The organism is Nocardia glycosmidis (genome assembly GCF_052545115.1).
This window is the reverse complement of the sequence record NZ_JBQWRH010000009.1, coordinates 115343-230685: the sequence shown is the minus strand read 5'-3', so window position 1 is coordinate 230685 and position 115343 is coordinate 115343. Positions and strand designations below refer to the sequence as shown.

The 115343-nt window shown below is 66.4% G+C and carries 89 protein-coding genes and 2 pseudogenes (2 of these 91 running past the window's edge); 60 read left to right on the top strand and 31 right to left on the bottom strand.

What is annotated here, in order from left to right:
• Positions 1 to 812 carry the 3' portion of an aldehyde dehydrogenase family protein gene (locus ACT86A_RS14210; protein WP_445092565.1) on the top strand. The gene continues 619 nt to the left of window position 1, outside the view, so the window shows 812 of its 1431 coding nt (coding positions 620–1431); its start codon lies beyond the left edge, outside the window; it ends in the stop codon at positions 810 to 812.
• A 208-nt stretch (positions 813 to 1020) separates the two neighbouring features.
• Here ACT86A_RS14210 and ACT86A_RS14205 read toward each other — a convergent pair whose 3' ends face one another.
• Positions 1021 to 2001 (bottom strand): patatin-like phospholipase family protein, encoded by a 981-nt coding sequence (locus ACT86A_RS14205; protein ID WP_445092564.1) that lies wholly within the window; start codon positions 1999 to 2001, stop codon positions 1021 to 1023.
• Between the two features lie 176 nt (positions 2002 to 2177).
• Positions 2178 to 2510, bottom strand: a complete 333-nt coding sequence (gene fdxA, locus ACT86A_RS14200) for a ferredoxin (RefSeq protein WP_445092563.1) — start codon at positions 2508 to 2510, stop codon at positions 2178 to 2180.
• A 186-nt stretch (positions 2511 to 2696) separates the two neighbouring features.
• On the opposite strand from fdxA, the gene ACT86A_RS14195 reads away from it, so the two are divergent.
• The 4 genes from ACT86A_RS14195 to ACT86A_RS14180 all read left to right on the top strand — a co-directional run bounded on the left by ACT86A_RS14195 (position 2697) and on the right by ACT86A_RS14180 (position 7078).
• Positions 2697 to 4121 (top strand): aldehyde dehydrogenase family protein, encoded by a 1425-nt coding sequence (locus ACT86A_RS14195; protein ID WP_445092562.1) that lies wholly within the window; start codon positions 2697 to 2699, stop codon positions 4119 to 4121.
• A complete protein-coding gene (locus ACT86A_RS14190) occupies positions 4118 to 5368 on the top strand; it encodes an NAD(P)/FAD-dependent oxidoreductase (RefSeq protein ID WP_445092561.1) in 1251 nt (416 codons plus the stop codon). Before ACT86A_RS14195 ends, ACT86A_RS14190 begins: the two co-directional genes overlap by 4 nt.
• Before the next feature lie 250 nt (positions 5369 to 5618).
• Positions 5619 to 6860, top strand: coding sequence for a cytochrome P450 (locus ACT86A_RS14185; RefSeq protein ID WP_445092560.1), 1242 nt, complete (start codon positions 5619 to 5621; stop codon positions 6858 to 6860).
• Positions 6857 to 7078, top strand: coding sequence for a ferredoxin (locus tag ACT86A_RS14180; RefSeq protein ID WP_445092559.1), 222 nt, complete (start codon positions 6857 to 6859; stop codon positions 7076 to 7078). The genes ACT86A_RS14185 and ACT86A_RS14180 overlap by 4 nt, the downstream gene beginning before the upstream one ends.
• Positions 7079 to 7219: 141 nt before the next feature.
• Here ACT86A_RS14180 and ACT86A_RS14175 read toward each other — a convergent pair whose 3' ends face one another.
• On the bottom strand, positions 7220 to 8086 hold the full coding sequence (locus ACT86A_RS14175; protein ID WP_445092558.1) for a MaoC/PaaZ C-terminal domain-containing protein: 867 nt from the start codon (positions 8084 to 8086) through the stop codon (positions 7220 to 7222).
• Positions 8087 to 8398: 312 nt separating this feature from the next.
• Between ACT86A_RS14175 and ACT86A_RS14170 the strand changes: the two genes are divergently transcribed.
• From ACT86A_RS14170 to ACT86A_RS14125, 10 genes are all read left to right on the top strand, one after another.
• The gene (locus ACT86A_RS14170; RefSeq protein ID WP_445092557.1) at positions 8399 to 8806 is read left to right on the top strand and encodes a Zn-ribbon domain-containing OB-fold protein; all 408 of its coding nucleotides are present in this window, start codon (positions 8399 to 8401) and stop codon (positions 8804 to 8806) included.
• Complete coding sequence (locus ACT86A_RS14165) at positions 8803 to 9948, top strand: thiolase C-terminal domain-containing protein (RefSeq protein ID WP_445092556.1); 1146 nt, start codon at positions 8803 to 8805, stop codon at positions 9946 to 9948. Before ACT86A_RS14170 ends, ACT86A_RS14165 begins: the two co-directional genes overlap by 4 nt.
• An 82-nt stretch (positions 9949 to 10030) precedes the next feature.
• Positions 10031 to 10672, top strand: a complete 642-nt coding sequence (locus ACT86A_RS14160; RefSeq protein ID WP_445092555.1) for a TetR/AcrR family transcriptional regulator — start codon at positions 10031 to 10033, stop codon at positions 10670 to 10672.
• A 431-nt stretch (positions 10673 to 11103) separates the two neighbouring features.
• Positions 11104 to 12006, top strand: a complete 903-nt coding sequence (locus tag ACT86A_RS14155; RefSeq protein WP_445092554.1) for an SDR family NAD(P)-dependent oxidoreductase — start codon at positions 11104 to 11106, stop codon at positions 12004 to 12006.
• An 81-nt stretch (positions 12007 to 12087) separates the two neighbouring features.
• Positions 12088 to 13590: a class I adenylate-forming enzyme family protein gene (locus tag ACT86A_RS14150; protein ID WP_445092553.1), complete on the top strand. Its 1503-nt coding sequence runs from the start codon at positions 12088 to 12090 to the stop codon at positions 13588 to 13590.
• Positions 13591 to 13708: 118 nt separating this feature from the next.
• The gene (locus ACT86A_RS14145; protein ID WP_445092552.1) at positions 13709 to 14815 is read left to right on the top strand and encodes an NAD(P)-dependent alcohol dehydrogenase; all 1107 of its coding nucleotides are present in this window, start codon (positions 13709 to 13711) and stop codon (positions 14813 to 14815) included.
• Positions 14816 to 14826: 11 nt separating this feature from the next.
• Entirely contained in the window at positions 14827 to 15819 is a 993-nt protein-coding gene (locus tag ACT86A_RS14140) for an NAD(P)/FAD-dependent oxidoreductase (protein WP_445092551.1), read from the top strand.
• A 590-nt stretch (positions 15820 to 16409) separates the two neighbouring features.
• Positions 16410 to 17729: an MFS transporter gene (locus ACT86A_RS14135; protein ID WP_445092550.1), complete on the top strand. Its 1320-nt coding sequence runs from the start codon at positions 16410 to 16412 to the stop codon at positions 17727 to 17729.
• 15 nt (positions 17730 to 17744) lie between these two features.
• Complete coding sequence (locus tag ACT86A_RS14130) at positions 17745 to 18626, top strand: alpha/beta hydrolase (protein ID WP_445092549.1); 882 nt, start codon at positions 17745 to 17747, stop codon at positions 18624 to 18626.
• 160 nt (positions 18627 to 18786) lie between these two features.
• A complete protein-coding gene (locus ACT86A_RS14125) occupies positions 18787 to 19068 on the top strand; it encodes a hypothetical protein (RefSeq protein WP_445092548.1) in 282 nt (93 codons plus the stop codon).
• Between the two features lie 29 nt (positions 19069 to 19097).
• Here ACT86A_RS14125 and ACT86A_RS14120 read toward each other — a convergent pair whose 3' ends face one another.
• Positions 19098 to 19607, bottom strand: coding sequence for a MarR family winged helix-turn-helix transcriptional regulator (locus ACT86A_RS14120; RefSeq protein WP_445092547.1), 510 nt, complete (start codon positions 19605 to 19607; stop codon positions 19098 to 19100).
• Positions 19608 to 19798: 191 nt separating this feature from the next.
• Between ACT86A_RS14120 and ACT86A_RS14115 the strand changes: the two genes are divergently transcribed.
• The 11 genes from ACT86A_RS14115 to ACT86A_RS14065 all read left to right on the top strand — a co-directional run bounded on the left by ACT86A_RS14115 (position 19799) and on the right by ACT86A_RS14065 (position 32934).
• Positions 19799 to 21340 (top strand): FAD-binding oxidoreductase, encoded by a 1542-nt coding sequence (locus tag ACT86A_RS14115; RefSeq protein WP_445092546.1) that lies wholly within the window; start codon positions 19799 to 19801, stop codon positions 21338 to 21340.
• A 5-nt stretch (positions 21341 to 21345) separates the two neighbouring features.
• Entirely contained in the window at positions 21346 to 22365 is a 1020-nt protein-coding gene (locus ACT86A_RS14110; protein WP_445092545.1) for a zinc-dependent alcohol dehydrogenase, read from the top strand.
• Complete coding sequence (locus tag ACT86A_RS14105) at positions 22359 to 23135, top strand: alpha/beta hydrolase family protein (protein WP_445092544.1); 777 nt, start codon at positions 22359 to 22361, stop codon at positions 23133 to 23135. Before ACT86A_RS14110 ends, ACT86A_RS14105 begins: the two co-directional genes overlap by 7 nt.
• Positions 23136 to 23152: 17 nt before the next feature.
• Positions 23153 to 24271, top strand: a complete 1119-nt coding sequence (locus ACT86A_RS14100) for an acyl-CoA dehydrogenase family protein (protein ID WP_445092543.1) — start codon at positions 23153 to 23155, stop codon at positions 24269 to 24271.
• Entirely contained in the window at positions 24268 to 25407 is a 1140-nt protein-coding gene (locus tag ACT86A_RS14095) for an acyl-CoA dehydrogenase family protein (protein WP_445092542.1), read from the top strand. Before ACT86A_RS14100 ends, ACT86A_RS14095 begins: the two co-directional genes overlap by 4 nt.
• A 513-nt stretch (positions 25408 to 25920) precedes the next feature.
• Positions 25921 to 27096, top strand: a complete 1176-nt coding sequence (locus ACT86A_RS14090) for an FAD-dependent oxidoreductase (protein WP_445092541.1) — start codon at positions 25921 to 25923, stop codon at positions 27094 to 27096.
• 161 nt (positions 27097 to 27257) lie between these two features.
• Complete coding sequence (locus tag ACT86A_RS14085) at positions 27258 to 28019, top strand: SDR family NAD(P)-dependent oxidoreductase (RefSeq protein ID WP_445092585.1); 762 nt, start codon at positions 27258 to 27260, stop codon at positions 28017 to 28019.
• Between the two features lie 317 nt (positions 28020 to 28336).
• Positions 28337 to 29221, top strand: a complete 885-nt coding sequence (locus ACT86A_RS14080) for a methylenetetrahydrofolate reductase (RefSeq protein WP_445092540.1) — start codon at positions 28337 to 28339, stop codon at positions 29219 to 29221.
• A gap of 36 nt (positions 29222 to 29257) precedes the next feature.
• Complete coding sequence (gene purU, locus ACT86A_RS14075) at positions 29258 to 30130, top strand: formyltetrahydrofolate deformylase (protein ID WP_445092539.1); 873 nt, start codon at positions 29258 to 29260, stop codon at positions 30128 to 30130.
• Positions 30131 to 30281: 151 nt separating this feature from the next.
• Positions 30282 to 31337: a 2,5-dihydroxypyridine 5,6-dioxygenase NicX family protein gene (locus ACT86A_RS14070; protein WP_445092538.1), complete on the top strand. Its 1056-nt coding sequence runs from the start codon at positions 30282 to 30284 to the stop codon at positions 31335 to 31337.
• Positions 31338 to 31530: 193 nt separating this feature from the next.
• Positions 31531 to 32934: a hypothetical protein gene (locus ACT86A_RS14065; protein ID WP_445092537.1), complete on the top strand. Its 1404-nt coding sequence runs from the start codon at positions 31531 to 31533 to the stop codon at positions 32932 to 32934.
• A 495-nt stretch (positions 32935 to 33429) separates the two neighbouring features.
• Here the strand turns inward: ACT86A_RS14065 and ACT86A_RS14060 are convergent, their stop codons facing one another.
• Together ACT86A_RS14060 and ACT86A_RS14055 are read right to left on the bottom strand one after the other, a co-directional pair.
• A complete protein-coding gene (locus tag ACT86A_RS14060; RefSeq protein ID WP_445092536.1) occupies positions 33430 to 33957 on the bottom strand; it encodes a MarR family winged helix-turn-helix transcriptional regulator in 528 nt (175 codons plus the stop codon).
• Positions 33958 to 34249: 292 nt separating this feature from the next.
• Complete coding sequence (locus ACT86A_RS14055) at positions 34250 to 37552, bottom strand: protein kinase domain-containing protein (protein WP_445092535.1); 3303 nt, start codon at positions 37550 to 37552, stop codon at positions 34250 to 34252.
• A gap of 540 nt (positions 37553 to 38092) precedes the next feature.
• Here ACT86A_RS14055 and ACT86A_RS14050 point away from each other — a divergent pair.
• The 6 genes and pseudogenes from ACT86A_RS14050 to folP form a co-directional block, all read left to right on the top strand.
• Positions 38093 to 38374 (top strand): annotated as a pseudogene (locus ACT86A_RS14050) (Zn-ribbon domain-containing OB-fold protein); the annotation flags it as partial.
• Positions 38375 to 39224: 850 nt separating this feature from the next.
• A complete protein-coding gene (locus tag ACT86A_RS14045) occupies positions 39225 to 40100 on the top strand; it encodes a methylenetetrahydrofolate reductase (RefSeq protein WP_445092534.1) in 876 nt (291 codons plus the stop codon).
• An 11-nt stretch (positions 40101 to 40111) separates the two neighbouring features.
• Positions 40112 to 40987, top strand: coding sequence for a formyltetrahydrofolate deformylase (gene purU, locus ACT86A_RS14040; RefSeq protein ID WP_445092533.1), 876 nt, complete (start codon positions 40112 to 40114; stop codon positions 40985 to 40987).
• A complete protein-coding gene (gene folD / locus ACT86A_RS14035; protein WP_445092584.1) occupies positions 40987 to 41850 on the top strand; it encodes a bifunctional methylenetetrahydrofolate dehydrogenase/methenyltetrahydrofolate cyclohydrolase FolD in 864 nt (287 codons plus the stop codon). The genes purU (ACT86A_RS14040) and folD overlap by 1 nt, the downstream gene beginning before the upstream one ends.
• A gap of 539 nt (positions 41851 to 42389) precedes the next feature.
• Positions 42390 to 43718 (top strand): anthranilate synthase component I family protein, encoded by a 1329-nt coding sequence (locus ACT86A_RS14030; RefSeq protein WP_445092532.1) that lies wholly within the window; start codon positions 42390 to 42392, stop codon positions 43716 to 43718.
• Between the two features lie 17 nt (positions 43719 to 43735).
• A complete protein-coding gene (folP, locus tag ACT86A_RS14025) occupies positions 43736 to 44635 on the top strand; it encodes a dihydropteroate synthase (protein WP_445092531.1) in 900 nt (299 codons plus the stop codon).
• A gap of 459 nt (positions 44636 to 45094) precedes the next feature.
• On the opposite strand, the gene ACT86A_RS14020 is transcribed toward folP, so the two are convergent.
• From ACT86A_RS14020 to ACT86A_RS14005, 4 genes are all read right to left on the bottom strand, one after another.
• Positions 45095 to 46789, bottom strand: coding sequence for a flavin reductase (locus ACT86A_RS14020; protein WP_445092530.1), 1695 nt, complete (start codon positions 46787 to 46789; stop codon positions 45095 to 45097).
• A 228-nt stretch (positions 46790 to 47017) separates the two neighbouring features.
• Positions 47018 to 48334, bottom strand: a complete 1317-nt coding sequence (locus ACT86A_RS14015) for a carboxylesterase family protein (protein WP_445092529.1) — start codon at positions 48332 to 48334, stop codon at positions 47018 to 47020.
• A 635-nt stretch (positions 48335 to 48969) separates the two neighbouring features.
• Complete coding sequence (locus ACT86A_RS14010; RefSeq protein ID WP_445092528.1) at positions 48970 to 50130, bottom strand: hypothetical protein; 1161 nt, start codon at positions 50128 to 50130, stop codon at positions 48970 to 48972.
• Positions 50131 to 50479: 349 nt separating this feature from the next.
• A complete protein-coding gene (locus ACT86A_RS14005) occupies positions 50480 to 51139 on the bottom strand; it encodes a FadR/GntR family transcriptional regulator (protein WP_445092527.1) in 660 nt (219 codons plus the stop codon).
• A gap of 153 nt (positions 51140 to 51292) precedes the next feature.
• Between ACT86A_RS14005 and ACT86A_RS14000 the strand changes: the two genes are divergently transcribed.
• The gene (locus ACT86A_RS14000; RefSeq protein WP_445092526.1) at positions 51293 to 52177 is read left to right on the top strand and encodes a fumarylacetoacetate hydrolase family protein; all 885 of its coding nucleotides are present in this window, start codon (positions 51293 to 51295) and stop codon (positions 52175 to 52177) included.
• Between the two features lie 229 nt (positions 52178 to 52406).
• On the opposite strand, the gene ACT86A_RS13995 is transcribed toward ACT86A_RS14000, so the two are convergent.
• From ACT86A_RS13995 to ACT86A_RS13985, 3 genes are all read right to left on the bottom strand, one after another.
• Entirely contained in the window at positions 52407 to 55763 is a 3357-nt protein-coding gene (locus tag ACT86A_RS13995) for a protein kinase domain-containing protein (protein WP_445092525.1), read from the bottom strand.
• Between the two features lie 190 nt (positions 55764 to 55953).
• A complete protein-coding gene (locus ACT86A_RS13990; RefSeq protein WP_445092524.1) occupies positions 55954 to 56343 on the bottom strand; it encodes a hypothetical protein in 390 nt (129 codons plus the stop codon).
• Between the two features lie 84 nt (positions 56344 to 56427).
• Positions 56428 to 56757 carry a plasmid stabilization protein gene (locus ACT86A_RS13985; protein WP_445092523.1) on the bottom strand — a complete coding sequence of 110 codons (330 nt, stop codon included), beginning with the start codon at positions 56755 to 56757 and terminating at the stop codon, positions 56428 to 56430.
• Positions 56758 to 57485: 728 nt separating this feature from the next.
• Here ACT86A_RS13985 and ACT86A_RS13980 point away from each other — a divergent pair.
• Positions 57486 to 58256, top strand: coding sequence for an anti-sigma factor (locus ACT86A_RS13980; protein ID WP_445092522.1), 771 nt, complete (start codon positions 57486 to 57488; stop codon positions 58254 to 58256).
• 76 nt (positions 58257 to 58332) lie between these two features.
• Here the strand turns inward: ACT86A_RS13980 and ACT86A_RS13975 are convergent, their stop codons facing one another.
• The gene (locus tag ACT86A_RS13975; RefSeq protein ID WP_445092583.1) at positions 58333 to 59442 is read right to left on the bottom strand and encodes a glutamate--cysteine ligase 2; all 1110 of its coding nucleotides are present in this window, start codon (positions 59440 to 59442) and stop codon (positions 58333 to 58335) included.
• Between the two features lie 159 nt (positions 59443 to 59601).
• On the opposite strand from ACT86A_RS13975, the gene ACT86A_RS13970 reads away from it, so the two are divergent.
• Entirely contained in the window at positions 59602 to 59937 is a 336-nt protein-coding gene (locus ACT86A_RS13970) for a hypothetical protein (protein ID WP_445092521.1), read from the top strand.
• A gap of 98 nt (positions 59938 to 60035) precedes the next feature.
• Here the strand turns inward: ACT86A_RS13970 and ACT86A_RS13965 are convergent, their stop codons facing one another.
• Both ACT86A_RS13965 and ACT86A_RS13960 read right to left on the bottom strand, forming a co-directional pair.
• Positions 60036 to 60851, bottom strand: coding sequence for a histone deacetylase (locus ACT86A_RS13965; RefSeq protein ID WP_445092520.1), 816 nt, complete (start codon positions 60849 to 60851; stop codon positions 60036 to 60038).
• 334 nt (positions 60852 to 61185) lie between these two features.
• On the bottom strand, positions 61186 to 61368 hold the full coding sequence (locus tag ACT86A_RS13960; protein WP_445092519.1) for a DUF6374 family protein: 183 nt from the start codon (positions 61366 to 61368) through the stop codon (positions 61186 to 61188).
• A gap of 199 nt (positions 61369 to 61567) precedes the next feature.
• Here ACT86A_RS13960 and ACT86A_RS13955 point away from each other — a divergent pair, with 199 nt between their 5' ends.
• Positions 61568 to 62062, top strand: coding sequence for a hypothetical protein (locus ACT86A_RS13955; protein WP_445092518.1), 495 nt, complete (start codon positions 61568 to 61570; stop codon positions 62060 to 62062).
• Positions 62063 to 62128: 66 nt separating this feature from the next.
• On the opposite strand, the gene ACT86A_RS13950 is transcribed toward ACT86A_RS13955, so the two are convergent.
• Positions 62129 to 62392 (bottom strand): helix-turn-helix transcriptional regulator, encoded by a 264-nt coding sequence (locus tag ACT86A_RS13950; RefSeq protein ID WP_445092517.1) that lies wholly within the window; start codon positions 62390 to 62392, stop codon positions 62129 to 62131.
• A 108-nt stretch (positions 62393 to 62500) separates the two neighbouring features.
• Between ACT86A_RS13950 and map the strand changes: the two genes are divergently transcribed.
• Both map and ACT86A_RS13940 read left to right on the top strand, forming a co-directional pair.
• Positions 62501 to 63268, top strand: coding sequence for a type I methionyl aminopeptidase (gene map / locus ACT86A_RS13945; protein ID WP_445092582.1), 768 nt, complete (start codon positions 62501 to 62503; stop codon positions 63266 to 63268).
• A 117-nt stretch (positions 63269 to 63385) separates the two neighbouring features.
• Positions 63386 to 63769: a PPOX class F420-dependent oxidoreductase gene (locus ACT86A_RS13940; RefSeq protein ID WP_445092516.1), complete on the top strand. Its 384-nt coding sequence runs from the start codon at positions 63386 to 63388 to the stop codon at positions 63767 to 63769.
• 30 nt (positions 63770 to 63799) lie between these two features.
• Here the strand turns inward: ACT86A_RS13940 and ACT86A_RS13935 are convergent, their stop codons facing one another.
• From ACT86A_RS13935 to ACT86A_RS13925, 3 genes are all read right to left on the bottom strand, one after another.
• Positions 63800 to 65176 (bottom strand): metallopeptidase TldD-related protein, encoded by a 1377-nt coding sequence (locus ACT86A_RS13935; RefSeq protein WP_445092581.1) that lies wholly within the window; start codon positions 65174 to 65176, stop codon positions 63800 to 63802.
• Positions 65177 to 65184: 8 nt separating this feature from the next.
• On the bottom strand, positions 65185 to 66726 hold the full coding sequence (locus ACT86A_RS13930; RefSeq protein WP_445092580.1) for a TldD/PmbA family protein: 1542 nt from the start codon (positions 66724 to 66726) through the stop codon (positions 65185 to 65187).
• A gap of 70 nt (positions 66727 to 66796) precedes the next feature.
• Positions 66797 to 67564, bottom strand: coding sequence for a sulfite exporter TauE/SafE family protein (locus ACT86A_RS13925; protein ID WP_445092579.1), 768 nt, complete (start codon positions 67562 to 67564; stop codon positions 66797 to 66799).
• A gap of 242 nt (positions 67565 to 67806) precedes the next feature.
• On the opposite strand from ACT86A_RS13925, the gene ACT86A_RS13920 reads away from it, so the two are divergent.
• The 8 genes from ACT86A_RS13920 (at position 67807) to ACT86A_RS13885 (ending at position 89733) form a co-directional block, all read left to right on the top strand.
• Entirely contained in the window at positions 67807 to 68979 is a 1173-nt protein-coding gene (locus ACT86A_RS13920; RefSeq protein WP_445092515.1) for a sensor histidine kinase, read from the top strand.
• Positions 68980 to 69125: 146 nt separating this feature from the next.
• Positions 69126 to 69785 carry a response regulator gene (locus ACT86A_RS13915; protein WP_445092514.1) on the top strand — a complete coding sequence of 220 codons (660 nt, stop codon included), beginning with the start codon at positions 69126 to 69128 and terminating at the stop codon, positions 69783 to 69785.
• A 93-nt stretch (positions 69786 to 69878) separates the two neighbouring features.
• Positions 69879 to 70361 carry an FxsA family protein gene (locus ACT86A_RS13910; protein WP_445092513.1) on the top strand — a complete coding sequence of 161 codons (483 nt, stop codon included), beginning with the start codon at positions 69879 to 69881 and terminating at the stop codon, positions 70359 to 70361.
• 40 nt (positions 70362 to 70401) lie between these two features.
• Positions 70402 to 72000: an amidohydrolase gene (locus tag ACT86A_RS13905; protein ID WP_445092512.1), complete on the top strand. Its 1599-nt coding sequence runs from the start codon at positions 70402 to 70404 to the stop codon at positions 71998 to 72000.
• Between the two features lie 81 nt (positions 72001 to 72081).
• On the top strand, positions 72082 to 73779 hold the full coding sequence (lnt, locus tag ACT86A_RS13900; RefSeq protein WP_445092578.1) for an apolipoprotein N-acyltransferase: 1698 nt from the start codon (positions 72082 to 72084) through the stop codon (positions 73777 to 73779).
• A gap of 354 nt (positions 73780 to 74133) precedes the next feature.
• Positions 74134 to 87798, top strand: a complete 13665-nt coding sequence (locus ACT86A_RS13895) for a non-ribosomal peptide synthetase (protein ID WP_445092511.1) — start codon at positions 74134 to 74136, stop codon at positions 87796 to 87798.
• 70 nt (positions 87799 to 87868) lie between these two features.
• Positions 87869 to 88861, top strand: a complete 993-nt coding sequence (locus ACT86A_RS13890; RefSeq protein ID WP_445092510.1) for an ATP-binding cassette domain-containing protein — start codon at positions 87869 to 87871, stop codon at positions 88859 to 88861.
• Positions 88862 to 88950: 89 nt separating this feature from the next.
• Complete coding sequence (locus ACT86A_RS13885; protein ID WP_445092577.1) at positions 88951 to 89733, top strand: ABC transporter permease; 783 nt, start codon at positions 88951 to 88953, stop codon at positions 89731 to 89733.
• Between the two features lie 61 nt (positions 89734 to 89794).
• Here ACT86A_RS13885 and ACT86A_RS13880 read toward each other — a convergent pair whose 3' ends face one another.
• Entirely contained in the window at positions 89795 to 90130 is a 336-nt protein-coding gene (locus ACT86A_RS13880; RefSeq protein WP_445092509.1) for an RNA polymerase-binding protein RbpA, read from the bottom strand.
• Between the two features lie 239 nt (positions 90131 to 90369).
• Between ACT86A_RS13880 and ACT86A_RS13875 the strand changes: the two genes are divergently transcribed.
• The gene (locus tag ACT86A_RS13875; protein WP_445092508.1) at positions 90370 to 90696 is read left to right on the top strand and encodes a hypothetical protein; all 327 of its coding nucleotides are present in this window, start codon (positions 90370 to 90372) and stop codon (positions 90694 to 90696) included.
• Here ACT86A_RS13875 and ACT86A_RS13870 read toward each other — a convergent pair.
• Together ACT86A_RS13870 and ACT86A_RS13865 are read right to left on the bottom strand one after the other, a co-directional pair.
• Positions 90668 to 91621, bottom strand: coding sequence for a hypothetical protein (locus tag ACT86A_RS13870; RefSeq protein ID WP_445092507.1), 954 nt, complete (start codon positions 91619 to 91621; stop codon positions 90668 to 90670). The two genes, ACT86A_RS13875 and ACT86A_RS13870, sit on opposite strands and share 29 nt — an antisense overlap.
• A 407-nt stretch (positions 91622 to 92028) precedes the next feature.
• Positions 92029 to 92739, bottom strand: coding sequence for a M23 family metallopeptidase (locus ACT86A_RS13865; protein ID WP_445092506.1), 711 nt, complete (start codon positions 92737 to 92739; stop codon positions 92029 to 92031).
• 183 nt (positions 92740 to 92922) lie between these two features.
• Here ACT86A_RS13865 and ACT86A_RS13860 point away from each other — a divergent pair, with 183 nt between their 5' ends.
• Entirely contained in the window at positions 92923 to 93243 is a 321-nt protein-coding gene (locus ACT86A_RS13860; protein WP_445092505.1) for an ArsR/SmtB family transcription factor, read from the top strand.
• A 49-nt stretch (positions 93244 to 93292) separates the two neighbouring features.
• Here ACT86A_RS13860 and ACT86A_RS13855 read toward each other — a convergent pair whose 3' ends face one another.
• Positions 93293 to 94282 carry a glycosyltransferase family 9 protein gene (locus ACT86A_RS13855; RefSeq protein ID WP_445092504.1) on the bottom strand — a complete coding sequence of 330 codons (990 nt, stop codon included), beginning with the start codon at positions 94280 to 94282 and terminating at the stop codon, positions 93293 to 93295.
• 215 nt (positions 94283 to 94497) lie between these two features.
• On the opposite strand from ACT86A_RS13855, the gene ACT86A_RS13850 reads away from it, so the two are divergent.
• Both ACT86A_RS13850 and ACT86A_RS13845 read left to right on the top strand, forming a co-directional pair.
• Positions 94498 to 95082 carry an HdeD family acid-resistance protein gene (locus ACT86A_RS13850; protein ID WP_445092503.1) on the top strand — a complete coding sequence of 195 codons (585 nt, stop codon included), beginning with the start codon at positions 94498 to 94500 and terminating at the stop codon, positions 95080 to 95082.
• A gap of 163 nt (positions 95083 to 95245) precedes the next feature.
• On the top strand, positions 95246 to 95551 hold the full coding sequence (locus ACT86A_RS13845) for a hypothetical protein (protein ID WP_445092502.1): 306 nt from the start codon (positions 95246 to 95248) through the stop codon (positions 95549 to 95551).
• Positions 95552 to 95634: 83 nt separating this feature from the next.
• Here ACT86A_RS13845 and ACT86A_RS13840 read toward each other — a convergent pair whose 3' ends face one another.
• Together ACT86A_RS13840 and ACT86A_RS13835 are read right to left on the bottom strand one after the other, a co-directional pair.
• Entirely contained in the window at positions 95635 to 96816 is a 1182-nt protein-coding gene (locus ACT86A_RS13840) for an alkane 1-monooxygenase (RefSeq protein ID WP_445092501.1), read from the bottom strand.
• A gap of 515 nt (positions 96817 to 97331) precedes the next feature.
• On the bottom strand, positions 97332 to 98651 hold the full coding sequence (locus ACT86A_RS13835; protein WP_445092500.1) for a lipase family protein: 1320 nt from the start codon (positions 98649 to 98651) through the stop codon (positions 97332 to 97334).
• Between the two features lie 76 nt (positions 98652 to 98727).
• Here ACT86A_RS13835 and ACT86A_RS13830 point away from each other — a divergent pair, with 76 nt between their 5' ends.
• The 6 genes and pseudogenes from ACT86A_RS13830 to ACT86A_RS13805 all read left to right on the top strand — a co-directional run bounded on the left by ACT86A_RS13830 (position 98728) and on the right by ACT86A_RS13805 (position 104193).
• The gene (locus tag ACT86A_RS13830; RefSeq protein WP_445092499.1) at positions 98728 to 99363 is read left to right on the top strand and encodes a TetR/AcrR family transcriptional regulator; all 636 of its coding nucleotides are present in this window, start codon (positions 98728 to 98730) and stop codon (positions 99361 to 99363) included.
• 222 nt (positions 99364 to 99585) lie between these two features.
• Positions 99586 to 100288 (top strand): annotated as a pseudogene (locus ACT86A_RS13825) (response regulator).
• A gap of 206 nt (positions 100289 to 100494) precedes the next feature.
• Positions 100495 to 101427 carry a HAMP domain-containing sensor histidine kinase gene (locus tag ACT86A_RS13820; RefSeq protein ID WP_445092576.1) on the top strand — a complete coding sequence of 311 codons (933 nt, stop codon included), beginning with the start codon at positions 100495 to 100497 and terminating at the stop codon, positions 101425 to 101427.
• A 73-nt stretch (positions 101428 to 101500) separates the two neighbouring features.
• Positions 101501 to 103564 carry a DUF4153 domain-containing protein gene (locus ACT86A_RS13815; protein ID WP_445092498.1) on the top strand — a complete coding sequence of 688 codons (2064 nt, stop codon included), beginning with the start codon at positions 101501 to 101503 and terminating at the stop codon, positions 103562 to 103564.
• 34 nt (positions 103565 to 103598) lie between these two features.
• A complete protein-coding gene (locus tag ACT86A_RS13810; protein WP_445092497.1) occupies positions 103599 to 103877 on the top strand; it encodes a hypothetical protein in 279 nt (92 codons plus the stop codon).
• Complete coding sequence (locus tag ACT86A_RS13805) at positions 103870 to 104193, top strand: ribbon-helix-helix domain-containing protein (RefSeq protein WP_445092496.1); 324 nt, start codon at positions 103870 to 103872, stop codon at positions 104191 to 104193. The genes ACT86A_RS13810 and ACT86A_RS13805 overlap by 8 nt, the downstream gene beginning before the upstream one ends.
• 124 nt (positions 104194 to 104317) lie before the next feature.
• On the opposite strand, the gene ACT86A_RS13800 is transcribed toward ACT86A_RS13805, so the two are convergent.
• Positions 104318 to 105124 (bottom strand): DUF72 domain-containing protein, encoded by an 807-nt coding sequence (locus ACT86A_RS13800; RefSeq protein WP_445092495.1) that lies wholly within the window; start codon positions 105122 to 105124, stop codon positions 104318 to 104320.
• A gap of 160 nt (positions 105125 to 105284) precedes the next feature.
• The gene (locus ACT86A_RS13795) at positions 105285 to 105680 is read right to left on the bottom strand and encodes a hypothetical protein (protein WP_445092494.1); all 396 of its coding nucleotides are present in this window, start codon (positions 105678 to 105680) and stop codon (positions 105285 to 105287) included.
• 1245 nt (positions 105681 to 106925) lie between these two features.
• Between ACT86A_RS13795 and ACT86A_RS13790 the strand changes: the two genes are divergently transcribed.
• A complete protein-coding gene (locus ACT86A_RS13790; protein WP_445092493.1) occupies positions 106926 to 108149 on the top strand; it encodes a serine hydrolase in 1224 nt (407 codons plus the stop codon).
• 134 nt (positions 108150 to 108283) lie between these two features.
• Here ACT86A_RS13790 and ACT86A_RS13785 read toward each other — a convergent pair whose 3' ends face one another.
• Positions 108284 to 110860 (bottom strand): helix-turn-helix transcriptional regulator, encoded by a 2577-nt coding sequence (locus ACT86A_RS13785; protein WP_445092492.1) that lies wholly within the window; start codon positions 110858 to 110860, stop codon positions 108284 to 108286.
• Positions 110861 to 111121: 261 nt separating this feature from the next.
• On the opposite strand from ACT86A_RS13785, the gene ACT86A_RS13780 reads away from it, so the two are divergent.
• The gene (locus ACT86A_RS13780; protein WP_445092491.1) at positions 111122 to 111535 is read left to right on the top strand and encodes a DUF7144 family membrane protein; all 414 of its coding nucleotides are present in this window, start codon (positions 111122 to 111124) and stop codon (positions 111533 to 111535) included.
• A 254-nt stretch (positions 111536 to 111789) separates the two neighbouring features.
• Positions 111790 to 112569 (top strand): alpha/beta fold hydrolase, encoded by a 780-nt coding sequence (locus ACT86A_RS13775; RefSeq protein WP_445092490.1) that lies wholly within the window; start codon positions 111790 to 111792, stop codon positions 112567 to 112569.
• A 15-nt stretch (positions 112570 to 112584) separates the two neighbouring features.
• Here the strand turns inward: ACT86A_RS13775 and ACT86A_RS13770 are convergent, their stop codons facing one another.
• Both ACT86A_RS13770 and ACT86A_RS13765 read right to left on the bottom strand, forming a co-directional pair.
• Complete coding sequence (locus ACT86A_RS13770; protein WP_445092489.1) at positions 112585 to 113334, bottom strand: Mut7-C RNAse domain-containing protein; 750 nt, start codon at positions 113332 to 113334, stop codon at positions 112585 to 112587.
• A complete protein-coding gene (locus tag ACT86A_RS13765) occupies positions 113331 to 114482 on the bottom strand; it encodes an FIST signal transduction protein (RefSeq protein ID WP_445092488.1) in 1152 nt (383 codons plus the stop codon). The genes ACT86A_RS13770 and ACT86A_RS13765 overlap by 4 nt, the downstream gene beginning before the upstream one ends.
• Positions 114483 to 115062: 580 nt before the next feature.
• Between ACT86A_RS13765 and ACT86A_RS13760 the strand changes: the two genes are divergently transcribed.
• Positions 115063 to 115343: the 5' portion of a histone-like nucleoid-structuring protein Lsr2 gene (locus ACT86A_RS13760; protein ID WP_445092487.1), read on the top strand. It continues 55 nt past the right edge of the window; 281 of the gene's 336 nt are visible here — the first part of the coding sequence; it begins with the start codon at positions 115063 to 115065; the stop codon falls past the right edge of the window.

The following is a 115343-nucleotide window of genomic DNA, read 5'->3' as shown; positions in this document are numbered from 1 at the left end:
CGACCGACTACGCGGCCGCCGACGTGCTGGTCGCCGAATCGGACTTCGCCATCGTCTACGGCGGGCAGGATGTGGTCGACAAGTACGGCGGCAGCGCGCGGGTGCTCACCCAGGGGCCGGGACGCTCGAAGATCCTGGTGACCTCGGATGTGGACTGGCGCGACAAGGTCGCTCTGATCGCCGAATCGGTGAGCCATCTCGGTGGCACGGCCTGCACCTGCACCACGACGGTGCTGGTCGAGGGTGACCCGGAGCCACTGGCACGCGCCCTCGCCGCGGAACTGGACCGGATTCCCAGTTTGCCCGCCGAGCATCCGGACGCGATCCTGACCGTCCAGCCCACCACATCCGCGACGGCGATGGACGACTATTTGCACCTGGTCGCGGGCGAGGCCCGTCCGCTGCTGGGCGGCGATACCATTGTCGACGAAGTGTCCCCGGGCGCGGCTGTCCTGCGTCCCGCAGTCCACCTCGTCGACAGCAGCAGTGCGCCGCAACTCGCGGTAGAACTCGCGTTCCCGTGTGTGTGGGTCGGGCCGTGGTCGGCCTCGGAGGGTGTTGCCCCCGTGCGTCACTCGCTGGTTCTCACGGCGTTGACCGAGCGCCGCGATCTCATCGAGGCGTTGCTGGACGAGCCGACCATCACCAACCTCTACCTCGGCGACAACCCGACCACCTGGTTGCGTCCCGGTGTCCCGCATGACAGCTACCTCGGCGAATTCCTGATGCGTACCAAGGGAATGATCCGCTCGGCGTCCCGGTCCGGAGGGGCAGGCAGCCACCGGTCGCTACCGACGCTCTCCGGACAATAGGTCACCGAGCCGGGGTAGGTGGCCGGATCGGGGCCGTTTATGGGCGCTGTGGCCACACTGGTTGGCCGGTCCGCGGATAGATACCTCGGGTGTCCGCCTCTATCGAGGACCCCGGCATCAACAGCTGCGCCGGCTACAGCTCGACGGCTTCCACTGATGTCGAAGGGGGCCGGGGGACGCCGGCAAAGCCGAGTGGCTGTGATTCCGCTCAGGTTCTATAGGTGGCGATGTATTTCGAGAAGTTCCATGGTGGCCGTGTATCTGTTCCGTCGAGGAACTTCGTGGCAGCCGCGCGCCCGTTCTTGTAGAGCATGTCCTGATCGGCTGGGGAAAGATCGAAGTCGGTGGCCTTGATCTTGCCGGTGTCGACGAATATTGTTCGAGCGACAACGCCGGGGTCGTCGAGGTGTATCCGGTCGTAAAAGCCGGTCAGCGTGTTCAGGATCGCTTTGCCCATGCTGATGGTATTCGTGATCTTGTTGACGTTTCCTTGTGCGGCATCGGGTTTCGCGGACAGTTTGATTCCCAGGGTGGGCCACCTCGGTTCGGTGCCGCCCGGAGCGTCGAACACATCTATGGGGAAGTTCGACAGCAGACCGCCATCGACGAGCCAGGACTTCTCGCCGCCAGTGGTGTTCCACTGGACCGGGGTGTAGAAGAACGGGATCGACATCGAAGCCCGCACAGCGTCAGCGACTTGCTGTGTGCCTCGATCGCGCCCGTAACGGTCGTATTGCCAGGGTAGCCGGGATAGTCGGCCGTGGCTGATATCCGAGGCCATGACGACCAAGCTGTATTGTTTGTCGGGCGGAAGAGGCCGCTCGTCGTCGTTGTATTCGAAGTCGGCGAAGGTGCGCTTGCCGCGCTGCGCCAAATGCTCGTTCAGCCATTCCTCGAGGTAATTTCCGTCGTAGATCCCCTGCTCGAAGAGCAATCCCAGCGCCTTCCCGAAGGCGAATCGATCCATGAAGTCGCCATCTTGGAACTTTCGGTAGTCCACCGACCGCATGATGCTTACGAGTTCGCCGGCCGAGTATCCGGCCGCAACAAGTGTTCCGACGATAGCGCCGGCTGAGGTGCCCGCGACGCGCCTGAACTCGTATCCGCGTTCTTGGAGTACTTCGATGGCTCCGACGAACGCGATCCCTTTGACTCCGCCACCCTCGAGAACGAGGTCCGCATAGGGCATTGCTCTACCTCCGCTCGATCGCCGCCCGGCACATCCTCGGTCCACAAGGGCCGGGCTTGTCGTCGCAAATACTTGCCCACGAGTGTGCCGCTGTGCGGCCGCGGGAGCGCGAGTATGCGGCTACTCTAATCTCGCTACAGCCGCGTCCCCGCCGCACTCGCTCACCCCGGCAAATGTTAGTAGCGCGCGACGAGTTCGGTATCCACGCCTACGCGGCCGATCATGCCGGCTCCTCCAGGCGTAGCGCCCACCGGTGCGTCGCGTCCTGGGAGCGGTTCGGTGAAGAAACGCAGGTTGTCGGCGACGAACTCTTTCTGGTCTTCGGGTGTCTTCCGGTCGAGGGTGATCGCCTCCACCGGGCAGGCGGGCTGGCATGCCCCGCAGTCGATGCATTCCTTCGGATTGATGTACATCTTCCGATCGCCCTCGTAGATGCAGTCGATCGGGCATTCGTCCATGCAGGACTTGTCGGTCACGTCGATGCATGCGGCACCGATCACGTAGGCCATGTGTCCATCCTCCTACCGGTCCTGCTGGGCCGGGTTCTGCCGAGTGGCCCGAAAAAAGTCCGCAGGACTTCATCTGTTCCGTAGACCATACTAGAATGATGCTCTAGAGTGAAGCGGGTCACGTGCGGACGGGCAGGACGGCCCGTTCGCGAATGAGATTCATAGCAAATACCTCTGGGAGCACACATGCCCAACTTCTCAATGACGATCGGTGGCGAACAGGTCGCCGGCGAGGCAACGTTCGCGGTGATCAATCCGGCCACTGGTCAACCGTTCGCGGAGGCTCCCGATTGCTCGACCAGCCAACTCGACTCGGCCGTGGCGGCGGCCGAGAAGGCGTATGTCAGTTGGCGCACCGACGAGTCGGCTCGTCGCGAGGCCATGCTACGCGCCGCCGACCGGCTCGAGGCCGAAGCGGAAAATTTGGGTCGCATCCTTACTCAGGAGCAGGGTAAGCCGCTGTCGCAAGCGGCTTTGGAGTTCACGGTCTCCGCCTACTGGCTGCGATACTACGCGACCCTCGAAACCCCGGCTGAAGTGCTCCAGGATGACGATAAAGCCTATGTGGAGGTGCTGCGTCAGCCGCTCGGGCCGGTAGCGGCGATCACGCCGTGGAACGTTCCGGTCGCGCTCGGTTTCTGGAAGGTCGCCCCGGCGCTGCGGGCGGGCAACACGGTCGTGCTCAAGCCTTCGCCGTTCACTCCGCTGGCGACGCTCAAGGTTGGCGAGGTGCTCGCGGACGTGTTGCCGCCGGGCGTGCTGAACGTCGTCTCCGGTCTCGACCCGCTCGGTGCGAAGCTCACCGCGCACCCGGCTATCCGCAAGATCAGTTTCACCGGTTCGACGGCTACCGGACGCAAGGTCGCCATCGCGGCGGCCGAGGGTCTCAAGCGCGTGACCCTCGAGCTCGGCGGAAACGACCCCGCGATCGTGCTCGACGACGCTGACCCGCAGACGGTGGCCGCCGGCATCTTCGCCAGCGCCATGGTCAACACCGGGCAGATCTGCGTGGCTGTCAAACGAACCTATGTACCGCGAAACCTGTACGGCGACGTGGTCGCCGCGCTGGTCGACCAGGCCAATGCGGCCAAGGTCGGCAACGGACTCGAGGCAGGTGTGGAATACGGACCCTTGAACAACAAGCCGCAGCTGGATCGGGTAGCCGGGTTGGTCTCCGATGCGGTCGGCGCAGGCGCTACGGTAGCCGCTGGCGGACCCACTCTCGCGGGACCAGGGTACTTCTACGCACCGACCATCCTGACCGACGTCACCGACGACATGGCCATCGTGGCCGAGGAACAATTCGGTCCTGCCCTGCCGGTCTTGCCGTACGACGATGTCCCTGAGGTGATCGCGCGCGCGAACGCCTCGCATTTCGGGCTCGGCTCCTCGATTTGGACCGGCGATCCGCAACGTGGTCTCGAACTGGCCCGGCAGATCGAGGCGGGAACCACGTGGATCAACAGCCATATCGTGCTTCCGCCCTCCGTTCCCTTCGGCGGCGTCAAGTCGAGTGGGATCGGGGTGGAAAACGGCATCTGGGGATTGCACGAATTCACCGACGTGCACGTCGTCCACCAGATCCGCGCGATCGGCAGCAGCTGGCCGTGACGTCGAACGGTGTCCGAGAGAACTCCGGCGATCTGCTCGACGAGGGCCGCACGCTGGTGGTAGTGGGCGCCTCGCTCGCCGGTCTGCGCGCCGTGGAAACCGCGCGGAAGGAAGGCTTCCGCGGCAAAATAGTGCTGATCGGGGATGAACCACACCTGCCGTACGACCGGCCGCCACTGTCGAAAGCGTTCTTGGAACGGCAGACCGAAGACACCACACTGTGCGACATCGAGGGTCTCACCGGTCAACTCGGCGTGGACCTGCGGCTCGGCACCGCGGCGACGCAGTTGGATATCGAACGCAAGGAGTTGGTCACGAGCTCGGGCACCATCGTTTACGACAGCGTGATCATCGCGACGGGCTCCACGGCTCGCACCATCGAAGGCGTGTCGAAGCTCGGCGGCGTCCATGTCCTGCGTACCAGGGATGACGCGGTTTCGATCCGTGCGGCGATCCAGCCGGGTGTTCGCGTTGTGGTGGTGGGCGGCGGCTTCATCGGATCCGAAGTCGCGTCTGTGTGCCACAAGCTCGGAGCGGAAGTGACGATCATCGAGTCCGCTGCTGTTCCGCTCGTGCGGGCTGTCGGCTCCGACATGGGTGCGATGTTGACGACGCTGCACCGGAAAAACGGAATCCGGACCCTGACCGGTGTCGCGGTGCAGGAGGTCATCGGGCAGCAGAATGTCAGCGCGGTGCGACTGGCCGACGGGTCGATACTGGCCGCCGACCTACTGATCGTCGGTATCGGTGCGGTGCCAGCAACCGCATGGCTCGAGGGCTCGGGGGTGCAGTTGCATGCCTGGGACCGTGGAGTGGTATGCGACAGGTACCTCGAGTCGAGCGTGCCGGACGTATGGGCTGCCGGTGACGTGGCACATTGGCACAACGAAATGTTCGATCAATCCATGCGGTTGGAGAATTGGACCAGTGCCGGTGAACAGGGTGCGCACGCGGCACGCAACGCGCTGGGTCTGGGGCCGAACGTGTACCGAACAGTTCCGTATTACTGGAGTGTCTGGTACGACCATAGAATCCAGTTTGTCGGCGTTCCGGATGCCGACGAAGTCCGGGTTTGTTCCGGCAGCGTCGAAGAAGGACGTCTGCTGGCGCTGTACCGTCGCGGATCCAGGCTGGTCGGCGCTCTGACCATCAACGAATCGCGGCGCATCATGAAACTGCGAACTATGATCGCCGCACCTACCACGTGGTCGGACGCGATCCAATTCTTCGAGAACCTCCACGCCTGATTCGCGGAACCGCAGTTGTGGGACGTCATTGATACGCATCGAGCCGCGATGCGCGTCCCGCAATTGCCGCGATCGACAGACGGAACATCGTCAATTGTGCGATGGGATAGTCGCGAGGAACCTCTCGCCGCATCTGAATCAATTGATTTCGTCTAATCGAAAACCATCCTAGAATAATGATCTAAAATAAGGCGGGATATCGCATACCGCCGCTGCACTGCACAACTTCTCGATCGCAAGGAACACGAATATGACCCGCATCGAAGCGATAGATCTCACCGATGTCGCGCTGTGGATGAGCGACCCCTACACCGTCTTGCGACGGCTGCGGGAGACCGATCCCGTCCATTGGCACACACCCGCTCCCGGCAACATCACGCACGATCATCCGTTCTGGGCGTTGACCCGGCACAAGGACATCGCGCACGTGTCGCGCCACCCCGAGATCTTCTCCTCCGCCCAGGGCCACCAGACCTTGACGCTCGGAACCGGTTTCACCGACTACGACACTTTCGCGATGCTCGGCGTCGACGACCCGCTCCACGCATGGATGCGTGGAATCGTCAGCAGCGCGTTCACGGCCAAGATGGTTATCCAAGCCGAGTCGGTCATCCGCGAACAGGTCTGTGCCCTGCTCGACGCGCTCGCCCCGCGAAAGCACGAGGAAATCGACTTCGTGCACGAGATATCCGCCGCTGTTCCGGTGCAGGTCATCGGTGACCTACTCGGGTTCCCGCGGGAGGACCAGCATCTGATCCGCGAGTGGACCGATGCCGTGATGGACGTCGACGACCTGGTGATCGACTTCGAAGCGCGGACCGCGTTCTCGGCGAAAGGTGCGGCCGCGGTTACCGAAATGTTCGAATATCTCGAGCGTATGCAGCGGATTCGGGAGGAAAACCCCACCGAAGATCTCGTATCTCGGCTCATGGCTGCGGAGATAAACGGTGAGAAGCTCACCTGGCGCCAACAGCGAGAGGTTTTCTTCGTCCTCGTCGGGGCGGGCAACGACACCACTCGCAACACCGCCAGCGCGGGAACGCGGGCTTTGTTCGATAATCCCGACCAGCGAGCCGATCTCGCCGCTGATTACTCGCTCATGCGGTCGGCGGTCGAGGAGATGCTGCGTTGGGGAAGCGTTGTGACCCACTTCCGCCGTACGGCTACCGAGGACACCGAAATCGGTGGAAAGCAGATCAAGAAGGGCGACTGGGTGGTTTTGTTCTACACCGCCGCCAACCGTGACCCGGAGGCCTTCGAAAATCCCGACAAGTTCAATATTCGGCGTAACCCCAATGAGCAGATGGCATTCGGAGGTGGCGGTCCGCATTTCTGTCTCGGTGCACCGCTGGCGCGCCTGGAGTTGCGAATCATTTTCGAAGAATTCTTGCGCCGCTACCCCAACTATGAGATCACCGGTGATACGCCGTACATCACCAGCAATCTCTTCCATGGCATCAAAAAGATGCCGATGATCCTCGAACCACGATGATGGAAGGAACATCACCAGTGTCGTTACATGTCACGGCCGACGATGACCGCTGTGTCTGTTCGATGCAGTGCTCCGCTGTGGCCCCAGCTGTGTTCGGTCACGACGAAGATGGGATCGTCGTCGTCATCGACGCGCGTCCGCCGGCGGAGTTGCAGGAATCGGTACGCCGCGCGGTCCGGGTTTGTCCTTCGGCCGCGATCGAGATCAGCGAGGATTAGCGGGGTCCGCACCAGAGACGTGTGAACCGTTTCGCTCTGCTCGAAAAAGTCCGTCCCTCCCCTCGGTGAACCGAGGGGAGGGACGGACTTTCGTATCGACGCGAGCGCTGGGGTTACGTCGAGGCCCGACCGAACGAGTGGCTACTGTTTGAATACGAACGAGCCATTGGATAGCAGCACGTCGCCATTGTCCCTTTTGACCAGGAAGCTGACCTCGCCGCCGTCCTGCCAGGTGTCGATCGTCAGCGTGTCGCCGGGCATCGTTGGGGTACTGAACCTGGCGCCGAACTCGATGAATCGGCTCGGATCCGAGTCGGCGTACTCGGCGAGCAACGTGCGTCCGACGACGCCGTAGGTGCACAGACCGTGCAGGATCGGCCGTGGGAACCCGGCCTGGGTGGCAGCAACCGGGTCGAAATGCAGCGGATTGGTGTCGCCGGTGAGCCGGTAGAGCAGAGCCTGGTCCGGCCGCGTTGGCGCACTCAGTGCGCGGTCCGGCTCGCGTTCCGGAAGGGGCGCGGCGCCGCTCGCCGGGCCGCGCTGGCCGCCCCAGCCGCCCGCGCCGCGGAAGAACATGGCCTGGGTCGACCGGCAGTAGAGCTCGCCGCTCCGGGCGTCGGCAACCTCGGAAACTGTCTCTATGATCGCCGCGCTGCCTTTGTCCCAGACCGCCGAGATCTGCGCGCTGACTACCACATTCGCGTGGGCCGGCAACGGGCTCAGTTGTTCGCACTTCTGCTCACCGTGCAGCATCGTTCGGGTGTCGACCGCGTCACCGAGGAAGCTCAACAAGCCGCCGACGCCGACCTCGGCTCCGGCGAGCACGCCGAAGGTCGGATACACCACTTGTTGCCGATTCGGCGTCGTGTCCGCGGTGAATTCCAGCTCGTGCAGTGGGTCCTGCTGACCGGCACCGATGCCGAGCGCGTACAGAGCGCAATCGCGACCGTTCCAGCTCATGGTTGCGGGCTCGAGCTTCGTGCCGACCAGCTCCGACGTGATTTTCACAAGACATCCCCTTGAAGGTGTTGTCGGCGTCACCGGTGTTCCAGGTCGCCAGTACTGCATACTAGAATAACACTCTAGAAGGGGTGACGCTTTCGGCTGAGCTCGATGGATTCCGCTCGATCTTAGAGTGCGATTCTAGTATGATGCTACAATCGGTGTGTTGAGCTGGCGCTGGATGTGACAGCTCCGCCCGGGCTGCGAGGCGGTGCGGCTCTTGGGTCGGCATCCCGTCTTCGACCGGGATGCCGACGTGGTCGCGCAGCTCACGGCGCGACGATCCAGGCGTGGAACTACGACGGAAGTGGAGACCCGATGAAGCCCCCCTTGCCCGAGCCGACGCCGGAGACGCAGCGCTACTGGGATGGCGCCGCTGCCGGTGAACTCTGGATTCAGCGTTGTGTGACCACCGGCCGGTATTTCTTCTACCCCCGGGTGTATTCGCCGTTCGTTACCGGCGGTGCGGTGGAGTGGGTGCGGGCATCGGGCAACGCGACGCTCTACTCGTACAACATCCTGCAACGCCCGGCCCCGGGCTTCGAGGACCGCGCGCCGTACGCGCTGGCGGTGGTGGAGTTGGCGGAAGGACCGAGGATGATGACGAATATCGTCGGAATCGAGAACACGCCGGAAAATCTGGTCCTCGACATGCCGCTGCGCGTCACGTTCGAGCAGCGTGACGGCATGGCGCTGCCGGTGTTCGAGCCGGCGGTGACGGCATGAAACCGGGGGCGGTTGCGGTTGTCGGTGCCGCGGAGTCCGAGCGCATCGGTGTCGTGCCGGATATGTCGGTGCTTCAGCTGAATCTCGACGCGTCGCTGCGTGCGATCAGGGACGCGGGGCTGACGGTCGCGGATATCGACGGTGTTGCCAGCACCGGGAACTTCTCCGCCACCGAAATCGCGCACAACCTGGGCATTCGCACCAGGTGGGTCGACACGACCAGCGTCGGAGGGTGCTCGTACTTTCTGCATCTCCGGCATGCGGCCGCTGCGATCGTTTCCGGGATGGCGACGGCGGTGCTGATCTCACACGGCGAATCGGGTCGCTCGCGCGTCGGTATGGAGCCGTTCGATTTTCCGGCGAACAGCTCCCTCGGCCAGTTCGAGATCCCTTACGGCGTATCCGGTTTCGCATCCATGTTCACGGTGCCGGCCCTGCGCTTCATGAAGGACCGAGGCATCAGCCACGAGCAGTTGGCATCGGTGGCGGTCGCGCAGCGCAAGTGGGCCGCGCAGAATCCGCGAGCCATGAAGCGGGACTTGATCACCGTCGAGGATGTGCTCGTCTCGAAGATGATCGCTTATCCGTTCCATGCCCTGGAATGCTGTCTGGTAACCGATGGCGGTGGTGCGATCGTCCTCACATCGGCCGAGCGTGCGGCGGATCTGGATGCGAAGCCGGCCTACATCTTGGGGACGGGTGAGAGCTCCGAACATACGATCGTGTCGCAGATGGCCGATTTCGCCAGTTCGCGGGCGTTCCGGGATTCGAGTTCGATGGCGTTCGCCGAGGCGGGCTTGGCCCCGGACGACATCGATCATCTGATGGTCTACGACGCATTCGCGCATGTCCCGCTCTATGGTTTGGAGGACTTGGGCTTTGTGAAGCCAGGTGAATCAGGGGCGTTCGTTGCCGAGGGCCATACCTCGCCCGGTGGGTGTTTGCCGATGAACACCAACGGTGGCGGGCTGTCCTACACCCATACCGGGATGTACGGGATGTTCGCCCTGCAGGAATCGATTCGGCAGGTGCGTGGCGAGGCGGCCGCACAGGTGCCGGGCGTGGAGACCAGTTTCGCCCAGGGCGTCGGTGGCATGTTCCAGAACGCAGGTTCGATCATCTTCGCGAATCAGCGACCCTGACAGTTCCGACGATCGTTAGCCTCTAGAATTACATTCTGGAATGCATGATGGCCATGCGCTCGCCAGTGAATGGAGTATCGAGATGGTAGAGCCGGATCTGGATCTTCCGTTGCCTGCCGCAGCCGCTGCGGTGCGCGCGAAATCCGGACGCTGGCCCAAGTCGGGGGCTACCAAACAAGCGGTACTCGACGCGGCCAGGGTCCTCTTCGGCACCCAGGGGTATGAGGCAACCAGTATCAATGACCTGGTCAAGGCCTCCGGAGTGAGCGTAGGAAGCATCTACCATCAGTTCGGCGGCAAGGCCGAGGTCTTCATGGCGCTCGCTCATGAGGTGCTCAGCAGCAACGCTACCGCCTCGGCGGCTGCGGCGGAAAAGGCGCGGGCCGCGGGTGAGAATCGACCGGGTGTTCTCTACGCAGTGGGCGCGAAGGCTCATCTGATGGATACGTGGAGGCTGCGTGAAGTCTCCCGCATCATGCTCAGCGACGATGTTCCGCCGGGGTTCTCGCAAGTTCGGCGCGAGGCGGTCTTGCGGTTCATCCATGGCGCTCGGCGGCTCACGATCGGTGAGCCGCCGCTGCCGGACTTGAGCGCCTACGCCGTCACCAGCTTGGTCAACGCCGCGGCGCTGCAGATCGTCGAAGTCGCGGACCGGCGGACCGCGGAGAAGGTCGCCGATTACTTCACCGGCCTGATTCTGCGGCTGGCCGGCGAGGACGAATAACCAGTACTTCCGCGTGAGCGCATAGGTTCATCCGTCCGGCGGCGCAGCCGGTCGGCGGCGATAGTCCGGGATCGGCTCCCGGTCCAAGCGATCCGCTGTTCGCGGCACGGACGAAGTGGCTTCGTCTCAGGGGTTCGAATCGGCGTACGCACGCCAAGGTCCGGGATGTGAGCGCCAGGCGGCGTCCGCGCGGTGCGCGTACCCGAGACGCTGCCGGGCTGCCGCTGCCGTCGCCCATCGCGCCGGTACTCCCACTACCTCTAGTGGCCGCTACCTGGCTGACGGAAACGACCAGCTGATGTGAATGTGGGCCTTGCCACACCAGGTATTAGAGCGTTATTCTAGGATGGCGCCCTGAACCGGCTCTAGCCCCGGAGGGCGTCGCCCGGATGTCGGGAGTTCGATGAGAATCAGTGGAGGATTGGTGACGCATGGGTGAGTGGTTGAAGGACCGGGTCGCGGTCGTGACGGGTGCGGGGCGTGGCATCGGTGCGGAGATCGCGAAGATGTACGCCCGCGAAGGAGCTGCCGTGGTGGTGAACGACCTCGGCGTCGCAGGCGACGGCACCGGTAGCGACACGACGCCCGCCGCATCGATAGTGGAGGAGATTCGAGCCGCCGGTGGCACGGCGAACGTGGATTACACCAACGTCGCCGATCACGCGGCGGCCGAGGCGATGATCCGCTCGGCTATCGAGCAGTACGGCCGGCTCGACATCCTGGTCAATGTCGCGGGCATCCTGCGCGACAAAATGATCTTCAATCTGGACGAGGCCGACTGGGACGCGGTGATCGCGGTGCATCTGAAAGGGCACTACAACACCATCAAGCCGGCCGCTCGATACTGGCGAAGCCAGCGGGACGAGAACGCGCAGAACCGGATCATCAACTTCACGTCGATCTCCGGTCTGCACGGTTCGGCCGGACAGCCGAACTATGCCGCGGCGAAAATGGGTATTGTCGGGCTGACCTACTCGTGCGCCAACGCGTTGCGCAGGTACGGCGTCACCACCAATGCGATCTCCCCGGGCGCCGCTTCCCGACTGATCGATACCGTTCCGGATGAGCACATGCACGCTGGTCCGCCCGGACCCGAACACATCGCCCCGATCGCTACCTATCTCGCCAGCGAACGCTCGAGCTGGCTCAACGGACGGGTTGTCGGTGCCCGCGGACCTCTGGTCGAGCTCTATAACATTCCGGAGCCGATCCGGGTCGTGAGTACCCACGGCTCCTGGGATATGGACGACCTGTCGGAATTGGTCGAGGTGAACTTCCGTGCTCCGGCGAAGTTGCCGCTCGTCCCTCCCGCCTTCGCTGACGAGGAAGGCTGATGGCTATGCAGACCGCGGCCTTCACTCAGAATGCCGACGCGCGCGGTGAAGTGGGCTCAGCGGAGTCCGAGGAGGTATGAAATGATCGCGGCGCCGATCACGCGGTGGATCGAATATTGGGCTGAAGTCAAGCCGGAGAGTACGGCGATAATTTTCGAAGGCGAGGCGATCTCCTGGCGATCCTTCGATGAATCGATCAATCGCTGGGCGCACATGCTGCGCGACCAAGGCGTCGGGCACGGTGACCGTCTCGCGTGCTCGATGGGAAATCGGCCGGAGTTCTACTACACCTTTTTCGCGTCGGTAAAGTTGGGTGCGATCTTTGTGCCGATCAACCTTCAGCTGACCGATGCCGAAATAGCTTTCCTGATCGAAGATTCCGGCGCGCGAACGCTTGTTCACGACTCTGCGGTCCAGCCGGGTCTCGACCATGTGCCGGGACTGACGCTCCTGGCTGTCGAGGACACGGTGCCACTGCTGGCCGAGTCGGCGGCGGATTCGGGACAGCCTGGTGATACCAGGTTTCCGCAGGTCGGATTCGATGATCTGGCTGCCATCCTCTATACCTCTGGTACAACGGGGCGGCCCAAGGGTGCGATGTTCACGCACTCGAATATCCACTTCGCCGCGGAGACGATCAGCCGGAGCTTCGACTTCGCGCAGCAGGACATCCACATCATCACCGCGCCGCTCTATTTCACCGGTGGCATCGTGACACTGTCTCAGCCGGTGTTCGTCAGTGGTGGAACCATCGTATTGACCAGCTACCGGTCGCCCGCCGAAACGCTGGAGCTGATCTCGCGGCACCGGATCACCGTGGCGATGCTGGTTCCGGCTGTCCTGAACCTGCTGATCCATGACGAATCCTTCGAGCTCGAAAAGCTGGCGAGCTTGCGCCTTGTCGCGACCGGCACGGCTCCGGTCCAGCTCCCGCTGATCGAGGCATACCGGTCTCACGGAATCGAGGTATACCAGGGCTACGGCCTCACCGAGGCCGGGGGAGTGTCGACGTACCTGCTGCCGCAGCAAGCGGATGGGCGTGCCGGATCGGTTGGCAGCAGGACCATGTATACCGAGATCGCGGTTGTCCGCGCCGACGGCTCACCGGCAGACCCGGGTGAAAGCGGCGAAATTCTGCAGCGCGGACCGACCGTGACGAGGGGATACTGGAACAACCGCGCGGCAACCGATGAGTTGCTCGTTCCGGGCGGTTGGATCAGGACCGGCGACCTCGGAGTCATGGACGGCGATGGCTTCCTCTGGATTGTCGGCCGACTCAAGGATGTGATCATCTGCGGCGGCGTCAACGTCTACCCGGCCGAAATCGAATCGGTCTTGGCGGGGCATCCCGATGTGCTCGAGGTTGCGGTGATCGGACTTCCGCACGATACGTACGGAGAGACGGTCACCGCCGTGGTCGTTCCGGTCGCCGACCGCAACCCGGACCTCGATGAACTACGCGAATTCTGTCGTGCTGAGCTGGCCTACTACAAACTGCCGCGCACCTTGAAAGTCGTCGATGCGCTGCCGCGCACGGGCTCGGGCAAGGTGCGCAAGAACGTGCTGAGGGACGAGTTGGCCTGACAGCCTCCGTCCTGCGGCAGAGCAGGCGAATTTTCGGGCGGAATCGGCCCATCCAAATAGAGTGACATTCTCGTATGTCGATTGAAACAGTGTCAGCGGCGACGCAAGGAGAAATCAGGTGCCCGAGACGCAGCAAGTCAGTGAATTTACCGCCGCGGTCGTGCGCGACATCAACCACGGCTTCCAGTTCGAGAAGATGCGGCTGAATGGCCTTGGCCCGCATGAGATTCTGGTGAAAATTGCCGGAGTCGGCATGTGCCATACCGACCTGGCGGTCAAAGGAGTGGCCGGAGCTTTTTTCCATCCCGCGATCTTCGGTCATGAGGGCGCGGGAGTCGTCGAGGCCGTCGGTGCCAGCGTCACCAGTCTCGCTGCCGGCGACCATGTCGTTCTGAGCTACGACAGCTGTGGGCACTGTCGCCGCTGCCATGCCGGCAAGCCGTATTACTGCGACGGATGGCAGGACCTCAATGCCGGCCAGGCGCTGGGCCGGGTGCATTCTCCGGTACTCGATGCCGACGGTGCTCCGGTATACAGCACCTGGTTCGGCCAGTCTTCGTTCGGTACCTATGCGGTGGCGACCGAGACCAACGCGGTGAAGGTCGACAAGGACTTGCCCTTGGCGATTCTCGGGCCGCTGGGCTGTGGTTTCCAGACCGGCGCCGGCGCGGTCGTGAACGCTCTCGGAGTTCGTCCCGGGGAATCGATCGTGATCTTCGGTGCGGGCGCGGTAGGCCTGGCCGCCGTCATGGCGGCCAAAATCTGCAATGCCGGGACAATTGTCGCGGTGGACATTATCGAGAGTCGCCGCAAGCTTGCCGAGGAACTCGGTGCGACACACACCATCGACGGCAAAGCGGCGGATCTCGCAGAGCAGCTGCAAGCCATCACGGGCGGCGCCGACTATTCCTTCGACACCAGTGGCGTTGCGAGTGTCGTTTCGACGGCGGTGAATTCGCTCGCTCCGGGCGGTGTTTGTGCGATCGTCGCGTTCACGGACGATCTGCGGATCGACTCCCAGTCCGTGATCTTCGGTCGAACCATTACTGACGCACTCGTCGGTAATGCCTCACCGCATGTGTTCCTGCCCACGATGATCAATTGGTGGCGTCAGGGCTTGTTCCCCTTCGACAAGCTGATCGAGCGGTTCCCGCTGTCCGAGATCAACGCGGCGGCCGAGGCTGCCGAAAGCGGCCGGTCGGTCAAGCCGGTATTGATTCCGTGAGCGAGCACGACATGACCAGCATCGACTGTGATCTGGCGATCATCGGAGCAGGCCCCGTGGGCCTGTTCGCCGCCTACTACGCGGGCTTTCGGGGTCTGCGTACGGTGGTGATCGACTCGCTGCCCGAGCCGGGTGGCCAGATCAGCGCCATGTACCCGGAGAAGCCGATCTTCGACGTGGCCGGCTTCCCGTCGGTCAAGGGGCGGGATCTGGTGGCCGGCCTCGTCGAACAGGCAGCACGGTTCGATCCGGTGTATCTCCTGGAACGGAATGCCAAAACACTCGAAGTCGTGGCTGGCGGATCATTGGTGATCACCACGGACGACGGTGTGGAGGTCAGCGCCAAGGCTCTGGTGATCAGCGCCGGCATAGGCACATTCACGCCCCGCCCGCTGGCGGCAGGAATGGATTGGCTGGGGCGCGGTGTCTCGTACTTCGTCCCGGAACTCGATGTCCACCGAGATCAGGACGTCGTCGTGGTCGGCGGTGGCGACAGCGCCTGCGACTGGGCGCTGTCACTGGAGCCGCTGGCTCGCTCGGTCACGCTTGTCCACCGCCGAGCGGCTTTTCGGGCGCACGCGCACACGGTCGGACAGCTGACGAGCTCCACCGTGGACGTGGTCACCGATGCCGAGGTCACGGCCGTGCGTGGAGCCCGCCGGGTCGAGGAGGTGGAGATCACGAAGTCCGACGGGACGAATCTCGTTCGGCCGGCCGATGCGGTCATTGCGGCCTTGGGGTTCACCGCGAATCTCGGTCCGATCCGGAACTGGGGGATCGAGATAACCGATAACCGCTATATCACTGTCGATAGCGCTATGGAGACCAATATTCCCGGTGTGTACGCCGCCGGTGACGTCTCCGGCTACCGGGGCAAGGTCCGATTGATCGCCGTCGGATTCGGTGAGGCGGCGACGGCCGTCAACAATGCGGCCGTTCGCATCAACCCCGAGGAGTCGTTGTTCCCTGGACACTCGACGGATTCGGCTCCGGTGGCCGGGTAAGGCAGGTTCGCTCGTAGTACGTCCTGGAGCTGAGCTCGACGATGGGGTGCTCCCGCGCGAGCGCGATTGGCGCGAAACATCAACAGCCGCACTGTGTTTGCCGACTTCGGCCGCGAGTGGAAGATCGTCACTCGCGGCCCGTTGGTCACCCTGTGTCGGTGCCGCGGCGAACCGGTTACGCCGGGTCGGCGAGCGAGCTGGACCGGGCTTCGGCGGCTCTCGCGACTGTCGCGTAGAACAGGTAGCCTTCGGGATCGGGGCATCGCGCGGTCGTCCGATGACGCTGCGGGGGAGGCGGTTTCGTCCCCCCGTTTCATCCTAGTTTCCGATCCATAGGAACCTTGCGGTCCAGGTGTGATGCGGGTAACCTCATTTGCATAAGAAATCATATGAGATTGAATGTAACTCGATTGAATGCAACTGTCCGACCGTGACCTGATTCGAGGCATGGCTGATCGGACGGCTCCCCGGGAACGTTCTTCTGCGTTCGAGATGAATTTGGACCTGCATCGCGGGAGTTCCGTCTGGAAAATTCGGTAACTGTTTTCGCCGACTATCCCGGCAAGTGGTCCGCACCCATGGAGGTTTACGTGAACTCTTTATTGTCTCCGCGGCGGCAATGGCGGTGGTGGTTCGTTCCCTTGCTGTGCTGGCTGGCCATGTTTGTCGATGGTTACGAGATCTTCATCTACGGTGCCACGCTGCCAGATATCATCGGTGCAGCGCAGTGGGGGGTAACAACTCGGTCGGCCGCTGCTGTCGGTAGTATTTCGCTGGTCGGAGTTCTCGTCGGGGCGTTTGTCGCCGGAACATTGACCGATATTCTAGGGCGGCGAAAGCTCTATCTGCTCTCGCTGACCCTTTTTTCGGCCGCTGCTCTCGGTTGCGCTGTGGCGCCCAATTTCGGCGTATTCGGAGCATGGCGTTTCGTGGCGGGTTTGGGTATCGGGGGCATCGCCCCGACGGTCGTCGCGATAGCTGCCGAGTTCGCCAAACCGGGCTATCGGTCACGAGCAGTGGGGTTTGTGATGACCGCGCCGGCGGTTGGCGGCCTCGCGGCCTCCTTCTGTGCGTTGGGGTTGCTCGAACACACCGGGTTCCGGCCGATCTATGCCCTGGGAGCGCTCCCACTGCTCACCCTCGTGCCCGTCGCGCTGCTGTGGCTTCCGGAATCCGCTGTCTTCCTCAGAGCGCGCGGTCGCGGCGCTGAAGCCGACGCCGTCACCGCCAGGTTCGGCCTGCCGAACTCGGCAGTGGAGCAGGCGGACCCCTCGGCGAGGTCGTCAGCGGGCAGTTTCCCGGCCGGTCAGCTGTTCGAGAACCGCGATCGCTGGGTAACCCCCGGTCTTTGGCTGATGATGTTCCTGATCATGATGCTGGTCTACGGCGTCACGACCTGGTTGCCGCAATTGATGGTGCAAGCAGGATTCAGTCTGGACGCGGCACTGGCGTTCTTCGTCTTGTTCAGCGCAGCGACGGTGGTCGGGACGGTACTCGGCGCGGTTGTGGCCGATTCGGTCGGACCTAAACCCGTTGTCGTGGCGGGACTGCTGTGCAGCGTGATCGGATACGCCGTGATGGCACTCGGCAGCGGAGTGTGGCTCACCATCGGCATCGGAATCGCCGGAATGGGCGCGGGAGGTGCCTACGGCATCATTTACGACCATATCGCCGCGCACTATCCCGTTCAGATCAGAGCGACCGGTCTGGGCTGGGCCTCAGGTTTCGGTCGATTCGGTGCGATTATCGGACCGCCGTACGGCGGTGTGTTCGTGGCGCTCGGCGGAGGCAACGTCGCGATGGCGGCCTGGGCGCTGGCTCTTCCCGGCCTGCTGGGTGCGGTGCTGATGTCACGCCTTCCGCGCTCCGTTGATTCGAGCGTAGTGATCGAACCCTCCGTGCCACACTGATGAAGGGAAAGTGAATTGTCATTCGATATCGCAAGCTTCCTCGACCCCCGCGTATTTCCGGAACAGATGGTCCTGAGTAATCCGAGAGCCAACGAATATGTGCAGCTTGCCGTTGCGGCGACTCGCGAGGCGCTCGATCATGTGCCTGCGCCGCAACGGCGGCAGTACGGCGCGGATCCGCAGCAGGTAATCGACGTCTACGACGTGGAGCCCGGCGGTCGCGGCCGACCCGCGGTCATCTTCATGCACGGCGGTGGCTGGACGGTCGGCTATTCCTACTGGTGCGGCTTCATGGCGCCGGCGGCGCACGCCTTGGGTGCGGTCTTCCTGGCGCCCAGCTACGGTCTCGCGCCCCGGCGGAAGTACCCCAGCCACCTGGAAGATGTACTCGAAATGCTCGGATGGGTGCACGCGAATGCGGACCTGTTGGGCATCGATCGGGATCGGATCGTCCTTGCCGGACATTCCGCCGGCGGCCACCTCGCAGCGCTCGCCGCTCTTCGCGAGGATCTCTACGCCGCGTACGACCTGCCGCCCAGACCTATCCGCGCGGCGTATTCCGTCTCGGGCTCCATGACGGTCTGCGCGGAATCGCGTCCGGCCGGGAGCGTCGCGGAGCGTATCTACAAGTATTTCCTCGAGCAGCCGGAAGACGATGTGCAGGCCAGCCCGGTACACCAGGTGCATCCAGGATCGGCCCCCATCCACCTGCTGCTTGCCGAGGGCGACATAGAGCGAATTCAGCAATCCACTCAGGAAATGTACGAGAAGCTGCAGGCAGTCGGCACTGAAACGAGTCGGCTGGTGCTGGCCGGACATGACCATTACGACGCGCATCTGGTACTCGCCGATCCCCGGCATTTCTGGTGGGCAGATGTCGCGGCGGCGCTGAACTGACCACGCTCGAACCGAGTGAGATCAGGGTCGGCGCCATAACGCGTATTACCGAGGAGCTCCAGTGAATGACAATATGACGCCGGTTACTCGGACCTGCGCGGAATGTTTGCGCAATGCGGTGCAGGCCATCTCGTTGTGCGCGGATCTCGAGCCGGATCGTATGGCATTGAACGATGGACGGGTCGTGCTCGAATTCGCCGAATCGGACTTCGTTGTCGGCTTCGACGCGACAAGTGCGGGTCAGCAGTGTCTGATGACGGCTGTCGCCACGGTCCGAGCTCCTGCTCCGAGCCTGGATACCTGGTGGACGAGGTGGCAGGTCGTCGTACCGTGCCATGTGTCCGGAGTCGTCCTGATCGGGGAAGTCCGCAACGGCAGGGAGCAGTTCCGGCGCATGGTCGACGAAGGGTTCGGCTTCGGTGTGCAGCGGCGAGCGGGATGATGGCCAGGCGGGGAAGCCTGGCCCAGCGCTCAGGTCTGCAAGCTGTCGAGGACTCGTTTCAGCAGCGTGATCAACAGCGCCTCCTCCTCAGGAGCCAGCTCACCGATGCCTCGGCGATACTGCCGCCAAGCGAGCGGCCAGAGATCTTCGACCGCTGCCGCACCCTCGTCGGTCAGGGAAAGGCACAGGAATCGAGCGTCGTTCTCGGCGACCTCCCGCTTCAACAAGCCGCGTGTGTTCAGCTGATCGACCATTCGGCTCGAGGTCGGCTGATCTATCGCGGTCATGTCGACCAGCTCGGTCAACGACACGCCGGGCTTGCGGAGCAAGATCGCCAGGATGCGCCACTGCCGCGCGTTTACCGTCGAATGCCTGATGGTATTGGTGAAATTGTGGTTCCACACATTCGTTGTCTGATTCAGAAGGTACGGCAGGAAATCCTCGGTCACGAAGGTCGAGTCCCGCAGTGCGGGCACAGCTTTTCCGCGGCCTTGTGCCGGGCGTGGGTCGGAGTTCGCAACGCCATTTCTTCTGTTCATGATCTTTCCGATCCGTGGGAAGATTTCGGCCCGAGCGGAAGGGCGGACTCGTCCATCGTATGGGATCGGCCACGACCGTACCGAATTTATGCGTGATCTTGAACTTTTAATCCGTATGGCGTTTGCGCGGCTGCCGGTCGGAAATAACATACTCGCATCTCGTCCGCGCTCAGTTGTGGCGTCGGGACAGCATGCGGGATCAAATAAACCCTAGCTCAGGAAAGGACCCTGAAAATATGTCCGAATCGTTTTTTGCAGCTGTTCGTGCGGCTCTTGGTGAGGAGGCGGTGGATACGTCGCCGGAGGTGTTGGGGGTGTATGGGTCGAATCGGTTGCCGGGTGGGGATCGTGTGCCTGGGGGTGTGGTTTTTCCGGGGTCGACGGGGGATGTTCAGGTGGTGGTGCGGTTGGCGAATGAGCATGGTGTGTCGTTGTGGCCGACGAGTACGGGACAGAATTTGGGGATGGGGGAGTTGTCGCCGGTGCGTGGGGGGCAGGTGGTGCTGCATTTGGGGAAGCGGATGAATCGGGTGTTGGCGGTGGATGAGAGGTTGGGGTATGCGGTGGTCGAGCCGGGGGTGACGTTTCGGCAGTTGCGGGAGGAGTTGGCTGGTCGGGGGGATGTGTTGATGTTGAGTGGGACGTCGGGTCCGCCGGATGGTGGGGTGTTGGGGAATGCGTTGGATCGGGGTGCGGGGTATACGCCGTATTTCGATCATTTCGGGATGTTGTGTGGGATGGAGGTGGTGTTGCCGGATGGGGAGGTGTTCTGTCCGGGTGATGGGGCGTTGGGTGGGTCGGGGATGCGGTTTCTGAACAAGTCGGGGTTCGGGCCGTTGCTGGATGGGTTGTTCTCGCAGTCGAATTTCGGGGTCGTGACGCAGGCGGCGATTTGGTTGATGCCGCGGCCGGCGGCGATTCGGTCGTTCGCGTTCACGTTCCCGGAGGATGGGGATCTGGCGGAGATCATCGAGTTGGTGCGGCCGTTGAAGTTGTCGAATGCGGTGCCGACGTTGATGAAGGTCACCAGTGATCTTTATGGTGTGGGGACGCTGGAGTCGTATCCGTATGAGCGGACGGGTGGGTTGACGCCGTTGCCGGATGAGGTGCGCCGGGAGTTGCGGGATAAGCATGGGGTGGGGGCGTGGACGGTGTCGGGTGCGTTGTATGGTCCGAGTTTCGAGGCGCTGGATCCGGAGATCGAGCGTGTGCGGGCGCATTTCGAGGCGTCGGGGCGGGCTCGTTATATCGCGCATGAGGAGATCGAGAAGTCGCCTGTTCTGCGGATTCATCTGGATACGTTCAGTGGTGAGCCGACGGAGTCGGAGTTGGGTTTGCTGGATTGGCGTGCGGGTGGGGCGACGTGGTTTTTGCCGGCGACTCCGATGGTGGGGGAGGCTGCGGCGGTGCAGCAGGAGGTGTCGCGGCGGGTGTTGGCGGAGTACGGGTTCGATTACATGGTGGAGTTCGTGTGTGGTCCGCGGGCGGCGCGGGGTTTGCACATCATCATGTTCGATCGGGGTGATGCGGATGAGTGTCGGCGGATGGCGGAGTGTTATGCCGCGTTGGTGGCGGCTTATGACGCGATCGGGGTGCCGATCGGGCGTACGCCGACGGATTGGCAGGAGCGGGCGGGTGAGCGTTTGCCGGAGTTCGGTCGGTTGACCTCGGCGATCAAGCAGGCCATCGATCCCAACGGGGTGATCGCCCCCGGCAAATACGGAATAAGGTAGGCATCATGAGCGAAATTGTCACGCCCAAGGTGACTCCCGGTGGTTCGGTGATCGAACTGGTCGCCGCGGGGGAGTTCGGTCGTCGTCATGTGCCGGCTCCGGAGCCCGGTCGCGGTGAGGCGGTGATCGCGATGCGGGCATTGGGCTTGTGCGGTACCGATCTGCATTTGTATGGGGGTCGCGGTGATTCGTATCCGCATGTTGTGGGGCACGATGGCGCAGCGGTTGTCCACGCGGTCGGTGAAGGTGTGGAGAACGTTGTTGTCGGTCAGCGTGTGACGGTTGATCCGGTAACTCGCTGCGGTGTGTGTGCGGACTGTGAGCGGGGGGCGGTGCAGTTGTGCCGGTATGGGGGATATCTGGGCATGATCGGGCCGGGATTGCTGGCGGAGTATGTGTGTCTGCCGGCGGTGCAGTTGGTGGGATTGCCGGATGCGGTTTCGGATTTGGCTGCGACGGTGTTGGAACCGGTTGCGGTGGCGGTGCATACGTTGCGGAGAACCGCAGCGATGTTGCCGGGTCCGGTCCCGTGTGCGGTGGTGGGCGGGGGGCCATTGGGGATCTTGTTGGCTCAGGTGTTGAATCACCGTGGGTATGACTCGCACATCTTCGAGCCACAGGCCGGTCGCCGCGAGTTGGCGGCTGGGTTGGGTTTGCGGGCGCATGAACCGGTGGCTGTGGACATCGGGGCGGGTCCGCGCTTGGTGGTGGAGACGTCGGCGGCGGCAGCGGGTGTTGCTTTGGCGGATGAGCTGGCTTCCCCGGGTTCGGTGGTGGCGGTGGTGGGGCGGGCGCCGAGTTCTATTGCGCCACCGAGCGTTCTGCTGAAGGAGTTGACCCTGGTCGGAGTGAAGGGCGGGCCGGGGTGTTACGCGGAGTCTGTGTCGTTGGTGGCCGAGGGAGCGGTGGATCCGGCGGCGGTCATTACGCATGAGTTCGGTTGGGGTGCGGCTGCGGAGGCGTTTCGTGTGACGTCGCAGTGCCCAGATGTGGTGGTGCGTAGTGTGTTGCACGGGGAGTGGTGACGGTGACGTCGCCGGAAATCGTTCGTTACGGCGAGCACTCGAGTCAGTATGCGGAGTGTTGGCTGCCGCGGGTGGAGCGAGTACGGGCGGTTGTGGTGTTGATTCATGGGGGGTGGTGGCGTGCCCGCCATAGTCTGCGGTTGATGGATTCGCTGTGTGCGGATTTGGTGGGGCGCGGATTGGGGGTATGGAATCTGGAGTTCCGCCGGATCGATGGTGACGATGGGGGGTGGCCGCAGACGGTGGGTGATGTGGCCGATGCGATCGTCGCTTTGCGAAGGGCTGGGATGGCCGGTCGGGATATTCCGCTGGTGGCGGTGGGACATTCGGCGGGTGGTCATCTGGCGTTGCAGGCCGCGGCGCAGGGTCTGGTCGATGCGGTGGTGGGGTTGGCGCCGATCACCGACTTGGTCGCCTGTTATGAGGAGGGGCTGGGTGAAGCAGCGGTGGGTCTGTTCATGGGTGCGAGCCCGGAACACGCGCCACTGGAGTATCGCGCGGCCTCCCCGGTGTGTCGGGTGCCGATCGGAAGGCCGCAGCTGATCGTGCATGGTGATGCCGACGTGCGGGTGTCGGTCGAGCACAGCCGCGGGTACGTCTCAGCGGCCGAATCGGCGGGTGATGACGTCGAGTTGCTCGAGTTGGCCGGGGTGGACCACTTTCAGGTGATCGATCCGGATGAAGCGGGTTGGCAGCAGGTCATCGGATGGCTCGAGGGCTACCTCGATGATCGGCACTGCGGCAACCAGACCGAGTACGCGCTCGAGTAAGCAGGAAACGAGGCGTTGTGAGCCCTTTCGAACCTGGCGGTGCGGCTGCGGCATTGCCGGTGCTGGTGCCCTCGCCTGAGCAACGTGCCTTGGTGGACAGCACCCGGCAATGCCTGAACAAGCGCTGGAATCCCCGGATCTTGCTGGAGCAACCACCACAGACCGGTGAGCAACGCGCAAGCCTGTGGCGGCAGCTGTGTACCGACCTCGACCTGATCGATCTCGGTGTGCCGACAGACGTGGGCGGCGCAGGCGCCGGCGCGGTCGAACTCGCTCTGGTCGCAGAGGAGTTCGGGCGCGTGCTGTGCCCGGTTCCGCTGCTCACTGTTGTCGGCATGGCGCTGCCCCACCTGGTGTCGATGCCGTTCTCGGCGGCGGCGGACGATCTGCTGTCGCGAGTGCGTGCAGGTGCCGTGATCGCCTTCGCCGACATGCGGGAGCCACTGCGAGCCGGCGGCCTGCACGCCGGCCGTCCCCTTATTTCCGGGCAGCTCGATTCGGTACTGGACGCCGATGCGGCCGATGAGCTGTTGCTGTCGGTGGATCTCGATGGCATGCCGACCTTGCTGGCCGTCGCGCTGCACCAGGCGGCGGTTTCGGTGCGGTCGCTCGACGGTCTCGATCCGAGCCGTGGACACGCCTCGGTCACCATGAACGATGCATCGGCTCGGGTAGTCGGTTCCCTGGATCGGGCCGATGGTTCGATCGCGGACCTGCGGGAGCTGCTCCTGGCCGCGGAATTGGTGGGCGTGAGCGCTCGCGCTCTGGAGCTGGCTGTGGAACACGCTGAGATTCGCAGCCAGTTCGGCCGAACGATCGGATCCTTCCAGGCAGTCAAACATCGGTGCGCCCGCATGCTCATCGCGCTGGAGGAGGCGCGCTCCTTGGTCCGATATGCCGCGTGGTGCATTGGCCGACCAGGGCTCGACAGTGCTGTCCCGGTAGCGCAAGCGGCGTGTTCGGCGGGCGCGACCGCCGGCCGGTTGACGGCCGATCTCATCAAAATACTTGGGGCTATCGGGTTTACGTGGGAGCACGTCGCTCATTTGTACTTCCGCCGGGCGCGGGCCGATGCAGCCGAGTTCGGAGGCGGGCTCGAACGCCGCCGCTTCCTCGCGGAGAGGGTGATCGAATGAGTACGGTGCAGGCTCGGCTCAACACCTTCCTCGCCGAACGGGCCCCACGGCGCAGTGACTGGCTGCATACCCGATCGATTGCCTGCATCGCAGCGGCCAGACAATTTCAGCAGGCACTGTACGAGGCAGGCTTGGCAGGTCCCACGTGGCCGCGCGAGTACGGCGGACTCGAGCTGACTTCGGCGGAACAAGCGCTCTACGCGATCGAGATGGACAAGTTCATGCCACCGGTCGCCGAACTCACCCTCGGCCTCAGTGTGTGTGGCCCGGCAGTGCTCCATTTCGGAACCGACGCACAGCGGGCACAGCATGGCCGCGCGACGCTGCGGGGGGATCACGTGTGGTGTCAGCTCTGGTCGGAGCCGGACGCCGGTTCCGACTTGGCGTCGGTCCGTACATCCGCGGTCAGGACCGAAGAGGGGGACTGGATCGTCACCGGCCGGAAGGTCTGGACGAGTGGCGCCCACTACGCCGACTACGGGCTGTTGCTTGTGCGCACCGAAACCGAGATCCCTCGGCATCGTGGACTGAGCATGTTCATCCTCGACATGACGACGGCTGGTGTCACGGTTCGCCCGCTCACCCAGATGACCGGCCGCGCCGAGTTCAACGAGGTCACTTTGGACCACGTGCGAATTCCCGCGGACGCCATGCTCGGAGAACGCGCCGGCGGCTGGCGGATCATGACCTGGATGATGGGCCACGAACGGACTTCTGTCGGAATGAATTTGCGCGATCCGCTCATGATCGGCTGGGACGAACTGATCACGGTGATTCGGAACTCCGGTCAGGCCGGCGACTCCGTTGTGCGCGACCGACTTGCCGAACTGCAAATCCGTCTGCGAGCGGCCCAGCTGCTCAATATGCGGATCAACCAGGAGGTCGCTGCCGGCACCGCCTCGATCGTGTTGGGATCCGCGGCCAAGGTCTCGGAAGCGCTGGCGCTGCGGGATGCGGCGGAGTTCGCCTATGAGGTCGTGGGAGCCTCGGCGTGGGCCGAGACGGATGAGATGAGCAGCCGCGTCGCCGACGCTGTCCTGCAGAGCCCCGCCTACGGCGTCGGCGGGGGAACCGAAGAGGTCCAGTTGAACGCTCTAGGAGAGCGAGTTCTGGGCTTACCGAAAGAATCTCTCTGACCGCCGGGTGCCGCGGTCGCCCGGCGGCGGAGACGACGATGCCGAGCGATCACGTTCCGCTATCCGCTCCGATGTCTCGAGAAGCTGCCGGGGTTGGTCGCTGCGCGTGGTCACAGCGTGGCTGGAATTGCAGTTCGGTTGACGTTGTGCTGGGTGCGGAGCGATCAACGTCGCCGTGGCATCGGCCGGAAGATCGGCAGGCCAACGCGTTTCGGAAGTCGGCGTCGAGTTCTGCGGTCATGTGGTTCGGTTTCCGGATGCTGCTGGATGAGCTTTCGCGGCGAGCGGGTAGCGGCCACGAGCCCGCATTCATGCGTGGCCCGCGAATCGGGTTCGTTCCGGCACGGCGTCCTGGACTCGGCGCAGGGGCCTGGTGTGTGCGATGCGTAGTCGCGCTTTGTGGATTGGACAACGTCAGCTCTTGACGATTAGAGATGCATCACATTATCTTCGGGATACTGGATACAGATCCCATATGTTGTGGATCATATCGACGGCATGCAGGAGATAGCCTTGAGCGTTCAGTCACACGCGGTGATAGTCGGTGCCGGTATCGGAGGCCTGGGAACCGCGGTGGGACTACGCCGCGCAGGTTGGCGGGTGACGGTGCTCGAGCGCGCGTCGGAAATCACGCCTGGCGGCGCTGGGATCAGCATGTACCCGAATGCTATGCGTACGCTCGGTGCGTTGGGCCTCGAGTCTCAGGTCCGGGACCTGCCGGAGTCGAACTTGGGCCATGGGTTTCGAACCGACAAGGGGCGCTGGTTGACTCGGGTCGACGGGCCGACCGCGAAAAAGCTCTGGGGCGGAGACATTGTCGGATTTCACCGCGCCGATTTGCACGAGCTGCTGTACTCGGCGCTGCCGGAGGATTCGATCCGCCTGGGCGTACCGATCACAGCGGCGGAGCAGGGTCCGGATGGCCGCTGGATCGTGCGTAGTCAGGATGCGGTGGAGGTCGATGACGCAGACGTGGTCGTCGCCGCAGACGGGATCGAGAGCCGGTTGCGCGCGCAGTATTGGCCGGATCTGCCTCGCGCCGCCTACACGGGTTCGACGGCTTGGCGCGGGATCTCGCCCATGCAGCCCGGCGAAGGCCACAGTATCGTGCAGAGCTTCGGTACGAAGGCGGAGTTCGGCTATCTGCCCCTGACAAACGGGAAGATCTATTGGTACGCCTCGGCCGCGACACCCCCCGGCGTTCGGCACGCCGACGAGCGGGCTGCCGTGCTGGCGCGATACGCGGACTGGCACGCGCCGATCCCGAGGTTGATCGAGTCGAGCGACGTGGTGTTGCATCACGATATCCTGGCGTTGCCGACTGTCCCGTCGAGCCTGGTGAACGGGCGCGTGGTCCTGGTGGGCGACGCGGGACACGGGATGACGCCACACCTCGGGCAGGGGGGATGCACAGCCCTCGAGGACGCCGCGGTGCTCGCCGCCGAACTCGGTAGGACCCCGCAGGACGTGCCGGCGGCACTCACTCGCTATGACCAACAGCGTCAGCCGCGGGTGAGTGAGCTGGCGCAAATATCGGAAGGAATCCGGCAGGCCAGCAACGAGGCGGGTCGTCTCGCTATATTCATCCGCAACCTTTCGATGCCTTTCACTCCGCCCGCGCGCATCTACCAGCTATCGACGAATGCCTCTAGTTGGCGGCCGCCGCGCATTGTCGAGGCGCGAGTCTGAATCCCGGGCAGCGGACGGAATGCCCGAAATGTGCACCGGAGTAACTATCGAAACAGTACGTGTGACCGGGCATTTCGGGCAATCTGATTGCATCCTATTCGAAGTTGTCCCTCGCGATCGGGTCGGTCGACTCCCAGAGGCGCGGCGAGTTCAGGAGAAAGATGAAATCGACTGGGTTGGAAGGCCAGCACGCGGTAGTCACCGGTGCCGCTCGGGGGATCGGTTTCGCGGTGGCGGAGCGGCTCGTGCGGGAGGGTGCGCAGGTGACCATCTGGGATCGCGACCCCGAATCGGTGCCCGGCGCAGTGGCGGCGCTCGAACGACTCGATGGTGCACGTGGAGTCAGCGGTGCGGTTGTCGATCAGCAAGACTTCGACCAGGTAGTGGCGGCCCAAGAAGCTACTCGACAGGCATACGGCGATATCCATATCCTCGTGAACAACGCCGGTATCGCCGGCCCGACCATGCCATTGGTCGACTACCCGCTGGAAGATTGGCGGGAGATCATGGCAACCGACCTGGACGGTGTGTTCCACTGCTTGAAGGCCGTTGTGCCGCAGATGATCGAGCAGGGCTACGGCAGGATAGTGAACGTATCCTCGGTAGCTGGGAAAGAAGGAAATCCGAACGCGGCGGCATACTCTGCGGCGAAGGCCGGGGTAATTGCGCTCACGAAGTCGCTGGCGAAGGAGGTGGCGAAACTGGATATCGCGGTGAATGCTGTCACGCCCGCTACGGCCCGGACGAGAATCCTAGAGCAGTTCGACGCGTCTCAAGTCGACTACATGCTGGAGAGGATCCCGCGGGGACGTTTCCTCCGCGTCGAAGAGGCAGCCGACATGATTCTGTGGATGGTGAGACCGGAAAACTCTTTCACGACCGGAGCAGTGTTCGACCTTTCCGGCGGTCGCACAACATACTGACACAGGTCGACGAAGGCCCCATGCCGGTAACCTCGCATGAGATCGGCGCTCTACGCGAGTTTCTACTGCTGACCGGGCGCGAGTGATCCACCTCGGCCTGCTGCGGCATTGGTCTGGCGCCATGCCGGGAAGGCCGGTCGTGCGGATGATTAGGGGCGCTGGTGCGGCTGCTGCGGGCGGCTCCCCGGCGAACAGTTGCGCAGTGTTCGGGCCCGGGTTAGACTCCTCGCGAATACATGTAAAGTCATATAATGACGAATAATTCCCTCCGGGTGGCGGCGGTTACTCGCTGCCGGCCCGAGGAAGGAAGAACCTCTGTGGTGAACAACCCCCTGCCGGCTAGACGAGGACAACGGTCCTCCGACCGTCCCGCGCGTGATCTGCTGGCGCAAGCTCTGAAATCGATCAGCTACGAGGTGCTTCCGTTCAAGAACACCGAAGCGCAGGTCCTTGCCCACGTCCCGAAGGATGTGTCGCTCACCGTGACGACTACCGAGGCGAAGGGCCTCGGTCCGACTCTCGACCTTGCGGTGCGGCTATCGGAACAGGGATATGACGCAGCGCCGCATCTCGCCGCGCGTCTTGTTCGCGACGGTGATCACTTGGACGACATCGCCGCACGGCTGACCGAGGCCGGGGTGCGCGGGATCTTCGTCGTCGGCGGTGACGCGCGTGAGCCTGCGGGGCGTTTTACCGACGCGCTGTCTCTGCTGGAGGAACTGCGCGGACGTGGGCATTCATTCGCGCAGGTCGGTATCGGGGGATACCCCGAGGGGCACGGGCATATCGCCGACGAGGTCATCGAGCGGGCGTTGGCTGGTAAGTCGCCGCATGCCACCCAGATCATCACCCAGCTGTGTTTCTCGGCGCCGACAACAGCCGGCTGGGCCCGGTCGGTGAAGCAGTCTGGTGTGGATCTTCCAGTGCGCGTTGGTATTCCGGGTGCGGTGAACCGGCAGAAGCTGATCCGTATCTCCGCCGGCCTCGGGTTGGGCCAGTCCGCCCGGTTCCTGCAGAAGCAGCAAGGCATGTTCTGGCGGTTCTTCCTCCCGGGCGGGTACAAGCCCAACCCCCTGGTGGAAGGTGTCGCGGCGCATCTCGGCCTGTCGGACAACAACTTGCATGGTTTTCACGTGTTCACATTCAATGAACTGGAGAAAACCGAGGCATGGCGCCGCGAATGGCTCGCCGCGCTTGCCTGACGATTCGGATCAGATCACCTCGAAGGATTTATCACAATGACCGATCAGCATGCCCAGCGCGGCGTCCTGGCCCTGTCCTGCCTTGACGCCCCGGGCATCGTGCACAGTGTCGCCGGCTTTCTCGTCGATCGCGACTGCACGATTGTCGAGAGTAAGCAGTTCGGCGACCCCGAGAGCGGCAACTTCTTCATGCGAGTCGAATTCGCCCATGCCGATCCGCTGACGCGGTTGGACGTGGGCGCACTCCAGGAGCAGTTCGCCGCGCTCGCTGCGGACTGGCGGATGCAGTGGCGGCTTGTCGACGCCGCGGCGCGTCAGCGCGTCGCCATCATGGTGAGCAAGTTCGCGCACTGCCTCAACGATCTGCTGTTCCGCAATTTCGTGGCCGACGTGAACATCGACGTGGTGGCGGTGATCTCCAATCACCCCGATTTGCGGCCATTCGCCGAGCATTACGGCGTGCCGTTCCGGCACATTCCGGTCACGCCGGACACGAAGCAGGAAGCCGAGGACGAGTTGCTCGAGTTCGTGCGACGGGAACAGATCGATCTGGTGGTGCTGGCCCGCTACATGCAGATCCTCTCCGAGTCCTTGTGTAAGGAACTCGAGGGGCGGGCGATCAATATCCATCACTCGATGCTGCCCAGTTTCAAGGGTGCGCGTCCCTATCATCAAGCCCACGCGCGCGGTGTCAAACTGGTCGGCGCGACCGCTCACTATGTCACCAGCGACCTCGATGAGGGCCCGATCATCGAGCAGGAACTGGTGCAGGTCGATCACTCGATGTCCGCGGCGGATCTTGTCGCCCGGGGCCGGGAGGCCGAGTGCCGTGCCCTCGCGCGGGCCGTGCGAGGACATGCCGAAAACCGAGTCTTCCTCAACGGCAACAAGACCGTAGTCCTGCGGTAGCTATCTCTTGTGTGACCTCGCCGCTCACGCTACCCTAGTGCATGAATAATCATATGAGATAACATCTAAATCCGGTTGTGGGGCCGCCGAGTGTGTCGCGAGCCCTGCGGCAGTGTGCAACCAGCCTTCGACAAGAGAAAGCGTGCTTCTGATGTCCCTTATGCAGCAGGTCCAGCTGGCCAGTCTGTTTCAGAAGAATCTCGAGCAGTGCGAGGTGAAGCCGGGCGAGACGGTCGCCCTGCTGACCAACCTGAACACGCCGCGCGATTATGTGGCCGCGGCGTCCCATGCGCTCAAGGAGCTCGGCGCGTTCGCTTTCGAGCTCGGATTCAGCTCATTGCCGGACCCGAGCCGGGTGGCCGCCGACGGCATCACGGGCGCGGAAGGGATCATGTCGGCGCTGAAGCAGTGCCAGCTGGTGGTCACCTTCCACGCGCCGAATTTCGCGAGCTGGTCGCGAGTGTTGCGGGATGCCGGCGTGCGCATCCAGACCATCATCGACGGTCCGGTGGAGCTGGAGAAACTGCTTTCCCCTCCCGGACTCAAGCCGGCTGTGCTGCACGCCGCGGAGCTGTGGGCGGGCGCCCGCGAGATCACGCTGCTCAACGAGGCGGGCACCGAGCTGACCTGGACGCGCGGTGAGCTCAGGGTGAAGTCGCAGTACGGCTTCGCCGACGAGCCGGGCCGGATGGATATGTGGGGTGCGGGCCACATCACGAACTGCCCTGACGAGGGCAGCGCCAACGGGACAGTGGTGATCCAGCCCGGTGATATGTGGATTCTGCCTTTCGCGCGGGTTGTGGAGTCGGAGATCCGCCTGGAGGTCCGCGACGGTTTCATTCGCAAGGTCGAGGGCAGCGCCGATGCGCGCGAGTTCAGGCACTGGCTCGACCGCAACAAGGTCTCCGAGGACGACATGGACCCTTACGCCATCTCGCATCTCGGTTTCGGCCTGCACCCGAACGCGCACCGCGACTACATCTTCCACGTCAACGCGCAGCTGAACCGGCTCACCGCGGCCGCGCGTGTCTACGCGGGCAACTTCCTGTTCTCCACCGGCCCCAACACCGAACACGGTGGCACGCGGTCGACCAAGGGACACATCGACATTCCCATGTCCGACTGCACGGTGCTGCTCGATGGCAAAGCCGTCCTCGAGGAGGGCCGGTTCACCGACGAGCGCCTGGTAGTAGCGCCGACATTCTGATCTGAAGCCTGGTGGTGGGTCGGGTACGGCAATCCGCGCCGGCCCGGCCATCGCCCGGACCGGTACACAACGAAATCTTGCCAAGATAAGACAACAGAAAGACCGCGTGGACCGTGCCCGGGCCACCGTCGAACGGTCCCGGTGCGGGACGTTCCCAGGCGGCGGCGCAGCCGCCACAGAGAAGAGGTGCGACATGGCGAGCAACAACGAGAGCCTGCAGGAATTCATCGACCGTACACCGAATTTGGTGGACTACCTATACAACGAAGTCAAGCCGCTGCATTCCTCGCGCGCGACCGGGCAGAAAGCGGCTTCCGTTCCGCCTGTGTTTTCGAACTGGCGCGATGAGCAGACAGCGGGCGCGGAGACCGCGGTTCTCCTGCACCAGTCGCACAATATGCCCGAACTGTACGTCAAGGGCCCCGGCGCCTTCGATCTGCTGAAGTCGATCGCGATCAACTCCTTCGAGAACTTTTCCCTCGATCGGGCGAAGCAACTCATCGCCTGCACGCCGAGCGGCCATCTCATCGGCGACTGCATCCTTTTCCGCAACGGCGCGGACAGCTTCGCGTTGGTGAGCGGCGCTCCCGTCCACAACTGGGTCGAATTCCAGGCGCAAAAGGGCGGATATGACGTCGAACTGGTTCGCGACGAGTCCTCCAACCTCAATCCGACCGGTACCCGCCTCCAGTACCGGTTCGAGTTGGCCGGTCCCAATGCCAGGGCGATCTTCGACCGGGTAGTCGAAGGAGCGACTCCGGAGATCCCGTTCTTCCGGACTCGGACGGTGCGGATCGGCGGCCATGACGTCTTGGCACTGCGGCATGGCATGACAGGCTCGTTCTCGGTGGAAATCTCCGGCCCCTTCGCCGAAGAGGAAGCCGTACGATCTTTCATTCTGGAGGCCGGCAAGGACTTCGGCCTGAAGCCGCTCGGAATGACGGCCTATTACACCAACTTGCAGAGTGGCTGGATGGCCTATCCGGTGCCGGGAATCTTCACCGATCCGGAACTCGACGACTACCGCAAGTATCTTCCTGCGACGACCTACGAGACGAACTTCGAACTCGGCGGCAGCTATCTGACGTCCGATATCCGAGACTACTATTCCACGCCGTTCGATCACGGCTATGGAAATGTGATCAAGTTCGACCACGACTTCCATGGCCGCGAAGCACTCGAGCGGGTGCCCGAGGAGGCCAAGCGGACCAAAGTGACGCTGGTCTGGAACCGGGACGATGTCCAACGGGTGATGATGTCTCAGTTCGAATCGGGCCCCCGATACAAGGCGATCGATCTTCCGATTGTCAATTTCGCCTGGAGCCAGTTCGACGAGGTGCGCTCTGCGCAGGGCGAACTGATCGGTGTGTCGCGCCACGCCGCATACCAGAACCCGCTGGGCGACATCATCTCGCTGGCTCTCATCAACCACGGACACGCGACGATCGGCTCCGAGGTCGCGATCACCTGGGGCGAACCCGGCGGTGGCTCACGTAAGAGCCAGGTCGAGCGCCACGAACAGACAACGATCCGGGCCCGGATCGCGTCGGCGCCGTACGACCCGGAGGTGCAGCGCATCGCGAAGCGCGGCCAGTAGTCTCGAACGTCGCGCCGGTCCTCGAGAGTGCCGCGAAGGTGCGTGGATGGCTCAGCGCTGTGCTGGTCGGCGAGGTGATAGCCGATGAAGTACGGCATGTGGCCGCGTGGCTTACCCGGTCGGGTGGCGTCGGTCCGATGACCATCGCCATGCGGCGACAGAACACGTTTCGTGGCTGAAGCCGATCGCGATGGGAAATCCTATCGAAGCGCCGGGTGACCACACGGCCGGGGCGAGCCTGCGCAGGCGGGGGTATGCCGGACAGCTCGACGTGGTCGGCGAGGCGCGCGCTGCGCCCGGGCTGGAGGTGAACCGCGCCCGCGCGTGGCATTCTGCCGAAGTGCGGCGGCGCCGAGCGGCAGATCGTTGTTGCGGACGGCGCTCGGCGCGGTGCTCGGACTGATGACCATCGTGCGTCCTGCACGTCAGCGGGCTGTATTCGCGGGAGATGACATCGCGCCGGCGGTGTCGCGCGGCCCACGGTGGGCCATCGCGTCACTCGGCCCGCACGCTGTTCAATACGCGATTCAACAGCTTGATCAACACCGCCTCTTCCTCCGGTGAAAGATCGCCGACACCGATCCGATAGTTCTCCCACGCGACCGGCCAGACATCCTCGACCAGTGATTCACCCGCCGCTGTCAGCGAAAGCTGGAGAAAACGCGCATCCTGCTGCGCGACTTCCCGTTTCACCAAGCCGAGGGTGTTCAATTGGTCGATCATCCGGCTCAGGGTCGGTTGATCGATCGCGGTCTTGTCGACCAGCTCGGTGAGCGACAGCCCGGGAGTACGGCACAGGATCGACAGCACGCGCCACTGCCTGGTGTTGACCGCGGTGCTCTTGAGAGCGCGCTTCCACCTGCGGTCCCACACATTTATTACCTGGTTCAGCAGGTAGGGGAGGAAATCGTCGGTCACGAAGGCGGTGCCGCGCAGTGAAGGAGGGGCGGCATCGCGCATGCGGGACGGACGGGTATTGTCGCGCGCCTCGCCTGTGCCGGAGATGGCCGACCTTCTGTTCATAGCTTCCCCGATATCCTCGCGCTGTTGACCGGACTTCTACCATCTTAAATCATATGAGTTCTCATGTGATTGTGGCGTGGGCGCCGCGACGAGTTGTGTCGGACACGCTGTCGGACACGCCGGGGAGCCGTCATCGATAGTCTGCCCAACTGGGCCTGGTGGCCGTTGCTGTTTCCCTGAGTGTCGAGGCGACATCCCGTGGTGAGGCAATCGTTTGCGGCAATGGCCAGCGCGGCGACCAGATCTCCGCACACGAGAGTTACGCCGCGCCGCGGGCACTGTAGCGGTCCGATCAGGAGCTGGGGGTGTCGGCTCTTGATTCAGGAAGGTTGTGCGATGCGGTAATCCATGCCGCGATTTGTGCTCGGGAGGTGAATTCCAATTTGGTCAGCAGATGCTCGACGTGTCCCTGTGCGGTGCGCGGCGAGATCACCAGGCGAGCGGCGATCTCCTTGTTGGTGAGCCCGTCGGCAACCAGTTCGGCGACTTCACGCTCGCGTTTGGTGAGTTTGCGACCGGCCGCGCCCTCGGGCGGTGCGGTAGCACGTTCCCCCAACGCGTAGGCGATCGCGGCGTCGAAACTGAGCGCGGCACCCTCTCGCTGAGCCGCGGCGTACGTTTGCTCGCTCAGGTCCTGCCTGACTCGGCGCTCGAATTCGTCTTGATAGGCGAGCAGGGCGGGCAAGATCACGGGCGAAGTCCCCACTGACCGGCCGATCCGCTCTGCGGCCGCCATCAGCACGACGGCACGTTCCAGGTTGTTTTCCTCGGCGGCAATCCATGCCAGCCCCTGCAAGCAGATGCTGGTGTTCACCCGCTCTTTGACGATCCGGCTGTGTTGCAGTGCCCGCGCGTACAAGCGCTTCGCTCGCGCGCTGTCGCCTCGCCGCCACACCGCGACTGCCAGCGACCACAGCACCCAAGACTGATACACGGACTCCCCGTGTTCTTCGGTGATCGCGAGCGCGTGCTCGTAGCATTCTATTGCCGTGTCGGCGTCGCCGCGCGCCTCATGCGTCAGCCCGAGGACTGTCCTGGCGAAGCTCTCCACGGCTGGCTCGCCGCGTTCGGCAAACACCGGGATGGCCTTGTCGAGATATCGGCTGGCCTCGGGGTTCCCGATGCACAGTCCGAGTTGTCCGTCGGCGAAGTCGATGTGGGCGCGGGCGAGGGCGTCGGTCGTGTGCTCGACGAGCGCTCGTGCCTCGCCAACGAAGGTCGCCGCTGCCGAATAGTCGCCTTGGAGGAGGGCTATATGGGAGACGGTGAACATCGCTTCGGCCGTGTCGACGGTGACTTCTCCGGTGCGCCGTCCCAGTAGCAGCTCCAGCCAGTGCCGGGCCTCACTCAGCCAGCCTTGGGAGATCCAGAAGCGCGCTAGAGCCGCGCCGATCCGAATTCCGGCTTCGGGGTTGTCGGTTACGCAGAATTCCAGTGCTTGCCGCATGTTCGGTAACTCTCGGCGGATCCGCACGATCGACTCGAGCTGCCGCGGGCTGAACCAGTTGGCCTTCGTGTCCACCGCCATCCGTTCGTACAGCTCGCGGTGGCGGCGCCGAAGCTCGAGGTATCGGCCGGACTCCTGGGCCTTCTCGAGTCCGTACTCGCGCAGGGTGTCGAGCATGCTGAACCGTATCGCGGTGCCGGACTCCACACGCGTCAGAATCGACTTGTCGACCAGGAACCCCACCACGTCCAGGAGTTCATCGGCTGGGAGCTGATCCCCGCAGACGTATTGTGCGGCCTCGAGTTCGAAGCTGCCCGAGAACACCGACAGTTGGGCCCACACTTGTTGTTCCGCCGGTGTGCAGAGGTTGTAACTCCAGTCGATACACATTCGCAGCGTCTGTTGCCGTGACGGGGCACTCCTGCTGCCGCGGGTGAGCAAGGCGAACCGATCGGTCAACCGTTGCAGTACCTGTTCGGGCGACATTGCCCGCAACCGGGCGGTCGCCAGCTCGATCGGCAAGGGCAAGCCATCGAGGTGTTGACAGATCCGGGCGACGGTGACTTTGTTTTCCTCGGTGAGCTCGAACCCGGCGACCGCCGTGGCGGCCCGTTCGACGAATAGTGCCATTGCGTCATTTCGCGACACTCCCCGCGGTAGTCGATCGGGATCGGGGACGGCGAGCGGATGAATCGGCAGTACCGCTTCCCCGTCGAGGTCGAGCGGCTCGCGACTGGTGGCGAGAATCCGCAACCCGGGACACGCGCGCAGCAGCGATTCGGCAAGCATCGCGACCGCATCGACCATCTGCTCGCAATTGTCCAGCACGAGCAACAATTGCCGGGGAACGAGGAAGTCGATGAGTATCTCCAGCAGCGGCCTTCCCGACCGGTCCGATAATCCCAGCGCGCCCACCACGACACCCAACAGCAAGGACTCGTCGCGCAGTTCGCCCAACTCCACAAAAACCGCGCCGTCAGTGAGATCGCGTTGGGCATCGGTAGCGACCCGCACCGCCAGCCGGGTCTTGCCGACGCCGCCGATCCCGGTCAATGTCACCAACCGGGAGGTTGCCAAGAAGTTCGTCGCTTCGGTCAGTTCGGTGCGACGGTCGACGAAACTGGTCAACTCCACTGGAATCCTGCCAGGGCGCAGCGATGCGGACGACGTATCCGACCGCCGGCGCCGGGGCGTTCTCGCCGAGGGGAGCTTTTCCCGTGGCGGTATGGCACCGGTCTCGGTCGAGGGGGGAGCGAACAAGGCCATTTCATCGACCGGGAAGCCGTGGTGGAGTTGGGATGTTTGGAGTTGTTCGCCCAGTTCCGCGGCGGAGGGACGGTCGAGCGGGTCACCGGACATGGCGCGTTCGATGATGGCGGCGACGTCGTCAGGGATGCCGTGCTCGCGTGGGTCCGGCACCGGCTCGGCGGTGATCCGCAGGAATTGGGCCACTAACTGCTCGCCGCTGCGGCGTTCGAAGGCGGCGTGGCCGGTGATCGCGGTGAACAATGTCGCGCCCAGGCCGTAGACGTCCGCAGCGGGGCTCGGCGGCTGTCCGGCGATCACCTCCGGTGCGGTGAACGCCGGTGTACCGGTCACGACGCCGGTGCCGGTGACGAAGCCACCGGTGATGTGGGCGATGCCGAAGTCCACCAGCGTCGGCTCGTCGTAGTCGGTGAAAAGGACGTTCGCGGGCTTCACATCGCGATGCAGCACCCCGAACCGGTGCGCAGTCTCGAGCGCCCCGGCCATCTTCACCCCGAGCCGTAACGCTTCCGCCAGCTCCAGCGGCCCATCATCGCGGATGCGGGCGTCGAGCGAACCGTGCGGGTAGTACGGCATCACGATGAAGGGTCGGCCGTTGTCGGTCGCGGCGGCGTGCAGGACATGCACGATGTTGGGGTGCCCGGTCAGCCGGCCCGCGGCCCGCTGTTCCCGGAAGAACCGCGCCCTATTGTCTTCATCGAGGTCGGCGGTGAGCACCTTGACCGCGACCACGCGGTCGAGCGATGTCTGTCTACAGCGATAGACCGCGCCGAAACCGCCACGGCCGATCTCCTCGGCGTCATCGAACCCGGTCGCCGCCAACTCCGCGGCGACCGAACCCGACACGTCACGTTGTGTAGCGAAGGGATCGGCATCGGGCATTCGACTACACCGGGCCCACCCATCCGGGCCACGGCCGCAGGGGCACCGCAGCGCACCTCTCGATCACCTACCCAGGATATCGCTGGCGAGCCCGTCGAGCCCATGAGCAATCTCACGGACACCGGCGTCGGCATTGCACCCGGTGCCGGCGGCGCTGTACCCTCGGTGCGTTTCAGTGGGCTCGTCCGGTGCCGGTGGAGGGCCCGCGCGAACAGTTGGTGGTGGTCGGCGTACGCTGTGTGTTGCGGCCGGACGCCGCATTGGCTCGCGTGCCCCTGCTCCGTCGCTCTGCGCGCGGGACGTCGGTACCCGGCCAGGTTTCGTGACGGTGCGACTGTGCTTTCCCTCGTATCCGATCTGTAGGCTGTCGGTCTCCGGACACGGGGAGTCCGGTGGCCCCGCGAAGCTCGCGTGGCCTGCGCCGAACGCGGCGCAGCAGAAAAATAGGTATGCCTGTAGGCCGTTTTACCGTTCCGGTTCGAAGCGCCGCCACGGATGCTGGTGTGAAGTTCGCGTCAGGACGATCGCATCGAGGCAGTTATGCACCACCAGCACAATGGGGAGGGCGTACAGATCGTATGTGCCGGCGCCACGGCAGGTGCTGAGGAATTCATGATCCGGCATTGCGGGCGCTGCGACAAACTGTTTGCGCCACTCACCAGCGCGTGTTCGTCGTGTCACTCGGCTGATCTCGATTGGGTACCGTCCTCTGGCGTCGGCTCGATCGTTGCGTGGCGGCTGGTGCGCTGCGCCGCGAACCCGACCGATGACTCGGTGCCATCGATAATCGCCGTCGTGGAACTCGATGAGGGGCCATGGGTCTGCACGACTATCGAAGGGGTAGTCCCCTCATCCGGTCACCGACCGGTCCGCGTGCGATTCCACCCCCATCTCCGTAGGGATCGGTGGCCGGTATTCATCGTCGGGACCGAGTGCGCCGTCGAGCGCGACCACATTCTGCATCTCGGAAAGCCTGCGTGTAAGTCCGCGTAGCGAAATGTCGTCGGCCGCTGACTGGCGGCAGTAGCCCATTGGCCCACCGCCCGCACATGCGCACACGCGCCTCCTCGGCGCCACAGTTCCACCTCTCGGATCGGACCGCAGCCGCTACCCGCCACGGATCGGCGTCACCAGAAGGCGAGCACCCCAGTTGACACCAAAACACCACCGATCGGATCCTCAGCAGGCCTACACCGAGCGGATATCGGATAAATCCCTCGCTGGTCGGATAGTCGCGGTGTCATCCCGGTTTGTAGCTTCATATTGGTAATCAAGTACGGCGTGCACTCGGTGACCTCCACTCACCGGTCGGCGCGCGATGGACGAGGGACGAAGTTCGTTGTATCGCTCATCCGGATCAGCGTGCTGGTGGCAATGGCCACCGGCACATGGCTATCGAAGCTCGAGAGGACGCCCATGACCGAGAATGGACCCGCTCGAAGCTCATCGATGGCCCACACCTACGAAGACGGAGCAGTGGTTATCGAGGCACGGTAGTCGAAAACCGGCGGGTTCGACTGTCGAGCCCGCATCGCCGCCACCGCTCGAGTCCATGCGGGATCCGCACAAGTGCTTGCCCGCTTCAGCCGCATCGTCGATACGCATGCGGCCGGTGTGCTGTACGCCGAGTTCTGCTCATGGGCCAGCCCTTCAGTGAATGAAAGTGACTTCAATGGATAAGTTTGCAACTCCGGCGCTGCCGGATGTGTACCGACTGGTAGACGGCTACTCGGTTGAGATGACGGGCAAGGACGTGCCCGGACTGCTCGAGGCGAGAGAGGCGATCCCGGCCGGCACGCGTGTCAACGTTACGTTCCTCGGCAATGAGGATCTCGACATGCGTGTGACAGCCGCCAAGGCCGTCAATGACGCGGGGTTTGTGCCTGTTCCGCACATCTCCGCGCGCCGTTTGAAGTCACAGTCTCAGCTCGAGGAGTTCCTCGACCGCCTGCAGCAGGTCGGCGCCAGCGAAAAAGTGTTCGTCGTCGGCGGTGATCCGACTACGCCCGAGGGGCCGTACGACAGCGCCTATGCCGTCATCCAGTCCGGTGTACTGCAGCAGTACGGCGTGAAAGAGGTGAGCATCGCCGGCTACCCCGAGGGGCACCCGGACATCTCGAAAGACGCCCTGTGGGATCACCTCGGCAAGAAGTGCGCTTCGCTGCGGGAACAGGATCTCGATGCGGTGATCCTCACCCAATTCGCCTTCGATACGGCTCCCGTCATCAGCTGGATCAGTGCGGTGCGCGAGCTGGGGATCGACGCCCCGATCCGGGTCGGCACTCCGGGCCCCGCGGGCGTCAAGCGGCTGCTGGGATTCGCGCGGCGGTTCGGCATCGGCGCGAACGCGATGATCGTGAAGAAGTACGGATTCTCGTTGACCAACCTGATGGGAACCGCTGGTCCGGACCGCTTCATCACCGATCTCGCCGAACTCGTGACCGAGACGGAAGACGCTGGCACGGTCCAGTTGCACTTCTACACCTTCGGCGGGATGCGCGCCACGGCCGAATGGGTGCAGAAGTACCTCGCTCGAGTGGAAGCGTGAAGGCTGGATCCATGACAATCCAGAATTCCGCGCTGCTCGATCACGCCTGCCTGATCGTCCACGGGCCTGACCAGCCCGGCATCATCGCTGCCATCTCGGCCCTGGTCACCCGCGTCAACGGCAATATCATCTCGTTGGATCAGTACGCGGACAACACGGTGGGCGGAACATTCTTTCAACGGGTGGTGTTCCACCGCCCGGATTTCGCAGCCGCGCGCCCGGAGATCGAGGCCGAGCTGGACCAGACGTTGTCGCCGTTCGGCGCGACCTGGACCCTGACCGACCAATCGGTGCCGAAGCGCATGGCGATTCTGTCGTCGACCTCGGATCATTGTCTGCTCGATCTGCTGTGGCGGCAGCGTCGAGGTGAGCTGCAGGTGACCATTCCGATGGTGGTGTCCAACCACACCAACAGCGCCGAGGACGTCCGCTCGTTCGGGGTTCCGTTCTTCCACGTGCCGTCTCAGGGACCCGATAAGTCGGAGGCGGAGGCGAAAATCCTGGCGTTGCTGAGCGGCAACGTCGACTTCGTGGTGCTGGCGCGCTACATGCAGATCCTCTCCGACGACTTCATCCAGGCGCTCGGGGTGCCCGTTATCAACATCCACCACTCGTTCCTGCCGGCCTTCATCGGTGCGGGTCCGTACCGCAAGGCGAAAGAGCGTGGCGTGAAGCTGGTTGGTGCTACGGCGCACTACGTCACGAAGGACCTCGACGAAGGTCCGATCATCGAGCAGGATGTGGTCCGCGTGACCCACGGCGACACCGTCGCCGACCTGCAGCGCCGCGGTGCCGACGTGGAACGTGCAGTACTCTCCCGTGCTGTTGCGTGGCACAGTGAGGATCGGGTCATCCGCGACGGCAATTCGACGATTGTGTTCGCGTGATGACGGCAAATGTCATCGACGGGAAGGCCGTCGCGCAAGCGAGTCAAGCCCAGACGGCGAAACGCGTCGCGGAGTTCGTCGCCGCGTATGGGTTCGCACCCGGACTGGCAACGATTCTCATCGGCGAAGACCCCGCCAGCGAAGTCTATGTGCGCAATAAGCGCAAGGCCGCCGCGGCGGCGGGGTTGGCGGACTTCCATGAGCACCTCCCCGCGACAGCGACCCAGGACGAGGTCGAGGCGCTCATCGATCGTCTCAACGCGGAACCGAGAGTCGCCGGTATCCTGTTGCAGCTGCCCGTTCCCGGTGGCCTCGATCGGACCAGGCTGATCGAGCGGATCGCGCCGGGGAAGGATGTCGATGGGCTGACCACGCTCAATCAGGGTCGGCTCGCGCGTGGTGTGCAGGGACTGCGGCCCTGCACACCTTCGGGAATCATCGAGTTACTCGATTTCAGCGGAGTATCGATCGAAGGCAGTTTCGCCGTCGTGGTGGGACGTTCCGAGCTGGTCGGTCATCCGGTCGCCGAGCTGTTGCTACAGCGGAACGCGACGATCGCTATCGCGCACTCACGGACCCGCGACCTTGCCGCATTGACCGCACAGGCGGACATCCTGATAGCAGCTGCCGGGGTTCCCGAGTTCATCGGTGCCGAGCATGTCAAGCGCGGGGCCGCAGTCATCGATGTCGGTATCCACCGAACCGACAAGGGACTCACCGGAGATGTGCGATTCGGTGAAGTCGCCGAAGTGGCCGGGTGGATCACCCCCGTGCCCGGCGGCGTCGGCCCGATGACGATCGCCGCCTTGCTGTCCAACACGATCGCCGCGGCCGAAGTCGCCGCTGCCGGATCGGCGAGCTGACACTCGCCAACGGTTTCTTCGCGGAACCTGCCCAGCACACGTCGGGGACGTCACTGTCACCGAGGATGTGCTGGGCAGGTCCGCTTATCGGCGGCTCGTCGTGGGGACGAGCCGGGACCGCCGATTCCGCTCGACCCCGAAACGACGGCTCGGTATCAGGGTGTGGGTCGGGTGCATTACCTCGATATCCCGGATGGAATTTGTCGCGACCGATGAGTTCGGGCTTTCGCTACGCACGTCATGATAGCGACCGACGGCGCAGTCCTGTGGTGTGCTTCGGATTGCGGATAACTGTCGCGGCGGTGGGATAGCGGCGGTGTTCGGCGGCTTTGTAACGTTCCCTTCGTCACGTCGTCGTCGGGACACGCATAACCGGTTCGATTCCGTCCAGCGGGATCCAGCCGATGACCGCGAATCGTCGCGGATAGATGGCGTTGACAGTGATCCCTTGCCATTCGGTAAAAGATCGGCGACGGCGGTACGCCGGATCCGATGCGCACTCGTGCGCGCGTGCGACTCACATTGATGGACGGTGACGGATGCCTGTAGATGAGGCCATCGTCGCGACGGGCGTCGACCCCGCGGCGGCGTACCAGGCCCTGTACGCCGCCGGCGCGAACAGTTTCTGGCTGGATGGAAACGGCACCCGGACCAGCTACCTTGGTACCGGCGTCCCGATTCAGCTCGGGCATCCGGTTCTGCCGGCGCTGCGGGTCGCACTGCAGCGTATGCGCGAGCGGGCCGCGCCACACGAGCTCGGCCTTGGCCTTGTGGGCTGGCTGGGCTATGAGGTGGGGCGCGAGACGAGCGGCGTGCCCGTTGCGCAGCATCCGGGTATGCCCGCCCGGATGCTGCGCGTCTGCGAGACTTTGGCGATCGACCCGGACGGCACAGCGCGTGTGCTCATGCCGTCGGGGCGACGCTCTGCCGCGGGGGTGCGTGCCCGCGTCGAGCAGTTGAGCGCGGCGCTGGCGACCGCGCCGATTCCGACGCCGCTCTCGCTCGGGACACCTTCAGATGTCCCGGTGACCGCGCATTGGCGGGACACGCCCGAGGCCTACCTCGACATGATCCGGCTGTGTCAGGCGGCTATCGCGGCGGGCGACGCCTACCAACTATGTCTCACCACACAGGTGTCGGTGCGCGTCGACCTCGACCCGGTCGCCACCTATCTCGCATTGCGCCGGACCAGCGGGACTGCGCGCGGTGGTCTGATCCGGATCGGCGGCACCAGCCTGCTGAGCACCTCACCCGAGCAGTTCCTGCGTGTAGGTGCCGACCGCGTGGTCAGAACGAGCCCGATCAAGGGGACTCGGCCCCGAGGCGTCGACCCCGCAGAGGACCACGCGCTGCGCACCGAGCTGCGATCCAACGAGAAAGAGCGCGCCGAGAACGTCATGATCGTGGACCTGATGCGCAACGATCTGGCCCGGGTGTGCGAACTCGGATCGGTGCGGGTAGCGCGCCTGCTCGAGGTGGAGAGCTACCCCCATGTGCATCAGCTGGTCAGTACCGTGGAAGGTCGCCTGCGCGACGAAGTGGACCTGCCGGATTTGCTGGCGGCGACCTTTCCGGCCGGTTCGATGACAGGCGCGCCGAAGCATCGCGCCATGCAGCTGCTCGACAGCCTGGAGTCGGGCGCGCGCGGGCCCTATGCCGGGGTTTTCGGCTACCTCGGCGCGGACGGCACTGCCGACCTCTCGATGACAATCCGCACCATCGTCTACTCCGGGGGCGTCGCGCAGATCGGGACCGGCGGGGGAATCACCGCGCTGTCGAACCCGGCTGAGGAACTCGACGAGACCCGGCTGAAGGCGCATGCCCTATTGACCGCTATCGGCGCCACAGACTCGGCGCCCGTCGCCTGATTGGACCGACTCCGCCCATGACCACTGCGATCACACGCACCGGCGTCCGACTCGTCGGCGTGCTCAACCTCACCCCGGACTCCTTCAGTGACGGCGGGCGCTTTCCGACCCTCGCGCACGCGTTGCGCCACGCCCGCGAGCTGCGTGCGGCGGGTGCGGACATCATCGACGTCGGCGGGGAGTCGACGCGCCCCGGCGCTGTCCCGGTTGACCCGCGGGTCGAACAGGACCGCATCCTGGGTGCCATCGAGGCGCTCGCGGCGGATGGTATGACCGTCTCGGTGGACACGATGCACGCCGAGACTGCGGTGCGGGCTGTCGAGGCCGGCGCCGCCATTGTCAATGATGTGTCCGGCGGCCTTGTCGACCCGGACCTGCTGGCAGCGGTGGCGGGTCTGGACTGCCAAATCGTCCTCGGCCACCTGCGCGGGACGGCCGCCACGATGCAGGAATTCGCCTGCTATGGCGACCCCGCGCAGGAGGTTGCCGCAGAGCTGTACGAGCGGGCTCTCGCCGCGCATGCCGTCGGCATCGCCTCCGATCGCGTCGTGCTGGATCCGGGGATCGGTTTCGCGAAGAACGCCGACGACAACTGGGATGTGCTGGCCAGGCTGCCGATTCTCGCGGAGTTCGGCTATCCGATCATGGTCGGCGTATCACGCAAGCGGTTCCTCGCCGAGGTGCTGCCCGCGGGGGCTGCGGTCGTCGAGCGTGACTTGCCCACCAGTGTCTTCACCGCGCTGCTGATTCGATCCGGCGTCAACGCCATCCGGGTGCACGACGTCGCGGGAAGCCGGGCTGCACTCGAGCTCGTCGCCCGGCTCGACCGGCACGGCTGCCTCGATCGAGACCGGGAGACCGCCCTTTCCTGGGCTACAAGCGCCTTCGCGGCGCCGGCAACGGCGAGGGCGCACTGACGCATCGCGATACCGTGTCGGATCCTCGCCGACACGGTGCGCGTGTATCGCGCGACCCAGGGCAGTTTCGAAGTTCGCCGCAGTGGTTTTCACCCCTGTAAGGGGCTGTCGGCGAGGTTGAAGGCGCACAGTCGATGTTCGAGCCCGCTGGGCTCAGGCACGGCTTCGGCGCGAGATCGTGAGGAGCGCACCGCAGTGGTGTGTTACCTGTAGCCGGAGGCGGCGCTGCGCGCACGATTTTCGGTGCCGATGACAGATCCGGCCCCGCGGTCCAGCCGGCGACTGGTCAAGTAGCGGAAATACGCATTGTCCACAACCAGCGCGGATCGTGATGTGCTCGCCGGCTCGATTCAGCGAGACCACGAGTAATGACAGCGGTCCACCGATCCATCCGGCACAACGTTGCGGTTGCGGCGGATGGTTCGGTGGACCGACCCGGTTCGATATCTGTGTCAGGTGCTACAGCGTGCGCAGTTGGCCGCTGTGGAAGATCAGCGGATCGCCGCTGTTGGCCCGGAAACTCTCCACCTCGCCGATGAAGATCACGTGGTCTCCGGCGTCGAGGCATTGCACGGTCCGGCACTCGAATTGGGCGACGGCGCCAGGTAGGACCGGCGTTCCGCCGGTGCCTTCGACCAGGTCTACTTCGGCGAACTTGTCTGCCGCCGGAGTGGAGAACTGGCGGGCAAGATGCTCTTGGTCCGCCGCCAGCACGCTGATGGCGAAGTGTGTCGCTTCGGTGAAGGCCGGCAGACTCGGGGCATTCTTGCCCGGGCACCACAGCACAAGCGGCGGATCCATCGACACCGAAGTGAACGAGTTCGCCGTCATGCCGACCTTGTGGCCGTTGGCAGCGCGCGCGGTGACAACGGTGACCCCGGTGGCGAACTGGCCGAGCGCGCGGCGCAATTCACGACCATCGAACCGGCCGTCCTGTGCCGCCTGCTTTTCCGCGCGCAGTCGCGCCGCGGCATCGGCATCGAACCACCACTGGAAGAACTGCCGTGGATCATCGAACCCATTGGCGATCGCCGCGGCGATCCCCGGATTGTCTACCGCTTCGGCCAGCAGCTCGACCCGGTGCTGAGGCGGGGCGGTGAGCATCGAATTGGTCCACTCGACTGTCCATTGTGCCCAGCCCCGCCAGAACTTCTCGAACGTCTGACGCATCCAGGCGGCATCGAAGTAGCCGGACTGGTTGCGCACGATGTTGTCGAGGTAGTAGCTGGCGGCATGGGCCGCGAGGTTGGCGCCCTGTCCGGTGATCGGGTCGTTGAGCACGACAGCATCACCCATGCCGAGGACCGGCCGACCGGACGGTAGCGTGGCCACCGGTACGCGAACCTGTGGTGTGAGCCGGCCACGCAGCACGCCACCGGCGTCGGTCAGTGCGACGTTCCCGCACCGCTCGAACTCCGACGGCACGAATTTCGCCAACATCTCCAGCGCGCGTTCCAGGTACTGCTCGGGCTCGCTGACATCGTCCCAGCAGTCCAGTGGCCCACCGGGGATCCCCTCGAACACCATGATGTCGCAGGGACCGGATGTGGTCAGGGCGGGCAAGGTGAAATACTCGCCGACGCCGGGGATGAACGTCATACTCACCGCCGAGCCATCGGGGCGCGGCTGCATGCCGGTGACGTAGGCCAGCGCGAGAACCCGCTGAGGTCGGTCGAACGGCGACCGACTCGGATCCGGTGGGAACAGTCGGCCGAGGTCACCCTTGCCGGTGGCAACCACGACCAGGTCGTGGGTGCGCGCATACTCCTCGAGGGTGGCGACGTCGAGAGCCTCCGTCACCACCTTGCCGCCCTCGGCCTCGACCTGTTCGACCCAGGCCGCGCATTTGATTCGCTGATCAACCGATCGCGCGGGCGCGGCGAGTGGAGCTGACCAGGTGTACGGCGAATCGCCCGCCATGGTCAGCGCGATCGAGTTGATCTCCGGGCATTCGGCAGACCACAGATCGATGCCGAGGTCCCGTTCGGTGATCAACGCGGAATCGAACATGCACTGACTCGACATTACGTTGCCGGTGCGGATCTCCTCCGGCGTCCGGTCGCTGACCAATGTAACTTCGTGGCCTTGCTGGAGCAGGCCGAGCGCCAACTGGCCGCCGGACTGCCCCGCACCGATAATGGCTACTCGAACCATCAGCTACTCCATGTTCGTTCTGTAAGGTGATTGCTTTGCCCGGCCAGGAGACCGACGGGAGAGTCGATTTCCTCGAACCAGTTGAAGAAGTCCCTTCGGTTCTCGAAGGGGGCGGTGGACCGACGCACACGGCTGGGCGGCCCGTCAACACTTCCGGAGGACGAGGGCTGGATTCCTCTCATGCGGTTCTCCATCTCTGATCGAATCCGTACGCATCGCGGGGACGCATTAGGTGGAGGCCTTCATACGCCCGTGTACGAGATCGGCGACGGCGCTACGCAGCTGTTCGCTTTCTTTCACGAACTGGTCGCGATCGAACCCATGCATCATGGGAGCGTCTGCCCAGTCATCCCAATTGCCGAAGAGGAAGGGGATGTCGACGCCGTGGCCGCTGCCCAAGCCATCGAGCGGGCTCGCCACCGTGAACTCGCGCAGCTGGGTATTGATACCGCGCGCCGCGGCAGCCTCGGCGAGTTCTCGCGCCGGGTTCACGAAGCGCACCGCGGTGGTGAGCTCGACCAGGTCTCGGTAGGGATCGCCGGTTACGTCGGCCGCCGCACCGTGAACCTGCACGAGTTGTTCCCGGGTGATATGCCGCTCCGGTCCGGCGAAGAAGAATGCTGTTGTCTCGTCCCGGGTAACGCTGACCATCAGGTCCGTGACGCGCAGCGCCGCAGCCACTTCGCGAGGGTCGTCGAGCCAGTCCGGGACCACGGAGCCCGAGGTGGGCATCAACCCCATCCCCACCGTGCCGAACCGGCCGTTGTTCATCATCGCGAGCCGATGGCCCTGCAGCAGCTCGCCTACTGGGGCGGTGCGCGGATCGGCGCCGTCGAGATGCCGGATGATCTGCGCGCTCAGTTCCGCCGTCTGCTCGGGCGTCGCCGCCGGAATGCCCGGACAACTCAAGATGCACAACCGCCGCAGCATTTGCCGCGAGGCAGGCAGTACACCCAGCAGCTTGGTGAAGAATGCACCGGAAGATTGGCCGGCGAGCGTGATGTTGTCGGGATCTCCGCCGAACAGCGCGATGTTCTCGCGCACCCAGCGCAGTGCCTCCAGCAGGTCGCCCAGGGCGCGGTTGGGGTCGTCATCCGTGCCGAGCGCGAGATGCGCCAGCGGGCCGAGCCGGAAGTTCACGGTGACAACGACCATGGCGCCGTCGCGGGCCAGTACGTGACCGTTGTACCAGCGAACCCCGCCGCCACCCGAAATGAACGCGCCGCCGTGCACATACACCAGAACCGGCAGCCCGGACACGCCCGCCGGTGTCCAGATGTTGAGCAGGAACGCGTCCTCTTCCTGCGGGTGGGCGTCGACGGCCCCGCCCATGGCGGCGCTCAGGCGGCTCGGCAGCTGCGGGAAGACGGCGGACAAGTCACGCAGGTCCTGCTTCGATTCGGCGCCGTTCGCGGGCGCGACGGGGTCGAAGCGACGACCGTTGGCCAGCCGACCGTATCGGACTCCGGGGAACGCCGACACCCCATCGGTAGTAGCGCCAACCACAGATCCGGTCGTGGTCTTGACCAACATCATCTCCTCCATCGGGCGTTTCCTGTCAACGAGTCGGGGTCGGTGACGGGACCACCGCACCAGCTCCGGGGGTGCTGAGCATCCTGGAGTCCGCTTTCACGTGATGCTTGTTACAGTATGGAATGACCTACGGGTGAGCTATCCCGTAAACGCGGGGACTATCCAATGTGCGAGCATGCCGGGAGCTGGTATGTGCCGACGCAAGTATTGGCGCAGCGGCAATGTGCGGACGTATCCGCGATCCTGGTCGAGGATAACTGCGGAAATGGATGTAGCCGAATTTCCGGCGTGAATGGGATAGGTAATTCGCGGCGAGGGTGATATTGCGTCACGCAATTTTCGCCGGCCGATATTCGCAGAAATTCGCTCCGAATGTGACGTGGTGCGGCTGCGCGCCGCAGATGCGTCGCAGCCGGGCCGGCGCTGCGCGAAATGGGCAATCTACCAGTGAGTATGGACCTCCCGGTCCGATGGCGAGATCGAGCGTCACTCGCGCCGTCGTGGTGGTATGGCCCGCTAAGGGTGATGCCCACACGAGGCCGTGCTGCGGCGAATTCACGCAGCACGGCCTCGTTTCAGGCGGCTTTCAGCAGAATGCCGGGTGGTGTCCCGTCCCGGGGATGCCGGGTACGGCGTCTACCGACTGATCAACGAGACCACAACACATCGGAGGCAAGCGCCGCGCCCTCGCTGAGGCTCGCCAGCTTTTCCCAGGCGATGTCGGGATTGACCTCGTTGATGCCGACGAACGTATCGAAACCGCAGTCGGTACCGACAATAAGACGTTCCTTGTCGATGACGCGCGCCCACCGTTGGATGCGGTGGCTGATAGCGCGCGGATGCTCGACAATGTTCGTCACCGTGTCGATCAGCCCCGGGATGAGGATCTTGTCATCCGGCACCTTGATGGTCTCGAAGACCTCCCATTCGTGTTCGTGGCGCGGATTGGCCGCTTCGAACAGGATGGCTTGCGCATGGCAGTGCCGAAGAACGGGCTCGATGACGTCCTGCAGTGGCATGTCGTAGTGGTGGGATGCCTCGTAATTGCCCCAGCACAGATGCAGCCGCAGCTGCTCTGCGGGGACGTCACGCGTGGCGTTCTCGATCGCCTCGATGTGCAACCGGATGACTCCCGCCAGGCCGTACTTCTCGAGGATGTCCGTCGGCACCATCGTGGAGTGCTGCGGTGACGCGCACGGCAGGTCCGGGGCATCGATCTGCACGATCAAGCCGGCCTGTGCGATTGCGGTGTACTCCTCGCGCATGGCATCGGACAGCGCCTGCAGATAGTCCTCGTAGGAAGGGTAGTGGCGGTTGGTGACGTGCCCGGCCAGTATGCCGGGCGACGCCACCGGCAGGAACGCCTCCTCGATGTCATGCTCGGCCATCGCTTTCTGGAGGTTGGCGATGTCGCGCTTGATCTCTCGGTCGCGATAGCGCAGCGGACCCTCGCAGGCGGGCATATTGATGTGTGCCCCGCCTTCGGATCCGAAGAGCTCCTGCAGCAGCGCGGGATTCTCGATCAAGTCATGGAAGTTCCAGCCGTCGGCCGCGCCTCCCAGTCCGTCGAGCCGGGTTCGGACATAGTTCGAAAACCCTGGCTTTCCGACCTCGCCGTCGTCCGGGATGTCGACGCCGAGACTCTTCTGCTTCCCGACGACGGCAGTGGCCTCCGCACTGATTGTCGCCTCGAGCTCTTGATGAACGTCTTTGCCCTCCTGCCAGTCGTACATCAGTCGTGTGAGCTTGTCCGACCGCGGCAAACTACCTACGTGGGTCGTGCGAATCCGGTCCGTGCTGCCTTGCATCCGTATCACTCCTCAAACTGGTGTCGAACACCTTCCCGGATCCGGGGCTGACCTGCCCGGACCGATCGCAGAAGGCACGCCGACGGTCGAATGAACGACTGCGGATTCCCGGACCTCGTAAGGCGGCGACCAGCTGGCGGCTGCTTTCCCGTCGTTCAGCAACGCAGCACCTCCATTACCTGCATTTTGTGCACCGCATCCACATCCATCGGCGTGGGTGAATAGTGCCATACCGCTGCTGACGGTGTGACACGGGCGACTTCTTCAGGGTTGGGCGATGCGGCAACCGACGGGCTCGTCCCGGTGCGGCTTGTCCGATGCGCGTCGTCGGCCGAGGCGAGGATTGCGATCAGCCGCGGCCGAGCAGGCTGTCGGCGACGTGGAGCAGGTGATCGCGCATCTTCTCGCTGGCTCCGAGGGGGTCGCGATCGCGGAGCGCGTCGACGATCTCGGTGTGTTCCCGGTGGTAATGCCGGCGCAACTCGGGCGTCGATGTCCGACGCTTGAGGCTTCCCCAGACCGGGAGGGCACGCGCGGTATTCATGACTTCGACCATGTTCATCAGCAAGCTGTTGTGAGCTGCTTCGGCGATGTGGCGGTGCAGCGCGGCGTCCCAGTGCTCGAAGCCGTCGAAGTCCCCAGCCGCCCCGCCGGACTCGAGTGCCCGGCTGATACGGTCGAAGTCGGCTCGGGTGGCGGCGCGCGCGGCCAGCGCGGCCACTTGGGGTTCCAGAAGTTGCCGGACCTGCATGATCTCGACGGGGCTGGTGTCGCCGGGTGCGCCATTCGACCGATCGGCGGCGGTGTCGGTCAGGAACGTGCCACGGCCGACATGCCGGACTACCAGGCCATCGCGTTCGATCGCTTCCAGGGCGCGGCGGATCGCGCTACGCGACGCGGAGAGTCGCTGGACGAGTTCCCGTTCGGTGGGCAGCTTGGCTCCGGGGCCGAGCGTGTCGTCTCGGGCCGCCTCCGATACCAGGACTCGCAGGGATTGCTCTACCGACATCACGTGGTCATTCTATCCCGTCGCATGTTGACCAATGTGAACCAATTAGGCTCAGCTGCGGCGGATGATCTCCGCAGCTGGACACATATTATCAGCTGAGATAGGGTCGGAACCGCACGTATTGGTCACCATTGGTATGGAGTGGTTCACAAGATGAAGCTGGTAACATTCACCAACTCGGCGGGGAATCGCGTTGGCGTGGTCGATGTCGACGCTCAGGTCGTTCGTGATGTGAGTGAACTGCTCCCGCCGGGGGCCGGGGTGCTCGAGATCATCGAGGGCTGGAACGAACTCGCGCCGACGTTGGCCGAGCGAGTTGCGGGACTGCCCGGCGTGCCCCTGGATTCGGTGCGCTTGCTCGCGCCGATCCCCACGCCGCGCCGGAACATCTTCTGCGTCGGCAAGAATTACCGGGAGCATGTTGTCGAGTTCGGTCGCAGCGGCTACGACACCCCGTCCCGCTCGGAAGCCCTTCCGGACAAGCCGATCATGTTCTCCAAGGCCACCACGTCGGTGACCGGGCCCTATGACGAGGTGAACTCGCACCCCGGGGTGACTTCGGAGCTGGACTACGAGGGTGAACTGGCGGTCATCATCGGCCGCGGCGGTCGTGGTATCAGCCATGCCGACGCGTATGACCACGTCTGGGGATACACGATCATCAATGACGTCACGGCTCGGGATCTGCAGCGCGACCACAAGCAGTGGCTGCTCGGCAAGTCTCTGGACACCCACTGCCCGATGGGGCCGTTCGCGGTGAGCGCGGATGAGATTCCGGATGTCGCCGCGCTCGAGCTGAAGACTGCGGTCAACGGCGAGGTTCGGCAGTCGGCCGTGGTCAAGGATTTGATCTTCGATATCCCGGACCTGATCTCGACTATCTCGGCGGGGATCACGCTGCTGCCGGGCGACATCATTGCCACCGGTACCCCGGCTGGTGTCGGGATCGGTTTCGAGCCCGCGAAGTTCTTGCAGAGCGGCGATGTGGTCGAGATCTCCATCTCAGGCCTGGGCTCGCTGCGCAACCGTATCGCCTGAGCGGACCGCTCGCCTGAGCAGACCGCTCGCCTGAGCAGACCGCTCGCCTGAGCAGACCATTGCCCGGCGCTCGGCCGGAACCGAATCCATCGAGCCCGGAATTCGGTGCGCGCACGCGATAGTCACCTTGCTGGTATCGCACCGTCGGTGCTCGCCTAGCGGAAGGCTCCGCGTCGGCAATTCTGCCGATGCGGAGCCTTCTTGCGCACTCCTACTCTGTGGTGTCCGCTCATCGGGGGCGGTGACTGCGGTCCGGCGACACGGACGCGGAGTTGGGGACGTGCGCCGGAGTGCCGGGCAGATTGCCGTGCGATTCGGCGATCCATGCCGCGATTTGTGTCCGTGAGGTGAATTCGAGCTTGGTCAGGATGTGTTCGACATGGCCTTGCGCGGTGCGCGGTGAGATCACCAAGCGGGCGGCGATCTCCTTGTTGGTCAGTCCTTCGGCGATCAGTTCGGCGACCTCATGTTCGCGTTCGGTCAGCTTGCCGCTAGTGGCGGACGTCGGTTCGGAGTTCACCTTTTTGCCCAGGGCGTAGGCGACGGCGTCGTCGAAACCGAGCGCGGCGCCCTCCCGTTGAGCCGCGGCGAAGCTCCGCTCACTCAACGCCTGTCGCGTCCGGTGTTCGTACTCGTCCTGGTAGGTCTGCAGGTCCGGAAACATCACGGACGGAATGCCCACCGACTGGCCGATCCGCTCCGCGGCGGCGGTCAACACAACTGCCCGCTCGGCGTTCTGTTCCTCGGCGGCGATCCACGCCAGTGATCGCAGGCTCATGCTGGCGTTCATGCGATCCGAGATCAGGCGGCTCGTTGTCAGCGATTGCTGGAGAAGTTGATTCGCCCGGGCGCGATCGCCGCGCCGCCAGGCCAAAATAGCCAGCACCCAAAGAAAATACGACCGAAATCCCGATTCTCCCCGCGTCTCGGTAATCGCAAGCCCATGCTCATAGCATTCGGCTGCTTTCTCGGCGTTGTCGAGCAGCACGTACGTAAACCCGAGGACGCCCATGGCCAGAAAATAGTAGATGATTTCCGCCTGTTCGGTGTACGCAGGGGGGGCTTTTTCGAGATAAGGGCGCGCTTCTGAAGGATTGCCACGAAACAGCGCGAGAAGTCCGTCGGCAAGGTCGAGATGCGCCCGGGACAAGGTGCAGGTGGTGTGATCGATGCGCTGGCGCCATTCAGCTAGTGGAGCGGCCATCGCCTCGACGTCGCCTTGCATCCCAGCCATGTAGACACCCAGGCCGAGCATCGCGGCCCAGTCGGAGGTGGCGTGCTCCGTTCGGCAGGCCAGGAATCGGTCGAACCAGTGGCGGCCCTCGGCGAGCGAACCGTGCGAGTGCCAGAAGGCAAAGAGATTGGTGGCGATAATGACTCCCGAATCGGGACTGTCGGACACACAGAATTCGAGTGCTTCGCGCAGATTCGGCAGTTCCTGATCGAATCGGATCAGCCATGGGGGCTCCCGCGCGCTGATCCAGTCGGCTTTTGCGTCGAGTGCCAGGCGTTCGTACCAGCTGCGGTGGCGGCGGCGAAGTTCGAGATATTCGTCGGTAGTCGGCAGTTTCTCGAGGCCGTAATCGCGAACGGTGTCGAGCATTCTGAATCGGACCGCGGTCTTCGACGCTTCCCGGGTCAGGATCGATTTTTCGACGAGACAGGTCACGGTGTCCAGCAGGTCGTCTGCCGGGAAGTCATCGCCGCAGACGTATTGCGCGGCTTCGAGATCGAAGCTACCGGCGAATACCGATAGTTGGGCCCACGCTCGTTGTTCGGGGGGTGTGCACAGTTCGTAGCTCCAGTCGATACACACGCGCAAAGTCTGTTGCCGGGATGGAGCACTTCTACTGCCGCGGGTCAGTAGTGCGAACCGATCGGTCAATCGGTCCAGGATCTGTTCCGGGGACATCGCCCGCAACCGGGCCGCAGCCAGCTCGATCGGTAGTGGCAGGCCGTCGAGCCGCTGACATATTCGGGCGATGGTGACCTTGTTGTCTTCGGTGATCTCGAAGCCCGCGACCGCGGCGGCGCCCCGTTCGGCGAACAGTTTCATCGCGTCGTTGCGGGGCACACCTCGAGGTAGCCGGTCGGGATCGGGGATTGCGAGCGGGTATATCGGCAGTACCGCTTCTCCACTGATCCCGATCGGTTCTCGGCTGGTCGCGAGAATTCGTAACTCAGGGCACGAGCGAAGTAGCGATTCGGCGAGGTCGGCCACTGTGGCGACCATCTGCTCGCAATTGTCCAGCACGAGTAACAGTTTCTTGGGGGCAAGGAACTCGACGAGTGCATCCCGCAACAGCCTCGGCGAGTGGTCCCGTATTCCGAGTGAGCGGGCCACCACTTCGGTAAACAGTGACTCGTCGCGCAAGTTTGCTAGTTCCACGAAAGTCACGCCGTCGGGAAAATCGCTCTGCACACCGGTGGCGACCCGCATCGCCAAACGGGTTTTGCCGACCCCGCCGATACCGGTCAACGTCACCAATCGCGACGTCGACAACAAGTTCCGCGTTTCGGTCAGTTCCGCGCGTCGGCCCACGAAACTGGTCAGCTCCAGCGGAGGCCGACCTGTTCGGCCCGAATCCGCGGGCGGCCGCCCGGACGGGCTGCTCGCGCGTGACGGGCGCTGTGCCGAGGAAGGTTGCGCCAGTGCCTGCGACGTGCCTGCTGGCCCCGCTTCGGAAGCCGTGTGCAGGGCCATCTCATCGAGCGGGTAACCGTGGTGAAGTTGCGCTGCCCGAAGTTGCCGCCCCAGCGCAGCAGCGGTGGGGCGATCAGCCGGATCAGTGGCCATCGCGGATTCGATGATGGCGCTGACATCCTCGGGGATGCCATGCTCACGCGGGTCGGGTACGGGTTCGGCGGTGATCCTGAGGAATTGGGCCACCAGTTGTTCACCGCTGCGGCGTTCGAACGCGGCGTGCCCGGTGACCGCGGCGAACAACGTCGCACCCAAACCGTAGACATCCGTGGCAGCACGTGGCGGCTCACCAGCCACTATTTCCGGGGCGGTGAACGCGGGAGTGCCGGTCAACATCCCGGTGCCGGTGACGAACCCGCCCGCGATATGGGCGATACCGAAATCTGCCAACGCGGGCTCGCCGTAGTCGTTGAACAGGATGTTCGCCGGTTTGATGTCGCGGTGCAGGACGCCGAGGCGGTGTGCGGATTCGAGGGCGCCGGCGATTTTGACGCCGAGGCGTAGTGCGTCTTGGAGGGGGAGGGGGCCGTGGTTGCGGATGCGTACGTCGAGGGAGCCGTGGGGGTAGTAGGGCATGACGATGAAGGGGCGGCCGTTGTCGGTGACGCCGGCTTCGAGGACGTTGACGATGTTGGGGTGTCCGGTGAGTCTGCCTGCGGCGCGTTGTTCGCGGAGGAATCGTGCGCGGTTGTCGTCGTCGAGGTCGGCGGTGAGGATTTTGACGGCGACGACGCGGTCGAGGGTGGTTTGGGTGCAGCGGTAGACGGCGCCGAAGCCGCCGCGGCCGATTTCTTCGGCGTCGCCGAATCCGGCCGTTGCCAGTTCCGCGGCTACCGAAGCGGTCACGTCGCGTTGCGTCGTGAATGGATCGAACTCGGGCATCGGTTACACCGACTCAGCCCATCCACGCCATGGCCGAAAACTACCACTGCTCATTTCTCCATCATGTACCCAAGATTGTCGCCGGTCGACCCACGACAATCTTGGGCTGTTGACCACAGCCGCACTCAGGGCCGCCGGTCGCAGCCGCCGAGCGGGCTGATCCACAGGCCGTGCGGTGTGCCGAGTATGTTCACCGTCGCCTCCGCATGATCCGCCACACGAGCACCGCGGCTGTCACCGCAGCGAGGGCGGCCGGGATCGGGTGCGCGCGCAACGTCTCGGCGGCGTGCTTGCCACGCGTGAACACTGCCGGTACGGGCGGCGCCGTCGCAACTCGGTGCGCCAGATCCTCGGCGCTTGTCCTGACCTGCGCGGCTGTGCCCGCGACCGCGTGCGCCGCTTCGGACGCCGCGTGCTTTGTCGCCTCGACGTCGTCGTGCGCCTTCTCCTTGATCCGTGTGGCAACGATCCGTGCGGCGACGTCGCGCCTGTGACCCAGCTCGCCGACCGCCCTGCCGATTTCGTCGCGAGCGCGTCGAAGCGCTGCGGCGTCGCCGACGTGCGGCCTGCTGTCGCTCATCGTTATCTCCTGTTCTCGATGACCTCATATCCTTGTCCACTCCGTCGACCGCCTCCCGTCGGTGTCGGCGGAGCACAGGCGGGCTCAATCTCGGCCGAGCGCCTTCTCCAGCTGGCCCTTGGTCATCTTCGAGCGGCCCTCGATATTGCGCTTCTTCGCCTCGTTGTACAGCTGGTCCCTGGTGGGGCCTTTCGGCCCGCTGCGCCCCGAGCGCTGACCGCCGCGCTGCTGCGGCGATTTGTCGCGAATCGAGGTCCGGCTCGCGGTCTTGGTCTTCCCCTCCTGCGCCCGGTTCTTGTTCACCGTGCGCGCGGCGACTTCCTTCGCGCGCTCCATACTCGCGCCGCGGCTCTTCGCCGAGTCCTTGACGTGCTCGTACTGTCGCTCTTCCTTTGCTGTCCATTCTTCGGGCATGGCGTACCTCCTGCATGCCGCCTACCCGCGCGCGGTCATTCCAATCGGACGGCCTGTACACCCGCGTTTCGGCGCTGTGGGAGGTGGGCGACCGAAGGTCCCCCGACACGGGATGCGCCGCCGGAGGATTACGAGGTCGCACGATAGCCGCAGCTTCATACCTGGCCGCTGGGGCGGTCGTGACGCTCACATTCACGTCGAGGCGCACGGGCAGCGACGACGACCATGATCGGCGCCGCAGCCACCGCGAATCGCGGCGAATATATTGCGGCGCATAGATTGCGGTGAATACCTCGCGGCAAAAATAGCCGAGAATCCAATCCACGAGGCGGCGCGCCGCGAAGTCAAGGCATGCGGGTTGGCATAACGCAGGGCAGCCGACGCCATGGCAGGAGACCCCGCGCCCGCGGTTCGTCGCCACCGATATATCGGGTTCGCGAGGTAGCCGCGCGGGCGCGGCCGGCCGATCCGGCCGCCGCGGGAGACGATGGAGCCGCTCCTCGGTCCTTGCCGAAGGTCAGCCATCGAATGTGCGAATCGCCGGCGCGTCTGCCGCTCGTTCGGCAGGCGCCCGTGGGGGTGCGTGTCCGGGATCGAATGCCTGCCCCGCATCCGGTTCGCCGTGTCAGCGCGGTCGTCGGCTACGACGTCCCGGCGCCCCACGCGCGGACGCGCCTGCTGCCTGTGGTGGCACGACGCCGCGTCGCCGGGCACGAAGGTGGCGGGTCATGACCGATATCGAGCAGACCCGCACAGACCTGCTCGACCTGGCTTATCCCTACGCGATGGACGCGGTGGCCGAGATCGAGCGCCGGCACATCGAAAACCGGGTGGCGAACACCGATTCCGGTACTGCGGCGGACTTCGCCGCCGCAGTGCACCGGGTGCGGGAGACCCTGGCGGCCATGAGCGCGCTCGACGCGGTGAATCCGCCGCCGGCGCTGGAGCCGAAGATCCTCCGGGCGATCGACGAATCATGTGCGGGCGGGCGCTCCGGGCGACGGCACGGTGCCCGTTCGATGTCCGGCCGGCTGTCGCCCCGGTCGGTGTTCCGGCGCCTGCCGCGGGTGGTTCGGCTGGCGATCGCCGCCGTGCTGATCGTCGGGTCCGGGGTCGGCACAGTGGTGATCGCCGAGCGGTTCACGGGTCTTCACGCCGCGCCGGTAACCGCCGAACAGATACTCGGGCAAGCGGATTCGCGGTCCCAGGTGGTGAAGCTGGCAGTCGGCGGCACGCTCACGGTGAGCACGTCGGACGGTCTCCGCATGGCGGTGGTGACCTTCGACGCGGTGCCCGCGCCGCCACCGGGACGGGCCTATCAGCTCTGGGTGGTGTCCCCCGTCGGTGCTGTGCGCTCGGCGGGACTGCTGACCACGGTGCCATCGGCCGGGGTGTCGACCCGATTCGATGCGGCGGATGCCTTCGTTGTCACGATCGAGCCCGCGAAGGGTTCGCCGCACCCCACGTCGCCGTGCATAGCCACGGTCCTGCTCGGCTGAAGACCCCGATCCAGCGGAGACCCCGATCCAGCCGTGCGTGGCACCCTCGTGCAGCTGACCATGCGGCACCGGGAACTCATGGTCGGCCGCAACCCTCGAGGGTCGCGCGCGCCACCTCCTCGACGACGTCGTCGATCTCATTGCGCGTCCGCAGCGCCCGCAGTTGCCGGAGCGCGCCGTTGCCGCGGGCGAGCAGGCGGGCGAACGCCCCCTCGACGAACTCGCCGTCGCCCGCCTCGTCGAGCGCGGGAGTCACGTAGTCGATCAGGCGGCGCAGCAGGGTGGGGACGGGGGCCACCTGGCCGTCCTGCGGGTCGACACCGTCCCCGGCCAGTCCCGAACGCGCCGCCTTCCAATACGCGGCGCGCAACACCTCGGCGGGGACCGCGGGTGCGGCGTGACCCTCGGCCAAGGACTTTCGCGCCGTAACGACGATCGCGCGTACCAGCGCGGCCAGCAGCGCGGTTTCCTCGACGGTGGCGGGGATATCGCTGACGCGGACCTCGACGGTGGGAAACGAGACGGACGGGCGGACGTCCCAGTAGACCATCTGCTTGTCCAGGATGCTGCCGCTGTTGAGCATCATCGCGACCATCGCCTCGTACTCGCGCGCGGACTCGAAATACGGCGGCGGTCCGGCGCTGGGCCAGCGTCGCCACAGGATGCTGCGCCAACTGGCGAATCCGGTCTCGGTGCCCCGGTAGATCGCCGAGTTCGCCGTCATCGCCAGCAATTGCGGTAGCCACGGGCGCAGATAGTTGCTCACCTGGATCGCGGTCTCGGTGTCGGGGATGCCGATGTGCACGTGACATCCCGACAATCCCTGCTCATGCGCGAGCAGACCGAAATTCTCTTCGATGCGCTGATAACGCGGTGTCTCCGTAACCGGGAATTCGTGCGGCACGGTCGGCGGGATGCCTACCGCGAGCAAACGCGCGTCGTTCTGCTCGGCGCACGAGGAGATACCGCTGCGCAGCTCGCGCAGCTGGCGGTGCAGTGCGGCGATATCGGTGTGCACTGTGGTGCTGACCTCCACCTGGCAGCGAGTCAGTTCCAGTTGCAGGTTGATGCCGATGTCCTCGGCGGTACGCGCCACCTCTACGTTGCGTGCCAGCGGCGCGCCGATATGCCGGTCGACCAGCAAGAACTCCTCTTCCACACCGACGGTCGCGCGGCCACAGTCCATGTGGGTGACATACCCCGGGGCGGGATGGCTAGTCGACGGATCGCCGACGAACTTGCCTGTGGTCGTGCGCACACCGGCTGGTCGGGGCGAGTCGGGGTTTGAACGGCGTCGCGGCGGAAACTGCCGACGACGGGGAGTTGTATCGATAGGAGGCATCGGATGTTTCGGACCGTTCTACGTCTTGTCGTGACAGCCGGTCCCGCCCTCGCGGTCGCCGGGACAGGTGCGGGGCTCGCCGCCGCGGTACCGACGCTGTCGGCGGATACCCGGGAAGACGGCACCATCGCGGTGGGCAGCCAACCGGCGTCCGAGATCTGGACCTGTGCACTGGTCGGATCGGGCGAGGAAGCCGGCATGCGGGTGGACATCGCCCGGAACGGCGAGAGTCGCGGCGGGTTCGCCGAGGGCAGCACCGTCGTCGCCGCCTGCGCCGGGCCGCAGTGGCCGGTGGTGGCTGTGACCACCGGGGTCACGTCGCTCGAGGATGCGGACTGAGCTCATCGGCCCCGCATCGTGCCCGACGGAGTTCGCCTCGAACTCGACACCGCCGCGCTGCCCTGTCGTTCGCAATGACGACCGCGGCGGGTTCCAGGTCACAATCGGATACGTAGGCGCGCGGGGGAGAGCGATTCCTCGCGACGGATTCCGATCGGCGGTGGTTCCGATAGCGAGGTCCGGCGGCCGGCGCCGGCCGCTACCCGATCGCCGGCGCGGAGCAGCGCGTAGACGGAATCCGGCGTCCATCGGCGCTCGGCACCCGGGCGGGTGGCGAGATAGCCTGCGATCGTCCGGATAGACCAGCCGTGCGCGGCGCGCAGCCCCGCCGCCAGGTACCGCAGGTACGCCGCGGCGGGCGGGTTGCCGGGAACATCGCGGTATCGCCAGGGTGCGGTGAAACTCAGCACCGGCTTACTGTCGAAGGTTCCTGCGCAGACCAGCGTCTCGTATCGGCCGGGGCCGAGAGTGGTTGTGCCCCGGTCGATCACCTCGGTGAGGTCGAGTTGCGCACCGGGAGCGCGGTACATCTCCTGGGCCACGATGTCGCAGAACTGCGTGGTTGTGACCAGGTGGGCGTGCACGGCGATCTTGCCTGGACAATCCGGGTCGTAGTAGGCGCGCCCGCCGGTCCAGGTCAGCGATTCGGTGGCGAAGTGCAGCAGGCCGGGCAGCAGCAGGGGGACCGAGCGAAGCGGATCGGCGTGGTCGCGGCATCCGGGCAGGGTCAACGCTGCGCCATCGGGTCGCCCACCCCGCAGGTAGGTGCGCAGCCTGGTCAGGCTCATGTTCGAGCCGTAGGCGGCATACCAGACCAGCTCTGGAGCCCGGCTGCGCCGGTCGGCGCCAGTATGCGCCCGAGGCGTCACAGCGCCGGCGGTGAGATCGGTGTACCACGCCGTCATGACACCCATTGTCGACTTTTCGCGGTGCCGTGCCCACCGACGATCGCAACCGTATGCCCGGTAGCGCTCGCAGATATCGTGCGCAAACTGACGATTTCCCGGGTGCATCGGATTGCACCCCGAACGCGACCCGTCGTCGCACAGGCGCTCTCCCACGCTGGTGGAACAGCTCTCGGCCGCGTCAGCGCCTGACTGATCACCGCTATCGGGTCCACGCCGACCCGGCCGCGACCACGCAGCGGGCGGACACCGCCCCCTGCTCTTCGGCCGCATCCTCGTCACCGTGCTGGGTGTCTCGGTCGGCAATTCGCGAACGGCCGACGGGACCGGACAGCGAGGTCCGCTATTCCGATTCCATGACGTTTTCTTCCATGACATTTTCGTATACCTGGCCCGCGTCGCGGACCTTGGTCGCGAGAAAACGCAGCCGCTCAGGGGTGAGGTAGCCCCCGCGAAACGCGGTCTGGTCCAGCTCGGCCGCGACTTGGTCGAGCGCCAGCCGAGCAAACCGGGTCTGATCAGCCATGCTCAGGTTTTACCAGCGTTTGCCGACAAATCCCGCCACCTGGCGCGGTGCGGGCGCAAACCGATGGCCAGAACGATCAGGAATCGAGAAGCGCTGGTCACCGGGGCGTAGCTAACGTTCTCGCCACTGAGATCCGCACGGCAACTCGCCGGGGCGCGGGTTGCTCGTAGTCGGTTGGTCGTAGTCGAAGGAGGATGCAATGAACTGGAACGAACGGGTACGGCGACTGCACGGGTGGCTGGGGATGCTCTTGACAGTGACCGTCATCATCACCGTTGTCGCCGTGGCGCTACGCGGTCCCGCTTGGGTGTCCTACCTGCCGCTGCTCCCGCTCGTATTGCTCCTGTTCTCCGGTGTCTATTTACTTGTGGTGCCGTATGCCATCGCGCGGCGCGACCGGCCAGCCGGGGGTACCTCATCCCGGCCGGCCGTCGTGGCTCGGAGTCGCTTGTCCGCACCGCGGGCCCGGCAGCTGCATCGCTGGTCAGCCATTGTTCTGATCGTGACCATGCTCGCCACTGTCGTGGCCTTGGCGCAAGCGGAGCCCGTCGTCTGGGTTTCCTACCTACCGCTGCTGCCGCTCGCGTTGCTCCTGATTTCCGGCCTCTACATGTTCGTACTGCCCTATGCCACCAAGCGGCGCGGTGTCTCTCCGGCATTGTCCGACCATTCCGCGGTCCGGGCCGCCGAATGAAGGTTGTCGCTGGTCACGTTGGCTACCGCATGCTGTCGGCATCGCGATCGATCCGAGGGCGCTGTCCTAGGCCGATTCGGCGAGTCCCGCGGAGCGCCAGATGTCCGCGAGGTCATCGAGCGGGAGCTCGAGCACCTGGCTGAGCGATACGACGGTGCCGAAAGCGGGCGAGGGGAGCCGCCCGGTTTCGATCTTGCGCAGGGTCTCCGGCGAAATTCCCGCCGCGCGGGCGACTTCCCCGAGATCGCGCTCGGCGCGCGCGCTGCGCAGGGCGGCGCCGAGGCGGCGGCCCGCATCGATCTGCGCGGGGGTCAGCGGAAGACGAACCATACGCTCAGGCTACGGCCGGTATTTAAATACCGCAAGGCGCGCGTGACTGGTATTTTAATACCGATACCGCTAGAGTTGGTATTAAAATACCAGATGGCTGGAGGATTGATGGTCGAGTTGAAGAGTCCCGCGGAAATCGCGCGGATGCGCGTGGCGGGGCGCTTTGTCGCCGACGTGCTCACCGAACTGCGTGAACGCGCACAGGTTGGGGCGAACTTGCTCGAGTTGGAGGCCTATGTCCGAGAACGCATTCGCGAGCGCGGCGCGCACTCTTGCTACTGGGACTACGCGCCGTCGTTCGGCCGCGGGGCGTTCGGTAATACCGTCTGTCTGTCGGTGAACGATGCCGTCCTGCACGGACTTCCGTTCGACTACGTGCTGCGCGACGGCGACGTGCTGAGCATGGACCTTGCCGTCGGGATCGACGGCTGGGTGGCGGATTCGGCGACCACCGTCGTCGTCGGCGCTGCCGCGTCCGAAGATCTGCGACTGGTCCGCGCCACCGAGGAGGCGCTGGCGGCAGCGATCGCGGTCGTGGTGCCGGGCAACCATATCGGCGACATCTCCGCCGCTGTCGCCGCCGTGGCACGCGCCCACGGCTACCCGGTGAACACCGAGTTCGGTGGCCACGGGCTGGGCCGAACGATGCACGAGGACCCGCATGTGCCCAACAAAGGCCGCCCGGGGCGCGGCTACCGGTTGCGCCCGGGACTCACTATCGCGATCGAACCGTGGTTCGCCCGCACGACCGACCGTATCGTCACCGACCCCGATGGCTGGACCATCCGATCGGCGGACGGCTCGCGCGCGGCTCATTCCGAACACACCGTCGCGGTCACTGCGGACGGACCGGAGGTGTTGACCAGCGCGGCCTGACCGCCCTGGCGGGCCGGAAGACCGAGTGTGTGTCGGCGTGGCCGAAGGCCGGGATGTGCCGGACGGTGGACCAGGGACACGCTGAGCCGTACGCATTCGCCGGATAGGCTCGTTCGCATGACGAATGCGCTAGAAGCCATCGCCGCGGCCGACTACGTGTCGCTGACCACGTTCCGCAAGGACGGCACTCCGGTCGCAACCGCGGTGTGGGCGGTATCGGACAACGCCAAACTGTACGTCTGGACGGTGACCGACAGCTGGAAGGTCAAGCGGCTGCGCCGCAACCCGGCGGTCACGGTGCAGCCCTGTAGCGCGACAGGCACACCGCGCGGCGACGTGATCGAAGCGACCGCGCGAATCCTCGACGCCGAAGGCACCGAAAGGGTGCGTAAACTGCTGCGGCGCAAGTACTGGCTGCTCGCCCCGCTGCTCCTCCTCGGCAGCGACCTGCGCCGCGGCAAATCCGGCACGATCGGCATCGAGATCGTCCCTGCGGCCTGACCCGCGGCTGTCGACGCCACGGCGTGCTGGTCAGGTCGCCTGGCTGACCGAGGACATGTGGAAGTCGGGAATTCGTAAGGGCGGCATGGCGGTTCGAGTGAACCAGTCTTTCCATTCGCGCGGCAGCGTGACCTCGGTACCGCCTGCTTCGCTCACCCGCCGCAACAGATCCAGCGGGCTCTCGTTGAACCGGAAGTTGTTCACCGCGGCGGTGACCGCTCCGTTCTCCACGAGATACACCCCGTCCCGGGTCAGCCCGGTGAGCAGCAGCGTCGCCGGATCGACTTCGCGGATGTACCACAGCGTCGTCAGCAGCAGACCGCGCTCGGTGCGGGCGATCATCTCGTCGATGGTCGCGTCGGAACCCCCGGTCAGCAGCAGGTTCTCGCCGGGAACCGTGGCCGGGGCGCCGAACTCGGCGGCGGTGGCGCGCGGATACACCAGCGCGGAGATCACGCCGTCGCGCAGCCAGTCGACGCGTTCGGCGGGCATCCCGTTGTCGAACACCGACATCGACTCCGATGACGCGGTGGCCGCGACGAAGGGGCGATATTCCAATCCGGGCGCGTACGGGTCGGAGTACAGCGTGAGTGGAATGTCGGTCAGGCGCTCACCGACCCGGGTGCCGCCCGCCCGCGCGAACGCTGTGTGGCCCTCCTGCGCGCCACGGCCTTCCATCGACCAGGCCAGGTAGATCATCAGATCGGCGACGGTGGACGGCGGCAGCAAAGTTTCGTAGCGGCCCGCGGGCAGTTCGACCTTGCGCTCGGCCCAATCCAGTCGCCGGGACAGCTCGGCGAGCAGCCCCGTCGCGTCCACGTCGGTGAAGTCGGTGGTCCCCACGCCGACCCACGCGCTCGACAGATCCGCGTTCGCGCCGCGTTTACCGTTGATCTCCACCGAACCGGTGGGTTGCACGAAGCGACGCCGGAGGCCGGTCGAGGTGCCCAGCCACGTGGTGTGCACCTGGTGGTGGGCGAAACCATAGAGGCGATCGGCGCGGTCGAAGCCGGTGGCCAAGTCGTGGGCGAGATCGGTGAACACCTCGATGCTGGTGGCGCCTGCCGGGGCCGCCCAGTCGTCGTCCACGGCGCCCGGCTCGAGCAGCGGCATCGCGTCCCTGGCCGGTTCGGCGGTGCGCGCGGCGTCTTCGCTCGCTCGCACTACTGCCGCGATGTCATCGGGGTCCACGCTGGAGGAGGCGATCGTGCCGACCCGCGCGAGCGTGGGACCCTCGCGGTACACCGAGATCACGGCCCAACTGCGCGCCACCGACGACCCGTTGGTGGTCATCGAGTTGCCGGCCCAGCGCAGCGATGCCTCGTGCTCGTCACGAACGATCACCATCGTCTCGTCGGCGTTCGACAGTGCGAGCGCCCGCTCCACGGTCGCGCTCGCGGGCAACAGAACGTCGGTCACTGGCCTGCCTCCGTCCGGGTGTTGAGAATGTTGACGCCGCGCACCAGGACCGATGGGCAGCCGTGGCTGACTGCGGCGACCTGGCCGGGCTGCGCTTTGCCACAGTTGAACGCACCGCCGAGCCGCCAGGTGGACCGTCCGCCGACCGCCTCCATCGCGCCCCAGAACTCGGTTGTGGTGGCCTGATAGGCGACATCGCGCAGCTGACCGTCCAGCTTGCCACCCCGAATGCGGAAGAACCGCTGACCGGTGAACTGGAAGTTGTAGCGCTGCATGTCGATCGACCACGATTTGTCGCCGACGATGTAGATGCCATCGTCCACCCGGGAGATCAGCTCCTCGGTGCTGGTGTCGCGGTCCCGGTCGGGTTGCAGCGAGACATTGGCCATCCGCTGGATCGGCACATGGTGGGCCGAGTCCGCGTACGAGCAGCCGTTGGATCGCGCCAGACCCAGCCGCGGGGCGAACACCCGGTCCAGCTGATACCCGACCAGGATGCCGTCGCGCACCAGATCCCACCGCTGTCCGGCGACACCTTCGTCGTCGTAGCCGACACTGGCCAGGCCGTGCGCTTCGGTGCGGTCGCCGGTCACGTGCATGATCGGAGTGCCGTAGCGCAGCGTGCCCAGTTTGTCCGGAGTGGCGAACGAGGTACCCGCGTAGGCGGATTCGTAGCCGATGGCGCGGTCGTACTCGGTGGCGTGGCCGATGGATTCATGGATGGTCAGCCACAGGTTGGTCGGATCGATGACGAGGTCGGTCGGCCCGGCCTGCACGCTGGGCGCCTTCACCTTCTCGGCCAGCCAGTCCGGGATCCGCGCGAGTTCGCCGTCCCAATCCTGGATTCCGTCGGCGCCGGTGACGTACTCCCACCCGCGGCCCGCCGGCGCGGCCAGCGTGCGCATCGTCTCGAATACCCCCGCCGCGGTGTCCACCGTGATGGCTTCGAGGCTCGGATGCAGCCGGACCCGCTGCTGGGTGATCGATGATCCCGCCGTATCGGCGTAGAAGGTCTGTTCCTTGACCTGGAGCAGACCTGCGGTGACATGATCGACGCCGTCGGCGTGCGACAGCCGCTGCGAATAGTCCTGCAGCACAGCGATCTTCTCGCCGGTCGGCACGGCGAACGGGTCGAGGTCGTACTCCGAAACCCAGCGCACGTCGGCATAGCGGGGCTCGGTGGCGAGCTCGACACGCTCCCGGTTGAGCGCGCGCAGCGTGGTGGCGACCGCCACCGCGGTGCGGGCCACCTCGGCGGCGAGGTCCGGCGTCAGCGCGGCGTGCGACGCGAAACCCCAAGTGCCGTCCACGATCACGCGCACCGCGAAGCCGAGTTCGGTGCTGTCGGTGACCGCCTCGACGCGGCCGTCGCGCAATCGGATCGACTGCGTCACCAACCGGTGCACCCGCAGATCGGCGTGCTCGGCGCCCGCCGACGTGGCCGCGGTGAGCGCGGCGTCGGCAAGCGCGTGCAGCGGCAAGCCGAGGAACTCGGCGTCCACGTCTCTGGAAGTCGCGATACTCACCCGAACCAACATAATGCGCACGCGGTCGCCGCGCTTGCTGCGGCCCTGGCTCGCCACCCGGCACCGCGACCCGGTCGGCCGATCAGCCGAACTGCTGCCAGCCCAGACGGATCACCATCGCGATCACCACCACCAGCAGCACGATGCGCACGAATTCGGCGCCCTTGCGCAGCGCCATCCGCGAGCCGATCACCGCGCCGAGCACATTCGCCGCGGCCATCGCGGCGCCGAGTGCCCAGAGGAGGTGACCGGTCGCTCCGAAGAAGATCAGCGCGCCGAGGTTCGAGCCGCAATTGATTACTTTCGCCATCGCCGCGGCCCGCACGAACTCGGTGCCGAGCAGGGTGGCGAAGGTGATGATCAGGAACGTTCCGGTACCGGGTCCGAGCAGACCGTCGTAGCACCCGATCAACCCGGCCGCCAGCGCCACCGTCAGCGCGACCTTGCGTCGCGTGGGCGGATGGGTGGCCAGCGTGATGCCGATCGACGGACGCGCCGTGACGAACACCGCGACACCCACCAGCACCACCATCACGATCGGGATGAACAACTCGCGGTCGATCAGGGAGACCGCGGCGGCTCCGGCCGCGGCCGCCACCGCGGCGAGCACCGCGGCGGGAACCAGTACCCGCCAGCGCATCGGTACCTTGCGCGCGAAGGTCACCACCGCGGCGCTCGTCCCGGCGACGGAGGCGAGCTTGTTGGTACCGAGCGCGGTTTGCGGCGCGATGCCGGGCGCCACCACGAACAGCGTGGGCAGGATGATCAGCCCGCCGCCGCCCACCACGGCGTCCACCCACCCTCCTGCCGTCGCCGCCGTCAACAGCACCGCCCAGTCACCGATCTCCACCCGGTCAGACAATCAGACCGCAGGCTCGGTTGCCGATTCGGTGTCGGCGTCACGCCCGCATCGGCGTCCGGGCGTCGAGCGTGTGGGCGACTACTTCGTCGCGTCCCGGGTCTTCCGGGCAGTGCACGGTCCGCGATGGCGTCCAGCGCGAAAGCCATCCGTGTCGGCCGTGGCCTGGCGGAATGCTCTAGCGCCCTGCGACCGCCGGGGTGTGTGCCGGGCACGCACCTAGGCTGAAACTCGTGCGCCGGTTCAGTCTGTGGCTTCGAGGGCAGCCCGTTGTCGCCGATTCGGCGCTGGCGGCCATGCTTTTGCTGCTCGAGATCGTCAGGGTGAGCGACGCACACAACAACGTCGCGTATCTGGGCGTCGGCGTGTTGCTTCCGCTTCCGTTGGTGCTGCGCCGGGTGTACCCGCGGACGATGGCGGTCGCGACGCTGGCGCTGTCGATGACGACGTCGCTGGTGGGCTTCCTGACCGAGGAAAGCGCCGACCACATCGCGCTCCTGTCACAGGGCATCATCCTTTACACCCTGGTCGCCTATGTCGGTCGGCGCGAGGGATTGTGGTTCGGGCTCGGCCTGGTGGTGGACGTCGTGCTCTCGATCGCGGCGATCGCCCGACCCGCAGGGTCCGATATCGTCTTCACGGCCATGCTCTTCGCGCTGTGCTGGACGCTCGCGGAGTTCATCGGCGCCCGGCACGCCTACGACACCGAGGTCGCGGCGCGTCTCGCGGTCGCCGACTACGACAAAGAGCGCCGCGCACACGACGCCGTCTCGGCCGAACGCACGCGCATCGCCAGGGAACTGCACGATGTGGTGGCGCACGCGGTGAGCGTGATCATCGTGCAGGCCGACGGCGCCAAGTACGCGTTGCGCCGTGACCCGGACGCGGCAGAGCAGGCGCTCACCACGATCGCCGGCGTCGGCCGCGAAGCGCTGCGGGAACTGCGCAGAACCGTTGCTCTGCTGCGCACCGAGCACGCGCCCGGCCAACTGCCGCAGCACGGTGGCGCGGGCATCGCCAAGGTCGTGGAGATGATGCGCGGCACCGGCCTGGCCGTGGAGCTCGAGCTGACCGGCGAACTGGACGACATCGCACCCGAGGTCAGTCTCGGCGTGCATCGCATCGTGCAGGAATCGCTGACCAACACGCTGCGCCACGCTGGTCCGCACCCGCAAGCGTGGGTGCGGGTGTGCCGCACCGGCTCCGATGTGCTGGTCGACGTCACCGACAGCGGCGGGCATCCGCCGCGCGAACCGGCCACCCGCTCCGAGGGCAGCGGCCTGGGGTTGGTCGGGATGCGTGAGCGTGTCGCGGTATTGGGCGGCAGCCTGGACGCGGGCCCCGGCGCCGACGGCGTCTGGCGGGTGCACGCCCGCATCCCGCTGCGGCCCGGACCGGCGGAGTGAGCTGATCCCGACCTGGATGCGTGTCATGTAAACCACTGCGCCCCAGACGGATCGGGGCCGCATGAGCAAAGGGCGGGTACCGGTCGGGTGGAATGCCGCTGGGCAGAACACCCGGTCCGCGTAAGCGCCCGCGTTACATTGGGGGCGTGCCGATCACCGTTCTCGTAGTCGATGACCAGGAACTGATGCGCGTGGGATTGAAGATGGTACTCGGCGCGCATCCGGACATCGACGTGATCGGCGAGGCGGCCAACGGTGCCGCCGCGGTCGCTCGGGCGGCGCAGCTGCGACCGGACGTCGTGTTGATGGACGTGCGGATGCCCGTGGTCGACGGCGTCGCCGCCACTACTCGCATCGTGGCGGCCGGGCACGGCAGCCGGGTGCTGGTTATGACGACCTTCGACCTCGACGAGCACGCGCTCGGTGCGTTGCGGGCGGGCGCCAGCGGATTCCTCCTGAAAGACACCCCGCCGGAGGACCTCGTCTCGGCCATCCGCAGCGTCGCCGCGGGCGACGCGGTCGTCTCACCGAAGGTGACCAAGCGCCTGCTGGACCGTCTCATCTCGGAGGATCCTGCCCGCACCCGGGACCCCGGCATACTCGAGGTGCTCACCGCCCGCGAGCGCGAGGTGCTGATGCAGATCGCAGCGGGGCGCTCCAATGCCGAGATCGCCGAGCAGTTGTACCTCTCCGAGGCCACGGTCAAGACACACGTGGGCCGGGTGCTGACCAAACTCGGTCTCCGTGACCGGGTTCAGGCGGTCGTTTTGGCCTACGAGACCGGTCTGGTGCGCCCAGGAGGGTGACCAGGGGTGGATCCGGAGAGTTCGATCGGGCGGGGCCGGGAGAAAAACGCGGGTGCCGGACGTTGACCGGGTAGATCGTCCGAAGGGATCACCATGGCTGCGTTGTTGTTCGTGCTGTACGTCGTCGTCGAAATCGCCGCGCTGGTCGCGGTCGGCCAGCTTATCGGCGTCATGCCGACGATTCTGGTCCTGATCGCCGGGTCGGCCGCGGGCATGCTGCTGGTCGGCTCGCAGGGGCGTCGGGTGTTCGAGCAGTTCCGGCGCGCCGGTCGCGGCGAAGTCGCGCCGGGCACCGCGGTGGCCGACGGCGCGCTGGTCGCGGCGGGCGGTGTGTTCATGTTCGTGCCCGGCCTGGTCACCTCCCTGTTCGGTCTGCTTCTGCTGCTGCCTGCGACGCGGTTTCTGGTGCGTCCGTTGGTCCGGGCATTCGTGGCGCGGCGCTTCGGCCGGATCGCCGCCGCCGCGCCCTATCGCGGCGTGGTCATCGACGGCGACGAAGTGATCGACGGCGTCGTAGTGCGCCAGTGGTACGACGACGGACAGGGCGGCGCCCGCCGCGCGATCGGCCCGTCCTGACCGAAACCACCGCATCGGGCGTACGGCAGACTGGTACCCCGTGAGTACCCAGTTGCTGATCGGCGGTCGTTTCTACAGCACGAGTTCACCCGACGCCACGGCCATGGCGGTTGCCGACGGGACTGTGGTCTGGCTGGGCGCCGAGCAGCCCGGACGCGCGCTGCACCCGGACGCCGAGGTCATCGACCTCGACGGCGCCTTCGTCGCGCCCGCGTTCGTCGATCCGCATGTGCACGTCACCGCGCTCGGGTTGAAATCGACCGGCCTCGACCTGTCGGGCGCCGAATCGCTCGAACACTGCTTACGGCTACTGCGCGCGTACGCCCAGGCACACCCGGACGGCGCGATCCTGGGCGACGGCTGGGACGAGACCCGCTGGCCCGATCGGCGCCCGCCCGTCGTCGACGAGATCGACGCCGCGACCGGCCCCGGTCGCCACGTGTATCTCTCTCGGGTGGACGCGCACTCCGCCGTGGCGTCCTCGGCGGTGCTCGACTCACTGCCTGAACTGCGCCGGACCGACGGATTCACCCGGGGCGAGCCGGTGCGCGCCGCGGCCCACCATCGGGTGCGCACCGCCGCGCTCGCGAGTTTATCTCGGGCGCAACGAGATCGGGCGCGCGCAGCGGCGTTGGATCACGCCGCCGCGCGGGGAATCGTCGCGGTGCACGAATGCGCCGGTCCGGAAATCGCTGGGCGCACCGACATTCGCGAACTGCTGGAATTCGACCACGGCGTGCAGGTCCGCGCCTATTGGGGCGAGGCGGTGCGCAGCGCCGAACAGGCACGCGCCCTGGTCGGGGAACTCGGCGTGCACGCCCTGGGCGGGGACCTTTTCGTAGACGGGTCCTTCGGGTCACACACCGCCTGGCTGCGTGCACCGTATGCCGACGAGCCCGGTTGCGGCCGAAGCTATCTCGACGCGGAGGCGATCGCCGAGCATGTGCGCGCCTGCACGCTGGCGGGTATCCAGACCGGATTCCACGCGATCGGTGACGCCGCGATGGACGCGTTCGTCACGGGTGTCGAGCAGGTGGTCGACGAACTCGGGGTGCCCGCTGTCGCCGCGCTCGGACACCGCGTCGAGCATGCCGAGCTGCTCGATGCCGAACATATCGAGAAACTCGCGTGCTGGGGCGTAATCGCCAGTGTGCAACCGGGATTCGACGCCGCCTGGGGTGGACCCGACGGCATGTACGCCGCCCGGCTCGGCGCCGACCGCGCCGCGACCCTGAATCCGTTCGCCGCCCTGGCCGCCGCCGGTGTCGCCCTCGCGATCGGCTCCGACGCCCCGGTCACCGCTCTCGACCCGTGGGCCGCGGTGCGGGCCGCGGCCAACCATCGCACCCCCGGCCACGGCCTGTCGCCCCGTGCCGCCTTCGCCGCGGCGACGCGCGGCGCCTGGCGCGCGGGCGGAGTTCGCGACGGCGTGGCGGGCACGCTGACACCCGGCGCTCCCGCGTCCTACGCGATCTGGGCTGCCGACGAGCTCGTCGTCGCCGCTGCCGCCGACTCGGTTCAGCGCTGGTCCACCGACCCGCGTTCGCGAGTACCGGGATTGCCCGCGCTGGAACCGGATTCACCACTGCCGACCTGCCTTCGCACAGTGCATCGGGGAGTGACGATCTATGCCGCATGACCTCATATCGCGTACATCGCGCCTGTGGCGTACGTCCGCCGAGTGGCGGTTCGAGGCCGAATGCCGGACGGTAGCGGGGTGATGGTGCGTGCGCGAGTAGCGGAATGGGCGCGGTCGGCGGTGGCGGCGGTGCGCAGGCGTCCGGTGCCGGCGCGCTCGGGGGCGGCGATCCTCGCCGGACTGCTGCTGTTCGGCAGCTTTCCGCCTCGGCCGTGGTGGTTTCTCGCACCGCTCGGCATCGCGGTGCTCACGCTCGTCGTCCGAAGCGCGGGGCGGTTGCGCGCGGGCTTCGGTTACGGATTGCTGGCCGGTCTGGCGTTCTTCGTCCCGTTGCTGCCGTGGACCGGCATCTATGTCGGGCCGCTGCCGTGGCTCGCGCTGTCCACCGCCTGCGCGGTCTATGTCGGCGTGTTCGGTCTGCTCGCCCGGCTCGTCGGTACGCTGCCCGGCTGGCCGCTGTGGGTGGCGCTGGCCTGGGTGAGCACCGAGTGGGGCCGATCCAGCTTTCCCTTCGGCGGATTTCCCTGGGGCCGTTTGGCATTCGGCCAGGCCGACGGCTGGTTCCTGTCCTTGGCGGCGGTCGGCGGCGCACCGCTGGTCGGATTCGCGGTGGCGCTCACCGGAACCGGTGCCGCGGCACTGGCATCGCTGCTGTGGTCGAGGCGTGCGCGCGGGACGGGCGTCGTATCGGCCCCCGACCTCGCGTCCAGGAGGTCCGGCGCGATCGCGGCCACCGCGACCAAGCTCGGGTACGCCGCCGCGGTTTTCGCCGTGGCCGTCCTGCCCGTCGCCGGATTGCTGCTGCGCACTGTGTTGGCCGGCTCGGATTCGGGCAGCCGAACGGTCACGGTCGCCGCGATCCAAGGCAGCGTGCCGCGGCTCGGACTGGATTTCAACGCACAACGGCGCGCCGTGCTGGACAACCACGTGCGGCGCACCGAGGAATTGGCCGCGGACGTTGCCGCGGGCCGCGTACCGCGCCCCGATGTGGTGATCTGGCCGGAGAACTCCTCGGACATCGACCCGCTGCGCAACGCCGACGCCGCCGCGCTGATCACCGCGGCCTCCGAGCGGATCGGCGCACCAATCCTGGTCGGCGCCGTGCTGGTCAACCCGGATCGGACCACCACCAACTCGGTGATGGTGTGGAACGGCGCGGCCGGCCCGGGGGAGCGGCATGACAAGAAGATCATCCAGCCGTTCGGGGAGTATCTTCCGATGCGCAGCTTCTTCCGTCTGTTCTCCGAATATGCTGATCGGGCAGGATATTTCGTTCCGGGCCACGGCAACGGTGTGGTACGGGCCGCCGGGATCGACATCGGCGTCGCCACCTGCTACGAGGTAGCCTTCGACAGGTCGTTCGAAGACGCGATGCGCGCGGGTGCCGAATTGCTCACCGTGCCGACCAACAACGCTACCTTCGGCGACAGCGAAATGACCTATCAGCAGCTGGCCATGTCCCGCATTCGTGCCGTCGAGCACGGAAGGGCATTGGTCGTCGCGGCCACCTCGGGCGTGAGCGCGATTATCGCCGCCGATGGCAGCGTGCGACAGGAAACGGCGCTGTTCGTGCCCGCCGCGTTGGTCGCGCAGCTTCCGCTGCGTACCGACGACACGCTTGCCACGCGAATAGGCCCGGCACCGGAGCGAGTTTTCGTTATCCTGACCGCTGCCGCTGTACTGGCCGCGATCGTCCGGCGGCGATCCACACGCGACGGCGATACGACCGACAGCCCTGTCGTCCCCGATCGAACCGCAGTCCACCCGAACGAGCAATAACCGAACACTCAGTATGTTCTTGCCCCACAACTTCCCCGAAGTTACGCGGCAATGTTGCGTTGCGCAGAGTTAGCCCGATAACTGCTTCGAACGTCGGAGTAGCATCGGACGGTCTGGTCAGGTTCCGTTTCCTTTTGGCGCGATCTGGTCGAGCCGCAATGTTTGCGAAAATGTAACCAACCAAAGTGGCCTTCTGCCAAGGGCGTTGGATGTGAAACAAATCCAAAACGCCGGCAATCCGGCTGATGTGATGCTCCGAATCATAGGGCGTGGATTACGTCCCGGCTGGCGCGCGTGCGCTTGCTGTGATGGTGCTCGGGGAGTTGCGTCAACAGCGGCAGAACGGAGTGATTGATGAGTTCATTGGCCACGGATCGCGTCGACCAATGTTCATCCGGCGAGTTTTCGGCACAACCGTTTGCTCTGTCACCCGCACAGACGGCCCTCTGGTACGCGCAGCGCATCCGCCCCGACGTACCGCTGACGATTTCGCAGTACGTCGAGATCCACGGTGATCTGGATGAGGGGCGCTTGCTGTACGCGATCGAACGGTTCGGCGCCGAAACCCAGGTCGGCCAGGTTCGCCTGGTCGAGATCGATGGCAGTCCAGGTCAGCTCGTCGATCCGGTACACCGGCCCGGTTGGGCCCGCATCGACCTGCGCTCGGAGGCCGATCCGCACGCGGCGGCGCTGCGCTGGATGCACGAGCACACGAACTCGCCGATGGATCTGGAGCGCGACCCGCTGACCTCGAACGCGGTGCTGCGGATCGGGGAGTCCGACTACATCTGGTACTCCTGCGCGCACCACATCATCATCGATGGCTACGGCGCGATGAACGCGCTCACCCGAACGGCGGAGATTTACACCGCGCTGGCGAACCAGACCGAGCCGGTTGCCTCCCGAGCGAACACGCTGGCCGAGATCTATGCGGATGAGGCGCGCTACCACGGTTCCAGCCGATGCCATAACGATCGCGAGTACTGGCTCGAGCAGTTGGCGGGCACCGGCGAGCCGGTGACCCTGGGCGGCGCCCGGCTGACCGCCGCCACGCACGACGCCGGTCGCCGACTGGCCACCGCCATGCTGGACGACGAGTGCCATGCCGCACTCGACGTAGCGACCACGTCGGGCGACACGACCGATGCCGCGATGTTCGTGGCGGCGCTGGCGGCCTATGTGCGATCGGTCACAGGCAACCACGACGTGGTCTTGAGTTTGCCGGTCTCGGCGCGCACCACGGTGTCGCTGCGCCGATCGGCAGGCGTGGTGTCCAACGTCGTGCCGATCCGGTTGCGGATAGACGACTCGACCACGGTCGCCGAGCTGGTGAAAGCGGCCGAGCTGCAGATCACCGGTGCCCTGCGCCATCAGCGCTACCGCCACGACGACATCCGGCGCGACAGCGGCTACTCCCGCGACGCGCGCGGATTCTTCGGGCCGATGATCAACATCATGCTCTTCCACAACGAGCTGCGATTCGGTGGTCTGGTCGGCTCGATACACGTGCTGGCCACCGGCCCGGTCGAGGATCTGTCGGTCAATATCTACAACGGGGCGGGCGATCGCATCCGCGTCGATTTCGAAGCCAATCCCCGGCTCTACGGTGCGGCCGAGGTCAGCGTGCATCATGCGCGCTACCTGGACTTCCTCGGCCGGTTCCTGCAGGCCGATCCGCAGACCCGCGCCGAATCGCTCGTCGCGATCACCGAGGTGGAACGGGAACAGGTCCTGTGGGCGTGGAACGCCACCGAGATGCCCACGCAGGACGGCACGCTCGCGAGCCTGTTCGATGAACGCGTCGCGACCGACCCGGATGCGATCGCGCTCGAATTCGGTGCCGAGGCGCTGACCTACGCCGAACTGGACGCGCGCGCCAACCGTCTGGCCCGGCTGTTGATCGCGGGGGGCGCCGGACCTGATACGACGGTCGCTCTGTGTGTGCGTCGCAGCCTCGAGCTGGTCATCGGCATGTACGCGATCGTCAAGGCAGGCGCCGCCTACCTGCCGCTGGACCCCGAGCATCCGGCCGAGCGGCTGGGGCAGATCCTGCGCCACGCCGAACCGCTGTGCCTGCTCACCGCGGCCCGCGACGAACTGGACCTGCCGGATGTCGCAGCACGAATGGACATCGACACGGTGCCGGTTTCCGGTTTCGCCGACGCGCCGGTCACCGACGCCGACCGCCGCGGCGAACTGCGCCCCGACCATCTCGCGTACGTGATCTTCACCTCCGGCTCGACCGGAAAACCCAAGGGCGTCGGCGTAACTCACGCCGCGATCGTCAACCGCCTGCGCTGGATGCAGCACGAGTACCCGCTCGACCGATCCGACGCGGTGCTGCAGAAGACGCCCGCGACCTTCGATGTCTCGGTGTGGGAGTTCTTCTGGCCCTTGCAGATCGGCGCGCGCCTGGTCGTCGCCGCACCCGACGGACACCGGGACCCGGCCTATCTGGCCCACGTGATCGCGGAAAGGGGCATCACCACAGCGCATTTCGTGCCGTCGATGCTTTCGGTGTTCGTCACCGAGGCCGACCTGAGCGGCTGCACGGGCCTTCGGCTGGTGTTCTGCAGCGGCGAGGCGCTACCCGCCGCCACCGTCCGGGAATGCTATGCGGAGCTGCCCGGCTGCGAGCTGCACAACCTGTACGGGCCCACCGAGGCTGCCGTGGATGTCACCTATTGGCCCTGCCCATCGGACGCGAGCGGCGTTCCGATCGGCTCGCCGGTGTGGAACACCCAGACCTATGTGCTGGATTCGCGGCTGCAGCCGGTTGCGCCAGGTGCGGTCGGCGAACTCTACCTCGCCGGTGTTCAATTGGCCCGCGGCTACCTGAGACAGCCGCGGTTGACCGCGGACCGGTTCGTGGCGAACCCGTTCACCGCTGGTACCCGGATGTATCGCACCGGCGACCTGGCGCGCTGGCAGGTCGGCCGCTCCGGCGCGGAGCCGGGCGTGCTGGAATATCTGGGCCGCAGCGATTTCCAGGTCAAGATCCGCGGTCTGCGCATCGAACTCGGGGAGATCGAGGCCGCGCTGCTCGACAGCCCGGGGGTGGCTCGCGCGGTGTGCGTGGCGCGTACCGGACGGACCGGAGACGAGCTGGTCGCCTACGTGGTCGCGGCCAAGCACGCGGACGGCGACGTCCGATTGGACACCGCCGCGCTGCTGACCGGCTTGCGGCGTACGTTGCCGGGGTACATGGTGCCCTCCGCGCTGATGCAGCTCGATGAGCTGCCGCTGAACGCCAACGGCAAGATCGATCGCAAAGCGTTGCCGACGCCGGCGACCGGTGTCCGTCCGATCCGGCCGGTGGCCGAGCCGCGCACCGAGGTGGAGCGGGTGCTCGCGGGCATCTTCGCGGAGGTCTTGGACACCGAGATCGGCGTCGAGGACAGCTTTTTCGAGATGGGCGGCAATTCGCTCATCGCCGCGCGGGCGGTGGCCAGGATCAACGCCGCGCTCGGCACCGCACTGAGCATTCGCGATCTGTTCGAGGCGTCGAGCATCTCGGGACTCACCCAGCGTTTCGCCATGCAGACCGCCGACACGTCCTCGCCCCGGTTGACGCCCACCGAGCGGCCCGACCGGATCCCGCTGTCACAGGCGCAGCAGCGGTTGTGGATCCTCAACCGGTTCGCCGAGCACGCCGCCGCGTACAACATGCCGCTGGCCGTGGAGGTCGACGGACCGCTGGACGTGGCGGCGCTGCGCGCGGGTCTGGTCGACGTCATCGAACGGCACGAAAGCCTGCGCACCACCTTTCCGGAGTCCCCGGAGGGGCCCTATCAGCTGATCCACCCGGCCGAGGCGATTCCGCTGATGCTGGATCCGATCGAGGCGATCGGCGCCGACGTGGCCGCGCTCGCCACCGAGTACGCCGGTTACGGATTCGACCTGCGCAGTCAGGCCCCGATCCGGGTCGCGCTGTATCGCACCGGACCCCAGCAGCACGTGTTTCTCATTGTGCTGCATCACATCTGTGGCGACGGCTGGTCCATCGCGCCTTTGGCCCGGGACCTGATGACCGCGGTGACCGCGCGCGCCAACGGTGTCGCGCCGCAGTGGACGAATCTGCCGGTGCAGTACGCCGACTTCGCGCTCTGGCAGCGTGAACTGCTCGGCGAGGAGTCCGATCCGGCCAGTGCGCTCAGTCGTCAGCTGGCGCATTGGCGCTCAGCGCTGACCGGACTGCCCGACCAGCTCGACCTCCCGCTCGACCGCCCGCGCCCGCTGCGCCGGTCTACCACGGGCGGCCGGGTGGAGTTCCACATTCCGTCCGAGATACGCCGTGCCGCAGTGGAATTGGCGGCCAGCAGGGGCGTGAGCATGTTCATGGTGCTGCACGCCGCGCTGGCCGCGTTGCTGTCGCGGCTGTGCGCGAGCGCGGACATCGCGATCGGCACGCCCATCGCGGGCCGTTCGGACCCGGCGCTGGACGATCTGGTCGGCATGTTCGTCAATACGCTCGTGCTGCGCACCGAGGTCGACCCGGCCGCGGGCTTCGACCGGATGCTCGACGTGGTCCGCGAGGCCGACCTCAACGCATTCGCCAACGCCGACGTGCCGTTCGAGCGGCTGGTCGAGGTGGTCAACCCGGAGCGCTCCCCGTCCCGCCACCCGCTGTTCCAGGTGATGCTGTCCTACGATCACGCCCCGGATCTGCACATCGACCTGCCCGGCGTGCGTGCGAAGGTGCTGCCGATCGCCACGGACATCGCGAAGTTCGACTTACAGCTGGTCGTACACGACGACACCGGCGATGGCCCACTCTATGCCGAATTCGGTTATGCCACAGATGTTTTCGATCATAGCACCGTGCGCGCTATGGCGCGCCGGCTGGTCGCCGTGCTGAGCGGGGGCGTGGCCGCGCCCGAACTTCCGGTGGGTGACCTGCCCATCCTGGATCGCAAGGAAACCGAGAACCTGGTGCCCCTCGGGGGCGCGCCGGCCGAATCGCCGATCACCCTGGCCACGTTGCTCACCGGCACCGCCATGCGGCTGCCGGACGCGGTCGCGGTGCGCTACCTGGGCGCCGACACCAGCTACCGGGAACTCGACGAGCGGTCGAACGTCCTGGCACGCGTCCTCATCGACCACGGCGCGGGTCCCGAGACGGCGGTCGCGATCGCGCTACCACGCGGCCTGGACGCGATCACCGCGGTCTGGGCCGTCGCCAAGACCGGCGCGGCCTATCTGCCGATCGACCCGAGCTACCCCGGCGAGCGGATCGCGCACATGATCGGGGACTCCGGTGCCCTGGTCGGTCTGACCGACTCCGCGAGCCTGGCTGCCATGCCGGCCTTTCCGGTGCCGCGGGGCAAGCACCGCAAGTCTTCGGTCGACTGGCTGGTGCTCGGCTCGGACGAACTGGCGGCCGAATCAGCCGGCTGTCCAACGGGTCCGATCACCGACGCCGAGCGGCTGCGGCCGATGCGGGTGAGCCAACCGGCCTACCTCATCTACACCTCCGGCTCCACCGGCACACCCAAGGCGGTCGTCGTCACGCACGCGGGCATCGCCTCGCTCGCCGCCGAGCAAACCTACCTGTTCGGCGTCTCCGATGCGGCACGCACGCTGCACTTCTCCTCGCCCAGCTTCGACGCGTCGGTGCTGGAGATGCTGCTCGGCTTCGCTGCGGGCGCCACCATGGTGATCGCCCCGGCGGGCATGTACGGCGGCGCCGAACTGGCCACGCTGCTGCGCGCCGAGCGGGTGACCCATGCGTTCGTCACACCGGCCGCGCTGGCCACCGTGCCGAACGAAGGGCTCGAGGAGCTCGAGGCGGTCATCGTCGGCGGTGACGCCTGCTCCGAGGAGCTGGTCGAGACCTGGACCGCCGGGCATCGCATGCACAACATGTACGGTCCGTCGGAGGTCACCGTCGCCGCGACCGCGTCCGGGCCGATGCTGCCGGACCGTCCGGTGCCGCTCGGTATGCCGGTGCGCGGTATGCGGCTGTTCGTGCTGGACGACCGCTTGCACCCGGTGCCGCCGGGCACACCGGGCGAACTGTACGTATCGGGCCCCGGCGTGGCCCGCGGTTACTTCGGTCGTTTCGGTCTGACCGCGCAACGGTTCGTGGCCAACCCGCACGGCAGGCGCGGCGAGCGGATGTACCGCACCGGTGACCTGGTGGTGCTGGAAGGCCCGGGGCAGCTGCGGTTCCTCGGACGCGCCGACGACCAGATCAAGATCCGTGGTTTCCGCATCGAACTGCGCGAGATCGACCACGTGCTGCGGATGCACCCCGGCGTCCGCTTCGCGCTGACGGTGGTGCACACCGACGCGCACGGCCAGGTACGGCTCGCGTCCTACGTCACAGCCGACCGACCGGTCGAGCCGAGGGCGGTGCTGGAGACCGCGCGCCAGCGGCTGCCCGGCTACATGGTGCCCGTATCGATCGCCGTGCTGGACGACGTTCCGGTCACTCCAGCGGGCAAGCTGGACCGGAAGGCGTTGCCGGAGCCGGTGTTCGCGGCTGCCGGCAGCTCCCGCGCGCCGAGCACCGGGCTGGAATCGCAGATCGCCGGCGTGTTCGGCGACATCCTCGGCCGCCCGGTCACCGGCGCCGAGGACAGCTTCTTCGATCTCGGCGGCAACTCGCTGCTGGCCACCCGGCTTGCCGCCGCGGTGCACGCGAGGTTCGGCGTGGAACTGCCGGTGCGCTCGATCTTCGAGATGCCCACTGTCGCCGGAGTCGCCGAGCAGCTGGCCGCGGCGCCCCGGACGCAGCGGCCGCCGCTGGCGGTGCAGACGCCGCGTCCGGGACGTATCCCATTGTCGCTGCCCCAGCAGCGGCTGTGGTTCCTCAACAGGTATGCGCCCGAATCGAGCGCATACAACATCGCTTTCGTGATCCGCATCGCCGGTGAGCTGGACGTGCCTGCCCTGCGCGCCGCGCTCGCCGACCTGGTGCAGCGACACGAAGTGCTGCGCACCGTATTCCCGGAAGACGCCGATGGCGCCCAGCAGGTCGTGCTGCCGGTCGAGCGAGCGGTGCCGGAGGTGGTGGCTCGCGATATCGACGACTCCGGGGCCAAGGCCGCGCTGGAATCCTTGGCGCACACCGGTTTCGATCTCACCAGGCAGACGCCTGTGCGGCTGTCGCTGCTGCGCACCTCGCCCGAGCGTTATCTGCTCGGCATCGTGCTACACCACATCGCCGCCGACGGGTGGTCGCTCGGCCCGCTGACCAGGGATCTGGCGACCGCGTATGCCGCACGGCACGAAGGCGATTCGTTGTCGTGGGCTCCGCTGCCCGTGCAGTACGCCGATTTCGGGCTCTGGCAGCGCGCCTGCCTGGGCGACGAGGACGATCCGGCCAGCGTGGCCGGCACCCAGCTGGAGTACTGGCGGGCCGCGCTGGCGGATATTCCGGACCGGCTGCCGCTGCCCTACGACCGGCCGCACCCGGTGGAGCCGACCCAGCAGGCCGGTACGGTGCGTTTCACGGTGCCCGAGCTGGTGCAGCAGAAACTCTCCACTATCGCGCGCGATCAGGGCGTGAGCAAGTTCATGGTGCTGCGTTCGGCCTTCGCGGTGTTGCTACGGTGCGTCACCGGCGGCCGTGACATCGTGATCGGCACCCCGGTGGCGGGCCGAACCGACACCAAACTCGACGAGGTGGTCGGCATGTTCGTGAACACGTTGGTGCTGCGCTCCGACGTGGACCCGGACCACGCTTTCGCCGACCTGCTGCGCGCCGACCGCGACATCGAGCTGGCCGCGATGGCACACGCCGACATCCCGTTCGAGCGCATCGTGGAGGAACTCGGCGGGGACTCCCGCTCGACGGGCCGTCCCCCGCTGTTCCAGGTGGCGCTGAGCGTGCAGGACGGTCCGCTGCCGACGCTCGAGCTACCCGGCCTCGCGCTGCGTGCCGAGCCCCTGGATATCGCGCTGGCGAAATTCGACCTGGAGCTGCGCGTCGCGAACCTCGGTCTCGACGCCGCGGTGGCAGGGGATTCAGGCGGCGCTTTCGAATTCGTCGCCTTCGAATTCAACTACGCCGCAGAACTTTTCGACGCGTCGACGATCGAGGCGCTGGCCGACCGATTCCTACGTGTACTCGCCGCGGTCGCGGCCGACCCGCGCGTGCTGGTGCGCGACATCGATGCGCGCACCGATCACGAGCGCCGCACGTTGGCCCCCGCCAAGGGCGGACCTGCCGCCCCGCCGAGCACACTGGCCGCCTATTTCGCGGCCACCGCGCAGCGGCATCCGCACAACACCGCAGTCTGCTTCGGCACGACATCGCTGACCTATGCCGAGATCGACCGGCACTCGAATCGATTGGCGCGCGCGCTGATCGCCCGCGGGCTCGGTCCGGGCGGCCGGGTGGCGCTCGGGCTCATCCGCTCGATCGATTCGGTCGTGGCGATGCTGGCCGCCGCGAAGTCCGGCGCGGCGTTCGTGCCGGTCGACCCCAAGTATCCCGCCGACCGCATCCAGCACATGCTCGCCGACTCGGGCTGCGCCATCGGGGTCACGGCCGGCGCGCATGTGGAGCAACTGCGCGCCGGCGCCCCGGCGGGGCGCGACATCGAGTGGCTGCTGCTGGACCGCCCCGAGTTCATCGCCGAGCTGGCCGGCCACGACGACGCGCCGATCGACGATCGCGAGCGCTCGCGCGCCATCCAGATCGGTGATCTCGCCTACGTGGTCTACACATCCGGGTCCACCGGAACACCCAAAGGTGTCGCGGTGACCCACGGTGGCCTGTCCAACCTGGCCGACGAGATCCGCGACCGCATCGGTGTCGACGAGAAGTCCCGCACACTGCATTTCGCGACGCCCAGCTTCGACGCGGCGGTCCTGGATCTGCTGATCGCGCTGGGTGCGGGTGCGGCGATGGTGATCTGCCCGACGGATATCTACGGCGGCGACGAACTGGCCGCCCTGCTGGAACGCGAGCGGGTCAGCCACGGCTTCATGACGCCCGCGGCGCTGGCCACCATCGACCACGAACGCTGGCCGCTGCCGCACGTGCGCGCGCTCATGGTCGGTGGTGAGGCGCTGGCGCCGGATCTGGTGGGGCGCTGGGCGCCGGGACGGTTGATGTGCGACGTCTACGGTCCGACCGAGACCACGGTCGTCATCACGATCTCCGGCCCGATGCGCAGCGGCCGGCCGATCACCATCGGTAGCCTGGTGCGCGGCGCCAGGGGGTTGGTGCTCGACGAGCGGTTGCGCCCGGTGCCGGTCGGCGTTCCTGGTGAGCTGTACCTCGCCGGACACGGGTTGGCCCGTGGCTATCTCGATCGATTCGGGCTCACCGCAGCGCGGTTCGTGGCCGACCCGTACGGCCCGCCGGGCGCCAGGATGTACCGAACCGGTGATGTGGTGCGGTGGAACGCCGCGGGTGAGGTGGTCTACCTCGGCCGCAGCGACCACCAGGTGAAACTGCGCGGTTTCCGCATCGAGCTCGGCGAGATCACCGCCGCCCTCGGTGACCATCCGTCAGTGCGGTTCGCGCACACCGAGGTACGCCGTGTCGCGGGCGCCGATCGGATCGTCTCCTACGTCCAGCCCGCCGCCCGTGGAGCGAGGATGGACGTCGAGGCGGTCCGTGCATTCGTCGCTCGTCGCCTGCCCGCGCACATGGTGCCCGCGAGCATCACCGTGCTGGACTCCATCCCGTTGACCCCGGTCGGCAAGCTGGACACCAACGCGCTGCCGCAGCCGCAGTTCATCGCGGATCAGGCCGGACGCCTACCCGGGACCGCGTCGGAGCGATTGGTCGCCGAGGTGATGGGTGAGCTGGTCGGCGCGGACGGCGTGGGTGCCGAGGACAGCTTCTTCGACATCGGCGGAAACTCCTTGCTGGCAACGCAGCTCGTCGCGCGGCTGGCCGTCGCGACGAATATGCGGCTCGCCGTGCGCACCGTGTTCGCCACGCCGACGGTCGCCGCTCTCGCCGAGCTGCTGGATGCGGGAGCCCACTGCGACGACGGACGTCCCGCACTGGTGCGCCGCAGCCGTCCGGGGCGGATCCCGCTCTCGGCCGCGCAGCGGCGGCTGTGGTTCCTCAACCGGTTCAACGCGGTCGGCGCCGCGGCCTCGGACCGCTCGGCGGGCGCGTACAACATCCCGCTCGTGCTGCGGATGACCGGCCGCCTGAATGTCGATGCACTCATCTCCGCGTTGCACGCGGTGCAAGCGAGGCACGAAACGCTGCGCACGGTGTTCCCGGAGACCGACGGCGCGCCCGTCCAGGTGGTTCTGGAACCGGACGAGGCGGCGATGGCGCTGTCCCGCGCGACGGTGCCGGCCGACGAGGTGGAGGCCGCCGTACGTCGTTTCGCCGCACCGGGATTCGACCTCGCTACCACCGTCCCGATTCGCGCGCAGCTGATCTCGGTGTCGACCGGCGTCGCCGGGCTCACCGAGGAGCACGTCCTGGTGCTGGTCGTGCATCACATCGCGATGGACGGCTGGTCACTGGAACCGATGGCCGCCGATGTCGCCGTCGCGTACCGCGCGGCGTGTGCGGGCGTCACGCCCGACTGGGCCGAGCCCGAGGTCCAGTACGCCGATTACACCCTGTGGCAGCAGGACGTGCTCGGTACCGAGGACGACCCGGACTCGCTGGTGAGCAGGCAACTCGACTACTGGCGCCGCACCTTGGACGGCATCCCCGAGTTGCTGACCGTGCCGGCCGACCGCCCGCGCCCGCCCACACCCTCCTATCGGGGTGGCACCGTGGAATGCGCGGTGGACCCGGTCACCCACCGCGAACTGCAGATGATCGCGGGCAGCAACAATGCCAGCCTGTTCATGGTGCTGCACGCCGCGCTCGCGGTCCTGCTGCACCGCATGACCGCCGGCGACGACATCACGATCGGCTCGCCGGTCGCCGGCCGTGGCGATCCTGCCTTGGACCGGATGGTCGGCATGTTCGTCAACACGCTGGTGCTGCGCACAGCCATCGACCCGAGCGCGCGGTTCACCGATCTGCTGCACACCGTGCGCGAAACCGACCTGGACGCCTTCGCCCACGCCGACCTGCCCTTCGAGCGTCTCGTGGAGGTACTCAACCCGGCCAGATCCCAGGCCCACCATCCGATGTTCCAGGTGATGCTGTCGGTCCGCAACGAGCCGGTCGGTGGGCTCGACCTGCCGCGGCTGCACATCGAGCCGACCGATCTCGACACCGGAGTCGCCAAGTTCGACTTGCAGTTCACGCTGACCGAAGCGCACACCGCACACCGCGATCCGGCCGGCATCACCGTCGCGGTGAACTATGCGACGGATCTGTTCGACGAGTCGACCGCGCAGCGGCTCGGCATACGACTGGCCCGGCTGCTGGCGGCCGTCGCCGCCAACCCGACCACCGCGGTCGGCGATCTGGAACTGCTCGATCCCGTCGAATGGTCGGGACTCGCGCCGGTGCGCGGTGCCAAGCCGGACCGCCCGGTGACCTTTCCCGAGGTGTTCGAGCACGCGGCGAACGTCGACCGCGCCGCGGTCGCCCTGGTCGCCGAGGGCGTCGAGGTCACCTACGACGCGCTGGATCGCTGGACCAACCGGCTGGCGCGGGTGCTGCTGCGGCGTGGCGTAGGCCCGGAAACGCTGGTGGCACTGGGCATTCCGCGGTCGGTCCAGTCGGTGGCGACGGTGCTCGCGGTCGCCAAGGCCGGCGCGGCGTTCGTGCCGGTCGATCCGCTGTACCCGCACCAGCGCATCGCGCACATGCTGTCGGATTCCGGTGCGGCGCTGGGCATCACACTGTCGGGCTATCACGACCAACTGCCCGATGGAATGGAATGGATCGTGCTGGACGATCCGGCGTTCCGTGAATTGATACTCGACGCGCCGGATGCCCCCATCGCCGATGCCGAACGCCCCGCGCCACTGCGGATCGACAACCCCGCGTACGTGGTCTACACCTCCGGTTCGACCGGCACGCCGAAGGGGGTCGTGGTCACCCACGGCGGGTTGTCCAACTTCGCTGCCGAGACCGCGCAGCGGTTCGATGTCGAGCCGGGATGCCGCGCGCTGCACTTCGCCACCCCGAGCTTCGACGCCGCGATGCTCGATCTCCTGCTGGCCCTCGGCGGCGCGGCGACCCTGGTGATCACGCCCGCGGGGGTGGTCGGCGGGGCGGACCTGCGGCGGGTGTTCATCCAGGAGCGGATTACGCACGCGTTCATCACCACCTCGGCCCTCGGTACGGTCGACCCCGCCGGAGTCACCGAGTTGCAGCACGTGCTGGTCGGCGGGGAGGCGTTGCCGCCGGACCTGGTGACCAGGTGGGCGCCCGGCCGCAACCTGTACAACGTGTACGGGCCCACCGAGACCACGATCGTCACGGTGATCTCGCAGCCGATGCGGCCGGGTGGGCCGATCACCATCGGCGGACCGATCCGCGGCGTCAACGCGACCATCCTGGACGCACGCCTGCATCCCGCGCCCATCGGCGTCACCGGTGAACTGCATCTCGCCGGAGACGCGTTGGCGCGCGGTTACCTGAACCGGCCCGGCCTGACCGCACAGCGTTTCGTCGCGAATCCGTTCGGGAAGCCGGGGGAGCGGATGTACCGCACCGGCGACCTGGTGCGGTGGTGGACCGGATCGGGGAACGACCATTCTGCGCCGGAATCGGCGCAGGAGATCGAGTATGTCGGCCGTACCGACCACCAGGTGAAGATCCGCGGCTTCCGCATCGAACTCGGCGAGATCGATGCCGCGCTCGCACGCCACGGCGCGGTGGCCTTCGCCACCACCATCGGGCACCGCACCCCAGCAGGCGCGACGGCGCTGGTGTCGTATGTGAAGCCGCGGGACGGGAGCACGCTCACCGCGACCGAGCTGACCGAGCACCTGGCCCGACTGGTGCCGAACTACATGGTCCCCCAGTCGATCATGCTGCTCGACGAGGTGCCGCTGAGCCCCGTGGGCAAGCTCGATCGTGCCAAGCTGCCCGAGCCGGTGTTCAGCGCCACCAAGGGTTACCGCGCGCCGGCCACCCCGACGGAGGCGGCCCTCTGCGCGGCATTCGCCGAGGCCCTCGGCGTGGCGTCGGTCGGCGTGGACGATGGGTTCTTCGAACTCGGCGGTAACTCGCTGCTGGCCACGAAAGTCGTCGCACACGTTCGGGAAAGGGGCATCGACCTGCCGGTGCAAGTGATGTTCGGCGACGCGACCCCCGTGGCCATCGCCGCACGCCTGGATCGCGCGGACGCGACTTCGGGCGCTGCGGTCGCCTCGGTACTGGAGCCGGTGCTGCCGATCCGGCCGAGCACGCAGCCGGGCCGAGCGCCGCTGTTCTGCGTCCACCCGGCGATCGGATTGGCCTGGTGCTACTCGGGGCTGCTCGCCCATCTCGCGCCGGATCGCCCGGTCTACGGGTTGCAGGCTCCGCACGTCGCAGGTCAGCCGGGGTACGGATCGATCGCCGAGGCCGCGAGTCACTACGTGCACGAGATCAAGGCGATCCAGCCCGAGGGGCCCTACCATCTGCTCGGCTGGTCGCTCGGCGGCCTCATTGCGCATGAGATGGCGGTGCAGCTGCAGGCGGCCGGTGACGAGGTCGCGTTCCTGTCGATGATGGACAGCTACCAGCTGTCGCAGGAGTTGCTCGAGCACGCGACGCCGAGTATCTCGGAGATCGTCGGCGAGCTCGGCAGCGACGAGCTCGGCGCGGAGATCGACCCCGCGATGACCCTGCGTGACGCGGCCGAACTGCTGCGCGCGCGCTCCGGACCGTTCGCGGCGCTGACCGTCGAGCATCTGGAGCGGCTCTACACCGGATACCACAGCGGTGCGCTGCTCGCGCACGGCTTCCAGCCCGGTGTCTTCGACGGCGACCTGGTGTTCTTCACCGCGGGCGACGACGAGATCAACCGGTCCGACCCGGATCGCCGGGCCGGAGCCTGGCAGCCGCACGTGACCGGCGCCGTCCACGATCACGAGCTGCGCTGCCGGCACTCCGCGATGACCACGCCGGAAGCGCTGGCGGTGATCGGGCCGGTGTTGCGAGCGTGCCTGGACCCGAAGGAGACGCATCCGTGAGCCTGCTGGCGAGCGAACCATCAGCACACCGCGGCGCCCGCACGGCGTCGAGCACCGGCGAGGTGACCTCATGAGCTTTGCCGTGGAGGTGACCGGCCTGGTGAAGAACTACGGCCGGGTCCGGGTGCTGGACGAGATCGACCTGCAGATCCCCGCCGGTACGGTGATGGGCCTGCTCGGTCCCAACGGCGCGGGCAAGACGACGACCGTGCGGATCGTCACCACGCTGCTGAAGCCGTGCGCCGGGGCGGTGCGGGTGGCGGGCATCGACGTCCTGCGCGACCCCGCCGCGGCACGCAAACGGATCGGCTTGTCCGGCCAGTACGCCGCGGTCGACGCCAACCTCTCCGGCTACGAGAACCTGCGCATGGTCGCGCGGCTGTACGGGATGTCGTCCCGGCAGGCGGCGGCGCGGGCCGAGGAGTTGCTCGGCGCGCTCGGACTCGAGTACGCCGCCCACCGCCGGGCGGGCACCTACTCCGGCGGTATGACCCGCCGACTCGACCTCGCGGGCGCACTCGTCGCCCGCCCGGCGGTGGTGGTGCTGGATGAGCCGACCACCGGTCTGGACCCGCGCGGCAGGCTGGACATGTGGCGCGTCATCGGCGATCTCGTCGACGACGGCACCACGGTACTGCTCACGACCCAGTATCTGGAAGAGGCCGATCTGCTGGCCGACCGCATCACCGTGATCGACCACGGGCGGGTCATCGCGCGCGGCTCGGCCGACGAGCTGAAAACCTCCATCGGCGGTGACCGGCTCACCGTGACGCTGGCAGTGGGCCAGGACGCCGAGCCCGCACTGGCGGTGCTGGCCCGGATCGGCGTCGGGGAGCCCAGCCACGAGGCCGGGACCGACGAGGCGTCGGTGGTGGTCGGCGACGGTTCGCGCACCATGGTGGAGGCGCTGCGCCGACTCGACGACGCGGGTGTCCGCGTGGTCGACGCGAGCGTGCATCGGCCGAGCCTGGACGACGTCTTCCTGTCCCTCACCGGCAAGCCGGGCGCAGCGCCCATCGCGGACCCGGCCACCGACGACGTACAAGAGGAGATCATGTCGTGAGTACGGCAGTGCTCGGGGAGACCTCCCCGAAGGCGAAACGGGAAGCCGAAACAACGGGGCCGCAACCGGATTCGGGTCCACGGCTGCGGTTGTTCCGGGACAGCGCCATCGTCGCACACCGCAACCTGCTGACCATCCTGCGCGTGCCGACGCTGCTGGTGACCGCCACGATCCAGCCGCTGATGTTCGTATTCCTGTTCGCCTACATTTTCGGCGCCTCGCTCGGCGGCGGCCAGTACCGGGAATTCTTGCTCGCCGGCATCTTCACCCAGACCGTCGCGTTCAACGCGGCGTTCACCACCGTCGGTCTGGCGGGAGATCTGCAGAAGGGCATCATCGACCGGATGCGGGCGCTGCCGATGTCACGACTGGCCGTACTGATGGGTCGGACGCTGTCGGATCTGGTGGTCAACATCCTCAGCCTGGCTGTGATGGTCGGGTGCGGATATGTCGTCGGCTGGCGCATCCACGGCAGCGTCGCCGACGCCGTGCTGGCCTTCGCGGTGATCCTGTTGTTCGCGTTCGCGATGTCCTGGATCGGCGCGCTGACCGGCTTGCTGTCGCCGACCGTCGAGGTGGCCCAGAGCGCCGGACTGATCTGGCTGTTTCCGCTGACGTTCATCTCCTCGGCGTTCATTTCCGCCGAGACGCTGCCGGGGCCGCTGCGCACGATCGCGGAATGGAATCCGATCACCGCGGTGTCGGCGGCTGGACGCAAGCTGTTCGACAACGGCGCGCCGCCCACCTTCGTCGCACCCACCGGGTGGGCGGCCGACCACTGCGTCGAGTACGCGGTGGCCTGCTCGGTGGCGGTCCTCGCGGTGGCCGTGCCGCTGGCGCTGCTGCGTTACCGCAAGGTCGCCAGCCGCTGACCCAACCGCGAACGGCCGCCGCATCGAACGATGTGGCGGCCGGGTCGTGCCGGTGGACCGATCAGGCGCGGCGGCGCGTCTTGAGCAGTTCGAGGCGCTCCTTGAGCAGTTCCTCGAGCTCCTCCTTGCTGCGCCGTTCCAGCAGCATGTCCCAGTGGGTGCGCGGCGGCTTGACCTTCTTGGTCTCCTGGCCGGCGCCTTCGATCAGCACGCCTTCCTGACCATTGCGGCACAGCCAGGTCGGCGGGATCTCAGCGTCGTCGGCGAACGGCACGTCGAATTCCTCGCCGTTGTCGGTCCGGTACCGGGCGATCCGACGCGGAGCAAGGTCGTGGTCGCGATCGGTCTCGTAGCTCACCGCTCCGAGCCGACTGCCTCGGAGTACGCGATCTGCCATGGTGTGCCTCTCCCTGTGTGCTCGAGTCTTCGTGCGCTGCGGCCGGGTCCGTACGAGCGGACGCGCTCGCTCGACCTGATGTTCAACGATCGGGCCTGCGCCGATAGTTCCCGACACGGCCGCGGTCAACCGTTCCATTGTAGTGCCACCCACGCGCTGAGCTCGCCATGCCCGGCGCGGGTCGGTTCCCCGGGGCCGCTGGGCGGTTCGCAGGCCGCGGGCCATTAGTGTTCTGCCTCATGTCGCGCAGCCGCTTGCTGTCCTGTTCGTGGTGTGGACGGGAGATCGTGGAGTCGGACGCCGGACGTCGCCGCCGGTACTGCCGGCAATCCTGTCGGCAACGCGCCTACGAGCATCGCAACAGCTTGAAAGGAACCGGGATTGCCGACGATTCGGTGGTGCTCAGCGCCCAGGAGGTAGCCGACCTGGCCGACCGCTGGTTCGCGGCTCGCTGCGGCGCCGAAGATGTCGCCACCGCGATTGCGGAGGGCGCGACACCCGAGGAGTTGGCGGCGCTCGGCAAGACTCTCGTCGAGCTCACCCGCGACGCGGAACGTCTACGCTGACCGGTTCCGCGCTCGGCAGCCCAGCGTCACGGTGACGCCGATATACCGCGGCCAAGAGCGCCGCGACGATCGCGAGGAGACCGGCCGCCGCGGCCACCGTGACGCTATCCGGGTGGACCAGCGGCTGAGCGCGCATCGCCTGCCAGCAGAGCAGGGCGAGCAGACCGGAGTAACCCGCCGCCAGGATGCCGACGACGGCCGCGCGAGCGCTTTCGGCGCGCAACCAGCGGTAGCGCGCAGCGAGCCAGGCCAGCGCGAATGACGCGAACAACAGTACGTGGATGCCGTGCAGCCCGACGAAGTGTGGAATCCGCAGATCACCCCCGACAGTGCTCCAGTGTGTGATGGGCATTCCGGCGAGTGCGTCGCGGGCATCCTGCGACCGGGCCGGGTCGTCGAGCACAGTATGCCCGGCGATCAGTTCGACCACCCGCCCGTCGGAGTCGCGTACGAGCTGCTTACCGGTGTACCCCATGAGGTAGCCCAGCGCCATACCGGCCACGGCGAGGCCGAGTCCGGCGTGGATGGCACGCGATGTCGGGCGGTCGGCGACGCGCTGCCAAGACAAGATCAGCACGATCGACAGGTTCGCGAAGAACAGGCCCGGCACGCCGGACATGAAGATGGTCTGCCCGATCCGGTTCACCGGGTCGAGGTCGGCGTTGTTGAAGTGACTGAACGTCCCGCGGGCGGCTTGCACGGCGATGAATCCGACGTCGAGGATGCCGGTCCCCGCGAACACCGTTCCGAGCCACCAGGTAACGCGACTTCCCTTGTGCGGCAAGGACAGCAGCCATGCCAGCGTGAGGCTGTAGAGCGCGAATGCGACACCGAATTTGAACGGCTTGAGCCACACCGACTCGCCGAGCAAGGTGCGATCGTCGCAGAGCATGCCGCCGATCGAGACCACACCCAGCACGGCCATGACGGTCACGGTCACCAAGAGCGGCCGGTGCCACCGGAATGCGGAGCGCAGGGGGAACGGCCCGCGGCCGCGACGGGGGCCGGTCGCCGGCATCCGATCCGGTGACGCGACGGAATGTGTTGTAGGCATGGATCGAACGGTAGAAATCGTGGATCCCTGCGGGCATCGCTCCACAGCGGTATTCGGGTCCGATACTCCGGTATCGCGCCGTCGCCGCTACAGCTACGGCGGAACTGGCCAGGACGCTGCGATTCACCTCTCACGGTGGCAGGCGAGTCCCGAGCTTCGCTCAGTGCGTAACGTCGCCGGACCGCGAACGCGGCAGTGCGTCAGCGGTCCGGTGTATGGTCACGATCGGGTCGTTGAATCTGTTCGCGAGCCCCGCACTGTCTCGCGAGGGATCCGCCTCAGCTCGGTTGCTGCATGACGTCGATGCCGCGGGCGGCCAGCCAGGGCAGCGGATCGATCTTCTCGCCGTCCGGCAGATGGACTTCGTAGTGCAGGTGCGGGCCGGTGGAATTGCCACGGTTGCCGACGGTCGCGATGACGTCGCCCGCTCGGACCGACTGGCCGACGGAGGCGAGGATCTCGTTGACGTGACCGAAAACGCCCACGGTTCCGTCGTCCTGCCGCACCCGTACCCACAGGCCGAAGCCGGACGCGGGACCGGCCTCGATCACGACGCCATCGGTGACGGCGGCGATCGGCGCACCGAGCGGGTCACCGAAATCCAAGCCCGCGTGCAGCTGGCCCCAGCGTGAGCCGAAAGTGGAGGTGAGCACGCCGGCGACGGGGCGGACGGTCTTCGGGGGCGTGAACTCTTGCGCGAGCTGGTTCGGGTCCCACGACGCTGCGGCCGGATCGGCCTGCTGGGCCGGTGCTTCGTGGGTGAAGGAGACGAGCCGAGGCCGGCCCTGGGCCGGCGCGATTTCGCCCGAGGCGATCTTTCCTGCGACAAGACGGGCGGAAGCGCCGCTGTCCTGGTCCTGTTGTGCTGCGGCGAGGACGCCTACGGAGGCGGTGACGATCGCGGAGACGGCGACCGCACGGGTAGCGGCGCGGTGGCGGCGGAACCGGGTCGCGCCGCGACGAATTGATAACGGGAAGGTCACGGGCATGCATCGAACGTAAGGGAGTTATGCCTGTATGCCGCAATCTTGTGGCAACTGTCACGGGCTGGCGTATGCCCTGTTCGTGGATTACGAACGGATAACGGAATGGAGAGATATATGGCATGAACTGGGAAAATGCAACGTCACGTCGAATTGACCAGAGAGATGCTATGTGCTCAAACTATATGAGTGGCGACTAATGGAGTGTGCGCGCTCACCGCGCTGGGGGACCCGACCCGTCGCGCGATTTTCGAGGCCCTACCGCAGGCCGCGCGTTCGGTCGGGGAACTCGCCGAGCGGGTCGGCGTGAGCAGCTCGGCGGTATCGCAGCACCTGCGGGTACTGCGTGCGGCGCGGCTGGTCATGGTGCGGCCGGAGGGCAATCGCCGCCTGTATTCCCTGGACCCGCGTGGGCTCGCCGATGCACGCGACTACCTCGAACAGTTCTGGCCCAGCGCGATCGCCGCCTACTCGGCCGCGCTGCAGACCGCTGCGACCGAGACGGCCTGACTCAGGGCTCGTCAGTACGGCGGGGTGTCGGGTCGGCAGTCCGGACCGGTCATCCGACGCGGCGGTAAGCAATCCTGCGGCGTTCGGTGCCCGCCGCGGCGGCCGCCGTGCGTTTGCCCAACTGGCTGTCCACGGCGTCGATCACCTCGGGGACGCCGATCTGCAGCAAGCCGGCGTCGGGAGCGTCGGCGTCCGGATCCCCGATTCGACCCGCCCACAGCACGGCATGCCTGCTGAGCAGGTGCGCTGGAGGCCCGCCCCAGCGGGGCGGCGTGGGGCCGAACAGCAGGACCGTGCGGGTGCCGAACGCGGTGGCCAGGTGCGCGACGCCGGTGTCGCCGCAGATCACGAGTCCCGCCTCGGCGATGGTCGCGGACAGTTCGATGAGGTTCTGTTCCCCGGCGAGGACCCGGCCGACGGGCAGGCCGGCCCGCGCGGCGACCGTCAGGGCGAGTTCGCGCTCGTACTCGTCGCCGGTGAGCACCACGTCGCGCCCGAGGATCAGCAGGTGCCGCACGACCGCCGCGAACCGGTCCGGCGGCCACCGGCGGGCCGGTGCGCCTGCGCCGACGTGCACGACCACACAGCCGCGATGGCTGGTCGTGGCGACCGGTGGAACCAGCCCGAGATTGCGGCGATCCGCCCCGATGCCGTTGTGTTCGAGCAGTTGGCACCAGCGGTCGACATCGTGGATGTCGGTGTGCCAGTCAGGGCCGGACACCTCGGGGAACGCCGCGTCGCGATAGGTGAGGATGCGTCCGGGCCGGGTTTTGGCCAGCGCGGCGATACTCTCGGTACTCGGAGCGTGCAGGTTTACCGCCAGCTCGGGTGCGGGCGCGTCCCAGCGGAGGCTGCGCGGTTCGGCGGTCGGCACCAGGGCGTCGACCGAGGCGATGAGGTCGATGATCGGCTTGAGCCGCTGCGGGGCCGCGAGAACGATCCGATCGTGCGGCTTGGCCCGGCGCAGGGCACGCAAAGCGGGGACCGCGGTGAGGAGATCACCCAGCCCACGTGCCTGCAGCACGAGCAGAACCGCCACCCTCTTCTCCTAGCCCCGAGCCTCACCGAACCCCGACCCACCCGCTGCACCCCAGGGGCGTACACGAAGAGTCACTCAGGAATAACTACCCGACCGCCCGGGCGATAAACGTGCATGGCGAGCGTCACGTCGCTGCTTCGTCATCGGGCCCGGCACCGCCACGTTCCTGTGGCAAATATTCAGTAAACATTTCGAGCGGGCTATAGCATCACGACATGACGACGAACAGCGTGCTAGAGGGTCCTCTGCAGTCTGTTGCCCGCCGTGCGTGGCAAACCGTCTTGGTCACCGGCGTCCTCGCGGTGCTCCTCGGCATCCTGATCCTGGTGTGGCCGGATGTCACGCTGCAGGCCGCCGGCATCATTTTCGGTGTGTACCTGGTGGTCACCGGCTTTCTGCAACTGCTGGCGGCCTTCGGCGCACCGTCGAGCGCCGGTCTGCGGGTGCTGGCTTTCCTTGTCGGCGTGCTGTCCATCGTGGTCGGCGTCTTCTGTTTCCGCGACGAGCTGGCCTCGATCCTGTTGCTCGGGTTGTGGATCGGAATCGGCTGGCTGTTTCGCGGAATCGCTCTGCTGATGGCCGCGATCTCCGAGCCCGCCCTGCCGGGGCGGTGGTGGCAGGTGTTCTTCGGCATTCTCACGGCGGTCGCCGGTGTTGTGCTGATCATCTGGCCGGTGCGGTCGGTGGCCACCCTCGCCATCGTGGCGGGCATCTGGCTGATCGTGCTCGGCGTCATGGAGATCGTCGTGGCCTTGGGGATACGCAAGGACACCGAGGCTCTTCGCGCCACAGGCGCCTGAGGCGTCGATCCGGCGGGCGGGAGCGGCGGTTGCCCGGCTCGTTACCCTTGCCCGCCGACCAGCACGGTTGGGTCCCGCTGAATCTCGTGACAGAATCACTGGCGCACTTTCACCAGACGTCGGCTTCGGGGTTGGTCGGCATCGAAAAGAACTGGAGACGCGAATGATTCGTACTGCTGGGTATATCGGTGCGCTGGTCCTGGCGGGAGCCGCCGTCGCGCTGTCGGCGGGGACGGCGCAGGCCGCGGTCGGCACGGTGACGATCAACGGTGAGCCGCATGTGGACCCGGTGGGCTGCCTGAACACCGACGGCACCTTCTACTCTACGTTCCAGGTGACCGTCGGCAACGGCACCGATCGGCCCATCACGCTCCACTCCGGCCGGGACTGCACCGGTACCGTGCTCGGTGAGCTGCCGGTGGAGAAGTTGGGGTACCTGCCCAAGGGTGGCAGTATTTCCGTCGGATAGCCCGATGCCGGCCGGCCGTCTCAGCAAGACAGGCCCGAAGGCACCCGCCTGAGTCGGCTCGGGCGGGTGCCGCAGTCCAGGCGTCAAGGCCGGGCTGTTGCGGGCTGGTTGTGGGCGGCGAGGATCCGGTCGCGTTTTCGGGGCGCGATATTGGCGCGGGTGATGTCGCCGTCGTAGTGCGCCAGGACGCGGGGGTCCATGACACGTCGCCACAGGGGTGGCGCGGCGGCGAGCACGATCATGGTGGCGTAGCCGGCGGGAAGTTGCGGAGCCTCCTCTGAACTGCGCAGCGTCTGGTAGCGCCGGCCAGGGCTGGCGTGGTGGTCGCTGTGCCGCTGCAGGTGAAACAAGACGAGGTTGGTGAGCAGGCGGTCGGAGTTCCAGCTGTCGGTGGGTGCGCATCGTGCCCAGCGGCCGTTGGGCAGCCGCCGCCGCAGCAGTCCGTAGTGCTCGATGTAGTTCACCGTTTCCAGTAGTGCGGCACCGATCAATGCCTGGATCAGCAGATACGGCAGGATGGCCGGGCCGAAGACGGCGAGCAGGGCACCGAACAGCACCAGCGTCATCGCCCAGGCCTGGAGGATGTTGTTGTGGCTGCTCCACCAGCGTAATTCTTTCCGATGTAAGCGTTCTTGCTCCAGGTGCACCGCGGAGCGGTATCCGCCGATGATGCTGCGCGGGAGGAACTGCCACAGTGATTCACCCAGCCGAGCGCTGGCCGGGTCCTCCGGGGTGGCGACCCGGGTGTGGTGGCCCCGGTTGTGCTCGACGTAGAAGTGGCCGTAGCCCGACTGCGCGAGTGCGATTTTCGCCAGCCAGCGCTCCAGACGTTCGACGCGGTGCCCGAGTTCGTGCGCGGCGTTGATCCCGATGCCCGCCATGAAACCCATGGTGACCGCCAAACCCAGCTTGTCGACGACGCTCAATTCGTCGCCGGCCCACAGGTAGGCCGAGATCAGCAGCGCGATCAGCTGGATGGGCAGGAACAGGTACGTGCACCACCGGTAGTACCGGTCGTTGGACAGCGACTCGTAGTCTTCGTCGCGCGGATTGGTGCCGTCGTCGCCGAATATCCGGTCCAGCACCGGGATCACGATCAGAATGATGATCGGTTCGATCCACCAGAACACCGGGGCACCGGTGTGCAGTACCAGCTGGGATGGCAGCAGTCCGAAACCCGGAGCCAGCAAGCTCAACACCCACAGGTGCCGCTTCGGATCCGGCCGGTCATGACGTCTGCGGAAAGGACGGTACTTCACCGTCATCGGCTCCGCTCCGGCCCCTCGGTCCGATCTGGCGGCGTCGTGCTCGGCCCGGCGCTGCGCAACCGGCCCGCCGCGCCGACGAGCGCGGGAAGTGCGTACCAAGCCGACCTGACGGCAGCGGCACCGATATCACGGTGGCCATGAGCCAACACCGGCATCCGACCCCTCCCTTTCACAATTCCGGGCTAGCGAACGAACACGGACACGGTGCACCACAGCCGTTCAGACGCCACGGCTCGGACTGCTGCGGAACGTCTGGCAGGACATGGGGGTGAATCTCGCCGGCTTTCGCACGGCGGGGCAACGCGATCGGACCAGCATGCTCGGACAGGTCGGCCAGCAGCGCGGGTCGGACCTGAGGCCGACCCGCGCCGGGCTTATTGCACCACCTCGCGGATGACGAGCCGTGCTCCGCACAACCGTGCTGGGCGCAACCACGCTCGGCCGAACCACTGCGTGAGGTCGTATATCCGATTGGAATACTGACGGTATCGGAATCGGTCGTGCTCGCGCAACTAGGGCAGAGCCGCGCAGTTGCTCGGGGCGAGCTTGTCTGCCAGCCGGTCGGTCAACCAGTCCTGTGAGGCCACCAGTGACGGGAAGAAGGCCAACACGTGGGTCGCCCGCAATCCGGTGATGACACTCGGAATATCGGCATTCGAGTCCAGCTGAACGGGCACGCCGCTACCGCACCACCTTGCCGCCATGTCGCGGACGGGCGCATACGGCGCTCCCTCGTCGTTCGGGCTGGAGGCGATGAATACGGGCACCGACGGGGCCATCGAGCCGATGCGCTGCGCGTCGAATGCGGCTTTCAGTGCCGGAGACCGATCGATCACAGCGGTGAGAGGTTCGCCGCTGGTGGTCCACTCGGACGTGAATTGATGCATCTGGGCCAGTCCGAACGGGACGGCGCATTTGTCCCGGGATTCAGCGAGAATCGCCTTGCCGGTGTCGTTGAGTTCGGCGTCCAGCACCGGGCGGGTGTCCGGATAATCGTCGGCGATACCGTTGAGAATCCAGGCGAAGGCGGGTCCGAGAGAGGGCCGACCGTCGTTGTGTGCGATGAAGTACTCGTCGTCCACTACCGGCCCACCGACGTAGGCGCCGCGCACGTTCAGTTCGGGGGCGTAGCTCGGTTGTAGTTCGGCCGCGCCGGCGGAGGCCATGCCGCCCTGCGAGTACCCGTAGAGAATCACCGGCGCATTGGCGGCGAGGCTGGTGCCCGGCAGTTGCAGGGCGGCCCGTGCGGCGTCGAGTACCGCGTGAGCTTGCGCTTTCCGGTTGAGATAGTCGTGCACCGCGGGCGTGCCGAGGCCGTGGTAGTCGGTCACCATGACGGACATGCCGCGGGCCAAGAGGGAGTAGATCGCCAGCACGTCGTACTCGACGATCACGTCGAATGGAGGTTGGTACTGGACGAACTGCGCCAGCAGCTTCGAGGGCGCGCACTGATCGCCCTGTCCTTTCGTGCCGACCGCGTACGAGACCAGCGGGCGCTCGCCCGGGCCGGTCCACGGCTGTGACGGCTCCAGGTACGTTCCTACCACCGCGGCCGGTACGTCGTGGGTATCACTGCTGACGTACATGATCCGCGTCGAGTTCGCGGGGATCGATCCGGGCTGTCCTGGGATCGACAGCGCCAGATGCGATGGTTCGGTGCGGATGATCGTGCCGGGCGCCGACGAGGGCAGCGGCGCCGGCGGCAGGTAGAAATCAGCGGCGGCTTCCGCGGCCGGCTGCGTCCATGCGTGTGGTGCAGAGAGCGCGCCGCCTCCGACCACGAGGAGGGTTCCCGTCACAGCTGCGGCGACTTTGCCTATTCGGCTCCTCACGATTCGATCCTTCCTGCGATGTGGAATACCGCTGGTATCTACAATCGGATACCGAGAGTATCTGAAGGGATAACAGTTGTCTGCGAATCAGGATGAGAGTCGGCGTCGTCAGGTGTCCGGACGGGAAGCCCGGCCGACTCGAGCCCAGAGCAAGGCTCAGACGCGGGCGGTGCTGATCGCCACCGCCACGCGTCTTTTTCTGGACGAGGGCTACCAAGCCACCAGCATCGATAAAGTCGCCGACACGGCGGGTTTCACCAAAGGTGCGGTGTATTCGAATTTCCGCACCAAAGACGCGCTGTGTCTGGCCGTGCTGGACAAGATCCACGGCGAACGCGCAGCAGAGGTCGCCGACATCATTGCCGCGCCCACGACGGCACAGCGCCTGCGAGGGCTCGGGGAATGGGCTGAGCGGGTCATCGGCGATCCGAACTGGACGCAGCTGGAACTGGAATTCGGCGTGCAGGCGCGGCACGATGACCAGCTGCGCGGCGAACTCGCGACCCGGCTCGGTGCCATCGTCGGCATGGTCGGTACGGCGCTGAAGACGACCGACGATGTCGATACCCAGGTGCCGACGGCCGAGGCGGCCGTCGCTGTGCTGGCGCTCGGTGTGGGGCTCGGCCTGTTCCGGACGATCGATCCCGGCATTCCGGTCACCGGAATGATCTCCGCGCTGCGGGCGATCGCCGGACTGTCTCCAGACAATTGACACTGCCGGTAGATATCCGCGTTCCGCCGAGCAAAACCTTCTTTAGCGAAACCAACGGGCCGTGCCCGGCCCGCGAACGGCCTTGACCACACCGAGCGCGCCACCCAGGACCTGCCACCGTGGCGCCGTTCGCGGGATCGGTGTCGGGCGCAGGGCGGATGCACACGAAATCTCCACAATTGCCAACGGATTCCTCCACAGCTGGTGGCTAAGGTTCGGAGCATGGAACAGGGCAAGTCGGCCGTTGCGCCGCCGAACACGCGGCGGATTCTGGTGGTAGACGACGAAATCACCATTGCGCAGTCGGTCGCGGCCAGGCTGCGGGCGGAGGGGTTCGCGGTAGACCTGGCACATGACGGCCCTTCGGCCGTCGCCGCCGTCGCGGGGGTCGAACCTGATCTGGTCGTACTCGACGTGATGTTGCCCGGGTTCGACGGCCTGGAAGTATGCCGTCGCATTCAAGCGCATCGCCCGATTCCCGTGCTCATGCTCACCGCCCGCGCCGATGAAACGGACCAGTTGGTTGGATTGGGTGTCGGCGCGGACGATTACCTCACCAAACCGTTCTCGCTCCGGGTGCTCGCCGCGCGAGTACACGCGCTGCTGCGCCGGATGGATCGCGCTGCCGATCGCGACGGCGCGACAATCCTGGTCGGGGACCTGCGCATCGACGTCGACCAGCGCCGGGTGTGGCGCGCCGAGGTCGAGGCGCAACTGACACCGCTGGAATTCGATCTGCTCGCCCAGCTCGCCCGTCGGCCGCGAACGGTGCTCGCGCGAGCGTCTGCTCGAAGAGGTCTGGGACTGGGCGGACGCAGCGGGTACCCGCGCGGTCGACAGTCACATCAAGGCGTTGCGCCGCAAGCTCGGCGCCGATCTCATTCGTACTGTGCGCGGGGTCGGGTACGCGCTGGAGGCCCGATGAGCGCCCAGCCTACGCAAGATCCGAGCGCCGCCCACGGCGAGTGGTTCGCCGCGTCGCACGGCAGGACAAGCCCACCAGGTCGAGCGCGGAGGGCGGAACAGTCTGCCGCGCGACGCTGGGGGCGCCGCACGAGCGACCGCGTGGCGGAGTTGTTGCCGCGGCCGCTGGACCCGGTCAAGTCGATCAAGCTGAAACTGGCGATCCTGATGGTGTGTTCCGGCGGGGTCGCATTCGGGTTCTTCGGGTTCAAGATCGGGTGGTTGCCTCCGCGCACCACACTCGCCGCGGTGGTGATCGCGCTGGCGACTTCACAGGTCCTCGCGCATGGCATCACCAGGCCGCTGCGGGAGATGACTGCTGCGGCCAAGCGGATGGCGCACGGCGACTACACCCACCGGGTCCGGGCGAGCTCCAGGGACGAAGTCGGGCAACTGGCCGAGGCATTCAACCAGATGGCCGCCGATCTGGCCGCGGCCGACCAGCAGCGCCGCGATCTCATCGCCAACGTCTCACACGAATTGCGCACGCCGATATCCGCTTTGCGCGCGGTTCTGGAAAACCTGGTCGACGGGGTCGCGGAACCCGACCCGACGACGCTGCGCACCGCACTGGCTCAGACCGAGCGGCTGACGCTGCTCGTCTCCGAACTCCTCGATCTTTCCAGCATCGAAGCGGGCGCCTTCCCACTCGATCGCGAAGACCTGCCGATCGCGCCGCTGTTGCGGGATGTCGTCGCCGAGGCCGAAGTCATGACGGTCGCGCTCGGCCGCGGCGTGCGCTTCCGCACCGATGTCCTGCCCGGCGCCGCGTGCGTCTACGCGGACCGTGCGAGATTGCATCAGGTGCTGCTCAACCTGCTCGACAATGCGGCACGGCACGGACCCGCGGGCGGTGAAGTGCGTATCGCCGTGCGGGTTTCCCAAGGTGTGGTCGTCATCGATGTCGAGGACGACGGCCCGGGCATCCCGCCCGCCGAACGCGCCCAGGTCTTCGACCGCTTCACCCGGGGAGGCCGCACCAGCGGCGGCGGCACCGGGCTCGGCCTCGCCATCTCGCGCTGGGTGGTCGACCTGCACGGCGGCAGCATCGCGGTCGCCGACCCCGGATCGCGCATCCGGGTGGTTCTGCCCGAGCACTGACCTACCGCACCACGCAACCCGGAACCCCATCTGGACCCGGGACGATTCCGCAGGCCCATAGAAGGGAACGGTCATGTCCGAAGGAACCGAATCCGAGGCAACCGAATCCGCCTCACCGATCGAGTCGCCGCCGGTGGCGCTCGGCAAGCCCGGCGAATTAGCGGGTGAGTCCGCAGATGCCGGCGTAGAACTCGACCGAGACACGGCGGGGTCGTTGCCTGCCGCTGCAGCGGCGGAGATTGTGCGCGCAGCGCCGGACATCGAGGCGCAGAGCGCGCCGACGGGAGACGTGAGAGTACAGATAGCGCAGCCGGAGATGGCGGAGGCGCAGAAGGCGCAGGCAGTGGATGCGCAGAAGGCGGACGTCCAGGCGGAGAATACGCGGCCGGCGGCGGACGCGGGGGTAGCGGACGCGCAGGAGGCTCCGGCAGTGCCGTCGCAGAGGCCGGACGGGGTGGCGGGAAAGGCGCAGGTCACGCACGGATCGGTGCCGAAGGCGCCAGCGAATGGGGCGGGACAGGCGTCTGCCGAGCAGACGACCGAACAGGCGCCGACGAGAAGTGCGGAGCAGGTACCGGACGGCGCGGGACAAGAAACTCGAGTGGGCGACAGCGGCCCGGTGCCGCCCGCTTCGCCGGCTGCACGAACATCGCGAACGCGTCCACCCAGGTGGGGACGTGTCGCGTACCCGCCTGGTGTGGTGCCTGCCGCGCTGATCGCCGGGGCGGCCGCCGCGATCCTGATCCCCTGGGATCGGCCGGGCCTGGGCTGGGTCGTTGCCGCCGCCATCAGCGCGGCGGCGGTCGTCCTCGTCGACCGTACTGCGCGCCGGGGCCTGCGTGCGCGACCCGGTGCTGCGAGCGGTGAACAATTCCGCTCGGATTGGACGGATGGGCAGACCGCTGCCACCACGGGCTTCGCCGGCCGGGGACAGCAGCTGGGCAGGCTTTGGTGGGCGGTCCTCGCGCTTGCCCTGCTTGCGGTCGGCACGTTCCGCGCCGCGGGCTGGCTGTTCGCCTTGTGTGTCGTAGCGGCGGGTCTCGCCGGTTCGCTGGCTGTCGTCGGACGTCGCTCGGCCAATGGGATCGTCTACGACACGCTCGCGGTACCGCTTGCGGCCATGGCGGCCGTGCCGTGGGTGTATTCGGCCACGGCACGCGCACGCGGGGCCGACGTGACGCGCAGGTGGCGGCTCGCACTGTCAGCGGCAGTGACCGTCGCGCTGCTCGCGGTGTTCGTGCCGCTGCTCGGCAGCGCGGACGCGATCTTCGCCGACCTGCTCCAGAGCGTGACGCCGGATCTTGATGATGCGGCGATGGTGCGGTGGATCGTATTGTTCGTACTCGCAGTGCTCGGCGTGCTCGGCGCGCTGTTCGTGCTGGCCGGGCCGCCGCCGCCCGCCGCCGCGCCCGTCCGGCGGCGAGGTCTGCGCCGAGCCGAATGGGCGCTGCCCGTCGGCGCGCTGGCGATTCTGTTCGCGGTGTTCGTCACCACGCAGTTCGTCGTGCTGTTCGGCGGCGACGGATACGTCCAGCGCACTGCCGGTCTGACCTACGCCGAGTACGCGCGCACCGGGTTCTGGCAACTGTCCGCCGTCACGGTGCTCACCCTGGCGGTGCTCATGGCGGTGCTGCGCTGGGCGGCGCAGGACACCGACGCCGACCGCCGGTGGCTGCGTGCGATGCTCACGGTAGTGAGTGGACTCGCGCTGATCATCGTGGCCTCGGCGCTCGGCCGGATGTGGACCTATCAGCGGGCCTACGGCTTCACGGTGCTGCGTCTGCTGGTCGAAGTCTGCGAGGTGTGGCTCGGCCTGGTTTATCTCCTGGTCCTGCTCGCCGTCATGCGGTTGCGGCGAGCGTGGCTGCCGCGGGCCGTGCTGGGCACGGCGGTGGCGACGCTGCTCGCGCTCGCCGTCCTCGATCCGGAACGGTTGATCGCCGAGCAGAACATCGTCCGCTGGCAGCAGGGTAGGTCGTTGGACACGGACTATCTGGGCACCCTCTCGCCCGACATCCTGCCCGCGACCGATCGGCTTCCTGAGCCGCTGCGGACCGAACTGCGCAACCAGTTGCGCGCCGACCTCGGGCGGGACACCTGGCAGAGCTGGAATCTGTCCCGGGCGAGAGCACGGTGAGCCCGGATGCAATACACTTGTATTATCGCTGACCGTGGGTTACAACTGGCCCGAGTGGGCGCTGTTGTCGCTGGTGGGGATCGACCCTCGCGAAGTGCTGCAGGTGCTCATGGGTGCCCGCCGATGGCCTCGGTGGGCACGTGGCCGGAACGAGCTGTCGGTCCTGACGGTGTGGGGCCGCACCGAGGCCGGCCGGCCACTCATCGTCGCTGTCCGCCGCACCGAAGGCTGGCAGTGGGACATCCTGGGCGCGGTCGAGATGACCGACTCCCAGGCGGCCGAACTCGAGCGCTGGGAGCACGCTGATGACTGACTACCCGACGAATCCGAAGGACGTCCAGGACTTCCTATCCGGCCTCGAATACAGCGGGGTGCCCGTCGGCCCGGCCGAGTTGCCGCCGCCGCTGCGCGCCGAGGACACGGTCACCGTCACCACCTCGCTGCGTATCCCGTTCGACCTGCACCAGCGGGTCAAGAAGGCCGCCGGGGAACGCAACGTGACGATGTCCGCGCTCATCCGGGACTGGATCGAGCTGGAACTGGCCGCGCTGGAAAACGATCAGCCCATTTCCCGCGCCGACGCGCTGCGCGCGCTCGCGGCCCTGCACCCCTTGCGCCAGTCGGCGTAGCCCCCCGTTCGGGGCGGCAACCTTCACCGAGCGTTCTCGCGGCATCGGCGCGCATTCTTCGGATACGAGGGCGACAGCCGACTGTCGAGACGAGCGAACTCCGGAGTCGACTGCGCACGATCGGCTACATCAGACGCGCCCGCAAGGCGATGGCGTCGCGGGGCGCCCGCACTTTCGCGTCATTGTCGAAATACGTGTACACATCGCCGGATCGGGCCCACGAGCGGATCTTGTCCGCCCACATGTCCAGGCCGTCGTCGGTGTAGCCGCTGACGTAGAGCTCGTCGTGCCCATGCAACCGGACGTAGACGAAATCCGCGGTGACCTCCTCCAGGAACGGATACTTGCCCGCCGCGTCGGCGACGACGAGCGCCACGCCGTGGCGGGTGAGCAGGTCGACGAACGCGGGCATCGCGAAGCTGTCGTGCCGTATCTCCAGCGCGTGCCGCATCGGACGGTCAGCGTCGGTGCAGGTGTGCGCGGGATCGACGCGATGATCGTGCCGCCGCGCGATCTCGGCGGCCTGCTCGGTGCTGCGGGGCAGGCGGGCCAGGAACGCGTCCAGCACGTCCGCGTCGAAGCGCAACGTCGGTGGCAGTTGCCACAGCATCGGACCCAGCTTGGGCCCCAGCCCCAGCGGGCCGGACGCGAGGAAATTCGCCAGCGGCTCGTCTGCGTCGCGCAGCCGTTTCATGTGGGTGAGGAAACGGCTGCCCTTCACCGCGAATATGAAGTCATCTGGGGTTTGCGCCGACCAGTTCTGATAGCTCGACGGGCGTTGCAGAGCGTAGAACGAACCGTTGATCTCGACGCTGTCGAGCCGCTCCGAGAGATAGGCCAGTTCACGCTTGTGTGGCAGGCTCGGCGGATAGAACGTCCCCCGCCAGGGCGGATACAGCCACCCTGACGTGCCGATCCGGATCCGGCCCATCCCTCCATCGTGGCAAACGACCTGCCGACTCGCACCCGCCGGCTCTGCAGTGCGCGGCATGGGAGACACACCTGGAACTCGTCGCACAAGCGGCCGCAACGACGACCGGCTGCGGTAGCGGTGTTCGCGTCGGTTGTGGCGGGTGATTGCAGCGAGGTGGTCAGCCCATCACGAACGAGGCGGCGAACCACGCCAGAACGACCAGCATGGCACCGACCAGCGCGCCGGGAAACAGCGCCCGCCCATGCCTGGCCGCCGCGGCGGACAGTGCCGCGCCGACCGCGAATCCGAAAGCGCCGCCGCCGACCATGATCCACACGCCCGCGCTGGTGTCGACCCGGCACTCCGGTTTTGCCGCGCAGATTCCGCCCGCCATCAGGAACCACGGCGCGAGAACCACCGACATCGTGGCCAACGCCGCGGGCAGCAACCACAGCAGAGCGCTGACAACCAGATCCGCCTTGCGTGGCGGCTCGACCACCCGGACTTCCGGTTCACGCGTCGGATAGCCGGAGGGAGTGGTGCCGTGGGAGACCTGGTTCAGGTAACCGTGCATCGTGTCTCGCTATCGCTTGTCGGTGGAGTCGACCGGGCCGATGGAAGTTATACACCAGGCTCGGCGCGCCGAAGTGCTTGTGTTCCTGTCGATGTGAGCTGACCAGCCGCGCGGCACGCGGCGTCGGACCGGGCCGGGCACTATGCCCGCGCCGCGCTTCGCGAAGCGAAGCGACCGCGCTGCTGCGGCGGCTCGAAAACGAGGAGTTGCTCGGTTCGGCGACTCAGCCAGAGGGCGGGCTCGACCGTCGCTGCGCCCGTATTCGGGCGTGCCGGGTGCCGGCTTCGGCTGTACCGCATCCACGGTTGTGGGACTGTTGGACGGCAGGTGTACTGGGCCGCCTCAGCGCGACTGGTGCCGACGCGACCCGCGACCATGTCCCGGGCGAACCTGGGCCAATCGTTGGCTATTTCCGTGACGAATCCCTATTGATCGGATTCGAGGTGAACTCATGAGGGCCACAGTCGGAATATCAGTTGCGGCCGGTCGGCGACATACGGGGCGAGCGATGCTGGTCGCGGCGGCGGCCGCCGCCTTAGCGGGCGCGGCCGCCGCCGCGGTCGTGCATACGCCCGAGGACCAGCCGGTCATCCAGAATCCGGTGGCCGGGACCCCTGCGGTAGCTCCCCTTCCTGCGGCGACGTCGCTCCCGTATCCCGAACCGTCTCTGCCGCCCACGCAGCCTCCTCTGACGGCCGAGGCCCAACGACCAGTCGACCCCGAGCCGCCCATGCCTCCGGACCAGCTGCCGGGTGGGGTGGGGCCCTCACAGCCTGAGACGCCGAGGCAGTCGTCGACGACATCGGCACCCGGAGCCGCTCCGCCGGCTGACGGTGTGGCCAACGACGCCGCCCGGCTCCCCGGTTGAATCCGCACCTCGCTCTAGGACGCCGATCCGGTGATCGTGCAGGCGAGGCGACATCGAAATCTGAAGGAATGCGCGCTCCACCCGTCGCGCGCCGGGGTCGTTCGCGGTGCTGAAGTGTCCGCCGCACTCCCGTCCCGCACCTAGCCGACGCTATGCGAGATGCAGGGCTGTGCGGGTGCAGGACTTGCGAGGTGCAGGTGGCCTCGGTGCGCGAACGACTCGCGACCGGTATTCCGCTCGGTCACGCAGGAGAGCACGTGAAATCGGCGTGCCCGGTAACGGAATCCCCAGCGGTGCAACCTTATCGGCTACCGCGTCGCCGAGCTGTGAACCACCGCGCACCGACAGCGGCTGCTCTCGGCCGATAAGCTGGCCGAGTGAGCGCACGAACGGCCGGATCGGTGGCGATCGCCGAGGACCTGGACGCGGTGACGACCCGAGGGCCCGAGGACGACCCGGCGGACGCCGGGCTCAGCCGCGCGGACATCGAGTCGGTGTGGGAGTCGGTGCGCGCGTGGTACCGGCTGGGCACGACCCCGGCCATTCAGGTGTGCCTGCGCCGCAACGGCAAGCTCATGGTGAACCGGGCCATCGGCCACGGCTGGGGCAACGCACCCGGCGACGGGCCGGAGGCGGTCGCAGTGCTCGCCACCCCGGACACGCCGTTCTGCGGCTTCTCGACAGCGAAGGGCGTCGCCGGTGCGCTGATGTTCATGCTGATCGAACAGGGCGCGTTCGGCCTGGACGATCCGGTGTCCGACTACATCCCCGAGTTCGCGGCGAATGGCAAGGCTGCCATCACGATCGGTGACGTGCTGTCGCACTCGGCGGGAATTCCCTTCATCACGCCGCCGTATCAGGGCGTCGACCTGGTGCTCGACGAGGAGTTGGCGGTACGCGCGCTGGCCGATCTGGTCCCGAGTTGGAAGCCGGGCCGCTTCCGCGTGTACCACGCGTTGACCAGCGGACTGATCCTGCGGCTGCTGGTGCGGCGGGCGACCGGAAAACGCCTGCGGGAGCACTTGTCCGAACAGGTGCTCGAGCCGTTCGGTTTCCGGTGGACCAGCTTCGGTGTGCTGCCCGAGGACGTGGCCAAGGTGGTACCGAGCGTCAAGATCGGTCCCGCCCCGCCGTGGATCGCGACCTATCTCGCAGGTAAGGCGATCGGCGGACGGATGGACCGCGCGTCCCGTGCGGCGACCGAAGCCTTCCTGACCGCGGAGCTGCCCTCGGGCAACCTGATCACCACCGCGGCCGAGCTCTCGCGGTTCTACGACATTCTCACGCGCGGCGCACCGGACGGCCGCCGGATCATCCGGCCGGAGACGTTGCAGGAGGCCGTGCGGCCGGCCCGTTGGATTCCGGGCGTGGCCGGACGGGTCAGCCGAGCCGGTTTCGAGCTCGGCGGGCGGCGCTCGAAGTTCGGCCGCGAGACCGGAGCGCACTTCGGACGCAGCGGGTTGACCACCCAGTACGGCTGGGCCGACCCGGCGCGCGGGCTGTCCGGCGCGATCCTCACCAGCGGCAAGGCAAGCACCGACACGAATCGGCCGTGGCAGTTGGTCGCGCAGATCTCCGCCACGGTGCCCGTCGACCAGTAATTCGCACGACTCGGGGCTGCGCGCTGATCCCTTCCGCAGAGTGACGAACCCGGACAGCGGCGCGGTTCCGCGCGGTGACAGCGTTCGAAGGAGGCCTGAGCCCGAACGCTGCGCGGGGCAGAATATTGCGTAGATCAGAGCAGCCCGCTGCGGCGGGCGTGCTCGAGCGCGTCGACCCGGGAATTCGATCCCAATTTGCCGTAGATACCCCGCAGGTGGGTTTTCACGGTGTTGACCGAGACACCGAGGTCGGTGGCGATCTGCTGGGCGGTGCGGCCCGAGGGCAACTGTTTGAGCACCGTCATCTCGGTGCGGGTCAGTGCGGGGTAGGCCGACCTTCGCAGTACCGCGGGGTGCCGTCGGATCTCGGCGGCGAATCCTTCCGACCGGCCGAATCGGCCCGCGTAGCTGTCCAGCAGGGGGAGGGCGGCCGGCATGTCGAGGAACGGCCGGATGAGGCGCTGCGGCGCTGCGGCGTTCAGTGCGTTCTCCAGTGCGGCAACGGACTTGGCCGGTGCACCGGCCTCGTGCTGGGTCGCGGAGTACAGCAGCCATCCGGTGATCGCGCTGACCGGACGCAGATCGGCCGCCTCATCGAGCAGCGGTTCGAGGATGGCGCAGGTCGCCTTGGGGCGATCGGCCGCGGCACTGAGGGCGGCATCGGCAAGGCGCACTTCGGGCAGGTCGCCGAGGACGCCGCGGACTCGCTCGACCAGCAGTTGCGCGGTTCGGGGATCGTGCACGCGCAGCAGCGCCCACACCACCGGCAGGATCAGGCTGCCCGTCGCCGACGGCAAGGCCCGGTGCTCCGCCAGCATGAGCAAGCTGCGGCGCAGCGCCTCGACCGCGGCGGACGGCTCGTCGGTCCGCTGCAGCTCCAGCAGCCGCCCGATCACCTGACCATGCCACCCCGCGACGGGACCGGCCGACCCGTCGTGCTCGACCTGCTCGGCGAGGACGGCGCTCACCTGCGCCGGATCAGGTGTCTCACCTTGCAGGTAGGCGCCGTAGGCGGCGACGGCGGTCGACTGAACGGCGTCGGTTGCCGCCGACAGCCCGTGCGTGTCGGCGATCGTCAGGGCGCGGGCCGCGCGATCACGCATCGTGGTGGCGGCGTCGACGGATTTCGCGGCGAACGCGAGCCGAGTGAGGGCCCGCAGCACCAACCATGGCCGCCCGGTGTGCTCGGCCAGCGCCAGACTCGAATGCAGCAACTGCTCGCCGTGGGCGATCGCACCGCGGGCGACCAGTCCGCTGGCGACCTGAATCGCGCTGTACGCGTCGAGATCAGGATCCCCGGTGGGCGCGATCTCGTCCCGGAATTCACCGAGTGCGGTCCCGGTGGTCACCGCGACGTCGATCGTCGCGGCGCGTGCGAGCGTGTCCACCCGTTCGGCGGAGGCGAAGGAAACCTTGCTCGCAGGGCACGCCGTCGCCGTGTCCAGGTAGGCGCGCGCCGCGGTGGCACTGCCGCGGACGAGCGCGTCGACAACCCGCACCTGCCACAGGAACGGATCATCGAGCAAGGTGGGTGCCGCTTGTGCGAGCCCGTCGAACAGCTTGTCGCCCGCTCCGTCCAAGACGATCCGCAGCGCGTGGCCGGACAGGAATTCGCACAGGATCGTCCGGTCCGGGTCGGCGAGAAAATGGGACAGCGCGGTCGCGGGCAGGCCCGCGGAACGCAACCAACGGGCCGCCTGCCCGTGCAGATCCGCGCACAGCTGTGGCCCGAGCCGATGAGCCTCGGCGAGGAAATAGGCGCGCACCATCGGGTGCCAGCGGTACCAGACGTCGTCACCGCGCGAATCGGCGCTGATCGGGAAATTGATCCGGTCGAGTTCGTGGAGATAGTGGCTCGTGCCGCCGCCGGCGAGTTCGTCGGCGAGCTGCTCGGTGAACGAGACGGGGATGCTGGTGTAAGTGAGGAACCGACGCAGCGCGGGCGGCAGCTCCGCGATGAGCTCGCCGACCAGGAACTCCGTGACAGCACGCGGCGGCCGCGCCAAGATGGTCAGCGCCGCGCCCCGGTCCTGGGACCGGGCCGCCAGATGGGCCGCGGCGATGCGTACCAATGCCGCCCAGCCATGGGTCAGCGTGCCGAGGGTGTCCAGCTCCGCGTCGGTGAGTTCGCAGCCGCGGTCGCGACACAACGCGTCGATCTGATCCGGGGTGAAGGCGAGATCGCGCATGCTCCAGCGGGTCAGGCGCGATTGGAGATCGAGGACATGCCATCGGATCGGCGGAGCATGGCGGGCGCACAGCACCGTCGTGACAGTCGGTGGCGCATGGTGCAGGAAGTACTCGACTCCGGCAAGGGCGAGCGGATCGGCGATGAGATGTGCGTCGTCGAGTACGAGTACCGTGGGCGTGGCCCGCGCGGCCAGCGCTTCGGCCAGCTCCGCCGCGCCCGCGGTCGCGGGAGCGCCGCTCTCCGCGGGAGGGATGCCGAGCCGACTGTGCAGCGCGGCCCATAGCGTCGCGGCGTCTGTGAGTTCCTCGGTGATGGTCAGCCAAACCAGGTCTGGTTCGGTCGCGGTGTGGCGGGTTGCCCAATCGGCCAGCAGGACCGTCTTTCCCGTTCCCGCCGGTGCGCAGATCAGCAGCACACCCCCGTTGGCGGATTGCCGGACGGCATCGATTCCGCCCAGCAGGTCCGTTCGTGGGATCGGCACGAACGGCAACGCCGGTATCTCGGCAGCGGTTCGCGCCATGGATGGGATGCGGCGTAGAGCGGGAACGTGGGATGTGGTCACCGTGCCTCCCGGGCCGTGTGCTGACAAATCACTACCGCGCCTAGCTACCGGAACTTACCCGGCGGAAAGTGCCCCCGACCCGATGATGTGCGGTCGTTATTGAAATTTCACACCGGATGGGCGCACAACCCCGGAGCCACCCGAAATGGGTGAAGTGCCGAACGCGCCCGTGGTGGAGATTCGAACTGCGTCCATTACTTTCCAGAAAGGGGCGACCGAATGACGCACATGACCGCACCGGAACAACACCCCGTGCGCCGTGGCATCGCGGCGGGCACGTCCATAGCGGCCGCGATTCTGCTGCTGACCGTTGGTGTGCTGTCGATCTTCGAGGGCATTTCCGCCGTCGCCGAGGACGAGCTGTACATAGTGGGCACGCAATACGTCTACAAGTTCGACACCACAACATGGGGTTGGATCCATATCGTGCTCGGGATCCTGCTGATCATCGCCGCGTTGGGGTTGATGACCGGCGCGACCTGGGCCCGGGTCACGGCGATCTGCCTGGCCGCCTTGTCGATCATCGGAAACTTCATGTGGCTGCCGTACTACCCGGCCTGGTCGATCCTCGTTATCGCCCTCAACGTCGTCGTGATCTGGGCGATCGCCACCTGGCGGCCGGAAACGGTCTGACCGGGTCGAACTTTCGCGGCAGTCGAAACCCGGCAGGCTGGGTGCGCAGGGCGCGGTCGAGCCCGACATCGACCGCGCCGTGGTCTGCGCGTCTGCCGACGGCCCGGCGTTCGGGCGGTCGGGAGTTCATGCCCGGTTTCGCGCACAGTGACAGATCCGCGCAGCCCGTCGGCCGAGCCACAGGTTTCGATGTCGCCGCGGGCTCGGTTGTGGTATCCACCCTTCGACATCCCACTACGAATCGAAGGACGCCCATGGCCGGCAAGCCCCCGCTCGTACTTCTGCACGGTGTAGCCATGTCGGAGCGGGTGTGGGACGAGCTCATCCCATTACTGGCAACGCAACACGAGGTCATCACCGCGACCGCCCTCGGTCATCGCGGTGGGCCACCCGCGCTGCGTCGTCCGGCGCGGGTCGAGCACCTGGTGGACGACATCGAGCGGCGCCTGGACGCACTGGGCTTGTGCCGTGCCCACCTCGCGGGCAATTCACTGGGGGGATGGATGGCGATCGAACTGGCCCGCCGCGGGCGTGCGCAGACCGTCTGCGCGCTGTCGCCGGCCGGATTCTGGGATTGCGGCAGCACCAGCCGGTCCGTCGCCGAGCGTCGCCTCGCACGCGAGGCGGCCGCCGGCCGATTGCTGGGATTGCTGGCACCGTTGGGACTGCGCAGTGCGGTGATCCGGCGGGTAGCGCTGCGCCATGTCGCCGAGCATGGCGATCGCATCACACCGGCACAAGCCATGACCGTCCTACGGGATCTGCTGGGGTGCACCATCACCGCCGACCTGCTCAGCACCGACGAGCAAATCGCACCCCTCGAATCGCTGCCGTGCCCGATCACGGTGGCCTGGTCGGCAAACGATCGCGTTCTTCCGGCACGGATCCACGGGCCGATCGCCCGAGCACGGCTGCCGGAGGCTGCTTTCTCGCTCCTGCCCAGTGTCGGCCACGTCCCGATGATCGACGATCCCGAGCTGGTCGCCCGGACCATCCTCGCCGCCACGCACACCACCGCGGCCGAGGCGTCGTAGCTCCCGCGGCACAGGTCAGCGGCGTTCCAGCGCCGCGCGGATCTTCGCCACGGTCGCGCGGAGGCGGGCATGATGGGAGCCTCGCCAGTAGATCCGCCCACAATCGCGGCACTGGCGGAAGGTGTCGTAGTAACGGCGAGTGAGCGGTTCCAGCCGATCTTCCACATCGGCTTCGGCTACGTCGACGATTTGCCCACCGCAGCGCAGGCATCGGGTGAACGGCGCCAGGTGCGTGACCAGATCGAGCCGCCGGATCACCTCGACGACCTGATCGGCCGGTTGGTCGGATCGGATGTACGCACCGTGTGTGACGTTGCGCCGCTCGAGCAGTCCGCGGTCGCGGGTGAGCAGGATCCGGTGCTCGGCCGCGGACACCTCGGCGAGCTCGGCGTCGTCGGCATTCCGGCGGCACTGCACGTCGAGGCCCATCAGCCGCATCAGCTTGGCGAGCCCCCCGAGATTGACGTCGGCGACGAAACGCGGCTCACGCAGTGGATGGGGGCGGACTCTGGTGACCGGACCGATGTCGAGGGTTTCGAATACCGGGTACGCGCTGATCCGGTCACCGCTTCGTGGGTGCCGGCCGAAGTCGGCCGGCTGCCCGTTGACCAGCAGCAGATCGACCTCGGTGTGTGGGATGCCCGCGGCCTCGATGAGGTCTTTCACGGTCTGGTGCGGTCGGTACGGCCGGCGCAGCACCGTGTATCGCTCGTCGGGCCGCAGGAAGTCGTTGAGCTCGGCGTAGACCCGGATGTCGACGCTCATTCGACGAACAGCGCCAGCGATGCCGTGAATCCGTGCAGCGCGTTGCGGCCCGCGATGGGGCCGATCTCGCCCGCGGCGAAGAATCCCGCGAGCGGAATGCCGCCGAGCAGGTCTTCGATTGCCGTGGCATCGTGATCGGCGACGCCGAACATCCGCCGGCCGCGTCCGTTGCAGGTGAACAGCAACGCACCGGCGAGTCGCCCGGACAGGTCCGTGCCGGCCCGCGCCAGGGCCTCCCGCAGATCCTTGTCCGCTCCGATCGCGTCCCGGACCTGGAACTGTACGGTCGTGCCGACCTCGACGGCCTCCCCGATCTCGATCGCGCCGCTGGACGGGTCGGCGCCGAGGATGCCGCGGATCAGGAAATCGCCCTGCCCCGGCGCGGCCAGATGCTCGTCGACCACGATGCCGATCTGCAGGCCGTTCTCCAGCAGTTCCTGCTGATCGGGCGGCAGCACGTCGACGATTTCGCGCAGCCGCACGATCGGCGGCCGGCCGCCGAGTTCGGTGATCAGCTCGCCATTCGCGGCCGTGACGATATAGGGGTATCCGATCGGCCGGCAGCCCTGCGACACGATCGGGACTCCGCGCAAGCCGGGCAGCCGTACGCCGACCGCGCCGGAGGACACCACGTCATCGTCGAGGAACAGCCTGCTCCCGGCCGGATACTGTCCGCCGCTGACCAGCCCGCCCATCACGATGGTGCCGGGCAGGTCTGCGTTCAAATGCTCGAGCAACGCGTCGGCCGGGAACGAGTACGGGTCCGGTAGCAGCAGGTGGAAGTCGCGCGCGTCCTTGTCGAAGCGGTAGCCGGCGAGCAGCCCGCCGGTCGCGGTACGGACGAAGTCCAGCCGGAATGTCTCGGCGGGCAGACCGGACGCCAGCCACACCGCCACTGCGGGCTCGTCCTCGATCTCCCGGCGGCCCGCGACGATTGCCTGCGCCACGCATCCGACGAGTGCGGGCACCCGGACTGTCTCGTGGACACCCGCCAGCACGGCCGCGGCATCGTCGGCGTGCGCCCGTGAGGCGAGCAGCACCGCGAGCGACGGATACTCGCTCGTGAGTTGGTAACGCGCATGTGCCGCGGCTTCCGCGCCGGCCTGCCGCGCCGCAGGCGCGGTGGAGAGTCCGACTCCGATCCGCACCCTTCCATCGTAGCCAACCTGTGGCTGAATTATGTTTTCTTGCCGCGCAACATATTTCATTTTCGGCCCAGGGTGCGCGGGCTGGGGGCGGCGGAAAAGCCGACGAGGTCGGCCCTCGGCTTCCGCGACAGATACTCCGGTAGTCGGCGGCGACGTCTCGGGCGGACGGATCTGTCTCAGCTCGGTGCACGCACGATCGTCGAACGCGGCCACGACGGCGGTGGGAACGGTCCGCCGAAAACGATCCGGGCCGTTTTCAGCGGACCGAACGACTCGACCGTGTTCGAGGGTGGCGGCGCAGCCGACAGGCCGGGTAAGGCCGGCGCTCGGCGCATGGTCGTGGCTCAGAGAAGCGCCTTTCACTGTGCCGGCGAATGGTCCTGGGATGGAAAACGGAGTGAGACCGTGCAGAACAGTGCTGTTTTGCGGACGTGCGGGGGCGGCGTGCAATATGGGGAGGCGCTCGAGGCCGCAGCGAGGTGGGGACCCCGCTGTTTCCGGGCCGGAACTGATCTGTTATCTACTGGCTACGAAAGTTTTTCGACTACACACGCTCGGTAACCGTGAAGGGATTATCTCTATGGCACGCAAAGTCGTCGTGACATTGGTCGATGACTACGACGGCAGGTCTCAGGCCGAGGAAACGGTGTCTTTCGCAATGGACGGCGTGGCCTTCGAGATGGACTTGTCGACGGAAAACGCCGGTCAGTTGCGTGAATTCTTCGAGCAGTGGGTCCCATACGCGCGCAAGGTCGGGCGTGCGCGCCGGGGCCGCGGCGGTGCACCACGCTCGGTGACCGAGCGTGAGCAGGCCACGGTGATCCGGGAATGGGCGCGTAAGAACGGCATCGACGTCTCGGC

Coding starts and splice junctions, on each gene's coding strand:
- ACT86A_RS14205 (WP_445092564.1), bottom strand. CDS start 2,001: ATGCCCTATGCGGACCTCGTTCTCGAGGGTGGCGGAGTCAAAGGGATC.
- fdxA (WP_445092563.1), bottom strand. CDS start 2,510: ATGGCCTACGTGATCGGTGCCGCATGCATCGACGTGACCGACAAGTCC.
- ACT86A_RS14195 (WP_445092562.1), top strand. CDS start 2,697: ATGCCCAACTTCTCAATGACGATCGGTGGCGAACAGGTCGCCGGCGAG.
- ACT86A_RS14185 (WP_445092560.1), top strand. CDS start 5,619: ATGACCCGCATCGAAGCGATAGATCTCACCGATGTCGCGCTGTGGATG.
- ACT86A_RS14180 (WP_445092559.1), top strand. CDS start 6,857: ATGATGGAAGGAACATCACCAGTGTCGTTACATGTCACGGCCGACGAT.
- ACT86A_RS14170 (WP_445092557.1), top strand. CDS start 8,399: ATGAAGCCCCCCTTGCCCGAGCCGACGCCGGAGACGCAGCGCTACTGG.
- ACT86A_RS14165 (WP_445092556.1), top strand. CDS start 8,803: ATGAAACCGGGGGCGGTTGCGGTTGTCGGTGCCGCGGAGTCCGAGCGC.
- ACT86A_RS14160 (WP_445092555.1), top strand. CDS start 10,031: ATGGTAGAGCCGGATCTGGATCTTCCGTTGCCTGCCGCAGCCGCTGCG.
- ACT86A_RS14155 (WP_445092554.1), top strand. CDS start 11,104: ATGGGTGAGTGGTTGAAGGACCGGGTCGCGGTCGTGACGGGTGCGGGG.
- ACT86A_RS14150 (WP_445092553.1), top strand. CDS start 12,088: ATGATCGCGGCGCCGATCACGCGGTGGATCGAATATTGGGCTGAAGTC.
- ACT86A_RS14140 (WP_445092551.1), top strand. CDS start 14,827: ATGACCAGCATCGACTGTGATCTGGCGATCATCGGAGCAGGCCCCGTG.
- ACT86A_RS14125 (WP_445092548.1), top strand. CDS start 18,787: ATGGCATTGAACGATGGACGGGTCGTGCTCGAATTCGCCGAATCGGAC.
- ACT86A_RS14120 (WP_445092547.1), bottom strand. CDS start 19,607: ATGAACAGAAGAAATGGCGTTGCGAACTCCGACCCACGCCCGGCACAA.
- ACT86A_RS14115 (WP_445092546.1), top strand. CDS start 19,799: ATGCGGGATCAAATAAACCCTAGCTCAGGAAAGGACCCTGAAAATATG.
- ACT86A_RS14110 (WP_445092545.1), top strand. CDS start 21,346: ATGAGCGAAATTGTCACGCCCAAGGTGACTCCCGGTGGTTCGGTGATC.
- ACT86A_RS14095 (WP_445092542.1), top strand. CDS start 24,268: ATGAGTACGGTGCAGGCTCGGCTCAACACCTTCCTCGCCGAACGGGCC.
- ACT86A_RS14085 (WP_445092585.1), top strand. CDS start 27,258: ATGAAATCGACTGGGTTGGAAGGCCAGCACGCGGTAGTCACCGGTGCC.
- purU (WP_445092539.1), top strand. CDS start 29,258: ATGACCGATCAGCATGCCCAGCGCGGCGTCCTGGCCCTGTCCTGCCTT.
- ACT86A_RS14070 (WP_445092538.1), top strand. CDS start 30,282: ATGTCCCTTATGCAGCAGGTCCAGCTGGCCAGTCTGTTTCAGAAGAAT.
- ACT86A_RS14065 (WP_445092537.1), top strand. CDS start 31,531: ATGGCGAGCAACAACGAGAGCCTGCAGGAATTCATCGACCGTACACCG.
- ACT86A_RS14060 (WP_445092536.1), bottom strand. CDS start 33,957: ATGAACAGAAGGTCGGCCATCTCCGGCACAGGCGAGGCGCGCGACAAT.
- ACT86A_RS14055 (WP_445092535.1), bottom strand. CDS start 37,552: ATGCCCGATGCCGATCCCTTCGCTACACAACGTGACGTGTCGGGTTCG.
- ACT86A_RS14045 (WP_445092534.1), top strand. CDS start 39,225: ATGGATAAGTTTGCAACTCCGGCGCTGCCGGATGTGTACCGACTGGTA.
- purU (WP_445092533.1), top strand. CDS start 40,112: ATGACAATCCAGAATTCCGCGCTGCTCGATCACGCCTGCCTGATCGTC.
- folD (WP_445092584.1), top strand. CDS start 40,987: ATGACGGCAAATGTCATCGACGGGAAGGCCGTCGCGCAAGCGAGTCAA.
- ACT86A_RS14030 (WP_445092532.1), top strand. CDS start 42,390: ATGCCTGTAGATGAGGCCATCGTCGCGACGGGCGTCGACCCCGCGGCG.
- folP (WP_445092531.1), top strand. CDS start 43,736: ATGACCACTGCGATCACACGCACCGGCGTCCGACTCGTCGGCGTGCTC.
- ACT86A_RS14020 (WP_445092530.1), bottom strand. CDS start 46,789: ATGGTTCGAGTAGCCATTATCGGTGCGGGGCAGTCCGGCGGCCAGTTG.
- ACT86A_RS14015 (WP_445092529.1), bottom strand. CDS start 48,334: ATGGAGGAGATGATGTTGGTCAAGACCACGACCGGATCTGTGGTTGGC.
- ACT86A_RS14010 (WP_445092528.1), bottom strand. CDS start 50,130: ATGCAAGGCAGCACGGACCGGATTCGCACGACCCACGTAGGTAGTTTG.
- ACT86A_RS14005 (WP_445092527.1), bottom strand. CDS start 51,139: ATGTCGGTAGAGCAATCCCTGCGAGTCCTGGTATCGGAGGCGGCCCGA.
- ACT86A_RS14000 (WP_445092526.1), top strand. CDS start 51,293: ATGAAGCTGGTAACATTCACCAACTCGGCGGGGAATCGCGTTGGCGTG.
- ACT86A_RS13995 (WP_445092525.1), bottom strand. CDS start 55,763: ATGCCCGAGTTCGATCCATTCACGACGCAACGCGACGTGACCGCTTCG.
- ACT86A_RS13990 (WP_445092524.1), bottom strand. CDS start 56,343: ATGAGCGACAGCAGGCCGCACGTCGGCGACGCCGCAGCGCTTCGACGC.
- ACT86A_RS13985 (WP_445092523.1), bottom strand. CDS start 56,757: ATGCCCGAAGAATGGACAGCAAAGGAAGAGCGACAGTACGAGCACGTC.
- ACT86A_RS13980 (WP_445092522.1), top strand. CDS start 57,486: ATGACCGATATCGAGCAGACCCGCACAGACCTGCTCGACCTGGCTTAT.
- ACT86A_RS13975 (WP_445092583.1), bottom strand. CDS start 59,442: ATGGACTGTGGCCGCGCGACCGTCGGTGTGGAAGAGGAGTTCTTGCTG.
- ACT86A_RS13970 (WP_445092521.1), top strand. CDS start 59,602: ATGTTTCGGACCGTTCTACGTCTTGTCGTGACAGCCGGTCCCGCCCTC.
- ACT86A_RS13965 (WP_445092520.1), bottom strand. CDS start 60,851: ATGGGTGTCATGACGGCGTGGTACACCGATCTCACCGCCGGCGCTGTG.
- ACT86A_RS13960 (WP_445092519.1), bottom strand. CDS start 61,368: ATGGCTGATCAGACCCGGTTTGCTCGGCTGGCGCTCGACCAAGTCGCG.
- ACT86A_RS13955 (WP_445092518.1), top strand. CDS start 61,568: ATGAACTGGAACGAACGGGTACGGCGACTGCACGGGTGGCTGGGGATG.
- ACT86A_RS13950 (WP_445092517.1), bottom strand. CDS start 62,392: ATGGTTCGTCTTCCGCTGACCCCCGCGCAGATCGATGCGGGCCGCCGC.
- map (WP_445092582.1), top strand. CDS start 62,501: ATGGTCGAGTTGAAGAGTCCCGCGGAAATCGCGCGGATGCGCGTGGCG.
- ACT86A_RS13940 (WP_445092516.1), top strand. CDS start 63,386: ATGACGAATGCGCTAGAAGCCATCGCCGCGGCCGACTACGTGTCGCTG.
- ACT86A_RS13930 (WP_445092580.1), bottom strand. CDS start 66,726: ATGTTGGTTCGGGTGAGTATCGCGACTTCCAGAGACGTGGACGCCGAG.
- ACT86A_RS13910 (WP_445092513.1), top strand. CDS start 69,879: ATGGCTGCGTTGTTGTTCGTGCTGTACGTCGTCGTCGAAATCGCCGCG.
- lnt (WP_445092578.1), top strand. CDS start 72,082: ATGGTGCGTGCGCGAGTAGCGGAATGGGCGCGGTCGGCGGTGGCGGCG.
- ACT86A_RS13895 (WP_445092511.1), top strand. CDS start 74,134: ATGAGTTCATTGGCCACGGATCGCGTCGACCAATGTTCATCCGGCGAG.
- ACT86A_RS13890 (WP_445092510.1), top strand. CDS start 87,869: ATGAGCTTTGCCGTGGAGGTGACCGGCCTGGTGAAGAACTACGGCCGG.
- ACT86A_RS13880 (WP_445092509.1), bottom strand. CDS start 90,130: ATGGCAGATCGCGTACTCCGAGGCAGTCGGCTCGGAGCGGTGAGCTAC.
- ACT86A_RS13875 (WP_445092508.1), top strand. CDS start 90,370: ATGTCGCGCAGCCGCTTGCTGTCCTGTTCGTGGTGTGGACGGGAGATC.
- ACT86A_RS13870 (WP_445092507.1), bottom strand. CDS start 91,621: ATGGCCGTGCTGGGTGTGGTCTCGATCGGCGGCATGCTCTGCGACGAT.
- ACT86A_RS13865 (WP_445092506.1), bottom strand. CDS start 92,739: ATGCCCGTGACCTTCCCGTTATCAATTCGTCGCGGCGCGACCCGGTTC.
- ACT86A_RS13850 (WP_445092503.1), top strand. CDS start 94,498: ATGACGACGAACAGCGTGCTAGAGGGTCCTCTGCAGTCTGTTGCCCGC.
- ACT86A_RS13845 (WP_445092502.1), top strand. CDS start 95,246: ATGATTCGTACTGCTGGGTATATCGGTGCGCTGGTCCTGGCGGGAGCC.
- ACT86A_RS13840 (WP_445092501.1), bottom strand. CDS start 96,816: ATGACGGTGAAGTACCGTCCTTTCCGCAGACGTCATGACCGGCCGGAT.
- ACT86A_RS13820 (WP_445092576.1), top strand. CDS start 100,495: ATGGTGTGTTCCGGCGGGGTCGCATTCGGGTTCTTCGGGTTCAAGATC.
- ACT86A_RS13815 (WP_445092498.1), top strand. CDS start 101,501: ATGTCCGAAGGAACCGAATCCGAGGCAACCGAATCCGCCTCACCGATC.
- ACT86A_RS13805 (WP_445092496.1), top strand. CDS start 103,870: ATGACTGACTACCCGACGAATCCGAAGGACGTCCAGGACTTCCTATCC.
- ACT86A_RS13800 (WP_445092495.1), bottom strand. CDS start 105,124: ATGGGCCGGATCCGGATCGGCACGTCAGGGTGGCTGTATCCGCCCTGG.
- ACT86A_RS13795 (WP_445092494.1), bottom strand. CDS start 105,680: ATGCACGGTTACCTGAACCAGGTCTCCCACGGCACCACTCCCTCCGGC.
- ACT86A_RS13785 (WP_445092492.1), bottom strand. CDS start 110,860: ATGGCGCGAACCGCTGCCGAGATACCGGCGTTGCCGTTCGTGCCGATC.
- ACT86A_RS13780 (WP_445092491.1), top strand. CDS start 111,122: ATGACGCACATGACCGCACCGGAACAACACCCCGTGCGCCGTGGCATC.
- ACT86A_RS13775 (WP_445092490.1), top strand. CDS start 111,790: ATGGCCGGCAAGCCCCCGCTCGTACTTCTGCACGGTGTAGCCATGTCG.
- ACT86A_RS13770 (WP_445092489.1), bottom strand. CDS start 113,334: ATGAGCGTCGACATCCGGGTCTACGCCGAGCTCAACGACTTCCTGCGG.